Here is a 111,876-nt window from a genome sequence, read left to right on the forward strand (position 1 = left end):
GACCGCTGGCGCGGAGCATCTCCTCGATGGGCTCCATGCCGGCGAGCATCGCGCCGGCGAGCTCGTCGTCGAGGCCGTGCGGCTGGCCGGTCGCGCGGGCGAGGTCCCAGGTGTGCATGAAGACGTCTCCGGTGTAGAACCGCGAGATCGCGACCTCGACGGGCATCTCGCCGGTGTGCGGGTTGCTGAACGCCGTCGCCGACGCGACGGGGTCGTCGAGCACCGCCTGGACGCCGTCGGCCTGGGCCCGCCACGCGGCCACGGGGTCGGCGTCCACGCCCGGGCCAGCGGGCACCGCGACGCCCGACCCACCCTCGAGGAAGCCGGGGAACCAGGTCACCAGGTGCCGGACGACGTCGCGCGCCGTCCAGCCCTCGACGGGCGCGGGCGCGTCCCAGTCGCCCGGGGCGGTGCCCTCGACGATCGAGGTGAAGCCGCCGGCGACGGCGCGGTGCAGGTCGGCGGGGGAGTCGTCGGGTCTCATGCCACTGAGACTCGCACGCCGACCGGGAGTCATCGCGCCATCGCCACCGCCAGGCAGCCCAGCGCCCCGGTCGAGGTCAGGGTCCGCACGACGTTCCACCGCACCCACGGTCCCTCGAAGGCCTCGCGGACGCCTGCGAGGTCGGTGATCCCGTCGACCGGCCCGGCCGCCGCGAGCGCGTCGTTGAGCGGGACGTTGCCGGCCACCGTCACCACCACGGTGGCGACGGCGAGCACCAGGCCGGCGACGGCCCACGCCCGTGCGGACCCGTCGACGGCGAGCACGCCGAGCCCGGCGAGGAGGGGCGCCCCGACGAAGGTCGCCAGGAACACCGGGTTCACGATCGCGGCGTTGGTCTGCTGGAGCGCGTGCACGAACGTGCGGTCGTCGGTGCGCGCGAGGCCGGGCAGCACGCCGCTGGCCCAGGTGTAGTAGGTGCCGGCCTGGAGGCCGTTGGCGAGAACGGCCAGCAGCAGGAGCGGCGTGCGGAGGTTCTCGAGCGCTTCGACCATGGTGCCACTCCAGCACCGACCGGCGAGACGATCCATGGCGCAGGAGGCTGCGGACATGTCCGTGCGTCTACAGTCACTGTCATGGACGACCTGGCCGCGCTGCTCGACGGGCCGCGGGCCCGCGGGGCCTTCCTGCTCCGGTGCCTCCTCGACCCGCCGTGGTCGGTGGCCCTGCGCGACGACGCGCCGCTGTCGGTCACCGCCGTCGTCCGCGGGCACGCCTGGCTGGTGCCCGACGACGGCGTCCCGGTGCGGCTCGAGCCGGGCGACCTCGCGGTGCTGCGCGGCCGGCCCGGCACGGTCTACGCCGTCGTCGCCGACGATCCCGCCACGCCCGTGCAGGCCGTCATCCACCCGGGCCAGGTGTGCCGCACGCCCGACGGGCGCGAGCTGGCCGAGGAGATGCATCAGGGCGTGCGCAGCTGGGGCAACGCCGCCGTCGGCGAGACGGTCCTGCTCACCGGGGCGTACGCCGTCGACGGGGAGGTCGGCACCCGGCTGCTGCGCGTGCTCCCGGACGTCGTCGTGGTGCGCCGGCACGAGCTGGACGGGCCGCTGATCGACCTGCTCGCCGTCGAGATGGTCCGCGACGCACCCGGCCAGCAGGCCGTGCTCGACCGCCTGCTCGACCTGCTGCTGATCGCCGTGCTGCGGGCCTGGTTCGACCGACCGGAGGCCGTGCCCCCGTCGTGGTGGACGGCGCAGTCAGACCCGGTCGTGGGCCCGGCGCTGCGCCTCATGCAGCACCACCCCGACCACCCGTGGACGGTGGCGGCGCTGGCCGACGCCGCCCGCGTCTCGCGCGCGGCCTTCGCCCGACGCTTCCGCGAGCAGGTCGGGTGCCCGCCGATGGTGTGGCTGACCGAGCGGCGACTCGAGCTGGCCGCCGATCTGCTGCTCGAGCCCGGGACCACCGTCGCGGCCGTGGCGCGCCGGGTCGGCTACGGCTCGCCGTTCGCGCTCAGTGCGGCCTTCGCCCGGGAGCGCGGCGAGTCGCCGCGCGACTGGCGCTCGCGGCACACGGCTCAGGCGGGCGACACCGTGGCCGCGACGGCCTCGAAGACCTCGGAGTAGTCGAGGTAGTCGTCGCGCGCGGCCGAGCACGTGAGCGTGGTGCCGACGCCGTGGGTGAGCCACGACCATTGATCGCACAGTACGTCCGCCGAACCTACGCGGTGGGCGAAGCGGTGGTAGACGACGTCGCGACCGTCGAGGTCGTAGGCGTCGTCGTCCTCGACCGCGAGGTCGTCGAGCAGGCCGGCGAGCTCGACGAGGGCCTGCTCGCGCCAGCGGACGTGGTCGTCGTGCCCGACGGCCGTGCGGTGCAGGGTGAGCTCGGGCCGCACGCCGCTCGGCGGCAGCGACGGCGCTCGAGCCGCGACCACGACGCCGGGCGCGGGCTCGGTGCGACGGCGCCAGCGCGACGGTACGGACAGGGTCGGTTGACGGGTGGGCTGCCGGGTGGGCTGCTGGGTCGGGTTCACGACCCAGGCATGCTCCGGGGCGCCCTGGGGACAAACCGCGCGCACCGCCGCCTGTGGACGACCGGCGGCCCGACCGGGTTTGGCCGGTCAGGTCCGGTCACTCACAATGGCCGCATGAGCGACATCGGCGACCACGACGAGCAGGAGTCCGACCGGCCCGGGTTCGCGGTCCTGTGGGGTCTGCTCGCCCTCGTCGCGGTGGCCGTCCTGGTCGGTGGCATCGTCGCCGGTGGCGCGCTCTTCGCCAGCCGCGCCACCGGGCTCGCCGACGACGGCAGCGCCTCGGAGCAGTCGACGACGCGGGGCGAGACGCTCTTCCTGCCCGAGCCGAGCGAGACCGGCACGCCGGAGCAGTACGTCACGCTCACCGACACTGCGGTCCCCGAGCCGCAGAAGACGGTCACCGAGGAGCCCGAGCCGGAGGACGAGATCACGCTCTCGACCCAGCAGTCGGCCGTCGGCCCCATGGACACCATCGACCTCAGCGGCAGCTACCCCGGCGGCGACGGCGCCGTCCTGCTGGTGCAGCGTCTCGAGAACGACGTGTGGAGCGACTTCCCGGTCACCGTGCCGGTCAACGGCGAGGAGTTCTCGACCTTCGTCCAGACCGGCTCGCCCGGCGAGAACCAGTTCCGGGTGATCGACACCGACAGCGGCATCTTCTCCAACCCGGTCAGCGTGCGGGTCGGCTGAGCCCGCGCTCGGCGGCCAGCCGCCGGTCCTCGCGGCCGACCTGGCGCGCCGTCCACGCGGTGCCGGCGAGGCCGAGGGCGCCGATCGCCAGGCACGCGGTCGCGAGCGGGGCGACGGCGGCGACCGCGCTGACCAGGAACGGTCCGCCCGAGAGCCCGATGTCGCCGCACAGGCGCCAGCCGCCGAGGAACTGGGCGCGCCCCTCCTCGGGTGCTGAGTCGGCGCCGAGCACCATGACGATGCCCGAGCCGAGCCCGTTGCCGGCAGCCATGAGGGCCACGGCGGCCGCCACCGACCAGGTCGACGTGGCCAGCGGCAGGAGCAGGGTCGCGACCGCCACGGTGAGCACGACGGGGACGGCGACGATGGTGCGCCCGCGGCGGTCCATGAGCCAGCCGCCGGGGTAGGAGAAGAGGATGTCGACCAGGCCGGCGAGCGCGAACACGAGCGAGGTGGTGCTGGCCGACAGGCCGACGTGGTCGGCCCACAGCGGCAGGAGTCCGTTGCGCACCGAGCGCGACGCCGAGATCACCATGACGACCGAGCCCAGGGTCAGCAGCACGCGGCGGTGTTCGACCAGCACGCGCCACACGCTGAGGTGACCGCGCTCGCGCTGAGCGCCGCGGCGCTCGGTGCCGACGTCGGGCATGGTCCACGCCAGTGCCGCCGAGGCCAGGGCGGAGGCGGCGGCGAACCAGAACACGGTGGTCAACCCGCCCAGGGTGATGAGGCCCGCGCCGATGAGGGGCCCGACGAACACGCCCACCCGGTGTGAGCCGCCGAGCAGCGACAGCGACCGGGCGCGGTGGCTGAGCGGGACGACGTCGATCATGAAGCCCTGGCGGGCCATGAGGAACGTCGTCCAGGTCATGCCGCTGACGACGACCGCCGCCGACAGCACCGCCACCGACGTGGCGAGCGCGCCCACCGCCATCGCCACGGACTCGAGCACGCCGGCGTAGACGAGGGCCCGCCGCTCGCCGATGCGGGCCACGACCGCGCTGGCCGGCAGCGACGCGACGAGCATGCCGAGCCCCAGCAGGGCCACGACGACCGCCGCCGTGGCGACGTCGGCGCCCAGGTCGCGGGCCCGCAGCGCGAGGATCGGCGTCACCGCGCCGAACCCGGTAGAGCTGACGACGGTGGGCCCGTAGGCACTCAGGGCGACGTCGCGCAGCCGGAACCCCGGGTCGGGGTCGGCCGACGTCATCCGAGAGCACCCATGGGCACGACGCTACCGAGCGCCCGCCATCTCCGGTCGCGGTGTCGGCGCCGGCGGGGGCACGGGGGCGGACGGCGTCCGCCGCTGACCGGCGAGCACGCCGCCGAGCACGAGGGCCATGCCGAGGGCCTGGACCCAGCCGAACGCCTCGGCCGCGAACAGCACGCCGAGCGCGGTGCCCGTGACCGGGTTGAGCAGGCCGACCATGGAGACGGCGCCCGCGGGCATGCGGCTCAGGCCGTGGAACCAGCAGGTGTAGGCGAGGATCGTGCCGACGCCGCCGATCCACAGGAAGCCGAGCGCGGCCGGTGCGTCGATGGCCGGGGGAGCGCCCTCGACGAGCAGCGCGAGCGGCAGGAGCAGCAGGCCGCCGGCGACCAGCTGCCACGAGACCATGGTGAGCATGCCGACGCCCTCGGGCCGGCCCCACTTCTTGACCAGCACGAAGCCGAGCGCCGAGACGGCCACCGAGCCGAACGCGCCGGCGAGGCCGAGCGCCGTGACGCCGTCGGGCGAGCGCAGCACGAGCAGGCCGACGCCCGTGAGCCCGACGAGCGCGGCCGCGACGCGGACGGCGCCGGGACGCTCGCGTAGCAACGGGAACGCGATGGCCATGACCGCGAGCGGTGACGCCGCCTGCACGGTGGCGGCGAGACCGCCGGGCAGGTGGTAGGCGGCGAGGAAGACCAGGGGGAAGAACAGTCCGATGTTGCAGACACCGAGGACTGCGGCGCGCCACCACCACTCGCCCTGCGGCAGCCGCCGGACGACGAGCAGCAGCAGGAGCCCAGCCGGCAGTGCGCGCATCAAGGCGGCGAACAGCGGCCGGTCGGGCGGGAGGAGCTGCTCGGTGACGAGGTAGGTCGTGCCCCACGCGAGCGGAGCGACGGCGGCGATCGCGGCGGTGCGAGCCTGGTTGTCTTCCATGGAAGACAAATTATCTTCCGGGTAAGATAATGTCCAGTGCATGGGAACGGACGACGACCTCGACCACGTCGGACGGATCCTCGAGCAGTGGCGCCACGAACGCCCCGACCTCGACCCGTCGCCGATGGGCATCATCGGCCGGCTGCACCGGCTGGCCGCCCGCCTCGACGAGGAGCTGCGACCGGTCTTCGCCGAGGCCGGGCTCGGTGACGGAGACTTCGACGTGCTCGCCTCGCTGCGACGCTCCGGCGCGCCCTACGAGCTCACCCCCGGCCAGCTCGGCGCGACGACGATGGTCAGCTCGGGCGCGGTCACCAAGCGGGTCGACCGACTGGTCGCGGCCGGGTGGGTCGAGCGCAACGTGTGCGCCGACGACGCCCGCTCGCGGCGGGTCCGACTCACCGACGCCGGGCTTGCCCTCGTCGACGACCTCGTCGGCCGGCACGTCGCCAACGAGCGCCGGCTCGTGGCGTCGTTCACGCCGTCCGAGCGCGCCGAGCTCTCGCGGCTGCTCGAGGCGTGGGGGCGGGCGCTGGGTTGAGGCTGCATGAACACCCGGTGCACCGGGTGCTCATGCGGCCCGGGGGCGAGGAGTACCCGGTGCACCCGGGTACTCCTGACGTTCCCACGGGTTGCACAGCCGAGAAGCGCAAGCAGTCCCTGCGGAGCTCGGACGGCGGGCGCGAGCCTTTCGGGCCCGCCCCGCCGTCCTGGGGTCCGCCGTCCCGGGGTCCGACGTCCTGGGTCCGGACTCAGGCCGGGACGTAGTCGAACGTGTCCGGGTTCGGGCCGGTGCGGCCGTCCTCGCCGCGGTCGAGCCCGGAGATCTTCGCGACCTCGTCGTCGGTCAGCTCGAAGTCGAAGATCGCGAAGTTCTCGGCCATGCGCTCGGGCGACATCGTCTTCGGGAACACGATGTCCCCGCGCTGCACGTGCCAGCGCAGCGTCACCTGCGACGGCGTCTTGTCGTGGGCGGCGGCGATCTCGGCGATCGTCTCGTCGTCGAGCACCGCGCCCTGCGCGATCGGCGACCACGCCTCGACGAGCGCGCCGTGGCGGTGGGTCGCGGCGCGGGCCTCGTCGTTGAGGAAGAAGGGGTGCGCCTCGATCTGGTTGACCGCCGGCACGACGCCGGTCTCGGCGACGATCCGGTCGAGGTGGGCGGGCTGGAAGTTCGACACGCCGACCGCACGGGCCCGGCCGTCGGCGACGAACTCCAGCAGGGTGCGCCAGGTGCCGGCGTAGTCGCCGTCGTACAGCGTCGGCAGCGGCCAGTGGATGAGGAACAGGTCGATGTGGTCGAGCCCGAGCTTGGCCAGCGTCTCGTCGAACGTGCGCCGCGCGTCGTCGGGGCCGTGGAAGCCGTTGTTGAGCTTGCTGGTCACGAACAGCTCGTCGCGCGGGATGCCGGACGCCGAGAGCGCGACGCCGGTCTCCTGCTCGTTGCCGTACATCTGGGCGGTGTCGATGTGGCGGTAGCCGACCTCGAGCGCCTTCGTCACGGTGTCGGCGGTCTGCGCGGGCGGCACCTGGAAGACGCCGAACCCGAGCTGCGGGATCGTGGTGCCGTTGTTCAGGGACAGGGAAGGAACGGTCGTAGCCATGTCTATGACCACACCACGCGGCGGCGCTTTGTTCCCACGCCCCTGGGGATGTGATCTGACCTACGTCAGCGCCGCGACGACGCCCTCGGCGACCTCGGGGGTGAGGTCGCCGCCGGAGATCTGCAGCGCGCCGTCGTCGATGGTCGAGGCGAAGACTGGCGCCGAGACGACCCGGCCCGCGACGAAGATCGCGACCTGCTGGTCGCCGCCCGCGTACTGCGTCGACAGCACCTCGAGGTCCTCGGCGGCGGGGTCGGGCAGGGTCACCAGGACGACGACGTCGCCCGTGCCCGGCTCGGTGCTCGCCTCGGCCGACGCGGCCGGGGTCTCGAACGCGGCGGCGTCGAGCAGGTAGGCCCGGCCGGAGGGGTCGCAGCCCGACGCCGGCGCGTCGGCCGCTGTCGGCGCAGGGGCGTCGCAGTCGACCGCGTCGAGCCGGGGAGAAGGCTGCGCGGCGCTCGCCGTCACGAGGCGGAACTGGATCGTCGCCGGCTCGCCGAGGTCGCCGAGGAAGTCGGCGTCGTCCGCGGCCGCGCCGGGCCCGTCGTCGCCGTCACCGTCGTCGCCGTCGGAGCAACCGGCGAGCACGGCGATCGACAGGACGGACGCCGCCAGGGTGGAAGTCCTCATGCCTCCACCCTGGCAGCGGCCTACCAGGTGCCGGACGGCGCGTCGGCGAGGTCGACGAAGCAGTACCCGTCGCGCTGCAGGCGATGGACCTCGCGCGGCAGCGCCGCGAGCGTGGCGGGGGAGTTGGCGACGCCGTCGTGGTGCAGGACGACGCTGCCGCGGCGTCCGCGGTCACGCACCTGGGCGACCGTCGTCCGCCGGATGTCGCGCTTCGACAGCCCGTCCCAGTCGCGCGAGTCGACCGTCCAGAACGCCGGCGTGAGCCCCATGCCGCGGATGAGGTCACGCACGCGGGTGTCCGCAGCGCCGTACGGCGGCCGCACGAAGCGCGACGGCGTCACGCCCGCGGATTCGAGTGCACGACGTGTCCGACGGATCTCGCGCTTGACCGCGTGGTCGCCGAGGGAGGTGAGGTCGGCGTGGTCCCAGGTGTGGTTGCCGATCGTGAAGCCGGCGTCGGCGACCTGCCGGGCCACGTCGGGGTAGGCCGCGACCCGGTTGCCGACCATGAAGAACGTCGCCGGCACGTCGAGCCGGGCCAGCAGGGCCACGAGCCGCGGCGTCACCGTCGGCGACGGGCCGTCGTCGAACGTCAGCGCGACGCGTCCGGCGCGGCACGACCGCGGTGCCGCCCGGTGGGTCGGCGGGTGGGTCAGTCGGTGGGTCGGTTGACGGACGGCGTGGAGGGCCGCGACGGCACGCGACGACGACCCGGACGACGCCGTGGGCACGGTGAGCGCGACGAGGCCGATCGTGACGACGGCCAGCAGGGCAAGGGTCTTGGTGGTGCGCATGCCTGTGTGACGCGCCTGGTCGTCGACGAGTTGTCAGCCGAGTCGTCAGCCGCTGCAGGTACGGTCGGCGCGTGCGGCAGCGACTCCTCGAGACGGTCGGTCGGCGCGTGTCGTCGACCCACCTCCCCGGGGCAACCCCGGGGGCCACCGGTACGTCCGGGCACCGCACCGCGCGCGTCAGGCTGCGCTCCGCGGCAGGTCCACGCGCGCACGACGGGACAGGTCGAGCGTCGCTGCCGCACCCCGACCGCACGAGACCATGAGCGAGGTGCTGGCCCGTGCTCTCGCTGCCGCCTTCCTCAGTGGCGACTGGACCCGCCCCGGCCTGGTGGCGAGCGGCGCCACGGTCGTCGGACGACGCCCACGGTGGCTCGGGCGCCTCGCGACGCAGGCGCTCGAGCTCTACCCACGACCACCGCACGACCGCCCGCGCGAGCTCGCCCGGGTGCTGCAGCAGCTGCCGGCGGCCGAGAAGGCCCACGGCGTCGTCCCCCTGGCGCAACCGGTCGCCCCGGCGCGGATGCTCGGCAACCGGTGGCACCTCCCGCCGCTGGACGACGCCGGCGACCTCGGCCGGTTCCTCGGCCTGACGTGGTCCGAGCTCGGGTGGTTCGCCGACCCACGTCGGCTCGCCCGCGCCACGAGCGAGATCAGGCTGCAGCACTACCGGGTGAGCCACCGGGTCGCGGCGAGCGGTGCGATCCGGGTGCTGGAGGCGCCGAAGCTCGAGCTGCGCACGATGCAGCGCCGGCTGCTCGACGAGGTCGTCGGCGCGATCCCGCCGCACGACGCCGCGCGCGGGTTCCGGCCCGGCGGGTCGGTGCGCTCCTACGCCGCCCCGCACGCCGGCCGGCCGGTCGTCGTCCGGCTCGACCTCGAGTCGTTCTTCGCCAGCGTGAGCGTCGGGCGGGTCTACGGGGTGTTCCGCACGGCCGGCTACCCCGAGCCGGTCGCGCACCTGCTGGCCGGGCTCACCACCACCGTGCTGCCACGCTCGGCGTGGGCCGCCGTGCCGCGTCCGGCCGACGACGCGCTGCTCGAGGCGCACTGGAGACTCGGACGACGCCTCGCCGCCCCGCACCTGCCGCAGGGCGCCCCGACGTCGCCCGCGCTGGCCAACCTGGCCGCGTTCCGGCTCGACGTCCGGCTCACCGCCCTGGCCCGCTCGTGGGGCGGGCGCTACACCCGCTACGCCGACGACCTCACGTTCTCGGGCGACCGCGGCTGGGGCACCGGCACCTCGCGCCTGCTCGACGCGATCGACGACGTCGTCCGCGACGAGGGGTTCCGGCTCAACCCGCGCAAGACCGGGGTGATGCCGCGCGCCGGCCGACAGGTGCTCGGCGGTCTCGTCGTCAACGAGCGACCGCGCGTGGCCCGCGCCGAGGTCGACGTGCTCCGCGCGGTGCTGCACAACTGCCGTCGCCACGGCGCCGCGAGCCAGAACCGCGACGGCCACCCGGCCTTCGGCGAGCACCTGCGCGGACGGATCGCCTGGGTCGCCCAGCACGACCACCACCGTGGTGCGCGCCTGCTCGAGGCGTGGCGCGCGATCGACTTCTCAGAAGCCGGCGCAGGACCGTAGCGACGCGATCTCGGCGTCGAACCCGGCCCGCGGGACCGCCGTGGGCAGCCCGTCGGGCCCGGTGCGCGCCGGCTCCCACGCCGCCCGCGTGACCCGCGCCCGGCCGGACGGCGTCGCGGGCGGGCGCACCGTCAGGGTCAGCACGGCGGTGTCGGACCCGGTGTACCAGGCGTAGTTGCCCAGCCCGTAGGCCACGTAGCCCGGCCCCAGCCGCCCGTCGCCCTGCAAGCCGTGGGTGTGGCTGCCGACCACGACGTCGGCGCCCGCCTCGACCAGGCGTCGGGCCAACGAGCGCTGCCGGTCGTCGGGGCAGCGCTCGCCCTGCACGCCCCAGTGCAGGTAGGCGACGACGACGTCGGCTCCGCGGTCGGCGTCGCGGACGGCGGCCAGCAGCCGGGCCGGGTCGAGCGCGTCGGCCGTGCCGGGCCGGTCGTCGGTGGCGGCCCACTGGCCGGTGGGGTCGGCCGTCGGGTCGGCGCCGGCGGTCGTGGCGCCGAGCACCGCGACGCTGGTGCCGTCGACGTCGAGCACCGCGGGGGCGAACGCCTCGTCGGCGTCGCGCCCGATGCCGACGACGTCGACCGGCCCGGCCGAGATCGCCGCGAAGGTCGACCGCAGCCGACCACGGCCGAAGTCGAGGACGTGGTTGTTGGCCATCGTGACGACGTCGACCCCCGCCGCGCCGAGCGCCGCGAACGCCGACGCCGGGGCCTCGAACAGGAAGCGCTTGCCCGGCTCGGGCGCGCCACCGGTGCCCACCGACGTCTCGAGGTTGACCATGGCGACGTCGGCCGCGGCCAGGGCACGGGTCGCGGGGGCGAGGGCGGTGGCCGGGTCGTCGAGCCGCGCGCGCAGCGGCCCCTCGAAGTGGACGTCGCCCGCCACCGCGAGCGTGAACGGTCGGGGCCGCGGTGCGGAGGGCGGCGGTGCGGACGTGGTGGGAGCCGGGGTCGCCGGGGTCGCGGACGGCGTGCTCGTCGACGTCGAGGGGTCGTCGGGAGCGGGCGCCTCGGCTGCGCACGCGGTGACGGCGGCGAGCGCCAGCAGCGTCAGCGCCCGCCGCCTCATCGCAGCCAGGCCAGCACGATCCGACCGACCCGGGCGAGCTGGTCGCGCTCGATGACGGAGGCGACGTCGTCGGCGGAGTGGTAGCCCGCGTAGGGCGTGCTGCCGAGCCGGGCCGCGGGCAGGCCCTCGTCGGCGAACGACTCGTGGTCGCTCGAGGTCTCGCCGGGTTGCTCCTCGACCGGGACGCCGACCCGTCGCGCAGCGGCGACGAGCTCACCGCTCACCCGGTTGGGCTCGCCGACGGTCTGCACCGGCACCACGGAGCCGACGCCGACCCGGTCGAGCGAGACCATGCCGCGCAGCCCGCGACGCTGGGCCGGGGTGAGGTCGGCGACGAACGCCTTGGACCCGTAGTGGTGGGCCTCGCCCGGGCCGCGTGGCTCCTCGGAGCCGAAGAGCACGAGCACGACCGGCAGCCGGGCCCGGCGGTCCTGGAGGGCCTCGGCGAGGGCGAGCACGACGCCGACGCCCGACGCGTTGTCCTCGGCGCCGGGCGCCTGCGGCACGGTGTCGAGGTGGGCGCCGACCAGCAGCCACTCGTCGTCGGGCTCGAGGCGGCCCTGCGTGGCGACGAGGTTGACCGACGGGCCACCGGGCACCGCGACACCCCACGAGTCGCCCGGCGGCGACGGGAACCGCTGGCGCGAGACGGTCCAGCCGTACGACGTCAGCTCGCCCTGGGCCCACCGGGCGGCCCGGAAGAAGGCGTCGCTCTCGCCCGGACGCGGCCCGATCGTGCCGGCCAGGTGCTCGACGGCGGCGACCGCCGTCGCGCGGCGGAGGTCGGACGGCGCCACCCGCGCCGGCGGCGTCGGTGCGGGTGCCGCGGGCCCGCCGGTCGGCGTGCCCGGAGGTGGGGTGGTCTGCGGTGCCGTGGTCGTGGCCGTGGAGGTGCGCTCGGGCTCGGTCGTGGTGTCGTCGTCGGTGCAGCCGGCGAGCAGGGCGGCCACCACCGGAACCGTCACGAGCCAGCGCATGCGCCCAGCATCCGTCACCCGGTCAAGACCGGCCGCCACGGATGCCGGGTCAGGAGGCGGCGACGGTCTCGCGCTCGAGGGCCAGGTCGGCGAGCAGCTCGGCGTGGGCGACCGCCGAGTCGACGACCGGCAGCGGCGCCTGGTCGGCGGTGACGAGCAGGCCGATCTCGGTGCAGGCGAGCACGACGGCGTCGGCCCCCCGCGCGGCGAGGTCACGCATCACGTCGACGTAGCCGGCGCGCGACTCGTCGCGGAAGACACCCTGGGTGATCTCGTCGAAGACGACCCGGTCGACCAGGTCGCGACCCGCGGCGTCGGGCACGACCACGGAGATGCCGTGGGCGGCGAGGCGCTCGGCGTAGAACGTCTCCTCCATGACCCAGCGGGCGCCGAGCAGGCCGAGCGTCGTCCACCCGTTGGCGCGGGCCACCGCGGCGACGGCGTCGGCGATGTGGACGGCGGGCACGCCCTGCTCGGCGGCGGCGGCCTCGAGCGCGGCGAAGTTCTTGTGCATCAGGTTGGTGCAGAGCGCGACGACGTCGGCGCCGCCGGCGACGCAGCGGTGGGTCGCGTCGGCGAGGAGGGCGGCCGAGCCGGCCCAGTCGCCGCGCACCTGGCAGTCGCGCACCTCGGCGAAGTCGAGCGACTGCAGCGACACCTTCGCCGAGGCGTGGCCGCCCAGGTGCTGGGCGACGCGCTCGTTGACGATGCGGTAGTAGGTCGCGGTCGAGTGCCAGGACATGCCGCCGACGAGGCCGATGGTCTTCATGCCGTTCATGGTGCCGGTCGGCGAGGGTCAAAGGAATCCGTCATCTCCTAGGACGAGGCATAACCTGGACCTATGGCTCTCGACGCCCGACGGCTCCTCATCCTGCGCGACGTCGCGCGGGCCGGCTCGATCAGCGCCGCGGCCCGCGAGCTCGGCTGGACCCAGCCGGCGGTGAGCCAGCAGCTCGCCCGCCTCGAGCGTGAGGCCGGTGGGCCGCTGCTGCTGCGAGGCCCCGCCGGCGTCACCCCCACCGAGGCGGGGGAGGCCCTGCTGCGTCGCGCCGACGTGGTCGCGGCCGAGCTGCACGCGGCGTCGGAGGAGGCGGCGGCGCTCACCGAGCTGCGGGCCGGGCGCGTGCGGCTCGTGGCGTTCCCGTCGGCGGCCGCGACCGTCGTCCCGGAGGCCCTGGCCGCGCTGGCCGGCGACCACCCCGACGTCGAGGTCCTGCTCGAGGAGGCCGAGCCGCCGGAGGCGTTGGCCGCGGTCTCGTCCGGCGACGCCGACCTCGCCGTCGCGTTCGGCTACGACGGTCCGCCCGCGGGTCTCGGCCCGTTGACCTGGCGCCGGCTGCGGGTCGAGCCGGTGCACCTCGTGCTCCCGCCCGGCCGCCGCGGTCCGGGACGACGCGGCCTCGCCGCGCTCGCCGACGAGAGCTGGATCGGCGGCTGCGTCCGCTGCCGCACGCACCTGGTCGACTGCTGCGCCGCGGCCGGCTTCACGCCCACCATCCGCCACACGACCGACGACTACGTGGTGGTGCAGAACCTGGTCGCCCGGGGCCTCGGCGTCACGGTGCTGCCCGCCTCGGCCCTCGCCGCCTACCGCCACCCGGAGGTGCGCGTCGTCCCGCTCGCCTCGCTCGGACGACGCCACGTCGGCCTGGCCTTCCGCCTCGGCGCCGACGCGGTGCCGGCCACGGCGGCCCTGGTAGGCGAGGTCGTCCGCGCGGCACGGGGCACGAGCGTCTAGACCTGCCCGGCGGACGACCCGGCCGGTGGCACTCTCCGCGCAATCGCGCTCGTAGTGCCAGCAGATCGGTCGGTTGGTGGCACTCTCCGCGCGATCGCGCTCGTGATACCAGCAGATCGGTCGGTGGATGGCACTCTCCGCGCGATGGCGCTCGTCGTGCCGGTGGAGGGCCGGCCGCGACCGAGGGGTCAGGCCCCGGGCGAGTCGAGCGACTGCACCTCGGCGCGCAGCCGGCCCATCTGCTCGTCGAGGTCGCTCGCGGTGGTCGCGACGGCGCGCAGGGTCTCGCTCAGGTGGTCGGGCACGGTGCCCTCGTACTTGTAGTAGATCTGGTGCTCGACCGAGGCCCAGAAGTCCATGGCGATCGTGCGGATCTGCAGCTCGACCGGCACGTCGACCGTGCGGTCGGACAGGAAGACCGGCACCGAGACGATCAGGTGCAGGCTCTGGTAGCCGTTGGGCTTGGGCGTGCGGATGTAGTCCTTCGTGGCGAGCACGGTCAGGTCCGGTTGCCGGGTGAGCATCTCGGCGAAGCGGTAGGTGTCGTCGACGAACGCGCAGGTGACCCGGATGCCGGCGATGTCGCGGATGGTGTCGCGGACGGCGGCGAGGTCGGCCGGCACGCCGTAGCGGCCCATCTTGTCGACGAGGCTGTCGACGGTCTTGAGGCGTGTCTTGACGTGCTCGATCGGGCCGTAGGTGTGCGTGCCCTCGAACTCCTCGCGCAGGATCGTGATCTTGGTGAGCACCTCGTCGATGCCGAACTTGTACTCCTGGAAGAAGCCCTCGAGGCGCCGGCCGATGTCGCGCAGCAGCTGCTCCGGCGTGCGGCCGCCCGGGTCGCCGACGAGGCCGCGGAAGAAGTCGAGGTAGGTGCTCCCGGTGCTGGTCGGGAGGGCCGGGGTCGTCACGGCGCGAGCGTAGCCAGGTGGGTAGCGTCGGGCCCGTGGCGCGAGTGGGCTGGGTGTCGGCGGAGACGTCGTCGGGCGCCTGGCGCCGGCTGTCGGTCTTCGACGACGGGTGGGTCGAGCTGCCCGGCTTCGCCCGGGCGATGTCCGACGTGCGCCGCAACAGCCGCAACGTGCTGCGCACCACCGGGGTCGCGGTGCTCGCCGGCGTCCTGACGCTGCTCTCGAGCGCGCTCGGCGGGCCGACGTGGCTGACCGCGATCGGGGCGCTGGTGGTCGTCGCCGCGCTCGTGCGCAACGCGTGGCAGGGCACCGCCGCGTCGATGCGCAACGCGACGCAGCTGCAGCAGGACGCCGAGGAGCGGCGTCGCGAGGCGGCGGCCGGCCACGTCGTCCGGATGCGACCGGGTGCGCCGCGGTGGCGGCGGGCGTCGTCGGCGGCCGAGCTGCACGGCTGGCTCGAGGGCGGCGAGCTCGTGGCGGCGTCCGACATCGTCGAGGTCGTGGTCGAGCCCGGCGACGACACGACCCGGGTGCGGGTGCTGCTGACCGACGGCTCGCGGCGCACCTACACCTCGCCCGACGACGCTCTCGGGCGGCTCCTCGGCACCTTCGTCGATCACTCCGCCTGAGCGGGAACAACCCCCGGCGGTCCGCGGTTGTGCCCTGTGTCAGACTTGAGCCATTCGGACTCAACTTGTCTGACACCCCGAACATCACAGCAACGGAGGAACACCACCATGGCACGAGCTGTCGGCATCGACCTCGGCACGACCAACAGCGTCGTCGCCGTCCTGGAGGGCGGCGAGCCCACCGTCATCGCCAACGCCGAGGGCGCCCGCACCACCCCGTCGGTGGTCGCGTTCGCCAAGTCCGGCGAGGTGCTGGTCGGCGAGGTCGCCAAGCGCCAGGCCGTCACCAACGTCGACCGCACCATCCGCTCGGTCAAGCGCCACATGGGCGAGAGCTGGAAGGTCGACATCGACGACAAGTCCTTCACGCCCCAGCAGATCAGCGCGTTCGTCCTGCAGAAGCTCAAGCGCGACGCCGAGGCCTACCTCGGCGAGACGGTGACCGACGCGGTCATCACCGTGCCCGCCTACTTCTCCGACGCCCAGCGCCAGGCGACCAAGGAGGCCGGCGAGATCGCGGGCCTCAACGTCAGCCGCATCGTCAACGAGCCCACCGCGGCCGCGCTCGCCTACGGCCTCGACAAGGGCGAGGGCACCGACCAGACCATCCTCGTCTTCGACCTCGGTGGCGGCACCTTCGACGTGTCCCTCCTCGAGGTCGGCAAGGACGACGAGGGATTCTCCACCATCGAGGTCAAGGCCACCTCGGGTGACAACCACCTCGGTGGCGACGACTGGGACAACCGCATCGTCGAGTGGATGGTCAAGAAGTTCAAGGACGCCAACGGCGTCGACCTCGCGGCCGACAAGATCGCCAAGCAGCGCCTGCAGGAGTCGGCCGAGAAGGCCAAGATCGAGCTGTCGTCGTCCAGCGAGACCACGATCCACCTGCCCTACATCACCCACGGCGAGTCCGGCCCGCTCCACTTCGAGGAGAAGCTGACCCGCAGCGAGTTCCAGAAGATGACCTCCGACCTGCTCGACCGCACCAAGAAGCCCTTTGAGGACGTCCTCAAGGACGGCGGCGTCAGCGTCTCGGCCATCGACCACGTCGTGCTCGTCGGCGGCTCCACCCGCATGCCGGCCGTGACCGACGCCGTCAAGGGCCTCCTCGGCGGCAAGGAGCCCAACAAGGGTGTCAACCCCGACGAGGTCGTCGCCCTCGGTGCCGCGCTGCAGGCCGGCGTGCTCAAGGGCGAGGTCAAGGACGTCCTGCTCCTCGACGTCACCCCGCTCTCCCTGGGCATCGAGACCAAGGGCGGCGTGATGACCAACCTCATCGAGCGCAACACCACCATCCCGACCAAGCGGTCCGAGACGTTCACGACCGCCGACGACAACCAGCCCTCGGTCGAGATCAAGGTCGCCCAGGGCGAGCGCCAGATGTGGTCGCAGAACCAGCCGCTCGGTAACTTCGAGCTCACCGGCCTGCCGCCGGCCCCGCGCGGCGTTCCGAAGATCGAGGTCACCTTCGACATCGACGCCAACGGCATCGTGCACGTCACCGCGAAGGACCAGGGCTCCGGCAAGGAGCAGTCGATGACGATCTCCGGCGGCTCCGCGCTGTCGAAGGACGAGATCGACCGCATGGTCAAGGACGCCGAGAAGTACGCCGAGGAGGACGCCAAGCGTCGCGAGGCCGTCGAGGCCCGCAACCAGGCCGACCAGCTCGTCTACACGACCGAGAAGTTCCTCGCCGACAACGCCGAGAAGATCCCGGAGGACGTCCGCACCGAGGTGCAGACCGACGTCGACGCCCTCAAGGCCACCCTCGACGACGCCGAGGCGTCGTCCGAGACCATCACCGCGGGCGTGACGAAGCTCAACGAGTCGAGCCAGAAGATGGGCGCGGCGATGTACGCCGCCGCCGAGGCCGACCAGGCTGCGGCCGGTGGCTCCACCGGCGCCACCGGTGAGGCCGACGACGACATCGTCGACGCCGACGTGGTCGACGCCGAGGTCGTCGACGACGAGAAGTCGGGCGACGACAAGTGAGCCAGCACCCCGACCAGCAGCCCACCGGGGACGTGCAGCCGGGGTCGCTCGAGGACGAGGCTGCGGCCGCCGCGGAGGCGGCGGCCGCGGCCCCCGGGCCGGCCGACGGCGAGATGGCCAACGAGACCGAGGTCGAGGCGCCCCTCGACCCCCCGGCGGCCGCCGACGAGGTGCCCGAGTCGCCGGGTGACCGGCTCGTCGTCGCCGAGCGTGAGCGCGACGAGCTGCGCAACGACCTGCAGCGCCTGCAGGCCGAGTTCGTCAACTACAAGCGCCGAGTCGAGCGCGACCGCGAGCTCGTCGTCCAGAACGCCGGGTTCAAGGTGCTCGCGCCGATCGTCGACGTGCTCGACAACATCGACCGGGCCCGCGAGCACGGCGAGGTCGAGGGCGGCTTCAAGTCCGTCGCCGAGCAGCTCGAGCGGGTCGTCGCGGCGGCCGGTCTCGCCAAGTTCGGCGAGGTCGGCGACGCCTTCGACCCGACGGTGCACGAGGCCCTGAGCCACATCGGCCAGGACCCCGACGTCACCGTCACCACCTGCAAGGTCATCGCCAAGGCCGGCTACAAGATCGGCGACCGGGTCGTGCGCGCGGCGCAGGTGCTCGTGGTAGACCCGGCCGACGGCTGATCAGCATCACGACCAGGGAGAGGAGGAGGGATGGCTGACGACGGCTTCCGCCCCGAGTGGGCGCAGAAGGATTTCTACGCCGTGCTCGGGGTGGGCAAGGACGCGAGCGTCGCCGACATCAAGAAGGCGTACCGCAAGCTGGCGCGGGAGAACCATCCCGACTCCAACCCCGGCGACACCGCCAAGCACGACCGGTTCAAGGCGGTGGCGGAGGCCTACGACGTCGTGGGCGACGCCGAGAAGCGCGCCAAGTACGACGAGATGCGCCAGCTCTACGGCTCCGGCGGCGGCTTCCGTGGCGGCTTCGGCGGCGGGGGTGGCGGCGGGTTCAGCGTCGACGACCTCCTCGGCGACCGTGCTCGCTCCGGCGGGTTCGGCGACATGTTCGGTGACCTGTTCGGCGGCGGTGGCGGGGGTGGCGCCGGGCGTCGCACCCAGCAGGCACGGCGCGCGACCAAGGGCCACGACGTCGAGACGTCGGCGACCATCTCGTTCCTCGACGCGCTCGAGGGCGTCACGATCTCGCTGCGGCTCGCCTCCGACGCCGCGTGCCCGACCTGCTCGGGCACCGGTGGCAAGCCGGGCACGAAGCCGCACATCTGCCGCGAGTGCGACGGCGCCGGCTACGTCGTCTCCAGCGTGGGCGGCGCGTTCTCCATGAACGAGACCTGCCCTGCCTGCGGCGGCCGACAGCTCGTGTACGACGAGTTGTGCCCCACCTGCCACGGCAGCGGCCGCGGCACGTCGTCGCGCACGATCCAGGCCCGCATCCCGGCCGGGGTGCGCGACGGCCAGCGCATCCGGCTGCGCGGCAAGGGTGCGGCGGGGGAGAACGGCGGGCCCGCCGGCGACCTCTACGTCGCGGTCACCGTCGCCCCGCACCGCGTCTTCGCCCGCAGCGGCGACAACCTCACGCTCGACGTCCCGGTGTCGTTCGACGAGGCCGCCCTGGGCGCCGAGATCAAGGTGCCCACGCTCGGCGGGACGCCGGTCACGCTGCGCATCCCCGCGGGCACGCCCAACGGCCGCACGTTCCGGGTTCGGGGTCGCGGAGCCACGAAGTCCGACGGCACCAAGGGCGACCTGTTGGCCACCGTGCAGGTGCAGGTGCCCGCCGTCCTCGACCAGGCCGCGCGCGAGGCGGTCGAGGCCTACCGGGCCGCCACCGCCGGCAAGCCGCTGCGGGCCGGGCTGTTCGAGGACGCGCAGGGCTGAGGGAGGTCATGAGATGTCGACTCCGGCGCCCGACGCTCCGATCTACGTCATCAGCGTCGCCGCCCAGCTGACGGGGCTGCACCCGCAGACGCTGCGCACCTACGAGCGCATGGGGCTGATCACGCCCGGGCGCACCGGCGGTGGCGGACGCCGCTACTCCGCCCGCGACATCGAGCAGCTGCGCGACATCGCCGAGCTCACCTCGGCCGGCATCGGCATCGAGGGCGTGCGCCGCATCCTCGAGCTCGAGCACCGGGTGTCCGCACTCGCCGCGCGCAACCAGGAGCTGCAGGCCGAGCTCGACGCCACTCGCGAGGCCCTGCGCCTCGCCGCGACCGCCCGCGTCGTCGACGCGCCGCCGTCGCGTCTGCCGGCCCTGCGTCGTCCCGACCCCGAGCAGTCCGTGGTCGTCTGGCGGCGCGGGCGCTGAGCCCTCGTCGGCCGGATCGGCGGTCCTGGTCGAGCGATCGCGCGGGGACGACCACGCGACCCGCGCGACCGAGGTCACCGCGCCGGCGAATCGGGGGCCGCGCCGCGCCGTCGTTACAGTGACGGGTCCCCAGCAGGCGTACGGAGGAACGGCAGATGACCATCGAGGACTACCGCGTGGCGGTGATCGTCCCGTGCCACAACGAGGAGCTCACCGTCGCCACCGTGGTGCGCGACCTCAAGGACGCCGTCCCGCACGCCGAGGTCTACGTCTACGACAACAACTCGACCGACAAGACCAGCCAGGTCGCGGCCGAGGCCGGCGCGATCGTGCGCACCGAGCGGCGCAAGGGCAAGGGCAACGTCGTCCGGCGCGCGTTCGCCGACATCGAGGCCGACGTCTACCTCATGATCGACGGCGACGACACCTACGACGCCTCGGCCGCGCCGCGGCTCATCGAGGCGCTCGTCAGCGGCCCGCTCGACCACGTGCTCGGCGTCCGGGAGGACACCAACGCCGACGGCAGCTACCGGCCCGGGCACGCCACCGGCAACAAGGTCTTCAACAAGCTCACCACCGCGCTGTTCGGCGAGCAGGTGAGTGACATGCTCTCCGGCTATCGCGCGTTCTCGCGCCGGTTCATCAAGTCGTTCCCGGCCAACTCCTACGAGTTCGAGATCGAGACCGAGCTCACCATCCACGCCGCCAACCTGCGGGTGCCGCAGGCCGAGGTGCCGGTCGGGTTCAAGGACCGGCCGGAGGGCTCGGAGTCGAAGCTGCGCACGTTCCGCGACGGGTTCAAGATCCTCGGCCTGCTCGCCCACCTGATGCTGCACGAGCGGCCGTTCCTGGTGCTCGGCGGGCTCGGCCTGCTCAGCAGCCTGCTCGGTCTCGCCCTCGGCCTGCCGGTCGTCGTCGACTACGCCGACACCGGTCTGGTGCCCCGTTTCCCGACGGCGATCCTGGCCTCGTCGCTCGTGCTGCTCGGCGTGCTTCTGGTCGGCGTCGGCATGATCATGAGCAGCGTGCTGCGCAGCACGCGCGAGCAGCGCCGCCTGTTCTACCTGCAGTTCCCGGCCTTCCCGTCGCAGCGGTAGGCGTGGTCACCCTCGACCGCAGCGCCGTCCGCTACGTCGTGGTCGGCCTGGCCAACACCGGTCTCGACCTCGCGCTCTTCACCGCGCTCGCCGTCGGCCTCGACGCGCGGCCGGTGGTGGCGAACGTCGTCTCCACCGTGGTCGTCATGACGATCAGCTTCTTCGTCAACCGCTCGTGGGTCTTCGGGGCCGACGACGCCGGCGCCCGGGCCTACGCCGGCTTCGTGGCCGTCACGCTGTTCTCGGGCCTGGTGCTGCAGTCGCTCGTCATCCTCGGCGTCCTGCAGCTGGCCGGCGCCGTCGCGCCCGAGGTGCCGCACGACCTCGCGGCGCCCGCGGCGAAGGTGGTCGCGATGGGCGTCGGGATGGTGTCGAACTTCCTCGGCTACCGCTACGTCTTCGCCCGCTTCGGGTCCGGGACGGCGAGCAGCAGCAGCACGACCGCCAACCCGTAGGTGAAGGCGAGCACGTAGCGGCCACCCGCGCTCAGCGGCGACACCCCGGCGATCGCCAGCTGGAGCGCGAACGGCAGCGCCCACAACCACGCGAACCGCCGCCGGACGGCGACCGCCGCGGCCAGCAGCAGCACCACGACCACGGTCTTGACGCCGTGGGAGACGACGGGGCGACACCACGAGCTGCCGTAGCACTGGTTCGCGGCCGCCCGGGTCTCGCCCCGGAACCGCTCGTTCACGGGCATCGGGGCCACCGGGTGGCCCTCCACCGAGCGCTCGTAGGCCGGCGACCACGGCGGGTACCAGTCGGTGCCGACGTCGAACGGGTCGAGGTAGCGGTAGGACTTGAGGAACAACGCGTCGAGCGCGGTGCCCGGGTGCTGCGCCACGACGTCGGCGACGATGCCGTCGAACGGCTCCCAGTCGTCGGGCTGCACCGTCTCGTAGCGGAAGCTGGCGCTCTTGCGGTCGAGCGGTCCGGTCGACTTCAGCGGGTCGGACGACGACGGGTCGAAGCTGGCGACGAACGCGTCGAGGTCGAAGAGCCGGTCGAGCTGGTCGAGCTGCTCGTCGCTCAGCTCGTCGGTCAGCAGGTCCGGGTGCTCGTTGAGCATCAGGCCCAGCACCTGCAGCTGCACGCCCTTGGTCTCGACCGGGTCGGAGGGGATGAGCACCCCACCGGCCTGCAGTGCCGCGATGCTGCCGTGCACGATCACCGCCGGCACCGCGAGCGCGACCAGCGCCGGAACCCGTTCGCGCCGGAGCCACAGCAGCGCCAGCGCCTGGGCGACGAGCAGGATCCAGCCGAACTGCACGGTCGTGGCCATGAGCAGCGAGACGGCGAACGTCTCGACGTACCACCGCCGGCCGGGGCGGGCGTCGTCCGGGCGGTGCAGGAGCCGGGCCAGCAGGGCGAGCCACCACACGAACGCGGCGCAGAACAGCTGGTTCTTGTGCTGCGCCATGCTCCACAACGGGATCAGCGGGGTGAGGGCGAGCACGAGCAGTGCCAGCGCGCGGTGCCGCCAGGCCGGCACCAGTGCGCCGAGGACGGCGAGGGCCCGCCCGAACGCGACCAGGGTGAGCCCGGCCGACGCCGCCGACAGCAGCACCAGGCCCGGGACCAGGCTGTCGAAGACGGCGATGCTCGCCGCGCCGACCCCGCCGTAGCCGAGCATCAGGAAGAACGGGTGGTGGTTCGACCACAGGCTGTCGCCGTCGGTCATCAGGTAGCTCGACGTCGGGTAGTCGATGGCCGGCGAGGTCCAGTCGGCGTCGGCGAGCGGGGGTGCCCCGGCGAAGTCGGCGCGCGTCGAGACGAACTCGGTGATCATGTTGGTCGGGTCGGGGCTCGGCTGGCCGGGGAACGAGCTGACGTACCACGGCAGCCACACGAGGGCGAGCACCAGCGAGATGCGCCACCAGTGGGCGTAGGCCCACGCCGTCAGACGCTCGACCCGCACCCACGCGCCGGTCGCGGCCCCGGACGGCGACCCGTCGTGCCAGGCCGCGACCAGCCGCCGGGCCCCGGTGAACAGGATCGCGTAGGCCGCCAGCGACAGGACCAGGAAGAGCGCCGCGCGCACCGGGTGGTCGCCGACGTCACGGGTCAGCAGCAGGTAGGGCGCGTCGTGGGGCGTGAGGTAACGGTGCACGAGCCCGGCCGTCGTGGCCAAGGACACCACGACGACGACCGCCCACCCGACGGTCGGCGCGACGAGGCGAGCCGCACGGTCGAGCATGTGCGGACCTTATCGGCCGGGGCCGCCACGGCCGCGATCAGCGGCGACCGTCAGGTGGCCAGGAGGGTGATGGAGAACACCGAGCCGCCGTCGGGGCCGGGCGTGTGGACGACGTCGCCGTTCTGGGCCCGGGCCAGCGTGCGCACGACGTAGAGCCCGAGGCCGGTGCCGGTCGCGACCGCGCCGTGGGCGCGCGCGAACTCGCGGAACAGGTGCTCGCGGAACTCCGACGGCACGCCGGGGCCGTGGTCGACCACGTCGATCGCGACGTGGGCGCCCTCGGGGCGCACGTGCACCCGGAACGGCGCCGCGCCGTACTTGTGGGCGTTGCTGAGCAGGTTGGTCAGCATCTGCTCGAGCCGCAGCGGGTCGGCCCGCACGGGGCGGGGGTCGTCGATGACGACCTCGACGTCGCCGCGGCCCTCGACCACGCCGAGGATGACCGGGCGCAGGTCGACGACCTGGTGGTCGATGCGGAGGGTGCCCCGTTGGATCTGCGCGGCCGTGAGCAGGTCGGCGGTGATCCGGTCGAGGATGCGGGCCTGGCGGGCGACGGAGTCCATCAGCCGCCGGGTCTGGTCGTAGGCCATGGTGTCGCCGTCCCAGGCCAGGGTCTCGGCGATGCCGCACAGCACCGCGACCGGGCCGCGGACCTCGTGGGCGGTGGTCGCGATCGCGCGGCGCAGGCGGCCGACGTCCTCACCGGTGGAGTCGAGGTAGACCAGCACCGACCAGCCCGTGCGGCGCAGCGTCGCCTTGACGCGCCCGCCCTCGAGCTCGGTCTCGAACGAGGCGTCGGTGTCGAGGCGGTGGAAGGAGACGAGGGCGGCCAGGTCGGGGGCCGCGACCGCCAGCGGCGTGCCGGTGCGGTCGATGCCGAGCAGGCGGACGGCGACCGGGTTGGCGTGCACGATGCGGAAGAGCGGCTCGTCGGCCAGCTCGAGCACGCCGTACGGCGCCAGGTCGAGCGCCTCTCGGGTCGAGGCGCGGGCGGCGTCGCGCTCGGCGGTCTCGGCCCCGGCGGTCTGCGCGGCAGGCGCCTGAGCGGGCGGCTCGGCGGCCGGCTCGACCGGCCGGGCGGGCGTGGCCGGTGGATCGGCGACCGGGTCGGCGACCGGCACCACGGCGAGGCTCCGCAATGGCTTGCGCTCGCCCGGCGTCGACGTGACGCCGCGGACGTAGTCGAGGATCGTGGTGAGCGGGGCGCCCTTCTGCACGTAGCCGTCGGCCCCCGCCGCGACCGCCCGGGCCGACATCTGCTGCGCGCCGAACCCGGAGAGCACGACGATCTTGGCCGCCGGGCACAGGCGGCGGATCGAGGGCAGCGCCTCGATGCCGTCCATGACCGGCATGGCGAGGTCGAGCAGCACGACGTCGGGGCGGTGGTGGCGGACCACCTCGATGCCGCTGCTGCCGTCGCCGGCCTCGCCCACGACGTCGAAGCCGCCGCGGGTGAGCGCGATGCGGAGCAGGTCGCGCAGGTCGGCGGTGTCGTCGATGATCACGACGCGCTGGGGTCGGGGGGTCGCCAGGGCGCTCACTGCTGGTTCTCCTCGGGGTCGGCGTGGGGTCCGGCCTGCCCGGTGACCTTCTCGGCCCGGTCGGTGTCGACCGGGTCGATGGACGCCGGAGCACTGCGGAGCAGCTTGATGCTGAAGTGCTCGCTGCCCAGCAGGTTCGTGATGATACGGCTCGCCGACTCGATCGAGGCGTCGAGCGCGGCACGAGCCTTGTCGACGTCGCCGAGGTCGAGCGCCATCTTCGACACGACGAGGCCCTGGAGCACCGAGTCGTTGAGCTCGAGGGCCTGCTGCTCGCGCTTGCGGAGGTCCTCGAACAGCTGCGCGCCGTCCATCAGCGAGCTGTAGCTGCGGCGCAGGCTCCAGTAGTGGACGGCGACGCCGGCACCCACGATGTCCCACGTGGTGAGTGGCCAGCCCCAGGCGGCGCGCATCGCCAGCCCGCGCTCGTCGCCGTCGACGAACGAGGGCAGGAGCATGTGCACCGCGTGCGTGCCGTGGTGCACCGCACAGGTGAAGAAGATGGCCGCGGTGGCCGCGCCGAGGGGGTTCGTGCGCAGCTGGCCGCTCCGCGCCAGGGGGATGACGATCGCCCCCGAGATGAGCAGGTAGGCCACCGCGATCACGGCGTTGGCGGCCATGCCGATCTGCCACGTCATGCGGGGTCCCCTCGACGTTGTCCGGCGGGAGAGCGAAGCGGAGGAGTCGGAGAACGTCGTGGGGTGCTCATGCGGGGTCCCCTCGACGTTGTCCGGCGGGGGAGCGGAGCGGAGGAGTCGGGGAACGTCGTGGGGTGCTCATGAGTGGGCTCCCGTGATCGTGAGGAGGACCAGGGACGACGCCGCCGCGCCCACCGCGGCGCGCGCCAGCGGATGCCACGAGAACCAGCCCGGGCACCGCTCCGGGACGCCCACGGCGCAGGCCTGGGCACAGCCGGCCACCGCGACGAGCTGCCAGGCGACGCACGCGAGGTCCCACCCGCCGACGGGGTGCGGCTCGGGCAGCAGCCCGAACGGCAGCCCGACGGTCCGGGTGACGGCCCACAGGGCCACGAGCGCGAGCTGGAGCGCGATGCCGGCGTGCAGGAGGACCCGGGTCGGGTGGCCCGCGGCGGCGAGTGCCCAGGCGAGCTGGCCCGCGGCGACGGCGAGGAAGAACGCGCCGGTCACGGGGCTCTCGGCGAGGTGCGCCGGCGCGACCGCGGCGTGGATGCCGGCGGCGGCCGCGGTCGCGACCAGGGCGAGCGGGACGCCGGGCGTCGTCCTGACCGAGGGGTCGGTGGGGCACGGCGGGATCGCCGGGGCGACGACCGGGATGCCCGGCGAGCCGGAGGCGACGGCGTCCCGGAGCGCGGAGACCCGGCGCGCGTGCTCGTCGTCCGGGAGCCGGGAGGTGCGGACGACCCGGTCGAGGGTGTGCGGCAGCAGCAGCGCGGCGAGGCCCCACAGGCCCGCCAGCACCATGGCGTAGTGCAGTCCGTGCGCGACCAGGTTCGCACCGACCGCGGTCGACATCGCGGCCACCGCGTTCTTCCCTCCTGACGCCCCCGGGGGTGGGCGTCGTCCCACGACGGTACGACGACCCGCCGCGTGCGCTCAGCGGATTGTGTGAACCCGGAGGTCTGTCTAGACCAATCTCACATCGTCGGCGCGCATACCCCTGAGCAAGAGTGGTTAAGGAGCCCGACAGTGCCTCTGACCTGCGCAGATGTCGATTTGTCCACTGGTGCGCGCGACGCTCGATATGCCCTAATGTTCCTCCTGCTCACGCAGGCCCAGAGGGGGGACTGCGGAAAATCCATGGGGGATTCGCGCGTCAACGCTGGTCTCGTCTGACCCGTCTCGTCGTCTCGGGCGCACTCGTCGCCGCCGGCTCCGTCGCCGCCGTGGTGGCCACGTCGTCACCGGCAGCCGCCGCGCCGAACCTGTCGTGTGTCGGCACGATCTACCTCACCAGCTCGACGTCGCCGGGCACCGTGCTGTCGCTCAACACCTCCACCGGAGCAGCCGGCACGACGTCGCTCTACCAGCCGACCACCGGGGCCACCGGCAACCCCAACCAGGTTGGCGTCGCCTTCGAGGGCGCGCGGGTCGTCAACACCGACCGCTCGACGAACAGCATCGTCAACTACAGCCCCGGACCCGAGACCCGGCAGACGCTGAGCTTCCCCGGCATCGCCACCTACGGCATCGCCGGAGCCGTCAACCCCGCCAACGGCCTGTTCTACTTCGGTGGCTTCAGCGGCAACCAGCTCCACCTGTTCGCCTACAATCCGCAGACCAACACGGCGAGCGCCACCGAGGCCGCCATCATCACCGCGCCCAACGCCCCCGGTGGCAACGGCGACATCGCCTTCGACCCCTCCGGCAACCTGTACTTCGTGTCGTCCTCGACGACCGCCTATGCCCTGTACTCCCTCGGCGGCCCCAGCCCGACGACGGCGGCGGCCTCGGTCATCACCACGGGCACGCCGGGTGGTGGTGCGGCCGTCAACGGCATCGCGTTCGGGAGCGACAACTTCCTCTACATCAGCCTCGGTGCCGTGACCACCGGTACCGCGCAGCCCTCCATCGTGCGTCAGGTCAACCCGATCAGCGGTCAGCTCACCGGCACGAGCTACACGATGCCGGCGAACGTCAACGCGACCGACCTCGCCTCCTGTGCTGCCGCGCCGAGCAGCCTCACGGTCAAGGAGAACCTGCCCAACGGCCGGGTCAACGCCACCGACCAGTTCACCGTCTCGGCGGTGCGGCCAGCCAGCGACAACGCCTCCGTCCCGTTCCCGAGCGGCACCACCACCGGCGCCGACACCGGTCTCCAGGACGAGCCGTCCGAGGTCACCGGCCCGGCGATCATCACCGGCAACAGCCAGTACTCCGTCACGCAGGCGCCGGCCGCCGGCAGCGGGACCGACCTGAACAACTACGCCACCACCTGGGCGTGCTCCACCCAGACCGGCGCCGTGGTCGCCTCCGGCACCGGATCGACCGGCACCTTCACCGCGCCGTCGGCCGGCGGCACCGCGGTGACGTGCGTCTTCACCAACACCGCCCTGCGCCCGAGCCTCTCGCTGGTCAAGTCCGTCTCCCCGACGACCTTCACCGCGGTCGGACAGACGCTCACCTACACCTTCGCCGTCGCCAACACCGGCAACGTCGCGCTCTCCAACGTGCAGGTCAACGACTCGCGCGCCGGTCTGGGTCCGATCACCTGCACGCCGATCGCCGCCGGGGGCACCCTGCCGGTCGGGGCGACGACGACCTGCACGGCGACCTACACCGTGACCCAGGCCGACGTGAACGCCGGCGTCGGCATCACCAACACCGCCACCGCCACGGGCACACCGCCGGCCGGTTCCGGCCTGCCGCCGGCGACCTCGACGCCGTCCACGGCCACCTCGACCTACGCCGTCGTCCCGCCGACCGCGACCAACGACAGCGACACCACGCCGTTCGACACCGCGGTCACGCTGCCGGCCACGGCCAACGACACCGCCGGCTCCAGCCCGGTCGTGCCCGGTGCCACCGTCTTCACCGCGGCGGGGGCGACCAACGGCGGCAAGAACCTGACGACGCCGCAGGGCACCTGGGCCATCCAGGCCGACGGCACCGCGCTGTTCACCCCGGCGCCGGGCTACGTCGGCACCACGCCCCCAGTCCAGTACCGCATCACGGACCAGAACGGCCTGACCGCCACGGCCACCCTCACGGTCACGGTGCGGCAGGGGCCCACGGCCCTGCCCGACACCGCCACCACGCCGCAGGACACCGACGTCACGCTGAACCCGCTGATCAACGACACCCCGGGCCTCACCGCCGGTGGCGGCGGGGGCACCTTCGACACCGCCTCGGTCACCTTCCCGGCCACCGGCCAGCCGGCCGGTGCGGTCGTCGCCCCCGGCGGCAAGCAGGTCACCGTGCCGGGCCAGGGCACCTACACCATCGCGAGCTCGGGCCAGGTCACCTTCGACCCGCTCCCGACCTTCACCGGGGTGGCCAGCCCGATCGCCTACGCCGTCAACGACCAGGCAGGCAACGCGACCGGCTCGACGATCACCATCACGGTCACGCCGAGCAACCCGGTCGCCAACGACGACGCCGCCTCCGCCCAGTTCAACTCCAGCGCCACCCTGCCCGCCGGCACCGACGACACCGCCGGGCCGGGAGGCCCGATCAACCAGTCGCTGACGGTGTTCACCTCGCCGTCCGCGACCAACGGGGGGAAGACCCTCGTCACCGCCGAGGGCACCTGGCAGGTCCAGACCGACGGCACCGTGATCTTCACGCCGAACCCGGGCTACACCGGCACCACCGCCCCGGTCGAGTACCGCATCACCGACACCAACGGCCAGACCGACACGGCCGACCTCGTCGTCACCATCCGGCCCGGCCCCACGGCCGCGCCGGACAGCGAGACGACGGCGCAGAACGTCGACGTCGACCTGCCGATCCTCGTCAACGACACGCCCGGCCGGCTCGCCGACAACGGGGTCGGGGCCTTCGACCCCGCCGCGGTCCTCTTCCCCACGGCAGGCCAGCCCGCCGGCGCCACGGTCACCAACAACGGGCGCACCATCACCGTGCCCGGCCAGGGCAGCTACACGGTCGACCCGGCCACCGGCGTCGTCACCTTCGACCCCGCCCCACAGTTCAACGGCACCACGACGCCGGTCAGCTACACGGTCGTCGACCAGGCCGGCAACCCGACGGGTTCCACCATCACGGTGGCCATCACCGCGGTCACCCCGGTCGCCGTCGGCGACGGCGCCAACACGCCGATCAACACGCCGGTCACGATCCCGGTCACCGACAACGACCTCGGCAACCCCGGTCACCTACCAGGTCGAGGACACCAACGGCACGCCCACCACGGGCCTGGTCAACATCACGGTCGGTGACGGGCCGCTCGCCGCGCCCGACAACGAGACCACCCCGCAGAACACCCCGGCCCAGATCGTGGTCCTGACCAACGACATCCCAGGCGAGGACGGCGCCGGCGACCCCGGCGACGGCTTCGACCCGACCTCGGTCGTGTTCTCGATCACCGGCCAGCCGACCGGCTCGACGGTCAGCCCCGACGGCACGACGCTGACCGTCCCGGGCGAGGGCACCTACACCGCCGGTGACGACGGTGTCGTCACCTTCACGCCGGTCCCGACGTTCACCGGCCCCACCACCCCGGTCAGCTACACGGTCACCGACGACTACGGCAACCCGGCCACCAGCACCATCACGGTCGTCGTCACGCCGATCGACCCGACCGCCACCGACGACACCGCCAGCACGCCGTACAACAACCCGGTCACGCTCGACGGCTTCCTCGACGACACCGCGGGCGACCCGCAGGGCGGCACTCCGGCCCCGCTCCAGGTGGGCCTGACGGTCTTCCCGACCACCGGCCAGCCGGCCGGCACCACGATCAGCCCCAACGGCAAGACGGCCACGGTCGCCGACCAGGGCTCCTTCGTCATCCAGCCCGACGGCACGGTGCTCTTCACCCCGGTCAACGGTTTCGTCGGCACCACGTCCGCAGTCGTCTACCAGGTCGAGGACGCCAACGGCACCACCGACACCGCGACGCTCGTCGTCACGGTGCAGCCCGGTCCGCTGGCGCTCGACGACAGCACCACGACGCCGCAGAACGTCGACGTCACCGTTCCGGTGCTCGTCAACGACACCCCGAGCGACACCGCCGCCGGCACCGACGGCGCCTTCGTGCCCGGCTCGGTCCGCTTCCCGACCACCGGCCAGCCCACGGGCTCGTCGGTCACCGACAACGGCGGCACCCTGACCGTGCCGGGCGAGGGCGTCTACACGGCCAACCCCGACAACACCGTCACCTTCGACCCCGAGCCCGGCTTCACCGGCACCACCACGCCGATCAGCTACGTCGCGGTCGACACCGCCGGCAACGCCTCGGGCGCCGAGGTCACCGTCACGGTCACGCCGATCAACCCGGACGCCGTCGACGACGCCGCCAACACGCCGTTCAACACGCCGGTCACGTTCTCGTTCGCGGGCAACGACGTGGCGGGTGCGACGTCCGCGCCGATCGACGTCGCCTCCGGCACGTTCGAGGCCGCCGACAACCCACCGGCCTGGACCATCTCCGACGGCGGCAAGACCATCACCGTCCCGACCGAGGGCAGCTACACGCTCAACGACGACGGCACGGTCACCTTCACCCCGGTCGCCGGGTTCACCGGGCCCACCACCGCGGTGACCTACACGATCCGCGACGCCAACGGCACGCCGGCCATCGCCAACATCTCGGTGACGGTCCGCACCGGCCCGGGCGCCGTGCCTGACACCGCGACGACGCCTCAGAACGTCACCGTGACGGTGAGCCCGCTCGTCAACGACACCCCGGGCAACAACGCCGACGGCAGCGCGGGCGACTTCGTCGAGAGCACGCTGGTCTTCAACGTCTCCGGTCAGCCGGCCGGGTCGACGGTCAGCCCCGACGGCAAGACGCTCTCCGTGCCCGACGAGGGGGTCTACACGATCGACCCCGACGGCACCGTGGTCTTCGACCCGGCCCCGTCGTTCACCGGCCCGGCGTCGCCGGTGCTCCACACGGTCTTCGACACGCTGGGCAACCCGGCGTCCTCGACGATCACGGTCACGGTCACGCCGATCGACCCGACGGCCACCGACGACAGCGCGTCGACGGCGTTCGACACCCCGGTCACGCTGCCCGGTGCGCTCGACGACACCCAGGGCGCCCCGAGCGCCCCGCTCGTGCCGGCCGACACGGTCTTTCCGACCAGCGGGCAGCCGACCGGCGCCAGCGTCACCGACAACGGCAAGACGCTGACGTTCCCGGGCGAGGGCACCTACACGCTCAACCCCGACGGCTCGGTCCTGTTCACCCCCGAGCCGGGCTACGTCGGCACCACGACGCCGGTGACCTACCGGATCGTCGACACGAACGGCACCACCGACACCGCGCAGCTGCAGGTCACGGTGCGCCGCGGACCCGACGCCGACCCCGACGAGGTCACGACGCCGCAGAACGTCACCGTGACCATCAACCCGCTGACCAACGACACCCCGGGCAACAACCCCGACGGCACCACCGGCGCCTGGGTGCCGGACTCGGTCGTGTTCCCGTCGACCGGCCAGCCGACCGGCTCGACGACCAGCCCCGACGGCAAGACGCTGACGGTGCCCGGTGAGGGCGTCTACACCGTCGACCCCGGCGGCACGATCACCCTCGACCCGGCTCCCGGGTTCACCGGTGAGGCGACGCCGGTGAGCTACCAGGTCACCGACACGCTGGGCAACCCGGCCACCGCGACCATCACCATCGAGGTCACGCCGATCAACCCGACGGCCACCGACGACACCGCGTCGACGACGTTCGGCACCCCGGTCACGCTGGCCGGCGCCACCAACGACACCGCCGGCGCGCTCACCGCCCCGCTGGTGCCGGGCGACACGGTGTTCCCCACGGTGGGCCAGCCGGCCGGCGCGACCGTGACCCCCGACGGCACGACGATCACGGTGCCCGGCCAGGGCAGCTACGTCGTCCAGCCCGACGGCTCGGTCGTCTTCGCCCCGGCGCCTGGCTTCGAGGGCACCACGACCCCCGTCGTCTACCAGGTCGTCGACGCCAACGGCACCACCGACACCGCCACCCTCACGGTGACGGTCCAGGAGGGTCCCGACGCCTCGCCCGACACGACGACGACGCAGCAGAACACGCCGGTCACCCTCACGCCGCTGACCAACGACTCGGCCGGCACCAACGCCGATGGCACGCCGGCGACGTTCGACACCTCGACCCTCGTCTTCCCGCCCACCGGTCAGCCCACCGGCGCGACCGTGAGCGCCGACGGCCTGACGCTGACGGTGCCGGGTGAGGGCGTCTACACGATCGACCCGGCCACCGGCGCGGTGACCTTCGACCCCGAGCCCGGCTTCACCGGCCCGGCGTCCCCGGTCGCCTACGAGGTCGAGACCTCGATCGGCGTGACGGTCGGCAGCACGATCACCGTCACCGTGACGCCGGTCGTCCCGGTCGCGGTCGACGACGCGGTGGTCACGCCGCACGACACGACCGTGACCATCCGGGTGCTGGCCAACGACACCGGCAACCCCGGTGCCGCGCTCGACCCGCTGACGCTGTTCCTCGTCGACCCGGTCACGGGCGACGAGGTCACCACCGTCACGGTGCCGGGCGAGGGGGTCTGGACCGTCGTCGACGGCGCGGTCGTCTTCGACCCCGAGCCGGGCTTCTCCGGCCCGGTCACGCCGATCGACTACGTCGTCTCCGACACCAACGGCACGCAGACCGAGGCGACCATCGACGTCACGGTGCTCGCGCCCGGCACCTCCGCGCCGAGCTACGGCCAGACGCCGGTCGACACGCCGATCACCGTCCCGGTGCTCGACAACGTGACGCCGGCGCCGGGTGAGACGCTCGTGCCGGGCTCGGTCTGCCTCCTGCCGGGCACCGCCACCGGTGGCGGCCAGACGGGCACCGGGCCCACGGCCCCGGGTGGTCAGTGCATCACCGAGTACAGGCTGCCCGGCATCGGCACCTGGACGGTCGACCTCGACGGCACGATCACCTTCGCGCCCGCCCCGGGCTACGTGGGGGACGCGACGATCGACTTCTCCGCCGAGGACACCGGCGGCAACGTCTACCAGGACACCCTCGACATCGACGTCATCCCGGTCGACGGCGACGGCGAGACCGCGCCGCCCACCCCGCAGCCCACGCCCCCGCCGGGGGGCACCGACGGCGGCAACCCGCCGGTCGACGACGGCGGCACCCCGCCGCCGACCAGCGGTGGTGGCCTGCCGCTGCCGAACACCGGCGGCGTGGCGCTCGCCTGGTTGGTCGCGGCCCTCGGGCTCGTCGGCGGCGGCTTCCTGCTCATGACCCGCCGGCGGCGCCGGACCGATCAGCCGTGAGGCGCCTGCGGACGACGGCCGTCGCGCTGCTCACGACGCCCGCCCTGACCGGGCTGGCGGCGTGCAGCAGCGACGACGGGCCCGACGACGGCTCGTCCGGTGGCTCCGCCGGCTCGTCGTCCGGCGAGGCCGGCGCGCCCACCGCGGCGGCCAGTGACACGCCGCCGGCCCTGGGCCGGCCCCGGCCGGCCCAGCGGGCGATCTCGGTCGAGGCCTGCCCTCCCGGCGAGGGCGAGCTGACGGCCCGCGGCACGGTGCGCAACCGGGAGAAGAAGGCGCGCGACTTCGTCCTCACCATCGAGTGGCTCGACGAGCAGTCGAAGGTCGCGGCGAGCAAGGTCGCCGTGCTGGAGGCGGTGCCGCCGGGCGAGCCGACGCCGTGGGAGGTCTCGGCCACCCTCGACGTCGTCACCACGGCCTGCACGGCCCGGGCCAGCTCGGGCTCCCTCCTCGACTGAGCCGCAGGGCCACGACCCGCCGCCGCGGACCGGATGCCGGTCCGCGGCGGCTGATCTTTCCCGGCGAAGGTAAGTTGAGCGGAACACACTCAACTTTGGGTGCGTTGAGAGTGATGTGGCCATATCGGCCACGCACACCGCACGACCCCAGGAGACTGCCCCCATGCCCCAGTTCGGAGCCGAGAAATTCACGACCCGCAGCCGCGAGGCGATCGAGGCTGCGCAGCTGAGCGCGACGACGTCCGGTCACAGCACCGTCGAGCCGCTGCACCTGCTGGTCGCCCTGCTGCGCGACCCCGAGGGAGCCGCGCGCACGCTGGTCACCAAGTCGGGTGTCGACGCCACCACGGTGTTCGAGCACGCCGAGACCGCGTTGCGCGCGCTGCCCAGCGCCAGCGGCTCGACCGTCAAGACGCCCGCCTCGTCGCCGGCCCTGACCCGCGTGCTCGCCGGCGCCCTCGACCTCGCCGCGAGCCTCAAGGACGACTACGTCGCCACCGAGCACCTGCTCATCGCCCTGGCCGGCACCGACTCGTCGGCCCAGCGGGTGCTGACCGACGCCGGACTGTCCGAGAAGGGCCTGCGCGAAGGTCTGACCGCCTTCCGCGGCAACCGCCGCGTCACCAGCCAGGACGCCGAGTCGACCTACGAGGCCCTCGAGAAGTACTCCGTCGACCTCACCGCCGCGGCCGAGGACGGCAAGCTCGACCCGGTCATCGGGCGCGACAGCGAGATCCGGCGCGTCGTCCAGGTGCTCTCGCGACGCACCAAGAACAACCCCGTGCTCATCGGCGAGCCCGGCGTCGGCAAGACCGCCGTCGTCGAGGGCCTCGCGCAGCGCGTCGTCGACGGCGACGTGCCCGACTCCCTCAAGGGACGCCGTGTGCTCAGCCTCGACCTCGCGGCCATGGTCGCCGGGGCGAAGTACCGCGGCGAGTTCGAGGAGCGGCTCAAGGCCGTGCTCGAGGAGATCAAGGACGCCGGCGGCCAGGTGATCACCTTCATCGACGAGCTGCACACCGTGGTCGGCGCGGGCGCCGGCGGCGACTCGGCCATGGACGCCGGCAACATGCTCAAGCCGATGCTGGCCCGCGGCGAGCTGCACATGATCGGCGCGACGACGCTCGACGAGTACCGCGAGCGCGTCGAGAAGGACCCCGCCCTCGAGCGACGCTTCCAGCAGGTCTTCGTCGGCGAGCCGTCGGTCGAGGACACCATCCAGATCCTGCGCGGCATCCGGGAGAAGTACGAGGCCCACCACAAGGTGCGCATCACCGACGCGGCCCTGGTCGCCGCGGCCACCCTGTCCGACCGCTACATCACCGGCCGGCAGCTGCCCGACAAGGCCATCGATCTCGTCGACGAGGCCTCGTCGCGGCTGAAGATGGAGATCGAGTCGAGCCCGGAGGAGATCGACCAGCTCCGGCGCCAGGTCGACCGGCTCAAGATGGAGGAGTTCGCGCTCGACAAGGAGACCGACGACGCCAGCGTCGCCCGGCTCGACGTCCTGCGCGCCGACCTCGCCGACAAGAGCGAGTCGCTGCGTGCGCTCGAGGCCCGGTGGGAGCGCGAGAAGGCCTCCCGCGAGGGCGAGGGCGAGCTGCGCGTGCAGCTCGACCAGCTGCGCATCGAGGCCGACCGGCTGCTGCGCGAGGGCGACCTCGCGGGCGCCAGCAAGATCAACTACGAGGCGATCCCGGCCCTCGAGCGCCAGATCGCCGCCGCCGAGGAGGTCGAGGCCTCCGACGCCGAGCCGCTCGTCGGCGACTCCGTCGGCGCCGAGCAGATCGCCGACGTCGTCGAGGCGTGGACCGGCATCCCCACGGGCCGGATGCTCGAGGGAGAGACGGCCAAGCTGCTGCGCATGGAGGACGTCATCGGCGAGCGTCTTGTCGGCCAGCGGGCCGCCGTGGTCGCGGTCAGCGACGCCGTCCGACGCTCGCGGGCCGGCGTCGCCGACCCCGACCGGCCGACGGGCTCGTTCCTGTTCCTCGGCCCCACGGGCACCGGCAAGACCGAGCTGGCCAAGTCGTTGGCCGACTTCCTCTTCGACGACGAGCGCGCGATCGTGCGTATCGACATGAGCGAGTACTCCGAGAAGCACTCGGTCTCGCGCCTGGTCGGGGCGCCCCCCGGCTACGTCGGCTACGACGAGGGCGGCCAGCTCACCGAGGCCGTGCGCCGGCGTCCCTACTCGGTGGTGCTGCTCGACGAGGTCGAGAAGGCGCACCCCGAGGTGTTCGACATCCTCCTGCAGGTGCTCGACGACGGCCGTCTCACCGACGGCCAGGGCCGCACGGTCGACTTCCGCAACACGATCCTCATCCTGACCTCCAACCTCGGCGCGACCTACCTGGTCGACCCGACCCTCGACGAGGACAAGAAGAAGGAGTCGGTGCTGGGCGTCGTCCGGTCGTCGTTCAAGCCGGAGTTCCTCAACCGGCTCGACGAGATCGTGCTCTTCGACGCGCTCTCGCTCGACGCCCTGACCCACATCGTCGACCTGCAGCTCTCGCTGCTCGAGCGCCGCCTCGCCGTCCGGCGGATCACCGTCGAGGTCACCGACGCCGCCAAGACCTGGCTCGCCGAGACCGGCTACGACCCGGCCTACGGGGCCCGCCCCCTGCGCCGGCTCATCCAGTCCGCGATCGGCGACCCGCTGGCCAAGATGCTCATCGGCGGGCACGTCGCCGACGGCGGCGCCGTGCGCGTCGACGTCGCCGCCGAGGGCGGCGGCCTCACCCTCTCGGCCTGACGACCGGCCCGACGTCGACGTCGGGGCACGACACCGGGACCGGGCGCGCGAGCGCCCGGTCCCGGCGCGTTTCGCCCGCTTTGGGAGACTGTCCGGGTGACCGCCAAGACGCCCCCGCGCCCGCCCCAGGTCACCATGCTCGGCTCGTTCGTGCTCGGCGCCTCGGCGATGCTGGTGCTGCTCGCCTTCGACCGGGTCGCCGCCCTCACCACCATCGAGGCGCAGCAGGACATCGCCGACTTCCTCGGCACGTCGAGCGGGGAGGTGCTCGGCCTCGACGCCGACGGCATGCAGACGCTGATCAAGGCGATCTGGACGTTCCTCGGCGGCGCGGCCGTGATCACCTCGTTCCTCGGCTGGCGCGTGCTCCAGCGCGACCGCGGCGCGCGCCTCGCGCTGAGCATCCTGGTGCCGCTCATGCTGCTGTCGGGCTCCGTCGTCTGGCAGGTCAACGCCACGTTCTCCTTCGACGAGATGCTGACCATCCTGGTCGCGGTCTCGACGCTGCTGCTCTGGACCCAGCCCGCCCGCGACTGGTTCGCCGGTCGCACGCCGGCGCCGCTCGCCCCGCGCCCGACGTCCACGGCCGCAACGGCTGCACCGGCCGCGCCGACCTCGACGCCGACCGCACTGCCCGGCTACGCACCGCCCCCGACGGCGGGACAGTCCGCCGGGGCGTCGACCCCGCCGCCGGCCCCCGACCCGTGGGGCCGGACGCCGACCGCCGCCCCGGAGCCGGGCAAGCAGCCGTTGCCGCGCCCGGTCGTCACCGCGGTGGTCGCCACCATCGTCGCGTCGTCGGTGGTGCTGGCCGCCTGCCTCATCGGCCTCGTCGGCGTGACCACCGACCGCTCGGGCATGGAGAACGCCATGGCCGACGAGATCTCGGGCCGCAGCGCCTACGACGACCTCGACCTCGACCCCGCCCTGCTGGTCAACCTGACGATCGGTCTGCTCGTCGTGCTGCTCGTCTGGGCGATCATCGCGATCGGCTTGGCGGCCATGGTCGCCAACCGGGTCAACGCCGCCCGCATCGCGCTCGCGGTCTCGGCCATCGGCGCGGCGCTGGCGAGCCTGCTCGGCGCGATGCTCGTCGTGCCGTTGCTCATCACCGCCGCCTGCATCACCGTCGCGGTCGTGCTGCTCCGATCGAGCACCTCGCAGTGGTTCGCCGAGCAGAAGCGCCCCGGTCAGCACCGGTAGCCGACGTCACGCGCTGAGGTCGGCCCCGCTCAACCGCGCGATCGCCTCGTCGAGCACGTCGCGCTTCTTGCAGAACGCCCACCGCACGAGGTGGCGGCCGGGGCCGGTCGGGTCGTCGTAGAAGACCTGCCCGGGGATCGCGACGACGCCGGCCCGCTCGGGCAGCGCCTGGCAGAAGGCGAGGCCGTCGTCCCAGCCGAGGCCGCTGACGTCGGACGTCGCGAAGTACGTGCCCTGCGGCGTGCTGGTCGGCAGGCCCGCGGCCGTCAGGGCGGCGACGAGCAGGTCGCGGCGCTGCTCGAGGTCGCGGCGCAGGGCGAGCGGCCAGTCGGCGTGCTCGGTGAGCGCGACGGCGACCGCCGGCTGCAGCGGCGCGCCGGAGGTGAACGTCAGCCACTGCTTCGCGGCCACGACCGCCTCGACGAGGTGGGCGGGGCCGGTGGCCCAGCCCACCTTCCAGCCGGTGAGCGAGTAGGACTTGCCGACGCTCGAGAGCATCAGCGTGCGCTCGGCCATGCCCGGGAACGTGGCGATGGGACGGTGCAGCGAGCCGGAGAACACCAGGTGCTCGTAGACCTCGTCGGTGATCACGGTGAGGTCGTGCTCGACGGCGAGGCTGGCGATCGCGTGCAGCTCGTCGGTCGTGAGCACCGTGCCCGTGGGGTTGTGCGGGCTGTTGAGCAGCACGAACCGCGTGCGCGGCGTGACGGCCGCCCGCAGCTCGTCGAGGTCGATGCGGAAGTCGGGCGAGCGCAGCGTGACCGGACGGCGCACCCCGCCGGCCATCTGCAGCATCGCCAGGTAGGAGTCGTAGTAGGGCTCGAGCACCACGACCTCGTCGCCCGGCTCGACGAGGCCCAGCAGAGCGGCGGCGATGCCCTCGGTGCACCCGGTCGTGATCGCGACCTGCGAGTCCGGGTCGAGGTCGAGGCGGTAGTGCCGGCGCTGGTGGTCGGCGACCGCCGCCCGCAGCGCCGGGACGCCGATGCCCGGCGCGTACTGGTTGGCGCCGTCGTCGAGCGCCTTCTGCGCAGCGGCCAGGACGCCGGCGGGTCCGTCCTCGTCGGGGAAGCCCTGGCCCAGGTTGACCGAGCCGGTGCGGACGGCGAGCGCCGACATCTCGGCGAAGATCGTCGGGGGAATGCCGTGCAGGCGGGACGCGACCACGCCTGGGACACTACTGCCGTGAGCACCCCACCACCTTCTTCGTCTCCCCCGCTTCGCTCCTCCGCCGAACAAGGCGTCGGGGACCCCGCATGACGACGACCGACACCTCTCTCGCTGCCGACATCAACGCCACCTGCCGCCTCAGCGGCGAGTTCACGCTGCGCTCGGGGCAGGTCTCCGACACCTACTTCGACAAGTACCTCTTCGAGGCCGACCCGCTGCTGCTCGGCCGCGTCGCGCGCGAGATGGTGCAGCTGCTGCCGCACGACACCGACCTGCTCGGCGGCCTCGAGATGGGCGGCATCCCGATCGCCACCGTCGTCAGTGCGATCACCGGCACCTCGACGCTCTTCGTGCGCAAGGAGGCCAAGACCTACGGCACCTGCAAGCTCGCCGAGGGCCCGTCGTTCGAGGGCAAGCGGGTCACGCTGATCGAGGACGTCATCACGACCGGTGGCGCCGTCCGCGACGCCACGCGGGCGCTGCGCGCGGCCGGCGCGATCGTCGACGTCGTCGTGTGCGCTATCGACCGCTCGCCGGCCGGTGACAACCCGCTCGCCGACGTCGGGCTCGAGGTGCGCTCGGTGCTCACTCGCGCCGACCTCGACGCCGTCGCAGGCTGACGCGCCGCGGTGCGGGGAGTACCCGGTGCACCGGGTACTCCTGACGTTCCCAGGGGTTGCACCTGAGAAGCGCGCGAAGTCCCTGGGGAGCTCGCCGGACGGCGCCTCAGGCCCCAGCGGTCTTGGGGTAGTCCTCGGACGCCGTCTCGGTGGTCTGGGTGGCCTCGGTCGTGTCGTCGTCGTGGTGGCGGTGCTTGAACCACTCGTAGACCAGCGGGACGACGGTGAAGGCCAGGATGGCGATGGTGACGTAGTCGATGTTCTCGCCCAGCCACGGGAAGGCCGCGCCCAGGAAGTAGCCGAGCAGGGTGATCGAGATGATCCACGCCACGCCGCCGATGGCGCTCCAGACGAAGAACCGCCGCCGCTCCATCAGCGTCACGCCGGCCACGACCGTGATGTAGGTGCGCACGAACGGCACGAAGCGGCCGATGACCAGCGCCTTGTTGCCGTGCTTGTCGAAGAAGGCGCTGGTGTTGTCGAAGTACTTCTTCTTGAGGATCCGTCCGTCGCGCTCGTAGAGCGGCGGCCCGAGCTTGCGGCCTATCTCGTAGCCGACGACGTTGCCGGCGAAGGCGGCGACGACGAGCAGCAGCATCGCGATGACGAGCTCGGTGGGTTCGTGGCTGATGCCCACGACGGTGTAGCCGGTGGCGTTGCTGCCGGCGATGAACAGGCCGAGGGCGAAGAGCAGGGTGTCGCCGGGCAGGAACGGGAAGAACAGTCCGCACTCGACGAACACGATGCCGATGGCGATCCAGATGAACGCGGTGCCGTACTCGTGCTGGAGCCACTCGGGGTCGAGCCACTTGATGCCGAACAACAGCGGGGTGAGAGCGTCGACGACGCCGGGGAGAACCACTTGACAACCGTACCTGTCATATCGTCGCGCGCGTGCCTCGCAGCGACCCTGAGATCCCCCCTGGATCGGTGACCGCGGAGCGCGCGCCGTACGACCCGGTGCCGCACGGTCCGGCCCAGGTCGGGGTCGGGCCGTGGCCGGGGGAGTGGCCGACGGGACCCGGCAGCGAGGTCTACGACGAGCAGCTCCTCGCCGAGGGCGACCGGCGCAACGTCGTCGACCGCTACCGCTACTGGAGCGTCGAGGCGATCCGGGCCGACCTTGACACCCGCCGCCACGGCTTCCACGTCGCGATCGAGAACTGGCAGCACGACTTCAACATCGGCACGATCGTGCGCTCGGCCAACGCGTTCCTCGCCGCCGAGGTGCACATCGTCGGCCAACGGCGCTGGAACCGGCGTGGGGCGATGGTCACCGACCGCTACCAGCACGTGCGCCACCACCCGAGCGTCGCCGACCTGGTCGCCCACCTCGGCGACCGGCCGGACCCGGTGCCGGTCTGGGGCATCGACAACCTTCCGGGCTCGGCGCACCTGGAGACGATGGCGGTGCCGGAGCGGATCTGCTTCCTGTTCGGCCAGGAGGGGCCGGGCCTGTCAGACGGCGCCCGGACGGCGTGCGCGGGCACGTTCTCCATCGCCCAGTTCGGCTCGACGCGGTCGATCAACGCCGCGGCCGCCGCGGCGATCGCCATGCACGCCTGGGTGAGGGTGCACGCCGATCTCGACGACGGCCGCGCGTGGCGCGGTTGACGATCAGCTCGTGGTGCTCAGCGCGGCACGCAGCGCGGCCACGCCCCGGGAGGTGTGGCTCTTCACGGTGCCGGGGTTGATGCCGAGGTCGTCGGCGGTCTCCTCGACCGACAGCCCGAGCCAGTGCCGCAGCAGCACGGTCTTGCGCTGCATCTCGGGCAGCGCGCGCAGCGCCTCGAGCAGCGCGTCGCGCTCCTCGAGCGCGAGACCCTCGCGGGTCGGGGCGTCGTGCCCGTCGAGGCCGGCGTGCTCGCGCCGCCAGGGACGACGGTGCTCGTCGACGTTGGTGCGCACGATGATCCGGCGCACGTAGGCCTCCTCGCGACCGTCGCGGTGCAGGCGCGGCCAGGCGACGTACAGCTTGGCCAGCGAGGTCTGCAGGACGTCGTCGGCGCGGTGCCAGTCGCCGCACACGGCGTAGGCGACCCGGCGCAGGTGGGTCTGGCGGGCGGCGACGAACGCGGTGAACTCCTCGTCGCGCCGGGCCTGTCTCATCGCACGCCCTCGCCGCTGCCGTACTGCTCGGCGGCGTAGTCGAGGAAGGCCGCGAGGTCGGGGCCGCCCACCTCGCCGGCCACCGTGAGGTAGTCGGCGGGTGCGCCACCGGTCCGCCGGGCCAGCACGAACCAGCGGACGCCGTCGGGGTCGCGCACCATCGCGGCCGCGGTGTCGTCGCCGGGGCCGGCGAAGTCCGGCAGGTCGACGTCGGAGGTCTGGGCCAGCATCGTGACGCCGGGCCGCGGCCGCAGGCGCTCCCCGCCGCCGGCGAAGGCGACGTAGGTCGAGGTCGGCGTGTCCTCGCGGATCGCGACCTGGTCGGCGATCCACTGCTCGAGCGTCGCGAAGGCCTTGCGGGCCGGGTCGGACGACGTGCCCCCGGACGACGAGCCACCCGCGCCCCGCACGTGGTCGAGCAGCGCCCACGTCTCGGCCCCGTCGCGCGTGTAGGCCACCGCGACGGACCGGTCGGGTGCCTCCAGGCCCAGCGGATTGTCGATCCGCTGCAGCACCTCGACGCCCTCGGCGACCAGCAGCTCGCCGTCGGCGGTCAGCTCCAGGTCGGCGCCGTCGGCCGGTCGGGCCGACTCGGGGGCCTCGCTCGGGGTGGGGCTCGGGCTCGTGCTGGGCGTGGGGGTCGGGGTCGTGCCGTCGGTGGCGACCGGCGCGGTGCTGGGGCCGCCGTCGTCGCCGGTGACGGCGAGCAAGGTGCCGCCCGCGGCGACGAGGACGGCGAGCGCACCCGCGGCGGTGATCAGGCGCAGGCGGAGCAGCGCGCGGCGTCCGGCCGTGACCCGGTGCTCGGGCGGCGCGATGGCCGGCCCGGTGCCGATGGCCCGGTTCAGGGCCGCGAAGAGGTCGGTGTCGTTCACACCTGGTCTACGGAGGCCGAGGTCCAGGGGTTGTCACGGCGTCGGAGAACGGTGAGCACGTGCAGGAGCACCAGCTCGGTGAGGGCCTCGCGCGCGGGCAGGTCGGTGAGCAGGTAGGCGCGACCGAGCAGGCCACGGGGGGCGAACGAGACCTCCAGGCCGACCTCGGTGCCCTCGTCGGTCGACGGCGTCGCGGTGGCCATTAGCCGCACCGTCCCGGGCGCGCGCACCTCGGCCTCGAGCTCCAGCCGGCGGGCGCGGTGGTCGGCCTCGACCACGCGCCAGAAGCCGACCCGGTCGCCGGTCGCCAGGCGCGGCCGCCCCGGCGGCTCGCGGCGGAGCGCGGGCCCGAGGGCGAGCCGGTCGACGAAGCGCCGGAACACGAACGGGGCCGCGTCGACGTACCACTGCGGCCCGGCCTCGCCCGACGCGACGACGTCCCACGCGGCGTCGGGGGCGAGCGCGACGGTGGACGAGCGCCGGGTGGCGTGGAGGGTCCGGCTTCGGCGCATGGGGTGAGGCTACGCGCGGGTAGTGGTTAGGTTGGCGCCATGCCTATCGCCACCCCGGAGAAGTACGCCGAGATGCTCGACGCCGCGAAGAGCGGTGCCTACGCCTTCCCGGCCATCAACGTGTCGTCGTCGCAGACCCTGAACGCGGCCCTCAAGGGTTTCGCCGACGCAGGCTCCGACGGGATCATCCAGGTCTCCACCGGCGGCGCGGAGTACCTGTCCGGCCCGAGCGTGAAGAACATGGTCTCGGGATCGGTGGCCTTCGCCGCCTACGCCGCCGAGGTCGCCAAGAACTACCCGGTCAACATCGCGCTGCACACCGACCACTGCCCGAAGGACAAGCTCGACGGCTTCGTCCGACCCCTGCTCGACCTCTCGATCGAGCGCGTGAAGGCCGGTCAGGCGCCGCTGTTCCAGTCGCACATGTGGGACGGCTCGGCCGTGCCGCTCGACGAGAACCTCTCGATCGCCGCCGAGCTGCTCGAGAAGTGCATCGCCGCGAAGATCATCCTCGAGATCGAGGTCGGCGTCGTCGGCGGCGAGGAGGACGGCGTCGAGAACGCCATCAACGACAAGCTCTACTCGACCACCGACGACGCCATCGCCACCGCGAAGGCCCTCGGCCACGGCGACCGCGGCTACTACATGACCGCGCTGACCTTCGGCAACGTGCACGGCGTCTACAAGCCGGGCAACGTCAAGCTGCGCCCCGAGGTGCTCAAGGAGGCCCAGGAGGCCGTCGTCGGCGAGTTCGGCCTCGAGCCGGGCAGCAAGCCGTTCCACCTCGTCTTCCACGGCGGCTCGGGCTCGTCGGCCGAGGACATCGGCGCGGCCGTCGACTACGGCGTCGTGAAGATGAACGTCGACACCGACACCCAGTACGCCTTCACCCGCCCGGTCGCGGGTCACATGCTTGCCAACTACGACGGCGTCCTCAAGGTCGACGGCGAGGTCGGCAACAAGAAGACCTACGACCCGCGCGCCTGGGGCAAGGCCGCCGAGGCCGGCATGGCCGCGCGCATCGTCGAGGCGTGCACCGACCTGCGCGCCGCCGGCAAGTCGCTGGGCTGATGGGCTCGGCCACGAGCCCGGCGGCGCCACGGCGCCGGCCGGGCCACCGTCGTCTGCCCACCCGCACGATCGTCGCGGCGACGATCGCCGCGCTGGTCGGTGGGCTCCTCACCTCCGCGCCGTCGAGTGCCGACGATGCCGCGAGCGCCCGCGCGGCGGCGTCGTCGTCCGACCGACGGACCGCCGACGAGCGCCAGGTCGACCGCGTCGCGACGCCGCGACTGTCGTGGCGGCGCTGCGGCGCGGGGCTGCGCGCCGGGGCCCCCCGCGGTCGGCTCCAGTGCGCCGTCGTGCGGGTGCCGCTCGACTACGACCGCCCCGACGGCGCCACCACACCGCTGCGCATCGCCCGGTTGAAGGCCTCCGGGCCCCGCCGCGTCGGCAGCCTGTTCGTCAATCCCGGCGGGCCGGGCGGTCCCTCCGCCTCGTTCGTCACCACCGCCGCCAGCCTGCTCGGTCCCCGCGTCGGCGCCGGCTTCGACGTCGTCGGGGTCGACCCGCGTGGCACCGGCCGCAGCGGTCGGGTGACGTGCCGGACGACGGCGCGCCCCTCCCCGCTCGGCTTCCCGCTCGGCGCGGCCCAGGTGAAGGCGTGGATCAAGACCGACGACGCGCTGCGCCGCTCGTGCGCGTCGCGGGGCTCGCGGCTGCTCGGGCACGCCTCCACCGCCGACGTCGCCCGCGACATGGACCTCGTGCGGCGCGCGCTCGGTGAGTCGCAGCTGACCTACTACGGCATCTCCTACGGCAGCTACCTCGGGGCCACCTACGCCGCCCTGTTCCCCTCGCGCGTGCGGGCGCTGGTCGTCGACGGCGTCCTCGACCCCGTCGCCTGGTCGACCGGCAACCGGTCGCGCGCGGCGTCGACGCCGCAAACCACCCGCCTGCGCAGCGGCTACGGCGCCTACGAGGCCCTCACCTCCGCACTCACCGAGTGCGACCGGGTGGGCCCGCGACGGTGCGCGATCGCCCCGAACGCGCTCGGCGCCTGGAAGCGCGTCGTCGCGGCGGCGCGTGCGGGCCGGCTCGCGATCGAGGACGTCGAGCTCACCTACCAGGACATCGTGGGCCTCGCGCTCGGCACCCTCTACGACCGCCGGATGATCCCGTTCCTGTTCGAGCTGATCGGCCTCATCGACGAGGTCATCGTCTCGACGGCGGCCCGCGGCCGCACCGGCGGTGCCGGCGGTACCGAGCGCGCACGCAAGGTCCGGGTGCCGGCCACCGAGGCCTACCGCCGCGTCGTGGCGTCCCGCGACGCGCTGCGCGAGCGCGGTCTCTACACCGCCCCGCAGGCGCCCCGCCCCGCGCGGCGCCTCGACGTCCAGTTCCCCGCGGTGCTGTGCAGCGACGGCCGCAACCCGCGCTCGCCCGCGCGGTGGGAGCAGGCCTCCAAGATCGCCGACCGCCAGAGCCCGTGGTTCGGACGGGTCTGGACCTGGGCGAGCTCGCCGTGCGCGCGGCAGGGCATCGGCTCGGGCGACGACAGCTTCCGCGGTCCGTGGGCCGGCACGCGCACGTCGTACCCCTTGCTGGTCGTCGGCAACACCCACGACCCGGCCACCCCGATCAGCGGCGCGCGGCGGCTCAACACCCGCTTCGACGACTCGGTGCTCGTCACCTACGACGGGTGGGGCCACGGCGCGCTCGGCGGCGGGCGGTGCATCACCTCCGTCATGGCCGACTACCTCGTCGACCGCACGCTGCCGCCCGACGGCACGGTGTGCCGGCAGCCCCGCGAGCTGTTCCGCTGAGCCGAGGGCCGACCCCCGGCGTCGTCCCCCTCCGTGCGGGAGGCGTGGCCCCGTGAAGGGGTCACGGCCCACGCCGGTGAGAATGGGGTCATGTCCTCGTTCGGAGACCTCATGGCCGGCCCGCCGCCGACCCACCTGCCCGCCGACCCGGCCACCGACGCGCTGTCGAGCGGCACGTCGCCGGTCGACGCCGTCCGCGCCTTCCCGGCCTCGCCGGTCGCCTGGGCCGCCCTGGCCTCGGAGTCCGTCGCGGCCGACGCCGACCCCGTGACCGTCTACGCCTACGCCCGCGTCGGCTACCACCGCTCGCTCGACCTGCTGCGCCGCAACGGCTGGAAGGGCCACGGCCCGGTGCCGTGGGAGCACGAGCCCAACCGCGGCTTCCTGGTGTGCCTGTCGCTGCTGGCCAAGGCCGCGCGCGCCATCGGCGAGGACGACGAGTGGGAGCGCTGCTCGGAGTTCCTGCGCGACTCCAGCCCGACGGCCTACGCCGAGCTGCTGGGCTGACGCCGACACCGACACCGACACCGACACCGACGCCGTCCAAAGGTCGTCACCCGTTCACCAACTGCTTGACTTGGTCAACTAACATCCCGACGTGAAGATTTCGGGAATGGCTCTCACCGTGGCCCTGCTGAGCGTGGTGGCCGCCGGGTGCGGCCAGGAGAACGACGACGACACCGCGGCGGAGACGCCGCCCGCCTCGAGCTCCGGCTCGTCGTCGGCGCCGGGCGCTGACGGGTCGCCGACCGAGGAGCCGCCGCCGCTGACCGGCACCGAGGTGCACTGGGGCTACGAGGGCGACATCGGCCCCGACCGGTGGGGCGAGCTCAGCGCCGACTACGCTGAGTGCGCCCAGGGCGTCGAGCAGTCGCCGATCGACCTGCACGCGGGTCGGCCCACGGCGTCCGAGCCGGGCCAGGAGATCGAGCTCGACTACGGCGAGATCGACGACCACCTGGTCAACAACGGCCATGCGATCCAGCTGGTCAACGACGAGGTCGACTCGCCCGACGACGACGACCTCGACGACCACCTCGAGCTCGACGGGGTCGACTACGAGCTGCTGCAGTTCCACTTCCACGCGCCGTCCGAGCACACCGTCGATGGCGTGGCGTCGCCGGTCGAGTTCCACTTCGTGCACGCCGACGCCGACGGCAACCTGGCTGTGCTCGGCGTCCTGGTGCGCGAGGGCGGGTCCGACAACCCCGCCTGGGCGCCGTTCGTCACGGCCGCCTCGACCCCGTCGTCGATGGACGTGCCCTCGACCCTCGACCTCGCCGGTCTGCTGCCCACGAGCGCCGGTGCCCTGGAGCACTGGGCCTACGACGGCAGCCTCACCACGCCGCCGTGCAGCGAGCAGGTGACGTGGCTGGTCCTCGACCATCCCGTCGAGCTCAGCCAGGCGCAGGTCGAGGCGCTGGAGTCGGTCTACGTCGACAACAACCGACCCGTGCAGCCGCTGGGCGACCGCACGGTCGCGCTCGTCAGCAACTGAGCCGCCGCGCCGGGGCCGCCTGCTCTGTCGGAGCAGGCGGCGTCAGCGCGTCTCGCGCCGCAGGTGCGGGAAGAGGATGGTCTCGCGGATGCCGACGCCGGTGAACAGCATGATCATCCGGTCGAGCCCGAGGCCGAGGCCGCCCATCGGCGGCGCGCCGTACTCGAGCGCGCGCAGGAAGTCCTCGTCGACCTGCATGGCCTCGGGGTCGCCCCCGGCGGCCAGCAGCGACTGCGCCTCGAGCACCTCGCGCTGGACGACGGGGTCGACCAGCTCGGAGAACGCGGTGCCGCGCTCGACGCCACCGATGATGAGGTCCCACGCCTCGATCAGCCCGGGCTTCGAGCGGTGCGGGCGGGCCAGCGGCTGGGCCGACGGCGGGTAGTCGCACAGGAACGTCGGCTGCAGCAGCGTCGGCTCGACGAGCTCGGAGAGCAGCTCGAGCACGAGCTTCTCGGCGCCCCAGGCGGGGTCGAGCTCGAGGTCGTGGCGCTCGAACAGCTCGCGCAGCCGCTCGGCGGGGGTCTCGAGCGTCACCTCCTCGCCGACGGCGGCCGAGACGCCCTCGTAGACCGGCAGCCAGGTCCACTCGCCGTCGAGGTCGACGACGCCCGCGGGCGTCTCGACCTGGCGCGAGCCGACGGCGTCGGCGGCGGCCAGGAACATGTCCTGCATCAGCCTGGCCATCGTGAACTGGTCGCCCCACGCCTGGTAGACCTCGAGCATCGTGAACTCGGGCGAGTGCGTGGAGTCGACGCCCTCGTTGCGGAAGATCCGCCCGAGCTCGTAGACCTTGTCGACGCCGCCGACCACGGCCTTCTTGAGGTTGAGCTCGAGCGCGATGCGCAGCGTCATCTGCTGGTCGAAGGCGTTGTGGTGGGTGTGGAACGGCCGGGCGTTGGCGCCGCCGTGGATGAGCTGGAGGACCGGTGTCTCGACCTCGAGGTAGTCCTGCTGCTCGAGCGTCGTGCGGACGGCGCGCGTGATCGCGGCCCGGGTGCGCACCATGTCGCGCGCCTCCTGGCGCACGATCAGGTCGGCGTAGCGCTGCCGGACGCGCGTCTCCTCGGAGAGGTCCTTGTGCAGCACGGGCAGCGGGCGCAGCGCCTTGGAGGCCATCTGCCAGCCCGAGGCCATGACCGACAGCTCGCCGCGGCGTGACCTGATGACGCGGCCCTCGACGAACACGTGGTCGCCGAGGTCGACCAGTCGCTTCCACGACTCGAGGGACTCCTCGCCGACCTCGGCCAGCGAGAGCATCACCTGAAGGCGGGTGCCGATGCCCTCCTGCAGCGTGGCGAAGCAGAGCTTGCCGGTGTTGCGGACGAACACGACGCGGCCGGCGATGCCGACGACGTCCTGGGTCTCCTCGCCGGTCTCGAGCCGCTCCTCCCAGCCGTCGCGGACCTCGGCCAGCGAGTGCGTGCGGGCCACGCCCACGGGGTAGGGCTCGTGCCCCTCGGTGAGGAGGCGCTCCCGCTTCTCGCGACGGACCGCCTCTTGCGAGAGGTCGTCGGCGGTCTCGGGCTCGGTGCTCATGGCGCCACGCTATCGAGCGGCTACCGGGTCTCGGGCAGCACCATCGCGTAGGCCGACGGCTGCAGCGTCCAGGTGCGACGGCGCTCGGGCCCGTCGATCTCGCCGTCGGCGGAGATCCAGAACTCCTCGCCGCTCACCGAGACCTGCGAGCCGCGCAGGTAGTCGACCTCCTCGAGGTCGCGGTGGGAGGCCAGGCCGAGCCGGGCGGCGTAGACCAGCCGCGCGATCGGGCCGGTGGCCCGCGAGATCATCACGTCGGCCCGGCCGTCGCCGGGGTCGGCGTCGGGCGTGAGCTCGGTGCCGCCGCCGACGGAGGTGCCGTTGCCGACCGCGACCATCAGCACCTGCTCGTCGACGTCGACGACCACCTCGCCGTCGACCTCGACGCGCAGCCGGATGACCGGCGGGTGGTAGGCCGTCATGAGGGCGCCGATGGGGTAGCCGAGCTTGCCGAGGTTGACCTTGCCGACGCCGACCTTGCCGAGGCGGCCCTTCCACCGGTCGGCGCGCCGACTGGCGGCGGCCCCGGCGCCGACGTGCACGTTGTTGACGACGACCTGGCCGGTCTCGTCGACGAGCAGGTCGAGGCGTCGCGGGCGGCCGTCGAGCAGCACGCGGGCGGCGTCGGCGACGTCGAGCGGGATGCCGAGCGCCCGGGCGAAGTCGTTGCCGGTGCCGAGCGGCAGCAGGCCGAGCGTGGCGTCGCCGAGCTCGTTGCGCTTGTGCAGCTGCGACACGACGGCGTGCAGCGACCCGTCGCCGCCGGCGACCACGATCGTGCGCGACCCGGCCCGGTGCAGGACGCCGTCGAGCTCGCCCGGCTCGGAGGTCGCCTCGACTTCGACCGAGGCGTGTGGTCGCAGGACGGCGAGCGCCCGCTCGAGGTTCTCCTCGTCGGCGGTGCCCGCCCCGGAGTTGGTGATCACGAGGAGCGGGTCGGCCATGGCGTCCATCATGCCGGTTGTGGTCGCGGGCCGTCGGGGCGGCGGTCGGGCCCTGCTAGCGTGAGGCCGCAAGAGCCCCGGCCGCTGTTGCCGGGGCTTCGGCTATGTCGAGGAGAGAACATGCCCGCCATCGCGATCATCGGTGCCCAGTGGGGCGACGAGGGCAAGGGCAAGGCGACCGACCTGCTCGGCAGCCGGGTCGACGTCGTCGTGAAGTTCAACGGCGGCAACAACGCCGGCCACACCGTCGTCATCGAGGACGAGAAGTACGCCCTGCACCTGCTGCCCAGCGGCATCCTCAGCCCCAACGTGACCCCGGTGATCGGCAACGGCGTCGTCATCGACGTCGAGGTGCTGTTCAAGGAGCTCGACGACCTCACCGCCCGCGGCGTCGACGTCAGCCGGCTCAAGGTGAGCGCCAGCGCGCACGTCATCCCGAGCTACAACAAGGCCGTCGACAAGGTGACCGAGCGGTTCCTCGGCTCCCGCAAGCTGGGCACGACCGGTCGCGGCATCGGCCCCACCTACGCCGACAAGATGAACCGCATCGGCATCCGCGTGCAGGACCTGTTCGACGAGTCGATCCTGCGGCAGAAGGTGGAGGGGGCGCTCGACCTCAAGGGTCAGGTGCTCACCAAGATCTACAACCGCCGCGCGCCCGGCGTCGACGAGATCGTCGAGGAGCTGCTCTCCTACGCCGAGCGGCTCGCGCCGATGGTCGCCGACACCGGCCTCTACCTCAACCAGGCCCTCGACGCCGGCGACATCGTCCTCCTCGAGGCCGGTCAGGCCACCCTGCTCGACGTCGACCACGGCACGTACCCGTTCGTGACGTCGTCGTCGTGCACGGCCGCCGGCGCCTGCACCGGGTCGGGCATCCCGCCGATGCGGCTCGACCAGGTGATCGCGATCGTCAAGGCCTACACCACCCGCGTCGGTGAGGGACCGTTCCCCACCGAGCTCTTCGACGACAGCGGCGAGCACCTGCGCAAGACCGGCGCCGAGTACGGCACCACCACCGGGCGCCCGCGCCGGTGCGGCTGGTACGACGCCGTCATCGCCCGCTACGCCGCGCGCGTCAACGGTGTCACCGACTTCGTGCTCACCAAGCTCGACGTGCTCACCGGCCTCGAGCAGGTGCCGGTGTGCGTGGCCTACGACGTCGGCGGCGTGCGTCACGACGAGATGCCGGTCAACCAGTCCGACTTCCACCACGCCGTGCCGATCTACGAGTACCTCCCCGGCTGGTGGGAGGACATCTCCGAGTGCCGCACCTGGGACGACCTGCCGGCCAACGCCAAGGCCTACGTCGAGGCCGTCGAGAAGATGTCCGGTGCGCGCATCAGCGTCGTCGGCGTCGGGCCGTCGCGTGCGGCCACGATCGTGCGGCACGAGCTGATCTAGGCATCGATGATCGAGCCGGTCGACCCGCTAACGCGACTCGTGGCGGCTCGACCAGCGATGTCCGGTCAGTAGATGCCCAGGCTGACGCGGTCGACGAACACGGTGACGTCGGGCTTCAGCTTGGCCCGCCAGCCGGGGGCGAGCTCGAACGACGTGCCGGACGACCGGTAGGCGCGGAGGCCGTCGTCGGCGGAGAGCGTGATCATGTCGGCCAGGCCGTCGCCGTTGACGTCGCCGAGGGTCACGTACGAGCCCTTGCCGTAGTCGGGCCGGTCGTAGTCGTTCTCCTGGTCGGTCCAGAACCGGCCGGAGTCGAAGCGGCCGTCGGTGTACTCCCACACGACGGCGTCGGGTTGGTAGGGCGCGAGCCCGACGACCTCGAGGCGGCCGTCGCCGTCGACGTCGCCGAGGTCGAGTCGTTCGAGGCTGAAGTAGATGCCGTCGATCTCCTCGGGCACGTCCAGCGGCTTCCCGGCGAGCGTGAACGTGCCGTCGGAGGTGCCCGAGGAGAGCAGGACCCGGCCCTGGCGCACCGTGTAGCCCTGGTCGAGCGTGGCGTGGTGCATCAGGTCGTCGGCGCCGTCGCCGTCGAGGTCGCCGACCGCCCACCCGGCCTGGCGCGGGTCGAGCCTGCCCCGGAACCAGCGCCGCGGTTCGTCGAAGGTGCCGTCGCCCCGGCTGATGAGCACCGTCAGCTCGGTGGTGCGCAGGTTCGGGGCGGTGGCGATGACGATGTCGTCGACGTCGTCGCCGTCGACGTCGGCGAGCACGTAGTCGGTGTCGATGTCCTCGATCGAGCGCGGGGTGGACACCGGCGTCGGCGGCAGGGCGGTCGTGCCCGCGTCGTGCACCGTGACGACGACGGTGGGCGGCTCGCTCGAGAACTCGACGATGTCGGCGCGTCCGTCGCCCGTGACGTCGCCGGCCACGATGTTGCGACCGGCGATCGGACGGCGCTCGACCGCGGCCCAGCCGGACGCCGTCGACCGGGCGATGTAGGTGCGGTCGTAGCTCGACCAGATCGCGTCGAAGCGGCCGTCGCCGTCGAGGTCGTTGGCCACCGCGTCGACCGCGGCCGGCGGGGCCGAGGTGACCGGGGTGGACGGCGACCCGGAGGAGGTCGTCGACGTCGACGGCCCGGTCGTGCCCGGGCCGGGGTCGTCGCCCGCGCCGGCCACGACGGCGATCGTGGTGGCCACCCCGACGACGGCCACGACGGCGAGCACCGCGCCGACGACCACGCCGCGGCGTCGGCGTCGCGGCGGCGACGGCGACGGCGCGGGCAGCGTCTGCGGCAGCGACGGGTGGGAGGGGTGAGAAGGTGACGAGGGGTGCGAGGGGGGCGACGGCGGTCGCGGACCGACGAGCGGCGGCCCGCCCGGCAGCGGCGTGGCGCCCGACAGGGTGCCGGCCAGCTCGCGCAGGTCGTCGCGCAGCGCGGCCGCCGACGGGTAGCGCGCGGCGGCGTCCTTGGCCATCGAGCGGGCGAGCACGCGGTTGACCCCGCGGGTGGTGCCGTCGTCGCCGGGCAGCTGCGGCACCGGCGAGCCGACGTGCTGCATCGCGACCTCGACGTCGCTGCCCGTGTAGGGCGTGCGTCCGGTGAGCAGCTCGTGGAAGAGGCAGCCCACGGCGTAGACGTCGCTGGCCGGGCTGCCGACCTCGCCGCGCGCCCGTTCGGGGGCCAGGTAGTTCCAGGTGCCGGCGATCGCGCCTGGCGAGGTGAGCCCGGTCGACTCGGTCAGCGCGACGCCGAAGTCGCTCAGGTAGACGTGCAGGCGGTCGGTGCGCTCGTCGCGCAGCAGCACGTTGGCCGGCTTCACGTCTCTGTGGACGACGCCGACGGCGTGGGCGGCCACGAGCGCGTCGGCCACCTGGGAGGCCACCCTCGCGGCGAGGGCCGGGGGCATGGCGCCGCGGCGCTTGAGGAAGGCGCCGAGGTCGCCGCCGGCGGCGTACTGCATGGCGATGTAGGGCTGTCCCTCGTGCTCGCCGTGGTCGAAGATCGCGACGACGTGCGGCGAGTCGAGGCGGGCCAGCACCGCGGCCTCGCGCTGGAACCGCGTGGTGAACTCCGCCGACGTCGTGTGGTGCCCGAGCACGATCTTGAGCGCGACGCGGCGCCCGAGCCGGGTGTCGGTCGCGGCGTGGACGACGCCCATGCCGCCGAGGCCGATGACCTCGTCGAGGCGGTAGTGGCCGACGAGGTCGCCGGGTCGCGGGGCGCTCACGACGACGCCCGGTCGGAGACGCTGAAGTAGGGGCTCTCGGCGCCGAAGTCGCGCTTCCACGTGGCGAACGGGCGCGCGACCAGCTTCTCGCCGTCGGAGACCGCGACGATGATCCGGACCTGGCGACGTCCGGTCTGCACCGGCGAGACGAGGTCGTCGCGTCCGTCGCCGTCGACGTCGCTGACGCCGATGTCGCTGCCGTAGTCGCCGGTGTCGCCGATCGCCCCGGCCACGCGGGGCTTGGTGATCGCGCCGTCGCGCACGTCGAGGACCTCGACGATGGTCGTGCCGTCGCGCGGGGTCGCGGCGAGCACCTCGACGTCGTCGTCGCCGTCGACGTCGGCGGCGAGGATGTCGGTGAGGATCTCGCCCGGGAACGACCGTTGCGGCCCGCGCCTGACCCCGGTGCCGGTGCCGCGCCAGATGGTGAGGTCCTGGCGCCGCGCGAGCCCCTCGTCGCCGACCACGTGGACGACGGCGATGTCGGCGCGCTGGTCGCCGTCGACGTCGCCGACCTCGAAGTACGCCTCGCCGTAGGTGTAGGGCACGTCGACGAGGTCGATCGGCTTCTGCGCGACGCCGTCGAGCAGGGGCACGCCGACGAACGAGATGGGCGGCTTGTCGGTGTCGACCCAGCCGATGACGAGGTCGTCGGCGCCGTCGGCGTCGAGGTCGGCGGACGACACGAACGGCGTCGCCTTGCGGTAGGGGATCGAGCCGCTCACGGTGCCGCCGCCGCTGAGGTCGCCGGCGAGGGTGAGCGCGCCGTTCTTGCGGTCGACGACGAGCTGGACGACGTCGAGCAGGTCGTCACCGTCGAAGTCGCCCGGGACCTCGGAGGTGTAGCCGTCGTCGCTGACAGGGTTGCGCGTGGGCTCGTCCTGCTGCACGAGCGCGGTGCCGGTGGAGAGCCAGGTGGTGGTCTGGCCGTCGAAGCCGATGGTCACGTCGCCGAGGCCGTCGCGGTCGAGGTCGCCGGTGATCGGGCCGCGCGCGTCGACGCGGGTGGGCAGCGGCGGCTCGGACGGCGTGGGGGAGGGCGTGGGTGTGGGGGTGGGCGACGGGGTCGGCGTGGTCGAGCCGCCGGGCGAGGCCTCGGGGGTGTCGTCGCTCAGCCGCGGGATCGCGAACACGGCGCCGGCCACGGCGAGCACGGCCACGCAGCCGACGGTGAACGCGACCGCCGTCCGGCGCCGGCGTCCGGCGCCGGGGGCCGGCGTCGGGGTGGGCGGGGAGAGGCGGGGAGGCAGCGAGCCGAGCGAGACCTGGGCCATCGTCACCGCCTGGTCAGGCCGCTGCGCCGCGCCGAAGGACGCCGGGCCGCCGCGCAGCCCGGCGGCGGCGAGCAGGTCGGTGCGGGCGTGGTCGGCGGTGGGGTAGCGCTCGGCGGGGTCCTTGGCGAGGCAGCGTCGCAGCACGTGGTCGATGCGGCCGGTGAGCTCGTCGGTGCTGCCGGCGAGGGCCAGCTGAGGCAGGGGCGCCGTCTGGTGGGCCATGGCGATCTCGACGTCGGTGCCGCGGTAGGGCGGGGCCCCGGTGAGGGTGGCCCAGAGCAGGCAGCCGAGGGCGTAGACGTCGGAGGCCGGCGTGGCCGGGGCGCCGCGGCCGGTCTCGGGGGCCAGGTAGCTCCACGTGCCGGCGACGGCGCCGGCCCGGGTGATGCCGTCGGTCTCGGTGCGGGCGATGCCGAAGTCGCAGAGGTAGGCGTGGGGCGTGGGGTCGTCGGCGTCGCGGAGCAGCACGTTGGTGGGCTTGACGTCGCGGTGGACGACGCCGACGCGGTGGGCGTCGTGCAGGGCGTCGGCGACCTGGGCGCACACGGTGAGCGCGAGGGCCGGCGGCATCGGGCCGCGCTCGCGCAGCAGGTCGCCGAGGTCGCCGCCGCCGACGTACTGCGTGGCGATGAACGGGCAGCCGTCGTGGGTGCCGTAGTCGTAGATCGCGATGACGTGAGGCGAGTCGAGCTTGGCCAGCACCGAGGCCTCGCGGTGGAAGCGGCGGTGGAACTCGGCGGTCTGGGCCGCATCGCCCAGCCCGGCCGAGACGACCTTGAGCGCGACCGTGCGGCCGATCGAGGTGTCGGTGGCGCCGTAGACGACGCCCATGCCGCCGCGACCGATCTGCCGGTCGATGCGGTAGCGACCGAAGTGGTCGCCGGTGCGGGGGAGCGCAGGCACGGTGCTGTCCTTCCCTCCCCGGTGGCTGCCGAACCCGCACCCTACGCCGACTCCCGGCGGCGACCACTACCCTGAGGCTCCGTGAAGGTCCTCGTCATCGGCAACGGCGGCCGCGAGCACGCCCTCGCCCGCGCCCTGTCCCTCGATCCCGACGTGACCGAGGTGCACGCCGCCCCGGGCAACCCGGGCACGGCCACGGTCGCCACGCTGCACGACGTCGATCCGCTCGACGGCGAGGAGGTCGCCGCGCTCGCGGGCTCCCTCGGCGTCGACCTGGTGGTCGTCGGCCCCGAGGCGCCGCTCGTCGCGGGCGTCGCCGACGTCGTCATCGCCCGGGGCATCCCGGTCTTCGGCCCGACCGGCGCGGCCGCCCGGCTCGAGGGGTCCAAGGCCTTCGCCAAGGAGGTGATGGCCGCCGCCGGCGTGCCCACCGCCGCCGCCCACGTGTGCACCACCCCGGCCGAGGTCGCCGCCGCCCTCGACGAGCTCGGCGCCCCCTACGTGGTCAAGGACGACGGGCTCGCGGCCGGCAAGGGCGTCGTCGTCACCGACTCGCGCGACGAGGCCCTCGCCCACGCCGCCGGCTGCGAGCGCGTCGTCGTCGAGGAGTTCCTCGACGGGCCCGAGGTCTCGCTCTTCGCGCTGTGCAGCCACCGCGAGGCCGACGGCACCACCGTCTACCCCCTGCAGCCCGCCCAGGACTTCAAGCGCATCGGCGACGGCGACGCCGGCCCCAACACCGGCGGGATGGGCGCCTACACGCCGCTGCCGTGGGCACCCGACACGCTCGTGGTCGACGTGCTGCGTGACGTCCTGCAGCCCACCGTCGACGAGATGGCGCGCCGCGGCACGCCGTTCACCGGGCTGCTCTACGCCGGGCTCGCGCTGACCTCGCGCGGGGTGCGCGTCATCGAGTTCAACGCCCGCTTCGGCGACCCCGAGACCCAGCCGCTCCTCGCGCTGCTCGACTCCCCGCTCTCGCCGCTGCTGCTCGGCGCCGCGACCGGCACGCTGGCCGACGTCCCGCCGCCGGTGTTCAAGCCCGGCGCCGCGGTCGGCGTCGTCCTCGCCTCGGCCGGCTACCCGGCCTCCTCGTCGTCGGGCGACGTGATCACCGGCGTCGACGACGCCGAGGCCCTCGACGACGTCCACGTGGTCCAGGCCGGTACCGCCCTCGCGCCGTCCGGCGAGCTCGTGACCGCCGGGGGCCGCGTGCTCGCCGTCGTCGCGACGGGCGGCTCGGTCGCCGAGGCGCGCGCGACGGCCTACGACGGCGTGGCCCGGGTCGCGTTCCCGGGCGCCCAGCACCGCACCGACATCGCCGCCGGGGTCTGAGGCCGGTTTCGCCGCTGTCCGGCACGGAGACACTGGGCGCGTGAGCCCGCCGCCCTACCAGCCGTACGAGCCGGGCAAGCCGGGCGGCGACCTGCCTGCCGAGGTACGGGTGCCGATCAGCACCCCACGCTTCTTCCCGGTGCGCCTGGTGCGCAACGTCCTGGCCTTCGGCACCGGCCGGATGTCGGAGGTGACCGCGCGGCGCTTCCGCGACGACGCCCACCCGGAGGCGCCCCCGGTGACGGCCATGACCTTCTCGCCATTGTCGGTGCGCGAGACCGGGGCCGCCTACGTCTTCGACGCCCGCGGCCTGCGCCTCGAGGGCTACCGCCGGCTGCGGCTGGCGGTGGAGTGGACCGAGCTCGACCGCGTCGTGCTCGAGGTGCAGTCGTTCGCGGCCCTCGGTCTCGAGGGCCTGCGCGTCGCGATCTGGCCGCACGACCCGCACGGCTTCGCGCGGGCCCACCGCGGCGTCGAGGCCACCTGGGACGAGACCGCCGGCACGTGGTCACTGGTGCTCGCCAAGGCCCCGGTCGTGCCGCCCGAGAAGGTCGAGGCCGCCGTCGTCGGCCTGCGCCACGCCGGCCACCGGTTCACCGGCGAGGTCGTGCGCTCGTTCGGCTGACACCCCTTCGGGCGCCCTAGCCGCCCGCGACGCGGGTACGGCACGCCCGTGACCGTCTTCGAACCCGGGCGAGCCATCGTCAAGCGCGAGGTCTGGAAGGACCGGGCCTGGCTGCGCCTCCCCGTGACCGTGCTCGCCGACCACCCCGAGGCCGACGGCGGGGTGCTCGCCGTCCAGGTCGACGACGGCGCCACCTTCACCTTCGACGACGACCAGCCGCCCCACCCGTGGGCCGAGCGGGCGGCCTGGAGCGGCGCGACCGTGCTCCAGCTGCGTCGTCCGGGCGACTGGTACTCGGTGTGGAAGTTCTTCACCGACGGCGTCCTCGACTGCTGGTACGTCAACTTCGAGCGGCCCTACGCCCGCGTCGACGACGGCATCGACACCGACGACCTCGAGCTCGACCTGGTCGTCGAGCCCGACGGCAAGCGGGCCTGGAAGGACGTCGAGCGCCTGCACGACCGGCTCAGCGAGGGCCGGCTCAGCCTCGACGACCTCGGCCACGTGCTCGCCGCGGCCGCCGAGGTCGCCGACCGGCTCGACCGCGACGACCGGTGGTGGTCGGCCTGGGACGACTGGGTGCCCGCCTGACGCCCGGCCTCCACGGCGCGGGTCGGGACGGCGCGCGGCCACCTGCGAGAATCCGCCTCGTGACCGTGCCCAACGTCCTGGCCACCCGCTACGCCGGAGCCGACCTCGCCGAGATCTGGTCGCCCGAGCACAAGATCGTGCTCGAGCGGCAGCTGTGGATCGCCGTCCTCAAGGCCCAGCGCGACCTCGGCATCGCCGTCCCCGATGGCGCCGTGGAGGCCTACGAGGAGGTCGCCGCCCGCGGTGAGGACGCCGTCGACCTGGCCAGCATCGCGGCCCGCGAGCGGGTCACCCGGCACGACGTGAAGGCGCGCATCGAGGAGCTCAACGCCCTCGCCGGGCACGAGCAGATCCACAAGGGCATGACCTCGCGCGACCTCACCGAGAACGTCGAGCAGCTGCAGCTCAAGCAGTCGCTCGAGCTGCTGCGCGACCGCGCCGTCGCCACGCTCGCCCGCCTGGCCCGGCTCGCCGCCGAGCACGAGACCACGGTGATGGCCGGGCGCTCGCACAACGTCGCCGCGCAGGCCACCACGCTCGGCAAGCGGTTCGCCACCGTGGCCGACGAGCTGCTGATCGGCGTCGAGCGCATCGAGCAGCTGCTCGCCCGCTACCCGCTGCGCGGCATCAAGGGCCCGATGGGTACTGCGCAGGACATGCTCGACCTCCTCGACGGCGACGCCGCCAAGCTCGACCAGCTCGAGCAGCGGGTCGCCGCCCACCTCGGCTTCGAGCGCGTGCTGACCAGCGTCGGCCAGGTCTACCCGCGCAGCCTCGACTTCGACGTGCTCTCGGCCGTCGTCCAGCTGGTCGCGGCGCCGTCGAACCTGGCCACGACGATCCGGCTCATGGCCGGCAACGAGATCGTCACCGAGGGGTTCAAGGAGGGCCAGGTCGGCTCGTCGGCCATGCCGCACAAGATGAACACCCGCTCGTGCGAGCGGGTCAACGGCCTCGCCGTCGTCACCCGCGGCTACCTGTCGATGGTCGGCGAGCTGGCCGGCGACCAGTGGAACGAGGGTGACGTGTCGTGCTCGGTCGTGCGCCGGGTCGCGCTGCCCGACGCCTTCTTCGCCGCCGACGGGCTGTTCCAGACCTTCCTGACCGTGCTCGACGAGTTCGGCGCGTTCCCGGCCGTCATCCAGCGCGAGCTCGACCGCTACCTGCCGTTCCTGGCCACCACCAAGGTGCTCATGGCCGCCGTCCGCAACGGCGTCGGCCGCGAGGCCGCGCACGAGGCGATCAAGGAGGCCGCCGTCGGCACGGCGCTGGCGATGCGCCAGGGCCAGGCCGACAACGACGTGTTCGCCAAGCTGGCCGCCGACCCCCGCCTCGGCCTGACCGAGTCGCAGCTCGCCGGCCTCGTCGCCGACCCGATCACGTTCACCGGCGCCGCGGTCGCGCAGACCCAGGCCGTCGTCCGGCAGGTCGAGGCACTGGCCGAGCGGCACCCGCAGGCGGCGGCCTACGCGCCCGGCGCGATCCTGTAGCGCGCCTGCGCGACCATGGGGGCATGACCGCCCCCGTCACCGTCGCGATCACGCGCCACCTCGCCACCGGTCACGAGCCGGAGATGATGAGCTGGCTCAACGCCGGCATCACGCTGGCCGAGAAGTTCCCCGGCTTCCTCGGCGCCGGGTGGGTGCGCACCGAGGCCGACTCGGAGGAGTGGCACATGCTCTACCGCTTCGCCGACCAGGGCTCGCTCGATGCGTGGGAGCACAGCCCGCAACGCGCGTGGTGGCGCTCGGCGGCGTCCGGCCTCGGCGTCGTCGAGGCCCGGGTGGAGAAGCGCACCGGCATCGAGGGCTGGTTCGACGTCCCGGCCTCGACGGTGCTCGAGTCGGGTGCCGCGCCGCCGACGGCGCCGCCGCGGTGGAAGCAGGCGACGACGATCTTCCTGGTCTTCTTCCCGCTGAGCGTGCTGGTCAACTACGCCGCGCGCGAGTGGCTCGCCGACGTCTGGCTGCCGGCGCGGGTGCTGATCACCGTGCTGGTGATGACGCCGCTGATGACCTACGTGTTCCTGCCGTGGATCACGCGTCGGCTGCAGTGGTGGCTGAGTGGTCGGCCGGCGCCGTGGCGGACGTCGTCGCCGTCCTGATCGCGACGAGCAGCGCCAGCGAGAGCACCGCGATCGCGGTGAGCAGCGAGGCCCGCAGCCCGGCGAGCTGGAAGACCGTGACCAGCAGCGCGGCGCCGAGGGCCGAGCCGATGCGCTGCCCGGTCTGGACGGCGCCACCGGCCGCGCCGCCCATGCGCGGCGGCACCTCGGCCAGGGTGAGGGTCAGGTTCGGCGAGACGACCGCGCCGCCGCCGAGCCCGGCCAGGAACAGCGCCGGCAGCAGCGCCCACCACAGGTCGCCGTCGGCGGCCCCGGGCACCAGCAGCGCCAGCAGCAGGACGCCGGTGCCCATCGTCACGAGAGCGCCGACGGTGAGGCGTCGTCCGACCGTGGTGACGACGCGACCGGCGAGCGGGGACGAGATGGCCGAGCCCAGCGCGAAGGGCGTGATGAGCAGCCCGGCGTGCAGCGGCGAGAAGCCTCGGTCGTCCTGCAGCCACACCGAGAAGACCAGCAGGATGCCGGTGAACCCGGTGAAGTAGAGCGCGCCGACCGACAGCCCGCCGGCGAAGCCGGCCGTGCGGCGCAGCAGGCCGACGTCGAGCAGGGGCGCGTGCCCGCGGCGGGTGAGCCGGTGCTCCCACCGCACGAAGGCGACGGCGAAGGCCGGCACTCCGAGCAGCAGCACCAGCGGCCACCGCTGCCCGGCCTCGAGCGAGACGATCGGGTAGAGCAGGCACAGCACGGCAGCCCCGAGCAGCGTGGCGCCGACGACGTCGATGCGCCGGTCGCCGGGGTCGGCGTCGTCGACACGACCGGGCACCAGCCGCAGCACGCCGACCAGGGCCACCACCCCGATCGGCACGTTGACCAGGAACAGCCAGCGCCAGCCGTCGTCCTCGCCGGCGACGGCGATGATCGCCCCGCCGAGGACCGGACCGGTCGCCGAGGCGATCGAGACGGTCAGCCCGAACAGTCCGAAGGCGCGCCCGCGCTCGGCGCCGCGGAACAGCACCTGGATCAGCCCGGAGTTCTGCGGGGTGAGCAGCCCGGCCGAGGCGCCCTGGGCGAGGCGGGCCACGATCACCAGCTCGGCCGACGGCGCCAGGCCCACCGCGGCGCTCGAGGCGGTGAACAGCACCAGCCCGATCACCATCAGCCGCTTGCGTCCGTAGGCGTCGCCCAGCCGGCCGCCCGCGACCAGCGTGAGCCCGAAGGCGAGCGCGTAGCCCGAGACGACCCACTGGATCGTCGAGGCGCTCGTGTCGAGACCCTCCTGCATCGACGGGATCGCCACGTTGACGATCGTGACGTCGAGCAGGGACATGAACCCGACGACCAGCGAGACCGACAGGATGCGCCAGCGGCGGGGGTCGGGGGCGTCGTCGGTCACCGCACCACCCTGACCGACGTGGACACCGCGCAGCACCGCTCGACAGGGTGGTGACCATGAGCCGAGCAGTCGAGGTCGTGGTGAGCGGGGTCGTGCAGGGCGTCTCGTTCCGCTGGTACGCCGAGCAGGAGGGTCGCCGGCTGGGGCTGGCCGGCTGGGTGCGCAACGAGCCCGACGGGACCGTGCGCGGTCACGCCGAGGGCGATCCCGACGCCGTCGACGCCTGGGTCGCGTGGTGCCGCAAGGGCTCGCCGGCGGCGTCGGTCGAGCGGGTCGAGGTGCAGGAGGCGGCGGTCGAGGGCTCGACCGGGTTCGTGACGCGCTGACTCAGGCGCGTGCGTCGCCACCCCAGTTGGCGAGCTTGGTGGCGATCGTGTGCAGGTCGGCGCGCCACACGTCGACGGGGCCGGGCGGGATGATGTCGTCCCACTCGACGGCCTGCGAGCCGTGGACGCCGGTCAGGCGGGCGGTGCGGGCGTAGAACCGCTGGCGCAGGTGCGAGCCGCCGTCGCCGGAGCGGCTGACGTGCACGCGTCCGATGTGGGGCAGGTTCTCGATGATCCGGACCAGCCGGTTGCTGATGCGGCCCAGCTGCGAGGCGAGCTCGTCGTCGAGGTTGCCCATGTCGACGTGCTCGCGCGGGTGCAGCACGAGAGCCACCGGCGACCCGGTCGGGCGGCCGGGGTGGGTGAGCACCCAGGTGTCGTCCTCCCACGCGATGACGGCGGGGTCGAACCCGGCGCACGCCTCGCACGGCTTCTCGGGGATCTCGCCGAAGCGGCCCGGGTCGTCGGCCGGCGGCGGCAGCTGCTTGGGCACGATCGCGCCGTCGGCGACCTCCCACGGGAAGTTGGCCCAGCCGGCCGACGGTGGGAGGGGCAGCCGGCCGTCGGGGCCGACCGCGCCGGAGATGCGTGCGTGGACCTCTTCTGCGGACTGCGGCATGCCGCAAAGCGTGCCACCCGCGCTGCTCGCGCCCGACGCGAGGGTCTTCCCCGATGCCGTCGCCGCCCACCCGTGTGAGCGTGGAGGCATGCGCACCCACACCCGCATCGCCACGTTCCTCGGAGCCCTGCTGCTGGGCCTCGGCACGCTCGTCGCCACCGCCGGGACGGCGTCCGCCGTCACCCAGGCCGAGGCCGAGTCGGCCTTCCGCGCGGCCGGCATCACGTGGTCGTCGTCCGGGGGCTGCACGACCCAGAGCAACCCGACCTGCACCTCGTTCTCGGGCCTGCGCCAGACCTCCGTCGACGGCGCCCGCACGCTCCGGAGCGCGAGCGGGTGCGCCCTCAACATCACCGGCGGCACCGAGGTCGGGCACGCCGGCGGCACCTACAGCCACACCAACGGCTACAAGCTCGACTTCACCCGGTCGAGCTGCCTGACCGGCTGGGTCACCGGCACCTACACCTACATCGGCGTGCGCAGCGACGGCGCCCGGCTCTACCGGTCGGCGTCCGGCAACGAGTACGCCGACGAGGGCAACCACTGGGACGTCACCTTCTACAGCTGCGGTGGTTGTTGAGCGGCATGAATTGTCGACTCGACAACTCGACTAACATGGGCGCATGCCCACGCTCGACGAGCTCGCCCTCCCGACGCCCCACGACGCCGAGGTCGTCGTGCCCGCACCGGGACCGGGCCCCGGCAACTGGTCCGGCGCCGCGAGCGCGGTGCTGGTCGACCGCACGTTCTGGCTGACCTGGCGCACGCGTCGTCCGCTCACCGAGGGCCGCGGGGTCACCGTCGTGGTGGCCTCCTCGCCCGACGGCGTGCGCTTCACCCCGGTCGCCGAGGTGCACCGCGACGCGTTCGGCTGCGAGTCGTTCGAGCGACCCGTGCTGGTGCCGGTGCCCGGCGTCGGCTGGCGCCTGTACCTGTCGTGCGCCACCTACGACTCCAAGCACTGGTGGGTCGACAGCCTGACCGCGGCCACCCCGGCCGACCTGCCTGCGGGCGAGCGCCGGGTCGTGCTGCCGGGCGACGCCGGCGCCGACGGCGTCGCGGTCAAGGACCCCGTGATCACCCACGACCCGGCGCGCCTCGACGGCTGGGACATGTGGCTGTGCTGCCACCCGCTCGCCGACCCCGGTCACGAGGACCGGATGACGACGCGGCACCTCACCTCGTCCGACGGCCTCGTCTGGACCGACCGCGGCGAGGTGCTCGCCGGCCGCCCCGGCGCCTGGGACGAGCGAGGTGCGAGGGTCACCGCCGTCCTGCCGGCGGTCGACGGCCAGCCGCTCCGGGCGCTGTACGACGGCCGCCCCGACGCGGCGTCCAACTGGCACGAGACCACGGGCCTCGCGGTCTGGGACGGCGACCGCTTCGTCGCCGACGCCGCCGTCGGCCCGATCTCCTCACCCGACTCCGACGGCGCCTGGCGCTACGCCGCCGCCGTCCCGCTGCCCGACGGGCGCGTGCGCTACTACGTCGAGGCCGCCCGCCCCGACGGTGCGCACGACCTGGTCACCGTCGTCCGCTGACGTCGGTCCGGCCGGTGGCCGTGGTCCTCATCGAGCGATCGCGCGGAAACGACCACGGCTCGGGCCGGCGACGACGTCAGGACTTCTTCGCCCGCTCGTCGAACGAGCCGCGCGAGACCGGTGACAGCCAGTCGTGGAAGCTCTCCCCGGTGAGCCGGGAGAGCAGGCCGATGTCGTCGGCGTACTCCCGGATCAGCTCGGCGCGCTGCTCCTCGGCCAGGCGCGGGCGGTGGGTGTCGCGGCCGCTGAGCCGGGCGACGAGCGGCGCCGAGGCGCGGCGCCACAGGTGCGGCGGCACGAACTGGGCGGCGGCGGCGCCGGCGCGCACGACCGGGCCCAGGGTGCGGGTGCGCCAGCCGGGCTCGACGTAGGAGCGCGCGTTGTCGCGGGGGATCGCGTCGACCAGGCCCTCGCGGATGCCGAGGAAGCGGCAGGCGGTGTCGACGGCGACCGCGGGCTCGTCGACGAGGGCGCGGTAGCGCATCACCAGCACCCGCTCGCGCGGCACGTGCTCGAAGAGGTGCTGCAGCTGCTCGCCGTAGCGGCCGAGCTCCCGGTAGCGCCAGAACGGCGCGTAGCCACGCTCCACCCGCTGGTCCTCGAGGTCGAACGCGCGGCGGAAGTCGGCCTCGGGCTCGAGGCCGTCGGACCACAGGTGCATCCAGTTGCTGTAGGCGCGGTCGACCGGGTCGCGGACGACGGCGATGAGTCGGACGTCGGGCAGGGCGGCGCCGATGCGGCGGTGGGCGCCACGGCTCCACAGGTAGAAGGGCGTGCTCTCGCCGCGCACCTGGTCGTCGCGGGCGCCGTCGAACAGGCGGGCGTAGTCGCGCGAGCGCCAGAGCCACTCCTGCTGCGAGTGCCGGTCGCCCGGTCCGTTCCAGTGCGGGGGAGGGGCGTCGTCGCACAGCCAGTACTTCGGCTCCTTGGGGCGGGTCAGGAACGCGTCGGGGTGCTGGGTGAGCGCGGTGTGCAGCGCGGTGGTGCCGGCCTTGGGCGCGCCGACGATGAGGAAGTCCGGTCCCGGGACGCGCGCCATGTAACAAGATTAGATCAGGTGACAAAGGCAGGAAAGCCGGTCCAGGCCTCACCACTACGATGCGTGCGTGCTCAACATCCCCGAGGCGCCCGCGATCGAGGGGGCCACCCACCTCCACTCCGGCAAGGTGCGCGACCTCTACGAGCTGACCACCGGACCGCACCGGGGACACCTGCTCATGGTGGCCAGCGACCGGATCTCGATCTTCGACTTCGTGCTCGACTCCACCATCCCGGACAAGGGCGAGATCCTCACGCGGATGTCGCTGTGGTGGTTCGACCAGCTCGCCGACCTCGTGCCGGGACACGTCGTCTCCACCGACGTGCCGGCCTCGGTGGCCGGTCGCGCCGTCGTCTGCGAGCGGCTCGACATGTACCCGGTCGAGTGCGTCGCCCGCGGCTACCTCACCGGCTCGGGTCTCCTCGACTACCAGGCGTCCGGCGAGGTGTGCGGCATCGCGTTGCCGGGCGGGCTGGTCGACGGCAGCCGGCTGCCCGAGCCGATCTTCACGCCGGCCACGAAGGCCGACCTCGGCGACCACGACGAGAACGTCTCCTACGCCGCCGTCGAGGCCACGATCGGCCCCGACGCCGCGGCCACGCTGCGCGACCTCACCCTGCAGGTCTACCGTCGCGCCGAGTCGATCGCGCGTGAGCGCGGCATCATCCTGGCCGACACCAAGCTCGAGCTCGGCGTCCGTGGCGAGGGTTCCGACGCGCCGGGCGCCGTCGTCCTCGGCGACGAGGTGCTCACCCCCGACTCGTCGCGCTTCTGGCCGGCCGACGACTGGACGCCGGGCCGCCCGCAGGCCTCCTACGACAAGCAGATCGTGCGCAACTGGGCCCTCTCGCCCGAGTCCGGCTGGGACAAGACGTCCGGTGAGGCGCCGCCGCCGCTGCCGACCGAGGTCATCGAGCGCACCCGCGCCCGTTACGTCGAGGCCTATGAGCTGCTGACGGGTGAGCGCTGGTAGCGCTGCCGGTCCCATACTGAGAGCCATGGTCCGGCCCGTGCGCTTCGAGGTGTCGTGCGACGACGCCTACGACTACCTGATCGACCCGGCCAACCGGCCCGCCTGGCAGTCGAGCCTGAGGTCGGTCGCCGACGTCGAGGGGCCTGACGGCGTCGTCGGCCAGACCTGGACCGACGTCACCGTCGTCGGCATGCGCCCACGCATGGAGCTCACCGACGCCGACCGCCCGCACCGGTGGTCCGAGCGCGGCACCTGGCGCGGCTTCCGGGCCCAGCTCACCTTGACCTTCACGCCGGTCGGTGCGGGCTGCGACGTCGGCATCGCGCTCCACCTCGCCGGCTCGGGCCTCGCGCGTCCCTTCGGGCTCGTCGGCAACCGGGTCGCGCCCGCCGCGGTGCGCTCCGACCTGAAGCGGGCGGCCGCGATCCTCGCGCGGGGCTGAGCCTGCCGGTGGTCCTGTCAGCGCGATCGCTCGATGCGGACCAGCACGCGGACGGTCTCGGAACAGGCGTGGCGGCCGTCACCTACCGGCGCGTAGGTTGACCCGCGTGACCGACTACAACCTCGCGAGCCTGCTCGAGGACACCGCTGCCGCCCACCCCGACCGTACCGCGATCGTCTTCGGCGACCGCCGCCTCAGCTACGCCGAGGTGGACGCCGTCTCGAACATGGTCGCCGGGCTGCTGGTCTCGCGCGGCATCGAGCGCGGCGACAAGGTCGCGCTCAGCTGCCCCAACCTGCCCTACTTCACGATGGTCTACTTCGGCATCCTCAAGGCCGGCGCGACCGTCGTCCCGCTCAACGTGCTGCTCAAGGGTCGCGAGGTGGCCTACCACCTCGGCGACTCCGACGCAAAGGCCTACTTCTGCTTCCAGGGCACGCCCGAGCTGCCGATCGGCGCCGAAGGCCACGCCGGCTTCGAGGCCGCCGAGGGCTGCGAGCACTTCTTCGTGATCACCGCCGACCCCGCGGCGGCGAGCCCGATCGAGGGCACCGAGGCGCTGTTCCAGGCGCTCGCCGGGCAGGAGCCGACGTTCGACACCGTCACCACCGACGAGGACGACACCGCGGTCATCCTCTACACCTCGGGCACCACCGGTCAGCCCAAGGGTGCCGAGCTGCGGCACCGCAACATGCGCGACAACGCCCTCCTCGGTGAGGAGCTCTTCGGGGCGAGCATCGACAACCCCGACACGCTGCTGTGCGTGCTGCCGCTGTTCCACTCCTTCGGACAGACCGTCGTCCAGAACGGTGGGTTCGCCTACGGCGGCACGGTCGTCATGCTGCCGCGCTTCGAGGCCGCCCCGGCGCTGCAGGCCATGGACCGGGAGGGCGTCACGTTCTTCGCCGGCGTCCCGACGATGTACTGGGGCCTGCTCAACGCCCTCGACGACTCCGGCGTCGACGTCGCCCGGATCACCGAGAAGGTGCGGGTCGCCGTCGCCGGCGGGTCGGCCCTGCCGGTGGAGGTGCACAAGGACTTCGAGAAGCGCTTCGGTGTCGCCATCCTCGAGGGCTACGGGCTGTCCGAGACGAGCCCGGTCGCGTCGTTCTCGCGCCTCGGCGAGTCGATCCGCGTCGGCTCCATCGGCACCCCCGTGCCCGGCGTCGAGATGAAGCTGCTGCAGCCCGAGAGCTGGGACGAGGTGTCCGAGGGCGACGCCGTGGGCGAGATCGCCATCAAGGGCCACAACGTCATGAAGGGCTACTACGGCCGCCCCGACGCCACCGCCGACGCCATCCAGGACGGCTGGTTCCGCTCCGGCGACCTCGGCCGTCGCGACGACGACGGCTGGTACTACATCGTCGACCGGTCGAAGGACATGATCATCCGCGGCGGCTTCAACGTGTACCCGCGCGAGATCGAGGAGGTCCTGCTCACCCACGAGGGCGTCTCGCTGGCCGCCGTCATCGGCGTCCCGCACGAGAGCCACGGCGAGGAGATCAAGGCCGTCGTCATCCGCGAGAAGGGCGCCACCGTGACCGAGGAGGAGCTCGTCGCCTGGGGCAAGGAGCAGATGGCGGCCTACAAGTACCCGCGCATCGTCGAGTTCGTCGACGAGCTGCCCATGACCGCGACCGGCAAGATCCTCAAGCGCGAGCTGAGCTGACCGCGTGGGCGTGCTCAAGACGTTGCTGCTGGTGCTCGCCGTCCTGCTCGTCGCCGTCGGCGTCATCTGGACGGCGCAGGGCCTCGGCTACCTCGAGGGCAGCTCGATGACCGGGTCGACCACCTGGTCGATCGTCGGCCCGGTGGTGGCCGGCATCGGGCTGGCGCTCGGGATCTCCGTCGTCCAGCGTGGTGGCCGCTCGTAGCCTGGCGCCATGACCGAGCCCGTGCCTCAGCGCCCGGACTACGCCGTCCCGGCCGCGCTGCCGCCGTCGCGCGACGAGCCGCCGGCCGGCCCGTCCGACGACGGGCTCTGGGGCGGGCGCGGCCGCACGTCGCTCAAGGTCGGGGCGTGGGTGGCCGCGGCGCTGCTCGCACTGCCGGTCGTGGTGCCGCTGCTGGCGCCGTCGCCGACGGGGGCCGCGTCGCCCGAGGCCGCCGTCGAGCAGCTGCTGAACGGCGTCGCCGACCTCGACCCGGTCGCGATCGTCGGCGCGATCGACCCCGACGAGACCGACGACCCGGCGCGCGCCGAGGCGGCCTACGACCGGCTGAGCGGCGGGCTGCTGCGTCTCGGCGAGGTGCCGTCGCTCGACGTCACGGCCGTGCTGCTCGCCGCCGAGGCCCAGCTGGGCGGCGACGTCGACACCTCCGCGGTGGCCACGCTCGCCGCGCTCGACCTTGACCTCGACGGCCTGAGGACGACGCCCGGCGAGGAGACCCCGCTCGGCACCCGGGTGCACGTCGAGGCCGGTGACCTCGCGGTGCGGGTCGACCCCGAGCGGCTGCCGGGCGACGTCGCCGGGATCGGCCGCGCGTCGTACACGATGCCGCTGGCCGAGGGGTGGCTGGCCGGCGGCGTCCCGCTCGAGCGTCCCTCGCTGGTGGCCGTCGAGCACGACGGCCGCTGGTACGTCAGCCTCGAGGCCTCGGCCGACGATCTGCTGGGGAGCGCCGGGTGAGACGACGACGCTCACGCGAGCTGACCGCGGTGGCGCTGTGGGCCCTGGCCGCCGTGGCCTGGGTCGTGGCCGTGTCGGTGCCGTGGTTCCGCGCCGGCGTGCCCGCGTCGACGAGCCCGCTGGCGGTCGGCGAGCTGGTGCGCACCGGGGTGCTCGGCGTCCCGCCGGTGGCCGGCTACCTCGTGCTCGTGCTGCCGGCGTCGGCGCTCGTGCTGCTCGGCATCGCGCCGCTGCGCGGCCCGGGTGCGCTGGCGCTGCGGGTCGTGCTCTGGCTCGTCGGTGCCGGCGTCGGCCTGACGCTGGTCTTCGTGCTCGGCCGGGTCTCGGCCTTCGCGGTCGGCTGGGGCGCGGCCCTCGTCGTGGTCGCCACGGTGCTGGGCGCCGTCGCGCTCGCGTTCTCGACCGTGCGCCCCGCCGCGGTGCGATAGTCGTGGACCTTCTGCACGCCGTGCTGAAGGTCCACGACTATCGCAGTGGGCCGGTGGGCTCAGTCGAACGGGTTGGGCAGCGCTCCGGGCAGCCGGGTGAGCAGCTCGCGGGCCTGGCCGGCGACCTTGTGCTCGACCAGCACCTCGTAGCGGGTGGCGACGACCTGGGTGACCGACTGGAAGTCGCGCTGGCCCCGCGTCATCGCGTAGCCGAGCAGCGCCCAGACGACGAAGAACGCGACGCCGAACAGGGCCGACGAGACGATGGTGACCAGCGCGTTCTCGTCGGTGAACAGCGAGAAGATCACGCCGATGAACAAGCCGAACCAGGCGCCGGACGCCGCCGCGCCGGCGGCCACCCGGCCTGTGGTGAGCCGGCCGGTGATGCGCTCGATGCGCTTGAGGTCGGTGCCGACGATCATGCAGTTCTCGACCGGGAACTCCTCGTCGGAGAGGAAGTCGACGGTCTTCTGCGCCTGGGCGTAGTCGTCGTAGACGGCCAGCGACTGCGGGAACTCGAGGCGCATCGGGTTGAGGCCGGGGCGCTGGGTCCGCCCCGCCGAGGACGACAGGTTGCTCATGACCCCATTGTGCCGCTCGGGTCCACACCCGCCCAGGTGCACTTGGGTGCGCCGGGCATCCTCGAACGCGTGACGAGACGGCGGGTGTTCATGACGGCGGGCCTGTCGGCCTCGGCGGCGGTGCTGGCCATGGCCGTGCAGGCCGGGGCGAGCGGCGACGAGGTGGCCGGATCGCCCTTCGGCGACAGCGCGGTGGTCGACGTCACCGCACCTGACGCCGTCTCCGACATCGACGACGAATAGACTCCCCCCGTGCCCAAGGTCGTCGTCGACGTGATGCCCAAGCCCGAGATCCTCGACCCCCAGGGGAAGGCGGTGCTCGGCGCGCTGCCCCGTCTGGGGTTCAGCGGCGTCACCGACGTCCGCCAGGGCAAGCGCTTCGAGCTCGAGGTCGCCGGCGAGGTGACCGAGGAGGTGCTCGCGCAGGTGCGCGACATGGCCGAGAAGCTGCTGTCGAACCCGGTCATCGAGGACTTCTCGGTGCACGTCGAGCCCACCGGGGTCTCGGGCTCGTGAAGGTCGGCGTCGTCACCTTCCCCGGCTCGCTCGACGACGTCGACGCGCAGCGCGCCGTCCGCATCGGCGGCCACGAGGCCGTCGCGCTCTGGCACGGCGACCACGACCTGCAGGGCGTCGACGCGGTCGTGCTGCCCGGCGGGTTCTCCTACGGCGACTACCTGCGCTGCGGCGCCATCTCGCGCTTCGCGCCGGTCATGACCGAGGTGATCGAGGCCGCCGGCAAGGGCATGCCTGTGCTCGGCATCTGCAACGGCTTCCAGATCCTGTGCGAGTCGCACCTGCTGCCCGGCGCCCTCATCCGCAACGACCACCGCACGTTCGTCTGCCGCGACCAGCGCCTGCGCATCGAGAACGCCACGACCCCCTGGACGTCGTCCTACACCGAGGGGCAGGAGGTGACGATCGTGCTCAAGAACGGCGAGGGCGGCTTCGTCGCCGACGCCGACACCCTCGACCGCCTCGAGGGTGAGGGCCAGGTCGTCGCGCGCTACCTCGGCGACAACCCCAACGGCTCGCTGCGCGACATCGCCGGCGTCACCAACGAGCGCGGCAACGTCGTCGGCCTCATGCCGCACCCCGAGCACGCCGTCGAGGACCTCACCGGCGCCGGCACCGACGGCCTCGGCTTCTTCACCTCGCTCGCCGTGGGCGCCTTCGCGTGACCCCCCAGGCGCTGTTCCGCCGGGTCGCGGTCGCCGAGGCGATCACCTGGGCGCTCCTGCTGGTCGGGATGTTCCTCAAGTACGTCACCGAGACCACCGACGTCATGGTGAGCATCGGCGGCATGGTGCACGGCGTCGTGTTCATCGCCTTCTGCGTGACCACCGTCGTCGTCGCCGTCGACCAGCGCTGGACGCCGGGCCGCACGCTGCTCGGCCTGCTCTCGGCGATCCCGCCGTTCGTCACCGTCGTCTTCGACCTGCAGATGGAGAAGCGCGGCGCGTTCGGCGCCTGGCGCCTCACCGTCGACCAGCCCGCCTCGGCCGTCGACCGCCCCGTCGGCTGGCTGCTGCGCAACCCCGTGCGTGGGCTCGTCACGGCCGTCGCCGCCGTCGCCGTGCTCACCGTCGTCGCGCTCGTCGTGGGCCCGCCCGTCGGCTCCTGAGCCCGGCCCGTCCCGCCCTCGCGACGACGGGCGTCAGCGCCGTCCGGCCTGGAGAGCGGCCCAGGTCCAGCCGTCGACGACGCCGGTCTGCGGTCGCCCGATGCGGGCCTGGTACCGCTTGACCGCCGTGGTCACGGAGCCGTCGAAGGTGCCGTCGACGGCGACCTTGACGCCGAGGTCGGCGGCGTTCAGCGCCCGCTGCACGCGCCGCACCCAGGTGCCGTAGACGCCCGACGAGCCGACCTTGACGATCGGGCGCGAGCCGAACGACAGCAGCGAGATCCAGTTCTTGCGGTACCACCAGTCGCCGACCGACTGCTGGCGGGCGGTCTTCCAGGCGCGCACGGCCTTCACCACGGCAGGGCCGTAGTTGTGGTCGACCGGGCCGGTGTAGAGACCCTGCTGCTTGAGCAAGCACTTCAGGGCCCGCACGCGGTCGGCCGGCGGCGTGTAGGTCGCGGTCTTGGGACGCAGCGGCCCGTAGGTGGCGAAGTCGAGCTTGGTGGTGCCGCAGATGCGCTCGGCGGGCGCGATGGCGCCGCGGCCCTGCTCGAGCCAGTTGGAGTCGATGTTGATGCTGACGCCGCCGTGCGTCTCGACGTGGCCGCCGCGGTACTGCTTGATGCGTCGGTTCGGGTTCCAGCCGGCGTCGCCGATGTACGACGTGCGCGTGTTGGCGACGCCGTCCCAGCGGGCGAGCCAGATGTTCTCGGGCAGCGTGTAGGCCGTGGGCCGGGTGCGGCGGACGTCGTCCATCGCCTTGATGCCGGACCCGGCGCTGGAGTAGACGCCGGTGGCGAACCCGGCCTGCTCGACCGTGAGGTTCCACGTGGTCAGGAACGCGAGGGCCGACTCTCGACAGTCGCGGTTGGTGTGGTCGAACCCTTCGAGGTCGTACCACAGCGTGCTGCCCTCGGGAATGCCGAGACGGCGGGCGTCGACGACCGACTGGGCGCCCGACGCACGACCCTGCTCACGCGCCTGGGGGTACAGCGCCTTGGCACCGCGGGTGGGGATGATCTTCGGGTCGTCGCTGTAGCGGGGGAAGCGGGGCTGGCAGGAGGCCTGCGGGCCGAGCGTGATCGGGAGCAGCTTCCAGCCCTTGGTGAGCTGGTTGAGGACCCACGCCGGCGTGAGGTTCGGCTGGCTGCGGCAGGCCCGCGAGTTGCCCGAGATGTAGATGCCGACGGCCAGGAACGGCGAGTGGTTGAGCCAGGTGTCCATGGCCTTCTGCGTCGGCGCCAGGCACTGGTCGAAGCCGTAGCCGACGAAGTCGCCCGGCGTCGGCGGCAGGGCGGAGGCCTTGCGGGCGGCGGTCTGCTGGGCCGTGAGCGCCGTGGCGGGTGCCGACGTCGTGGGTGCGGCGGACGTGGTGGCCGTGACCGGTGACGTGCCGGCCGACGTCGTCGTCGCGACGAGCGCGAGCGCGGCTGCGCCGACGAGGGCGGTCCGCGTCACCGCGCGGGTCAGGGGGAGGAAGCGCCGTCGAGCGCGCGGGGGCAGGCCGGGATGGGGAAGGCCGGAGGGCATGGCGGAGCTCCAGGGGGAAGAGGTGTCGGTCCGTCGTCGGCGCTGACTCTAACCTCAGTAGTCACACGGGTAACACCCGTCACGACTAACTACAGACCTGTAATTAGCTCGGCCCCGCCTGGCGCGAGCCAGACGGGGCCGAACGGGTCGGGTGACGCAGGTCAGGAGGGCGGACCCCAGCCGCCGGGCGGCGGCATCGGCGGTCCGGACGGCGGGGGCTGCTGCGGCGGGTAGCCGCCCTGCTGCGGGGGTTGCTGGGGGTAGCCGCCCTGGTGGGGAGGCTGCTGCGGGTAGCCCTGCTGGGGGTAGCCCTGTTGCGGGTAGCCCTGTTGCGGGTACCCCTGCTGCGGGTAGCCGTTCTGCTGCCCGCTCTGGACGAGGGGCCCGAGGGCGGTGCGCACCTCCGGCGGCACGGTGAGCGCGTAGGCCGCGAGTCCGGGCAGCGCGAGCCAGGCCGCGACGGCGTAGCCGTTGTTGAGGAGCACGTAGAACCCGGTGTCGTCGGAGTTGTTGACCGCGAGCGCGACGATGCCGATGACCGCGATGCCGGCGAGGACGCCGAGCAGGATCATCCGATTCTTGCGGACGTCGGAGAGCAGCGTGAGGCCGAAGCCCGCACCGCCGGCGGCCGCCAGGAGCAGGACGATCACGATGATCGGTCCCGCGCCGACCTCGTCGTCGATCATCATCAGCAGGATCGCGAGCGCGACCAGACCCGAGCCGGCGGCGGAGAGCTGCAGTGCGGCCGCCACGGTCTGGGTCCACGACCCGACCTGGTCGGGGCCGGCCGTCGCCCGCTGCTGCGAGCGGCTGATGGCGAAGCCTGCCGCGGCGCCGACGAGCAGCGAGCTGCCGCCGGGCAGGCCGCCGACACCGAGGGCGAGGGCACCGTTCCACTTGTCGAAGTCGGGCCAGAAGAACAGCCCGGCACGGTCGGAGGCCAGCGCGAAGAGGGCGATGACGACCACGCTGAAGCCGACGGTCGCGAGCGCCCGGCGCCAGGCGTCGATCTTCGAGCCGATGAGCAGCATGTAGACCGGGTAGCCGACCAGTGCGGCGGGGACGAGCAGGAACGCCACGACCGCGGTCAGGAACTGCAGCACGGGGTCGAAGAACGAGTCGACGTCGATCACGCCGTGCAACAACCAGGTGACGAACAGCAGCGCGGTCAGCCCGACCGCCGAGGCGTAGACCACCGTGGCGACCTTGTTCCACAGACGGTCGTCGGCGTGACCCGGATCCTCCTCGGCCTGCCGCGGCTGGACGGCGAGCGCGACGCCGGCGAGCGCCATGCCGATGCCGCTGCCGAGCCCGCCCTCGAAGTCGTCGCCGAGGTGCACGAGCTCCATGAGGACGCCGACCAGCACGCTGATCACAAGGGGGGCGTTGAGACCGAGCTTGACCAGCCGGTAGTGCTGGGGGCCCCACGACGACACGACGCGTGCCTTCGCCAGGTAGGGCACGGCGAGCGAGACGACGGCCAGGAGGATCGCGATGATGACCCACCACGTGTTGCCGGCCTTGTTGTCGCCCTGGTCGTCGAGGCGCCACGGCATGCCGAAGGTGCAGAACAGCGCGACGGCGGCCGCGGCGTCGCGGACGTAGTCGTAGATCGGCCAGCCGACGAACGGGTTGACCTTCGGCTGCGCGGGATAGCCCTGCGGCGGGTAGCCCTGCTGGGGATGGCCCTGGGGCGGGTAGCCCTGCTGCGGCTGGCCCTGGGGCGGGTAGCCCTGGGGCTGGCCCTGGCCCGGGTAGCCCTGCTGCGGCGCGTACGGCTGCTGCGCCTGCGCAGGTGCGTAGCCCGGCGGCGCCGGCTGCGGCGGACCCTGCGGCGGGGGCAGCGGCGCACCCTGGGGCGGGGGCAGCGGGTCGCCCTGCGGCGGCGCCGGCTGGGCGGGCTGGGCCTGGATCGGGGAGGACGCGATGCGCGTGGGCTCGGAGGCGGGATAGGCGGGAGGTTCGGGCTGCGCGGGGGTGTCGGCGGCTGCGAGCGCCTGGCCGCACGAGGAGCAGAAAGCGTTGCCCTCGTTGGCTGCACCGCAGTTGCCGCAGTAGTTGGCCATGCGCGGCAACCTATACCGTGCGCGGGCCCGGTGGTCGAGGCGACGGAGAGGTGGGCCTCGCCGACCTGGCCCCGTTCGACGTCGTCCGGGTCGGCGCCGAGATCGACCTCGTCGGCCACGGCGACGCCGTCCCTGCTGTCGCCGACCTGCCGGGCCCGCTGCTCCACCGGCTGTCATCCCGGGAGTAGTCAGGTCGGGCCATGCCGACGTGCCCGGGAGGGCGGACCTCCGGCGTCCTGGTCGGTTCGGCGGACAGGCTGACCGGCCGAGGGGCACGGTGGTGTCTCGAACGACGAAGGAGGTCGACGATGACCACCGAGGACACCTGGACCGAACCGGCCGCTCTCGCCTGGGCGCCCGCCTTCCACGCCGACCCGTGCCCCGGCGGCCCACCGCTGGTGAGCGCCGACGGGCACTGGTGGTGGGACGGCGAGCACTGGGCGCTGCGCCCCGAGTCCGCCTGAACCACCTGGAGACGCTCCCTCCGCAGGCCCCCCACACCATGTGCCCGAGACCAGCCGTTGCCGGTCTCGGGCACATGTGTGTTCAGGACCCGACGTCGTGCCGCGCGGCGCCGAGGGCGAGCAGGACGACGTCGCCGAGCTCGAGGCCCCGCCCCTCGTCGCGCCGCGCGTCGAAGGCGGCGCCGCCGAGCCGGTCGGCCACGGTGGCGGCGGCCTGGTCGCGGGCGCCGTCGTCGGGCAGGTAGTAGCTGCCGAAGCCCGGTCCGCCACCGAGGTTGCGGCACGCCTCCGCGGCGCCGAGCAGGGTCGCCCAGCGGTCCAGGCGGTGCGGGTCGGGGGCGTCGCGCCGCACCTCGAGCACCACGAGCGCGTCGATGAAGTAGGACAGGTTCGACAGGTAGCCGACCTCGAAGGAGAGGCGGATGCCGTCGGTGAGGTGGCGGTGGGCGGCGTCGGGGTCGGTGACGCCCTCGATCCGGGCGAGGTTCCACAGCGCCACGAAGGCCGCCAGCCGGTCGCCGCTCTCGTCGCCGAGGCGTCGGCCGAGGTGCAGGTGCACCAGCGCCTCCTCCTGGCGGCCGCTGGCCAGCAGTGCCGTGCCCAGCCAGACGTGGTTGAGCGTGAGGATCCACCGCCCGTACGTCTCGGAGCCGAGACGCTCGCCCAGGGCGATCGCCCGGCGGTGGTGGTGCATCGCGGTGGTGAGGTCGCCCGTGGCGAGCGCGACGATGCCGAGCCCGGCGTGGCTGTTGCCTTGTGCCTGCAGGTCGCCCACCTGCTCGCCGAGCTCGAGCCCGACCCGCCACGCGTCGCCGGCGGCTGCGTGGTCGCCCTGGGCATAGGCCATCGCGGCGAAGCCGACGAGGGCCCGGCACCGCGGGCCCGGGCTGGTGCCGGGGAGCGCGACCGCCAGGGCCGAGACGCGGCGTCCGACGGCCGACTGGCCGCGGAAGAACCAGTAGGCCCACAGCGCCCACGACAGCCGGGCGGCGGTGTCGTGGTCGCCGTCGGTGACGCAGCGGTCGAAGGCGGCGAGCATGTTGGCGTGCTCGGCGTCCATGAGCCGGAGCCAGTGCACCTGCTCGGCGGCGAGGTAGCCGGGGATCGCGCGCTCGGCGAGGTCGACGCAGGCCGCCGCGTGCGCGCGCCCGCTGGCCGCGAGCTCGTCCGGGTCGGCGAGCCGCACCGCGTGCTGCTGGGTGGGCTCGAGCATCGAGTAGCGCGGACGTCCGTCGCTCGACCAGGCCACGCTCACCAGCGAGTGCTCGACCAGGACCTCCAGTGCGGCCACCGCCTCCGGCCCGGCGACGGACTGGAGCATCTCGAACGTCCACCCGCCTGAGAAGACCGCGAGCGAGCGGAAGAGCTGCTGTGCCGGCTCGTCGAGGAGCCGGTAGCTCCACTCGAGCGTGGCCTGCATGGTGCGTTGGCGGGGCGGGAGGTCGCGCGGGCCGGCGTTGAGCGACTCGTCGAGGCGGGCCAGCAGGGTGTCGGGCCCGTAGAGACGCACCCGCGTGGCGGCGAGCTCGAGGGCCAGCGGGATGCCGCCGAGGCGACGGCAGATCTCGGCGACGGCGCCGGCGTTGTGCTCGTTGAGGCCGAACCCGCGCGCCACGCCCTGGGCGCGGGCCACGAAGAGCGAGACCGCGGGCGAACGGCCCACCCGCGCGACCTGGCCCGGCGTGAGCCGCGCCGATCGCGACGGCTCGGGCACGGGCAGCGGCTCGACGAGGTGCTCGACCTCGCCGGTCACGCGCAGCGGTGCCCGGCTCGTGGTCAGCACGACCAGCCCCGGGCACGCGCCGACGAGCCAGCCCACCTCGACGGCGGCGTCGAGCAGGTGCTCGAGGTTGTCGAGCACGAGCAGGACCCGGCGTCCGTGCAGACGCCCGACGAGGTCGCGGTGCGGCCCGTCGTCCCCGTCGTCCCCGTCGCCCTCCGGCAGCATCGCGGCGACGGCGTGGCTGATGGTGGGCATCACGAGGTGGGGGTCGTGGACGGTGGCCAGGGGCACGAGGGCGACCCCGTCGGGGAAGTCGGCGCGCACGTGCTCGGCCACGGCCAGGGCGAGCCGGGTCTTCCCGACGCCGCCGGGGCCGGTCATGGTGAGCAGCCGCGTCCCGTCGAGCAGCAGGTCGGCCACCTCGGCGACGTGCTCGTCGCGGCCCACGAGCGAGGTCAGCGGTGCGGTGAGCCGGGCCGGCCCGTCTGTCGAAGAGGACGGCGTCACGACGTCCGGCTCGGGCGCCGGGCCCGACGCCGCCTCGGTCCGAGCCTCCTCCCGAGGCGCGTCGAGCGACGGGTCCTGTCGCAGCACCCGCTCGTGCAGGCGTCGCAGCGCCGGGGACGGGTCGACGCCGAGCTCCTCGGCGAGGTGGTGGCGGCCCTCCTGGTAGACCTCGAGCGCCGCGGCCTGCCGACCGCACCGGTAGAGCGCGGTCATCAAGGTCGCGCGCATGCCCTCGCGCAGCGGCTCGGCGTCGACGAGGGGCGTCAGCTGGTCGACGACGTCGCGGGGCCGCCCGAGGCGCAGGTCGAGCTCGGCCGCGAGCTCGTGCGCCTCGAGCAGCTGCTCGCCCAGTCGCGCGGCCTCGAGGCGGGCGAACTGCTGGTGCACCCCGGCGTAGGCCTCGCCACGCCACAGGCCGATGGCCTCGGCCACCAGGGGCCTCGCCAGGGTGGGGTCGTGGTGCTGGCGCCCGGCCCGCAGCAGCCGGGTGAAGCGCAGGGCGTCGATGGCGTCGGCCGGGACGTCGAGCCGGTAGCCCGGTGCCTGCGTGGCCAGGGCGGCCGGGCCCAGCCGTCGGCGCAGGCGTGAGACGTAGCTGTAGAGGGTGGTGGGCGTGCCCTCGCTCGCGTCGTCGTCCCACAGGCGGCTGCGCAGCACGTCGCCGGGCACGGCGCGGGGAGCGTCGACGGTCAGCGCCGCCAGCAGCACCCGCAGCATCGGCATCAGGGGAGTGGTGTCGTCGCCCGTCGTGACCTCGACCGGGCCGAGCACCGAGACGGAGACAGGGGCAGGCACGCCGAGATCGTAGGTGCCCCCGCCGCTCGGCGAAGACGGATTTTCCGGCGGCGCGGGGGCGAGCCCGTGCAAGCGGACCTGCAAGCCGGTGCCAGCAGATCGCCACGTCCCGCGGACAACCTGGTTCCCGGCCTCGAGAGACGGGGCACGACCGAGAACAGGAATCCTCCGATGCACCACCGCACCCGATCGGCCGGGCTCGTCGCCGCCGGCCTGCTCCTCGCCCTCAGCGCCTGCGGGGACGACCAGTCCGACCAGTCCGACCGCGCCGGACGTGACGACGTCCCGGCGTCCGACGCGGCGTCCGACGCGGCCGCGCAGGCCGTCGACGACCTCGACGACGTCCGCAGTGACGACGTGCCGACCGAGTGCGCCGAGGCGTTCCCGTTGGCCCTCGTGCCGGCCGACCTCGCCGACGTGACGCTGCGTCCGGCCGACTTCCCGGCCCCGCCCGTCGAGAGCACCTTGTGCCAGACCAGCTCGACCATGGACGACTCCGTCGCCATCGCCGACTACGCCACTCCGGCCTCGCCCGAGGAGGTGCTCGACGCCTACGAGCAGCAGCTCGGCGCGACCTACGAGGTCACCCGGGCCGACGACGGCGCCGGCGAGACCGTCGCGGCCGACCTCGGCGGCGTCGTCGTCGAGGTCAGCACCGGCGAGGGGCGGTACAGCGTCGCGTTCGGCGCCGCCTGAGCCGTGCCCCTCCCGATCTCCCCTTCCGTCCCACCTCCAGGAAAGAGCCTCACCATGCGCATCCACCGAGTCCGGGCAGCGTTGCTCGGCGCCACCGTCCTCCCCCTCCTGCTGGGCACCGCCGCCACGGCCACGGCCCAGGCCGCGCCCGAGCCGGCGTCGCCGTCGGCCGTGCTCGCCGAGCCGGCCGCAGCCGGGGAGTGGCAGGACGGCAAGCACGACGAGGACCAGGTCCTCGACCCCTACACCGAGAGCTGGAGCACCGGCGTCAGCGCCAACGCCGGCTGGCGCGGCAACGGCGACCGGGTCCCGGTCGTCGGCGAGACGTTCTACGTGCGCGGCTACGCCGGCCTCGTCTCCCTGCCCTACAGCGGCAAGGTCGCCGTGCTGCCCGAGTTCATCATCCCGAGCGGCACCGAGTTCGCCGACGACGCCGCCCACCCGGTGCGGTGGTCGCTCACCGAGCCGGACCGCCAGCCGGTGCTGCGCACCGACGAGCTGACCTACGACCGCGGCCGCAACGGCGGCGTGCTCGTCGGTGACCCCGACGGCCAGCCGTGGACCCTGCGCCAGGGCTGGGTCCTCGAGATCCAGGTCCCCGTCAAGGCGGTCCGACCGCTCAAGGGGCCGGCCACGCAGCAGCCCGAGTGCGAGGACCGGCGCGAGGGCCGGGCCCCGTGCCCGGTCGCCCAGTCCGGTGACCACCTCCAGGTCGCGTTCACGGTCGGCGGTCACGGCGGCACCAAGTCGTACGTGACGCCGTACGTCGCCCTGTTCGCCCAGGCCGGCGGCAGCGGCGGGAACGGCGGGAACAGCGGGAACGGCGGCAACCCCGGCAACCCCGGCACGCCGGCCACCAAGGTCGCCTCGACCACCACCGCCGCGTTCAAGGTCAGCCGCAAGGCCAAGGGCCGTGCCGTCGTCACCGTGCGCAGCGCCCGCCCGGCCGCCGGACGGGTCGTGGTCACCGACCGCGGTCGTGCGATCGGCACCGGCACCGTGCGCGCCGGCAGGAGCACCGTCGTCCTGCCCAGGCTCGGCAGGGGCAAGCACGTGCTCGTCGTCCGCTACGCCGGGTCTGCGACGGTCAAGCCGTCGGCCACCCGGCCCCGCACGGTGACGATCCGCTGACGATCCGCTGGCACCACCGCCCTCCTCGACGCTCGCGTCGAGGAGGGCGGTCGTGCGTGGTGGAGCTCAGGCCGTCGCGGGCACGGCGTCCTCGACCGCGCTGCGGCGTCGGGCGCCGGCGTGCATCGTGGTCGCGACGACGAGCGCGAGCGTGGCGAACGTGGCCGAGGTGAGGAACGCCGCCCGGGCGCCGGGCAGGAACTCCCCGGGCACCGCGCCGACGGCGTAGACCGACACGATGACGGCCAGGCCGATGGCGCCGCCGAGCTGCTGGAAGGTCTGCAGCAGCCCGGACGCCGATCCGGCGTGCTCGGGCTCGACGCCTGAGAGCACGGTGGAGGTGACGGGCATGAAGACCAGGCCGGCCGACAGGCCGTTGAGCACCAGCGGGCCGAGCAGACCGGTGACGAACCCGTCGCCGGCCGACAACGTGCTGAGCCAGACGAAGCTGGCAGCGAGGCCGACGGTGCCGGTCATCAGCATCGGGGTCGCCCCGACGCGCGCCAGGATCGACGGCGTCACGCGCGACATCCCGAAGATGGCGAGCGAGAACGGCAGGAACGCCATGCCGGAGGCCATCGGGCCGTAGCCGAGCTCGCGCTCGATGAACTGCACGACCAGGAAGAACATCGACAGCTGGCCGCCGACGACGAGCGCCATGATCGCGAGGCCGCCGACGCGGGGGCGGTGACGCAGCAGCTCGGGTCGCAGCATCGGGTGCGCGACCCGGGTCTCGGTGCGGGCCAGCAGGGCGATGAGCAGCACGCCTGCGACGAAACCGCCGACGGTGCGGGCCGACGTCCAGCCGTGCTCGGGGGCCTGGATGAGCGCCCACACGATCGCCACGGCGCCGCCGGTGGCCGAGACGGCTCCGACGAGGTCGAAACGGCCCGGCCGGCGCTCGGTCTCGTCGAGGTAACGGCGGGTCAGGGCGAGGGCGACGAGGCCGATCGGCACGTTGATGAACATGGTCCAGCGCCACGAGCCGACGTCGGTGAGGAAGCCGCCGAGGAGCAGGCCGATCGACATGCCGCCCGAGGTGACGGCGCCGAACAGGGCGAGCGCCCGGTTGCGGGCCGCCTGGTCGGGGGCGCTGGTCATGAGCAGCGCGAGGACGCCGGGCGCGGCGAGCGCGGCGCCGACGCCCTGCAGGGCGCGGGCACCGACGAGCAGGTCGGGTGACTGGGCGAGCCCGGCGACGAGCGAGGCGACGGTGAAGACGGCGAGGCCGGCCTCGAACATGCGGCGGCGTCCGTAGACGTCGCCGAGCCGGCCGCCGAGCAGCAGGAGCCCGCCGAAGGCGAGCGTGTAGGCGTTGAGGACCCACGAGAGGCCGGCCGGTCCGAACGAGAGGTCGGCGTCGATGTGGGGGAGCGCGACGTTCACGACCGTCGCGTCGAGGATGAGCATGAGCTGGGCGACGAGGACGAGGGCGATGCCGGCCGCGGCCTTGGTCGCGTTGGGCGGCAGCTCGTCCGGGAGCCCCTGGGTGCGGGCAGGGTTGATCGTCTGTTGTGACATGAGGGGTGGAGAGTCCTTGTCTGGCTAAGAAGCCACGTGCGACCTATAGTGGAGACGTTCTCCGGTTCGCTCACCACGATACGGAGACACTCTCCGCTTAGCAAGCCCTGGAAGGAAATGCCCGTGCGCGCCGACGCCCAGCGCAACCGCGACCGCATCGTCGAGGTCGCCCGCGAGGTCTTCCGTGAGCAGGGTTACGACGCCTCGCTCGACCTCGTCGCCAAGCGCGCCGGCGTCGGGGCCGGCACCCTCTACCGCCACTTCCCCACGCGCGACGCGCTCGTCGACGCGATCATGCAGAGCTGGGTCGACCGCGTCACCGAGGCCACCGACAAGGTGCTCGCCAACGAGTGCTCCGACCGCGACCTGCTGGTGCGCTGGTTCGAGACCTACGTCGAGCTGATCACCCTCCACAAGGGCGGCGCGGCCAAGATCACCTGCGCGATGGGCGACGACGACTCGCCCATCCGCACCAAGTGCCAGGTGCTGTCCGGCGCGGCCGGCCGCGTGATCGGCGAGCTCGCCGACCGCGGCGCCGTCCGCACCGACGTCGACGCCGTGCAGGTCTGCCGCCTCGTCGGCGGCGTCGCCACCGTCGCCGACACCTCCGAGCTGCGCGCCGACGCCGTCCGCCCGCTCCTCGAGGTCGTCGCTGACGGGTTGTTGGTGCGGGCCTGAAGGCGTCGGCCCCGTGTGCAGTTTCACCGGTTCACCGGTGAAACTTCGGGTTCTTGCCCGAAGGTTCGTGGCAGGACCCTGAGTTTCACCAGTTAACCGGTGAAACTCGACACCGGGCCGGGCCAGGCCCCGCCGGACCCCGGCGGTAGATTTCGCCCGTGACCGAGACCCGCACCTCGTCCCTCGACACCGTCGCCGTCGCCGCGCAGGACCCGGGCCGGGAGCAGCCCTGGGCCGACCTCGGGCTGAAGGCCGACGAGTACCAGTCGATCCGCGAGATCCTGGGACGTCGTCCGACGTCGTCGGAGCTGGCGATGTACTCGGTGATGTGGAGCGAGCACTGCTCGTACAAGTCGACGAAGGTGCACCTCAAGCAATTCTCCGAGATCCCTCAGGAGACCCCGGCCGGCAAGATGCTCGCCGGCATCGGCGAGAACGCCGGCGTGCTCGACATCGGCCAGGGCTACGCGGTCACGTTCAAGGTCGAGTCGCACAACCACCCCTCGTTCGTCGAGCCCTACCAGGGTGCGGCCACCGGCGTCGGCGGCATCGTGCGTGACATCCTCGCCATGGGGGCCCGGCCGGTCGCCGTGATGGACCCCCTCCGCTTCGGACCGCTCGACGCCCCCGACACCCAGCGCGTGCTGCCGGGCATCGTGGCCGGCGTCGGCGGCTACGGCAACTGCCTCGGCCTGCCCAACATCGGCGGCGAGGCCGTCTTCGACGACACCTACCTCGGCAACCCGCTCGTCAACGCCCTGTGCGTCGGCGTGCTGCGCCACGAGGACCTCCACCTCGCCAACGCGACCGGCACCGGCAACCAGGTCATCCTGTACGGCGCCCGCACCGGCGGCGACGGCATCGGCGGCGTCTCGGTGCTGGCCTCCGAGACCTTCGACGAGGGCGGCCCGGCCAAGCGTCCGAGCGTGCAGGTCGGCGACCCGTTCATGGAGAAGCTGCTCATCGAGTGCACGCTCGAGCTGTTCGCGGCCGGCGTCGTCGCCGGCATCCAGGATCTCGGTGGCGCCGGGCTCTCGTGCGCGACGTCCGAGCTGGCCTCGGCCGGCGACGGCGGCATGCACGTCGAGCTCGACCGGGTGCCGCTGCGCGACTCGACGCTCGCTCCCGAGGAGATCCTCATGAGCGAGAGTCAGGAGCGGATGATGGCCGTGGTCACGCCCGACGACGTCGCGGCGTTCCTGGCCATCTGTGCCAAGTGGGACGTCGAGGCCGTCGTCGTCGGCGAGGTCACCGACACCGGCCGGCTGCAGATCGACTGGCACGGCGAGCGCGTCGTCGACGTCCCGCCGCGCTCGGTGGCCCACGACGGCCCCACCTACCAGCGCCCGTTCGCCCGTCCTGATTCGCAGGACACCCTGCAGTCTGATGTCGCAGAGGCGCTCGCGCGACCGTCGTCCGGCGACGAGCTGCGGGCCACGGTGCTGCAGCTCGCCGGCAGCCCCAACCTGTGCGACAAGTCGTGGATCACCGACCAGTACGACCGCTACGTGCGCGGCAACACGGTGCTCGCGCAGCCGAGCGACAGCGGCATGGTGCGCGTCGACGAGTCGACCAACCTCGGCGTCGCGATCTCCACCGACTGCAACGGCCGCTTCGCCCGCCTCGACCCCTACGCGGGGGCACAGCTCGCGCTGGCCGAGTCCTACCGCAACGTCGCCACCGGCGGCGCCGTGCCGCTCGCGATCAGCGACTGCCTCAACTTCGGCTCGCCCGAGGACCCCGCCGTCATGTGGCAGTTCGCCGAGGCCTGCCGCGGCCTCAAGGACGCCTGCCTCGAGCTCGGCATCCCGGTCACCGGCGGCAACGTGTCGCTCTACAACCAGACCGGCGAGACGGCCATCCTGCCGACGCCCGTCGTCGCCGTGCTCGGCGTCATCGACGACGTCACCCGCCGGACGCCGTCGGCCTGGCCGTCGGTCGAGGGCGACGAGCCGGGCCACCGGGTGCTGCTGCTCGGCGAGACCCGCGAGGAGCTGAGCGGCTCCGAGTGGGCGCACGTCGTCCACGGTCACCTCGGCGGGCTGCCGCCCGTCGTCGACCTGGCCGGCGAGAAGCGCCTCGCCGAGCTGCTCAAGGACGGCGTCGGTCTGCTGACCTCGGCCCACGACCTCTCCGACGGCGGCCTCGCCCAGGCCCTCGTCGAGTGCTCCATCCGCCACATGTGCGGCGTCTCGGTCTCCGTCGCCGACGTCGCCGACGACCCGTTCGTCGCGCTGTTCTCCGAGTCGACCGGCCGCGTGCTGGTCACCGTCGCCGAGGGCGACGTCGCCCGCGTCGCCGAGCTCGCCGGGCGCCACGGCGTCCCGATCACCGACCTCGGCACCACCGGCGGCGACGTGCTGGCCGTCGCCGGGCAGTTCGACATCAACCTGCTCGAGCTGCGCTCGACCTGGATGGCGCCGATCCCCATGGCGATGGCGTGACGCACCGCCCACCGGGCCGACCGGCGAGGCTGGAGTCATGACCTCGAACCCCGACGAGCCCTTCCCCTGCCCGCGCTGCGGGTCGTTCGGCTTCGAGCCCGGCTTCGTCGACGACGACCGCCAGGGCCGGATCCGGTGGATCGCGGGCAAGCTCGAGCGCGGCCCGATGGGCAACGCGCGCAAGCTCGGCCTGCGCAAGACGTCCGTGATCGCCTACCGGTGCACGACGTGCTCGCGGTTGGAGCTCTACGCGCTCCAGTAGGCGACCACGGATCGACGTGCACGGCTGCCTCGTCGGGCGGCCCGCGGTGGTCACCGATCGCCTGGCGGCCGACTGCCAGCCGGTTGCAAGCGGGTCGCCCGACATGTCCGGCACCGTGAGGGCATGAGCACCACCGACCTGCCCCCCGAGCCCTGGCTCGCCCCGTGGTTCCAGCACCCCGGCCGCACCGAGCTGCCGAGCGGTCACCACCTCCGTCCGCTGCGAGCCGCCGACTCCGGACTGCCCGGCCTGCCCGCGACGTTCGACCTCTCGTGGGCGGTCGCCGCCGTGGCGTCGCGCAGCGCCTTCGTCTACGGGGTCTTCGACGACGAGGAGGGGGCCGTGCTCGGGCTCGTGCACCTCGCTCCCGGCCCGCCGGACCACGACGTCGACGTGCGGTGGACGGTCGCGGGATGCCCCAGACTGGCCGTGGGCATCGCCGGCTACCTGCCGGGCTGGCTGGAGCGGTGCTGGCCCTTCGTGCGGCCGGCGATCAGCGCGGACTGAGCGCCAAGGCGACCGCGCCGTCGACGCCGAGCACCCGGCCGGCACGTACCGCGTCGTCGTAGGCCGTGGCCCCGAGGTCGCGGCGCAGGGTCTCGATCGCGGCGTCGCGGGCGTCGTCGTCGGGCAGGTAGTAGCCGCTGTACGACGACGAGTTGCCGAGGTCGCGGCAGGCCTCGGCCGCACCGAGGAGCGTGGCGAGACGCCGGTGCTCGGCGCGGCCGAGGTCGTCGCGCCGCAGTTCGACGACGACGAGCGCGTCGAGGTAGAACGACAGGTTGGCGAGGTCGCCGACCTCGTGCGAGAGACGGATGCCCTCGCTCAGGTGACGGTGCGCCTCGGCGTCGTCGGTGCCGGCCTGGGTGCGCGCCAGGTTCCACAGCGCGAGGAACGCCCCGAGCCGGTCGCCGCGCTCGTCGGCGAGGCGTCGTCCCCGGCGGAAGAGGTCGAGCGCCTCCTCGCGCTCACCGCTCTCGAGCAGGGCGGTGCCGAGCCAGACGTGGTTGGTGGTCAGGATCCACGGCCCGTCGGTGTCGCGCCCGAGGGTCTCGGCCAGCGCGATGGCCCGTCGGTGGTGCCGCTGCGCGGTCTCGAGGTCGCCCCGGCTGATCGCGACGATGCCGAGACCGGCCTCGGAGTGCGCCTCGGCCTCGACGTCGCCGAGCCGGGCGCCACCGTCGCGGGCGCCGGCCCACGCCGCCCCGGCCGCCTCGTGGTCGCCCTGCGCGAAGGCCATCGCGGCCAGGGCGATGGTGGCGCGGTTGCGGGTGCGGTCGGTGGCGAGGGGCAGCGTGGCTGCCGTCGCGGCGAGCCGGCGTCCGAGCACCGAGTGCCCACGCATCCACCAGTAGAGCCACAGGGCGAAGGTGATGCGGCCGACGGTGTCGTGGTCGCCCGACGCCGTGCTGCGCTCGATCGCGGCCAGCAGGTTGGCGTGCTCGGCGTCGACGACCTGGAGCCAGCGGACCTGGTCGGCCTCCATGTAGCCCCGCGCGGCCCGCTCGGCCAGGGCCAGGCACGCCGCCGCGTGGGCGGCGACCGCGGCGTCGTGCTCGTCGGGCACGATCAGGCGCCGCGCGTGCTGCTGGATGGGCTCGAGCATCGAGTAGCGCGGCTGGGCGTCGAGCGACCAGGAGACGGTGACGAGCGAGTGCTCGACGAGGTCCTCCAGCGCCACGACGACGTCGGGGCCGAGCACGTCGTGGAGCAGCTCGAGCGTCCAGCCGCCCGAGAACACCGCCAGGTCGCGGAACAGGCGCTGCGCCGGCTCGTCGAGCAGTCGGTAGCTCCAGTCGAGCGTGGCGCGCATCGTGCGCTGACGCTCGGGCAGGTCGCGGGCGCCGGAGGCCAGGGCCTCGTCGAGCCGGTCGAGGAGGACGTCGGGGGCGAGCACCCGGACGCGCGCGGCGGCCAGCTCGATGGCGAGGGGGATGCCGCCGAGACGACGACAGATCTCGGTGACGGGTCCGACGGTCGCGTCGTCGAGCTGGAACGAGCGCGCGACGGCCTTCGCCCGGGTGACGAACAGGGTCACCGCAGGTGAGGCCTCCGCGTCGCCGACGGACGTCGGCACCGCGAGCGGGTCGACCAGCAGCTCGGCCTCGCCGGCGACCCGCAGCGGGGCCCGGCTGGTGACCAGCACGGTCAGGCCCGGGCAGCTGGCGGCGAGCCAGGCCACGTCGGTCGCGGCCTCGAGAAGGTGCTCGAGGTTGTCGAGCAGCAGCAGGACCTGTCGTCCGTCGAGGGCGGCCACCAGTCCGTGGCGCAGGTCTCCGGCGGCGTCGGCCGGCCCGGGCAGCGCCCGGCCCAGGGCGTGCGCGATCGTCGGGAGCACCAGCGCGGCGTCGAGCACCGTGGCGAGCGGGACGGTGACGACGCCGTCGGCGAACGCCTGGCGGACCCGGGCCGTGACGGCGAGGGCGAGCCGCGTCTTGCCGACGCCGCCGGCGCCGGTGAGCGTCGTGAGCCGGGAGGCGCCGGTGAGCAGCGCGGCGACCTCGTCGACGAGCTCCTCGCGACCGACGAGCGCGTTGGGCGGCTCGAGCAGGGGAGTGGCGCCGGCGACCGGGCGAGCCACCGCGGGCGGGGCCGTGGCTCCCGTCGCAGCCGGTGGACCGACGGGGGCGTCGGTGCCGGGTGGGTCGAGGGCGGGGTCCTGGCGCAGCACCTGCTCGTGCAGCCGGCGCAGCTCGGGGCCGGGGTCGACGCCCAGCTCGTCGGCCAGCAGCCGACGGCCCTCGTCGTAGGCCTCGAGGGCCGCCGCCTGGCGGCCGCTGCGGTAGAGGGCCACGATGAGCGCGCCGCGCAGACCCTCCCGCAGCGGCTCGCGGCCCACCAGGGGCGTGAGCGCGTCGACCACGGCGCGGTGGCGGCCCAGCCGCAGGTCGAGGTCGGCGGCGAGCTCGTGCGCCTCGAGCAGCTGCTCGCCCAGGCGCGTGGCCTCGGCCCGGGCGAAGCGCTGCGGCACGTCGGCGAACGCCTCGCCGCGCCAGAGCCCCACCGCCTCGGCGACGAGGCCGCGGGCGGTCGCCGGGTCCGGCTCCTGCCGGGCGGCGCGCAGCAGGCCGGCGAACCTGACGGCGTCGACGGCGTCCGGTGCCAGGTCGAGCCGGTAGCCGGGGGCCTGGGTGACGAGCACGCCGGGCCCCAGCCGGCCGCGCAGCCGCGAGACGTAGCTGTGCAGGGTGGCCGTCGAGCCGTCGTCGTCGTCCCACAGGCGGGCGAGGAGCGTGTCGGCCGAGACCACCCGGGGCGCGTCGACGACCAGCGCGGCCAGCAGCGAGCGGAGCGCGGGCATCAGCTCGGAGTCGACGCCGTCCCTGCCCAGCTGCAGGGGCCCGAGGACCCGGACGGCGACGTCGCTCACGGGCACGGAGTCTAGGGACGCCTCCTCAGCCGCGGGGCCGATTTCCGGCAGCCAAGCCGACCCGGGCGGCGCACCGAACACCGTCCGTGACGAGGCGGGCGGGACAGGCGCGGATGGCGGGGCCGGTGCGGGGGAGGAGAGGATGGGGCGTGCTCGACCGACGGACCGTGCTCCGGCTGCCCGCGCTGGGCGCCGTCGGCGTCGGACTGAGCGCCCTGACCGGACTGACCGCCTGCGACCAGGAGGACGACGTGCCTGCCGAGACCCCCGGCGCCCGCCGCGAGACCTACGGCACCGACCCGAGCCAGTTCGGCGAGCTGCACCTACCGGCCGGCGAGCCGCGCGGCACGGTGGTGGTCATCCACGGCGGCTTCTGGCAGGCCGCCTACGACTACACGCTGGGCACCCCGCTCGCCGAGTCGCTCGCCGACGAGGGGTGGGCCGCCTGGAACCTGGAGTACCGCCGGGTCGGCAACGGCGGTGGCACCCCGGCCACGTTCGACGACGTCGCGCGGGGCATCGACCGCCTCCGCGACCTCGACGTCCCGCTCGACACCGTGGTCACGCTCGGCCACAGCGCCGGTGGGCACCTCGCCGCGTGGGCGGCTGCACGCGATCGCTACGACTTCGCCGCCGACGTCGCCGTCACCCACGTCGTCAGCCAGGCCGGCGTGCTCGACCTGGTCGCCGGCGACGTCCTGGGCGGCGGTGCCGTGCAGAGCCTGCTCGGGCACCCGCCCACGGCCGCCGACGAGCGCTACGACCCGCAGCAGCAGGTGCCGCTCGACGTCCCGGTGTGGTGCGTGCACGGCACCGACGACGTGATCGTGCCGCTGTCGCAGTCGCAGGACTACGTCGCCGCCGCCGTCGCTGCGGGCGCCGAGGCCGAGGTCGTCGAGGTCGACGGCGACCACTTCGTCGTCATCGACCCCGCGTCGGCCGCGTGGACCAGCACCCTCGAGATCCTCGACGCGATCGCCCCCGCACCGCGGTGATGCTTGCTGCAGCAAGCGGCGAGCAAGCACGTGACGCTCGATACATCGCCTTGCACACCGTTCGCGAGGCCGCACAGACTGCCTGACGTGGTGAACACTCGGTGAACGGCGCAGCCGACCTGGTGACCGTGGCCCACGGCACCCGCAACCTCGACGGCAACCAGGTCTCGCGGGCCCTGGCGGCCGCGGCGTCCGCGCGTCTCGGCGTGTCGGCGACGGCCGCATTCGTCGAGCTCTCCGAGCCCCTCTTCGCCGACGTCGTCGCCCGCCTCGAGCGGCCCGCGGTCGTCGTCCCGCTGCTGCTCTCGACCGGCTTCCACGTACGCGTCGACCTCCCGGACGCCGTCAGCCGCGCCTCGGCGCCGGTGACCCTCGGTGCCCCGCTCGGCCCCGACCCGCTGCTCGCCCGGGCCCAGGCCGCCCGCCTCGTCGAGGCCGGCGCCACCCCGGGCCAGCGCGTCGTGCTCGTCGCCGCGGGCTCCACCGACGAGGCCGCCACCAGCGACCAGCTCGGAGCCGTCGCCCTGCTCGCCCGCGCGTGGCGCGGACCCGTCGAGCTCGCCACGCTCTCCGGCCACGGCCCGCGGCCGGCCGAGGTCGTGCGCCCCGGCGACGCCGTGTCGCCCTACCTGCTCTCCCCGGGCTTCTTCCACGACCGGCTGCGCCGTGAGTCGCCCGAGGGTGCGATCGTCGCCGAGGTCATCGGCGCCCACCCGCTCGTCGTCGACCTCGTCGTCGAGCGGGCGCAGCAGCTCGCCCCGCAGCTCGTCTGCTGACCCTCCCGCCGCCGCCCGAACTGGCAGGGGCCAGGTCAACACGGCAGGTGCCGTCGGCGTTGACGTGACGATGACTATCGTCCAGGAGTCCGCGCGCGCACCGATCGGGAGGTCCCCCCGTGATCCCGACCGTGCCCCTGAGCACCGGGCCGAGGCGTCGAGCGTGAGGGGCGAGGTCGACTTCGAGCTGTTCGTCGAGACCGGAGACCCCGCGCCTGCTGCGCGTGGCCTACGGCCTCACCGGCAACCCGCACGATGCCTGGGACCTCGTCCAGGAGGCGCTGACCCGCGTCGGGGTGCGGTGGTGGAGGCTGCGCTCGCAGAACCCGGGCGGCTACGCCCAGACCGTGCTGGTGCGGCTCGACGTCGACCGCCACCGCCGGCTCCGGCGCGAGCGGCCGGTCGAGTCGGTCCTCGACGCCGTCGGCGGGACCGACGCCGCGGTGCACGTCGGCGAGGGCCTCGACCCCGAGCTCGTGCGGGCCCTCGGCACGCTGTCGTCGCGGCAGCGCGCGGCCGTCGTCCTGCGCACGGTCGAGGACCTCGACCACGCGGCCATCGCCGAGCACCTCGGTTGCTCGGCCGCCACGGCACGCACCCACCTGATGCGGGGGCTGGCGCGCCTGCGCGACGAGCTGAGCGACGCGCGGGGGGAGGGGTAGTGGACGACGACGACATCCTCGACCGGGTCCGTCGTGGCGTGGGCGGCATCCACGCCGGCCACGGGGCGGCCGGCCTCGTGCACCGTCAGGTGCGCCGCCGCCGTCGGCGACGCCGCGTCGTCGGCGGCGTGGCGGCCGCGGTGGTGGTGGCCACCGCCGTCCCGACCGCGCTGGTCGTCGGCGGCCCCGACCGGCGTGAGGCGCCACCGGCCGAGCCGACCCCCTCGGCGTCGCTCGACGGCTCCCGGCCACCGGCCTTCTTCCGCGAGACGATGGGCGGGCGGGTCAACCCCCAGCTGACGCGGTTCAACGCGGTACGGGGCCAGCGCTACTGGGCGCGCTTCATCTGGTTCCCGGCGGACGGCGGCCCCGACGCCGGCGCCCCGGCGCTGGCCGGCGCCGCCGTCGAGCAGTACGACGACGCGAGCCCCCGTGCCGCCTGCGAGCGCTACGCCGACGCGGCCGAGACGGTCGGAGGCACGGCGTCCTGCGTCGACGTCGACGGCGGGGTGGCGCGCCTCGCCGAGGTGCGCGCCGGCGACCACCGCCTCGACGTCGTCGCCGGACGGGGCCGGCTCGGCCGCGCCGACGCCGACGCGGCCGTCAGCACCGCCACGGTCTTCCGCGACGACGGGTGGGCGGTCACGCTCACCGCCTGCGCCTGCGCACCGTGGGGTCGCCCCGACGCGGCCGAGCCGCCCGCGACGCCCGACCGGCTCGCCGAGGCCGCGGCCGACCGCGCCTGGGTGCCCGACCCGTGAGCCGGGGGCGGCGACCCGCGCCCGCCGCCTAGGAGCGGTCGAGGTCGAGGTTCTCCGGCGTGTGCAGCCGCACCATGAACCGCCGGGCGTGCGCGGGCGCCGTCGTCCGGCGCGAGACCAGCACCATCACGGCGAAGGCGAGCGGCACCGACCACGCGGCGGGCTGACCGACGACGACGTCGAACCAGCCCTCGCTGCTCTCGTGGGCCAGGGTGTAGCCGACGGCGGCGACCGAGCCGGCCCCGCCGACGAGCAGCCCGGCGACGGCGCCCGCCGCGGTGAGCCCGCGCCACCAGATGCCCAGCACCAGGAGCGGACAGAAGGTCGAGGCGGCGACGGCGAAGGCGAGACCGACGGCGCGCGCGACGCCGACGTCGGGCAGGGCGAGCGCCGCGACGAGCGGGACGCCGACCGCGGCGGCCGCGGCGACGCGGAACGCCGTCACCTCGGGCAGCCGACGCGTCGTGACGTCCTGCGTGAGCACGCCGGCGACGGCGATCGCGAGACCCGACGACGTGGACAGGAAGGCCGCGAACGCCCCCGCGGTGACGAGCCCGGTGAGCACGTCGCCGAGCGGCCCCGGCGTGATCAACCGGGGCAGGTCGAGCACGAGGGTGTCGCTGCTGGCCGGATCGGCGCCGTAGGCCCGGCCGAGCGCGGCGTACAGCGGCGGCAGCACGTAGAACACGCCGAGCAGCGCGAGCACCACGAGCGTCGTCCGGCGGGCGGCGCGGCCGTCGGGGTTGGTGTAGAACCGCACGACCACGTGCGGCAGGCCCATCGTGCCGAGGAACGTCGCGATCACGAGCGAGTACGTCGTGTAGAGACCCTGCGCGCCGGCGCCGCCGAGCGGCACCGACCAGGCCGCCGCCGTCGCGCTTTCGCCGGACACGTTGTCCTGTGCGTAGATCACCAGCAGGACGGCGATCGGCACGAGCAGCGCGGTGAGCTTGAGCCAGTACTGGAAGGCCTGCACGAACGTGATGCTGCGCATGCCGCCCGAGCCGACGTTGACCAGCACCACCAGCCCGACGACGACCGGGCCCACCCACCGCGGCGCGTCGATCGCCGCCGCGAGCGTGATGCCGGCGCCCTCGAACTGCGGCAGCAGGTAGAGCCAGCCGATGGCGACGACCAGCACGCTGCAGGTGTTGCGCACCGAGCGCGAGCCCAGGCGGGCCTCGGCGAAGTCGGGCAGCGTGTAGGCGCCGCTGCGGCGCAGCGGCGCGGCGACGAGCACCAGCAGCACGAGGTAGCCCGCCGTCCAGCCGATCGGGTACCAGAGCATCTCGGCGCCGAACGTCAGCAGCAGCCCGGCGACACCGAGGAACGAGGCGGCCGAGAGGTACTCGCCGCCGATCGCGCTCGCGTTGAGACCGGGCCGCACGGTGCGCGAGGCCACGAAGAAGTCGGACGTCGTGCGCGAGAACCGCAGCCCCCACGTGCCGATCGCCAGCGTGGCCAGGGTGACCGCGACGACGGCGACGAAGCCGGGCGCGGTGCTCATCGGCGGCTCACCGGGTCACCGCTCGAGCTCCTCGACCAGCTCGGCGAAGTGCCGCTCGTTGCGCTCGGCCCGCACGACGTAGCGCCAGCCGAGCAGCACCAGCCACGGGTAGACCAGCCCGCCGAGCACCAGCCACACCAGCGGCACCCCGGCCAGCCGGACGGCGTCCAGGCCGGGCGCGAGGAAGAACACCAGCGGCAGGCTGCCGACCGTGAGCGCCAGGAGGCCCAGGATCCGTGCGGCCAGCACCAGCTGCTCGCGCAGCAGGCTGCCGAGGTAGACCCGGCCGAGCGGCGTCTCGTCGTCGATGTCGCCCGTGCGCGGTCGCGGTCGGGGCCGCGCCTGCCGGTCGGGTCCGGTCACCCGCACCCGGCGTGACGGCCCCGCCTCCGGACCCGACGCACTCATCGGTGCCCCCGCGGCGGTAGTCCCTGACGATCTCGTCGCTCTCGCGGCCGAAAAGCGACGATGTCGTCCGGGACTATCCCGGCGGCGGCGCTCACGAGGACTCACCCCGCCGCAGCAGCCGGTCGCGGAGGTCGCGGGTGTTGCGGCGGCTGACGACCAGCTCGACGCCGGCCTCGGGCGGGCCGACGACGACGCTGCAGCGCCCGGCGTCCATGCGCACCTGCGAGACGTGGTCGAGCGCGACCAGCACCGAGCGGTGGATGCGCACGAAGCCCGCGTCGGCCCACTCCTCCTCGAGGGTCGACAGCGGCACCCGCACGAGGTGGTGGTCGGACGCCGTGTGCAACCGCGCGTAGTCGCCCTGCGCCTCGACGTGCGTGACGGCCGAGCGGGCGACGAAGCGGGTGACCCCGCCGCGCTCGACCGGGATCTGCACGTCGGACGACGCCGCCGGCGCCCGGTCGCCGCCGTCGACGACCCGGCGCACGGCCTCGGCGAGCCGCTCGGCGCGCACCGGCTTGAGCACGTAGTCGACCGCCTGCAGGTCGAACGCCTCGACCGCGTGCGCCTCGTGGGCGGTGACGAACACGATCGGCGGCGGCTGCTTGAACCGGCTCAGCACCTCGGCGAGCTCGAGCCCGGTGAACCCGGGCATCTGGATGTCGAGGAAGACGCAGTCGACGTCGCCGTCGCGCAGCACCCGCAGGCCGTCGGTGGCGGAGTCGCAGGTGCGCACCGACGCGACCCGCTCGTCGCGTGAGAGGAGGTACTCCAGCTCGGACAGCGAGGGTCGCTCGTCGTCGACCACCAACACGCGCAAGCCTCTGGCAGGGGTGCTCATGCGGGGTCCCCGCCGCGTTGTTCGACGGAGGAGCGAAGCGGGGGAGTCGAAGAACGTGGTGGGGTGCTCATGCCGACACCCCTGCCGCGAACTTCGGCACCCGGACGACGACCTTCGTGCCCGCGCCGGGCGCCGTCTCGACCACGAGCCCGTAGTCGTCGCCGTAGGTGGCGCGCAGCCGAGCGTCGACGTTGCCGAGCCCGACCGACTCCGACGAGGTGTCGCCGGCCAGCACGCGACGGACCTTCTCCGGGTCCTCGCCGGCGCCGTCGTCCTCGACCTCGATGACGGCGTCCTGGCCGCGGTCGAACGCCGTGATGCGCACGTGGCCGGTGCGGGCGACCCCCTCGAGCCCGTGCTGCACGGCGTTCTCGACGAGCGGCTGCACGCACAGGAACGGGACGGCGACCGTGAGCACCTCCGGCGCGACGCTGAGCGTCACGCGGAGCCGGTCGCCGAAGCGGGCCTGCTCGAGCAGCAGGTAGCGCTCGATCGAGCGGAGCTCCTCGGCGAGGGTCGTGTAGTCGCCGTGGCGACGGAACGAGTAGCGGGTGAAGTCGGCGAACTCGAGCAGCAGCTCGCGGGCCCGGTCGGGGTCGGTGCGCACGAAGCTGGCGATGGCGCCGAGCGAGTTGTAGATGAAGTGCGGGCTGATCTGGGCCCGTAGCGCGCGCACCTCGGCCTCGGCGAGCCGGCTGCGCGAGAGCTCGAGCTCGGCGAGCGCGAGCTGGCTCGAGACCCAGGTGGCGACCTCGTCGGTGGCCCGGGCGAGCCCCGCGGTCTGGTAGGGCGCGAACGCCGCGAGCGTGCCGACGATGCGGTCGTCGACGACGAGCGGGCTCACCACCGCCGTCCGGACCTCGCAGCCGGAGCGGCCGCAGACCAGGTCGCCGCGGTCGAAGCTGCGCGTACGCCCGCGCTCGAGCGTGGCGCGCAGCAGCGTGGGCACCTGGGTGTCGTGGTGGCCGCCGACGCCGTCCCAGGCCAGGCAGCCGGTGGTGTCGGTGACCGAGAGCGCCGGGGTGCCGAGCAGGGCGCGCAGGTGGCCGGCGGCCCGCTCGGCGCTGGTCTGGGTGAGGCCCTCGCGCAGCGCCGGCGCGGCGAGCGAAGCGCGGTGCAGCGTGCGGAACGTGGCGCGGTCGGCCTCGGTGCCGAGGTGTGTGCGCCGCCACAGCCGTGCCATGACCCTCATCCGACCACACCCGGCGTCGGCCCGTGTCAACAGCGGCGGCCTCGTCGCCGTTGGGGGAGCATGACCCTCCTCCTCACGACCGCGGCGGCCCGGGCCGTCGTCCTCGGCCTGGCCGCCGGCGCGCTGTGCGTCGTCCCGTCCACCGCGGCGCAGGCCGGGCCGGTGCTGTGCCAGGGCCAGGTGGCCACCATCGTCGGCGTGGGCACCGAGACGGTCACGGGCACCGAGGGGGACGACGTCATCGTCGGCGCGGGGACCATCGAGGCCCTCGGGGGCGACGACACCATCTGTGCCGGTGGCCCTTGGGTCTACGCCGGTGAGGGCGACGACTCGGTGACCACGGACGGCTCGGTGCCCGAGCACGTCGTCTGGCTGGGGCCGGGCGACGACCGCTTCGTCGGCGGCCCGACGCGCGACGTCGTCGGGCTCGACCTCCCGCGCAAGTGGGTTCTCCAGGAGTGGATCGACTACAACGACCCGGACACCGCCGACCGTGCCCTCGACGACTACCAGGGCGACGACGTCATCTCCACCGGCGCGGGTGACGACGAGGTCTTCGTCGGGTCGTGGGAGTCGCCGCAGCAGGGCGACCGCGTCGACCTCGGCCCGGGCGACGACGTCGTCCGCGTGGCCGGAGCCGGCATGGATGCCGGAGCGGCGATCGATGGGGGACCGGGGCGCGACCAGGTCGAGTTCCGCCTGGCGACCCTCGGCCCACACGTGCTCGACCTTCCCCGGCGCACCCTCACGGTCGCCGGGCGGCTCGCCGCGCCGACCGGCAGCGCCGTCGAGGTGCACGGCGTGCGGGCTGGTCGCGTCGACGTCGTCGGGACGGCCGGACCGGACACCGTGCACCTGGACGCCGGTGGCGGAGACGTCTCGATGCGGGCGGGCGACGACGTCGTGCGCTACAGCCGCTCGCTGCCCCGCGGCCGTCTCGACGCCGGCGCCGGCCGGGACCGGCTCGAGGTCGTCAACACCGAGGTGCGGGTCGATCTGGCACGCGGGCGGGCGTCCTCGCTCCTCCGACCCGGGGTGCTGCTCCTGCGGCTGCAGTCGGTCGCCGACGTGACGACCAGCAAGCGGGCCATGATCGTCGGGGACGCCCGTGCCAATCGCATCACCCTCCACTGCGGGCGCGTGCGAGCCGGCGGAGGGGCCGACGTCGTCCGGCAGGCCGGAGCACGCGGCGCGTGGCTCGACCTGCTCGGCGAGCTGTCCTCGGCCCCGGCGTCCTGTCGCGGACTCGTGGTCCATGGCGGCCCCGGCCGCGACCGCATCGTCGGCTCGCTCGGCGACGACGACCTCAGCGGTGGCCCTGGCCGTGACCGGGTCGACGGGCGAGCCGGGCGTGACCGGTGCGTGGCCGAGCGCCGGGTGCGCTGCGAGCGGTGAGGGGACGACGCGGCCCGACCCGCGGCGATGGGCCGACCTCGGCCGTCGGCGCGTCCAGAGTGCCGGCGGCGACCGGCAGCACGACCGGCAGCATCGTGTCCGCGTACGGGCGAGTGCGGCTCGAGGGCGGTGGCAAGACGGTGGCGATGCTGGCGCGCAACCGGATGATCACCACCCGGTTGGCGATCCCGACCACCGTGCTGACCTTCGACTCCTCGCCGTCGTATGCCGCGGTCCGTGACGGTCTCCTCGAGCGCGGCGACCTCGCGCCCGGCATGCAGCTGCTCAACACCTACGAGTGGTACCGCGACACCGCCCGACCTGAGACCGGCGAGGATGTCGAGGCCGGCGAGCGTGGCGGGGGTGGTCGCCTGGTCGACCTCGCCCACCTCGAGCCCGTGGACACTCCGCATCCCGACGGCAGCGTGCACCGCACCGAGTACCTCGACGAGGCGGGCACCGTCGTGGCACGTGACTACCGCCGCCACGACGGCAGCGTCTACGTCCGCATCGCCCAGGACGCGCCACGGGCCCAGCTGGTCGACCCCGACGGCGTCGTGGTCCGCTCGTTCCCCGGCGTTCCCGCCTGGCGCCGGCACTGGCTGCGCACCCTCGTGCGTCAGCAGCACACCAGCGGGCACACCAGCGGGCAGACCGTCGTGGTCACCGACACCGACACCGTGCTGCGCGAGCTGTGGCAGGTCGAGGCCGACGTCCGGTTCGTGCACGTGCTCCACGAGGTCCACGTGCAGATGACCGGCGAGCCCCCGGCCAGCGCCCCGATCCGCCCGAGCCTGCAACCGGTCCTCGACCAGCTCGAGCGCCTCGACCGGCTCGTCGTGCTCAGCGAGGTGCAGCGCGACGACGTCGTCGTCCGGCTGCCCCCGGTGCTGCGCGACCGGGTCGTCGTCCTGCCCCTCGACACGGAGACCGCACCCCCGCTCGACGCGAAGGGCGTCCCTGCGACGGTCGCCCCACGAGCGCGGGCCGGCTTCGTGATGCTGGGCCGTCTCACCCCGGTCAAGGCGGTGCACGAGGCGGTCGAGGTCTTCGCCCTCGTCGTCGCCCACCGCCCCGAGGCCCGCCTCGACGTCTACGGCGAAGGCCCCCTGCGCCCCGAGCTCGAACAGCTCATCACCCAACGCGGCCTCGCGAACCACGTCAGGCTCCGCGGCTTCGACGAGACCGCCCGCGACCGCCTCCACGAGGCCACCGCCTACGTCCTGACCAGCAGCAAGGAGACCTTCGGCCTGGCTGCACTCGAGGCCCTCGGCCGTGGCTGCCCCGTCGTCGCCTACGACGTCCCCTACGCCCCAGCACGCATCCACGACGGCGTCGACGGCTTCCGCGTCCCACCCGGCGACCGACAGGCCATGGCCGAACGCATCATCACCATGATCGACGACCCCGACCTCGTCCAGCGCATGTCCGAGGCCAGCCACGCCGCCGCCCGACGCTACGAACCCGCCCGCGTGGCCGAGGAGTGGCGCACCCTGCTCGCCGGCCTCTGACAGCGCCGGGCTCACGACCGTCGCGTCCGCTGCCGGGACGGTCGGGCTCAGCGGTCAGGTCGGGGTCGGTCGCTCGCTCGCGTCGCGCAGGTCGCCCAGCACCCGGCCCATCGCCTGGCCGGCCGCGGCGAACAGCTCCAGCGGCGTGACGTGCGAGGGATGTCGCCCTCGGGGCGCGGCCGGCCCGATCAGCTCGTGCGGGTCGCCCGTCAGCGACCACCCGGCCGCAGCGATGGCGCGCACGGTCGCGGCGGCACGATCGCGGACGGCGGCGTGGTCGTCGGCCCGGAGCGCGATCGGCTCGCGCGGCATCGAGCGGAGGACGTCGTGACTGACGTAGCGCTGGAGCCAGCGGTACCGGGCGTGCACGTCGTCCCCGTCGCGATGCATCCCGGAGGCCAGGCCCGGGCCGACCTCCTGCAGGAGACGTGCGGCGACGACGCCGAGGGTCTCGTTCGACGAGCGGTCGGACGGCACCACCGCGGCGTCCGGGAGACGGGCGGCACGGCAGAACCGCCTCCAGAGCTCGAGGGGACCGCCGCCGGAGGGGGCCACGACGACGTGGATGCGGTCCGCCGGCACGTGCGCGGCCCAGGACCGCGCCGCGAGGACGGGATCGAGGCTGCTCCAGCCCCATCGGGCACGGGGTCGGTCCATCCGGGTCACGAAGTGGTCGAGGTCGTCCCCCCGGCCGGTCTTGAGCACCTCCTGCCACGCAGCGGGTACGAGGCGGGTGAAGTCGCGGGTGGTCACGACGACCTCGACCCGGACCGGGCCGCACCGGTCGCGCACGGCCTCGAGCAGGCGGGCGACGTGGTCGGGTCCGGCGAGCACCAGCCACTCCTCGCTCAGCACCGCCGTGCCCGGGTGCGCGGCGAGCTCGTCGAGCACGCGCGTCATCAACGACCCGGGTGCACCGTCGAGGCCGGTGACGATCTCCGAGCGCATGCGGACCCGGTCGACGCCCCCGGAGTTGGGCACCAGGACGCCGGCGTCGCGGAGCTCGCGGTGGCTGGTCCGTAGCAGCGACTGCAGGTAGGTCGTCCCGGTCTTCGGCGTCCCGATGTGCAGCACGAGACGGTCCACCATGACCGCAACCTATCGAACCGTCCGGGCCGGTCAGAGGTCGGCGAGCAGCGAGCGCCACTCCTCGACCACCCGGGCCGGAGCGTAGCGCTCGGCAGCCTCGTGGCTCGCCGTCGCCATGCTCTGCACGAGGTCGGGATCGTCGATCATGGTGACGATGCGGTCGGCCATGGCCTGCCGGTCGCCGGGCGGGACGCGGAAGCCGTCGACGCCGTCGCGGATGCGGGACGGCGCGTAGGGCACGTCGTAGGCCACCACCGGGCACCCGCGTCCCAGCGCCTCCAGGGCGGCCAGGCCGAAGGTCTCCTTGCTGCTGGTCAGCACGTAGGCCGTGGCCTCGGAGAGGCGGTCGCGGGCGGTGCCGTCGAAACCTCGGAGCACCACGTGCGTCTCGAGGCCGCGCTCGGCGATGAGGCGCTCGAGCTCGTCGCGCAGCGGCCCTTCGCCGTAGACGTCGAGGCGGGCCTCCGGACGGCGTGCGACGACCAGGGCGAAGACCTCGATCGCCTCGTGCACCGCCTTCATCGGAGCGAGGCGGCCCAGCATCACGAAGCTCGCCCGCGCCCGTCTGGTGACCGTCGGCGGGACGGTCTCCATGTCGAGCGGCAGGACGACGACCCGATCGCGCAGCGCTGCGGGCAGCCGGACGACGACGTCGTCGCGCTGCACCTCGCTGAGCACGACGAGCCGGTCGAGGCGCTCGAGCTGGTCGAGGACCGGTTGCAGGCTCGGGCGGATCGGGGCGCTAGCCGGGGGCTCGCCGGTCATCTGCACGTGCACCTCGTGCAGCACGTGCACGAACCGCACGTCGGCGTCGACCTGCCACAGCTCCCTCAGGACGGTGTCGGTGTCGGTGACCACGACCGTCTGGCCGATCGTGCCCTGCTGCTGCACGAGCGTGCGCAGCCAGTGCCGGCGCCACGCGGGCACGCCGGGGAACGACCGGACGATCTCGCCGTCGGGGTCGACCAGCTGCGCTCGCGGTGCCTCCTGCGCGATGCGCACGTAGACGCTCCCGTCGCTGCGCCGGTAGTCACGGGCCACCACGTCGCCGGATCCGTCGAGGTACTCGGTGCGGTGGACGCTGCCGTCGGGGTGCGGGCTGTCGACGGGGGTCAGATGACCGAGGTCGTCGAGCCGACCGCCCTCGACCGTCTCGGGCCGGGCGGCCTCGCGGTACCACTCGTAGGTGTTGAGCAGCTGCATGCCGGGCACGAGGTCGCCGCGCTCGAGGAGACCGGCGCGGACCGCTGCGTAGGACGGCGAGGCGTCGAAGGTCAGCACGGTGCTGGGGATGCCCAGCCGGGTGGTGATCATGCGGTTGCGCGCCAGCATGGCCACGGTCTTGCCACCGCCCTCGAGCCGCACTCGCCCGTACGCGGACACCATGCTGCCGGTCATGACGGACAGGCTAACGATGCCGCCGGAGCCGCGGCCGGCAGCACCGGCGGGCTCGTCGGCTCAGCGGCTCAGCGGCTCAGCGGAAGTCGATGAGCAGCGTGCCGGTGTCGTCGAGACCCGCGGCGACGCGCGGGATCGTGTCGGCGGAGTCGTGCATCGGGTCGTCGCCGGCGAGCGCGATCGGCACGGTCGGCTCGAACGGTGGCTCCACCGGCTCGGGCTCGACGGCCACCGGCTCGGGACGGTCGGCGACGACCGTGCGGTAGCAGCGGGTCAGGTAGGGCAGCTGCATGCCGTCCATGCCGCGGCCGTAGTCGTCGTAGAGCGCGAGGACGTCGGCCAGCAGCTGCTCGCGGGCGGCGTCGTCCAGCACGGCGACGTTCGAGCGCGACCGGGCGAGGTCCTGGATGGAGCGGCGATCGACGACCTGCCAGTGCTTGAACGAGGCCTCGTCGACCTCGGCGAACTCCTCGAGGCCCGACAGCGTGGTGGCCACGGTGGCGGTGGTGTCCTGGGTGCCGATGATGCGGCCGAGCCGGCGCACCCACGGGATGCGCTCGTCGCGCACGTTCCACGCGGCCGCGAGGTGGCCGCCCGGGCGCAGCACGCGGGCGATCTCGGCGAAGGCCGTCTCGGGGTCGAACCAGTGCAGGCACTGCGCGGCGACGACGACGTCGACCGAGCGGTCGGCCAGCGGGATCTCCTCCGCGCCGGTGCGCGAGGTGCGGACGCCGGGCAGCCGGTCGCGCAGGATCGCCAGCATGTGCTCGTCGGGCTCGGTGGCGTGCACGTCGTGGCCGAGGGCGACGAGGCGCTCGGTCAGCTTGCCGGTGCCGGCGCCGAGCTCGAGCACCGAGAGCGGGCGGTCGTCGGTGCCGCCGCGGAGGTCGGTGCCGAGGAGCCAGGACACGGCGTCGTCGGGGTAGGACGGCCGGCCACGGTCGTAGGCGTCGGCCACCCCGCCGAAGGAGCGCGCGCGGCGCTGCAGGTCGTCGTCCATGGCTGTCCATGGTACGGCCGGGACCGGCGTCGTCGGGCTCGACGCGCTGGCGCCCGAGCGGCGAGCAGCCGTGATCAGTAACGTGGCGGCGTGAGCGCGGACCCGTTGGCCTGGCTGGTGACCCTCGAGGGCGTCCCCTCGGCCTACGCGGCGGCGCGCGACTCCATCGACACGGTGCTCCGCGACCGCGGCCTGCGGCGGACGACGCCCGAGACCACCGCCGAGTCGTTGCTGCGCGGCGCCCACGCCAGCGCCGTGCTCGAGGGTTCGACGTCGTCGCTCGACGAGGTGCGCGCCGGCACCGCCGACGCGATCGCCGCCGACAGCGTGCGCGTCTCGACCGAGCTGCTCTCGCTCGTGCCGACGGTGGGGCGCTCGCCGCTGCAGGCCCTCGCGCGGGTGCACGCGCTCGCCGGCGCCGCATCGGTCGACCCCGAGCGACTCGGTCGCCCCCGCGACCCCGAGTCGGCCGCCCGGCTGCGCGACATCGCCTCGGTGCTCACCTCCACCACCGAGGCCCCGGCCCTGCTGGTGGCGGGTCTCGTGCACGCCGAGCTGGTCACCGCCGCGCCGTTCGCCTCCCACAACGGCATCGTCGCCCGCGCCGTCGAGCGGCTCGTGCTCGTCGCCCGCGGCGTCGACGCCAAGTCGCTCGTCGTCCCCGAGGCCGCCCACCTGGCCCTGCGGGCGGCGTACGAGTCGAACCTGCGCGGCTACGCCGAGGGCGGCGCGGCCGGGGTGCACGCCTGGACCCTCTACGCGGCCGAGGCGTTCTCGGCCGCGGCCGAGGCGAGTCCGGTGCGCCGCTGACCGGCCGCCTCGCCGCCGGCGCGAAAGTCAAGTCTTGTAACCGGCGTCACACCGGCGTACACATGGGACATAGCACAACTCAAGAGCAGCACGTGAGCCGGGTACCCACGCGGCGAACCACCCTTCCGACAGGGCGCCTGTCCTCGGGATGCTCCCGGGGCAGCAAGCAGAGTTGCACGCTTGGTAGCCATCGGTCTCACGTGTCAGCGGTGGCGCTCAGGTCCTCGAGACCTGGGCGCCACCTGCACGTGGTCCGTCGTCGGTCTCGTCAGGAGAGCAGCCGCCGTTGGATCTCGTGCCCGGTCGGCGGCTGCACGAGCCCGAGGTCGCCCGGGGCCACCGACGCGCCGTCGGGCGTGCGGCCGGTGAGGTAGAAGGTGACTCCGTCGGCACCCTTGCCGAGCAGCGGGCCGAGGGTGCGGCGCAGCACCCGCAGCACCTCGAGGAACGTGGCCGAGTCGGCCACCTCGACTTGCCCGGACACTGCGCCCGACGAATTTGGTTGATGGTTGTAGCGCAGCGTATGACCGGTGACGCCGGGCAGCACGCGGACGGCGTCCTTGATCGTCTCGTTGATCGCGGTCTCGCCCGGGCGACCGCCGAGCATCTTCGACAGCAGGCCCACGGCGTACCTCGTTGTCTGGCTAGGGCTGGGGCTGGCGGGTCACCGGGACGTCGATCGCGGTGGCCGACCCGGTCGGCGAGACCAGGAACGGCGCCAGCGTGGACTGGTAGTCCCGCAGGATACGACCCGCCTCGGTGTCGGAGGCCATGGCTTCGCGCACCGAGTTCGAGTACTGCGTGTGGTCGTGGTTGGTGACGACGCCGAACACGCCACCGGGGCTGTCGAGCGTGACCGCGGTGACCGGCGTGTTCGGGTTCGTGCCGTCGAGGGTCACGCCGCCGAGGTCGAGCCGGGGCACGAGGTCGAAGCGGTGCTGCACCTGCAGCGCCTCGACGCCCGGCGCGAGCGACATGTGGTCGATCGGGGCGCCGTAGGTGAGCACGTTGGTCACGCCGAACTCGCGCACGAAGGCCGGGTCGGAGGCCAGCTGGCCGGCGATGATGCCGCCCTGGCTGTGCCCGACGAGCATCACCGGGGCGCCGGGCGGGATGTCGGCTGCCGCCATCGCCGCCCGCACCGACTCGGCGGCCGCCGTCGGGTTGCCGGCCACGAGGCCGAGGTTGGCCGACAGGTCGCGCGGCTCGAGCCCGGCGGACGGCGACCACGACTCGGTGCCCGGGATCGAGACGACGTAGGCCGGGCCGGCGCCGTTGTCGACGCGGGTGATCCGGACGTCGCCCCCCTCGGCGTGGCTGCCGACCTGGTAGCTGTCGGTGACGCTCTGCATCATGCTCGCCAGGTCGGTCGGCCGCGTGACCGCCGGCCGCTCATCGGTGCCCAGGGCGGGGTCGGTGGGCACGTCGACCGGTGCTCCGGCCACGCCGGTGCCCTCGCCGAACCAGTTGCTGTCCTCGCCGTCGACCGTGTCGACCACGGTGCCGACCGCCGAGCCGAGCGTCGAGAGGGCGCTGGCCGCGATCTCCGAGACCGAGTGGTTCTCCCGACCGGTGAGCACGTCGCCGACCTTGCCGAGGAAGTCGCCCGCGTGGCCGAGGGTGCGGGTGACGCCGCTGATCGCGGCGTCGACGCGGGTGGTGATGAAGTCGCCGACCTTGCCCAGGAAGCCCAGGACGCCGCCCTGTCGGCCAGGCGTGGTCGTGGCGGCCGACGTCGTCCCGCCGCCTTGGCCGGACACGGTGTCTTGTGCCTGTGCCTCCTGCCGGATCAACAGCGCCATCTGGGCGAGCTGGGCCACCGTGCCGTCGAGGGCGGGCCGCTCCGAGCTCTGCCAGGTGTCGAAGGTCCGCTCGGCGTCGAGGCCGGTCCAGGCGAAGGAGTGCAAGGCCTGGTCGAGGCGGGTGGCGAGCTCGGCGATCTTCTGCGAGCCCTGGTCGAGCTCGACGGACGCAGCCTGCCCGGCCTCGGTGTCCATGCCCTTCATGGCGGCGCTCATGACGCGGTGCTCATGGTGGTGCTCATGACGCGCGTCGCTCGGCCTGGGAGACGAGCTCCTCGAGGGCGGCGGTGACGTCCCAGACCAGCAGGTCGGCCACGGCGCCGTCGGGGGCCGGGCTGATGGCGGTGGTGCCGTCGGACTGCGGGGTGACCGACCACAGCTCCTCGTCGGTGGCGAGCCAGGTACGCACGCTGACCTTCTCCTCGACGACGGTGGCCAGGGCGACGAAGGCGCGGCAGTCGTCGGCGAACCCGGGCCCGGGGTCGCGGTCGTCGGTGGCCGGGCGACCCTCGGGGTCGGCCTGCAGTTGGTGCATCGGCGGCAGCAGCTCGCGCACGACGGGCCAGAGCCGCTCGGTGGGGAACCTCGTCGCCTCGCCGTCCTCGACCTTGACCGACTCCTGGCCGGCGAGCGCGATGTCGACGCGGCGGGTGCGGTCGTCGTACGTCGTCACGAGGCGCAGCGCGACGGCAGGCGTCTCCGCCGAGGCGTGGGAGATCGCGCCGCCCGCCTTCTCCGCGGTGTAGCCGAGGTGGTCGTAGCTCATGGGTCGACGCTAGGAGCGCGGGCGCGCGGTGGGGAGGTGGAAGGTTCCACCTCGGAGGATCAGCCCGGGACCGAGGCCCCGAACGTGCGCTCACGGTGGTCGCGGTTGAGCACGATCAGCCGGTCGAGGGCCTCGCGGGTGCGGGTCAGCTCGTCGATGTGGGCGCTGAGCCGGTCGCGCTCGAGCACGAGGCGCTCGAAGGCGGCGTCGGAGTTGGCCTCGCTGGGGGCCGTGGCGCACGGCATCACCTCGAGGATGGTGCGGCTCGAGAGGCCCGCGGCGTACATGCGCTGCAGAAACATCACGTGGCCGACGTCGCTCTCGACGTAGTGGCGCTGCCCCGACGGGCTGCGGGTGGAGGCCAGGAGGCCCTGCTCCTCGTAGTAGCGCAGCGAGCGCACGCTCACGCCGGCCCGCTCGGCGAGCTCGCCGATGCGCATCGTGGTCGCCTGCACGTGATCTGCCTCCCAAGACTTGCCTCTGACGTCAGTGTCAGGGTTCATCGTAGGGGCATGAGCAACCTCTTCGACACCCACGACCTGTCCGGACTCCCCCTGCCCAACCGCGTGGTCATGGCCCCGATGACCCGCGTACGTGCGGCAGCCGGTGGCCTCGCGACGCCGTCCATGGCGACCTACTACGCGCAACGCGCCAGTGCCGGCCTCCTCGTCAGCGAGGGCGTGCAGCCGAGCCTGCAGGGCCAGTCGAACCCGGGCACCCCCGGGCTCCACACCGACGAGCAGGTGGCCGCGTGGCGTCCGGTCACGGACGCCGTCCACACCGCCGGCGGGCGGATCTTCGCCCAGCTCATGCACGGCGGCCGCGTCTCGCACGCCGACACCACCGGCCTGCAGCCGGTCGGGCCGTCCGCCGTCCCGGCGACCGGCCAGGTGTTCACGCCCACCGGCCTGGCCGACGCGCCCCTGCCCCGAGCCCTGGAGACCCACGAGGTGCCCGGCGAGGCGGCCTCCTACGCCGCGGCCGCGACGCGCGCCGTCGACGCCGGGTTCGACGGCGTCGAGCTGCACGGCGCCAACGGCTACCTCATCACCCAGTTCCTCTCCACCGACGCGAACCTGCGCACCGACCGCTACGGCGGCTCGGTCGCCAACCGCGTCCGCTTCGCCGTCGAGGCGGTGACCGGCGTCGTCGACGCGGTCGGGCCGGCCCGTACCGGCATCCGGCTCTCGCCCGGCTCGGGCATCTGGGGCGCCGGCGAGACCGACGTCCGCGAGACCTACCTCGCGCTCCTCGCCGAGCTCGCCCCCCTCGACCTCGCCTACGTGCACCTCGAGGCCACCACCGACGAGGACGTGCTCGTCGAGCTGCGGCGCGCCTGGCCCGGCACCATGATCGTCAACCCGGTGCACCCCGGCGGTCCGAAGCAGGCCGACCGCGAGGCCGCCGACCACTGGCTCGGCCTCGGCGCCGACCTCGTCTCCTTCGGGCGGGCCTTCATCTCCAACCCCGACCTCGTCGAGCGCCTGCGCGACCACCTGCCGCTCGCGCCCGACGACCAGGCCACCTGGTACACCGGCGGCGACCGCGGCTACATCGACTACCCGACCCACGCCGAGAGCGCGTGAGGCCCGGGCGGCTCAGGCGCCGCCGTGCTGGCGCCGGCGGCTCTGGGCCCACAGCACGCCGCCGACGGTGACGGCGCCGCCGACGGCGAGCGCGGCGAGGGTCGGCCCGGTCGGCGGCAGCGGCACGCGGGCGCGCAGGGCGACGGGCTTGTCGAACTCCAGCACCGGCCAGCCGCGCGCCGCAGCCTCCTTGCGGAGGTCCTTGTCGGGATTGACCGCGTGGGGGTGGCCGACGATCTCGAGCATCGGCACGTCGGTCACCGAGTCGCTGTAGCCGTGGCACAGCGCGAGGTCGTAGCAGCGCTCGTCGGCCAGCGACCGGATGGCGCGGGCCTTCTCCTTGCCGTAGGCGTAGTAGTCGATCTCGCCGGTGTACTTGCCGTCGACCACCTGCAGCCGCGAGGCCACCACGTGGTCGGCGCCGAGCAGCTCACCGATCGGCTCGACCACCTCGGTGCCGGACGCCGACACGATGACGACGTCGAGACCGGCCAGGCTGTGCTCGGCGATGAGGCTCACCGCCTCGTCGTAGACGATCGGGTCGACCACGTGGTGCAACGTCTCGGCGACGATCTCGCGGACCGTCGCGACGTCCCAGCCGGCCACCAGGCTCGACATGAACTGGCGCAGCTTCTCCATCTGGTCGTGGTCGGCGCCGCCGGCGAGGAAGACGAACTGCGCGTAGACCGAGCGGAGCACCGCCCGGCGCGAGATCAGGCCACCGGCCTGGAACGGCTTCGAGAACGCGAGCGTGCTCGACTTGGCGATGATCGTCTTGTCGAGGTCGAAGAAGGCCGCGGCGCGTGCCATGCCCTCATCGTAGGTGCGGGCGCCGCGGCGGAGCGGTGGCCACGCTGTGGAAACGTCCCGGAATCGTCCACAGACGGCGATTCCCGGAGGTTGTCCACAGGGCTCCGGCGGCTGGGGGTGGGCCCGCCTACGTTCAGGGCAGCCCCGCTCCATGACCACACGATCGGCAGCCCGCCGCCATGAACCCGACCCGTCCACCGCTCCGTCGCCTCCGCCTCGAGATCCGTCACGCGATCCGGCTCGTGACCCGTCACGGGCGCCGCTCGTCGTCACCGCCGACCCCGCCCTGCGCGACGAGCTCCTCCGGCTCGCCGCGGCGGCGGGCGTCACGCCCGAGGTGGTGGCCGAGCCCGCTGCCGCGCTCCGCTCCTGGACCCGTGCGCCCGTCGTCCTCGTCGGCGCCGACGTCGCCGGCGCCCTCGCCGGCCTCACGCCCGACCGGCGCGACGGCGTCCACGTGCTCAGCTGGGGCACCACGCCCGACGAGCTCTTCCGGTCCGCCGTCGGCCTCGGGGCCGAGAACGTCGCCGAGCTCCCGCGCTCCGAGGGCTGGGTCGTCGAGGTGCTCACCGATCTCGGCGAGGTGGGCCGTCCGCGCAGCCTGGTCGTGGGTGTCGTCGGCGGGTCGGGCGGAGCCGGTGCCACCACGCTCGCCTGCGCCCTCGGCCAGGTCGCCGCGCTCGACGGCGACACGGTCGTCGTCGACTGCGACCCCCTCGGGCCCGGGCTCGACCGGGTGCTCGGCCTCGACGGCGACGACGGCTTCCGGTGGGACGCGCTGTGCCAGACCACCGGCCGGCTCAGCGCCCGGGCCCTCCGCGAGGCGCTGCCGCGCCGAGGCACGCTGGGGGTGCTCACCTGGTACGCCGGGGCACCCGCGGTGCTGCAGCCGTTCGCCGTGCGCGAGGCCCTCTCGGCCGCCCGGCGCGGCCACGACGTCGTCGTCGTCGACGTCCCCCGCATCGCCGACCCGCTGGTCGACGAGGTCGTCGCCCGGTGCGACGTCCTGCTGGTGTGCACGGTCGCCACCGTCGCGGGCATCGCCTCCGCCGCCCGGGTCTGCGCCCGGCACGACGGTCGCGCGACGCTCGGCCTCGTGCAGCGGGGCGGTCACCTCGACGACCGCGACCTGACCGCCGCCACCGGGGTGGCCGTCGTCGGCTCGGTGCCGCACCAGCGCGGCATCGACGAGGCGATCGACCTCGGCCTCGGTCCCGTCCGCTTCCCGCGCGGGGGGCTGGCCCGCTCCTGTCGCGACCTCCTCGCCCGCCTCGGCTCGATCGACGGTGCCGCCGCATGATCGACGAGCTGCCGGCCGGCCTCGTCGACGCCGTCCGCGAGCGCCTGGCGAGCACGCCGGGAGACCTCACGCCCCACCGCGTCGCCGAGGCACTGCGCGACACCGGACGCCCGGTCGGCGACGCCACGGTGCTCGCCGTGCACGAGGCGCTGCGGCGCGACGTCGTCGGCGCAGGCCCGCTCGAGCCCCTCCTCGGGCTGCCCGGCGTCACCGACGTCGTCGTCAACGGCTCGGGCGAGGTCTACCTCGACCGCGGCGACGGGCTCGAGCGCAGCCCGGTCACCTTCCCCGACGAGGCCGCCGTGCGACGGCTCGCGCAACGCTTGGCCGCGATCGGCGGGCGCCGCCTCGACGACGCCGCGCCGTTCGTCGACCTCCGGCTCGCCGACGGCACCCGGTTCCACGCCGTGCTGGCACCGATCGCCCGGCCCGGCACCGTGATCTCGCTGCGGGTACCACGCCGCGGCGGGTTCACGCTCGACGAGCTCGTCGCCGCACGCACCCTCGGCGAGCCGTTGGCCCGGCTGCTCGAGCGGATCGTCGGCGCGCGCCTGGCCTTCCTGGTCAGCGGGGGCACCGGCACCGGCAAGACCACGTTGCTCGCGGCACTGCTCCAGCGGGTCCCGCCGGGCGAGCGCCTGGTCGTCGTCGAGGACTCCTCCGAGCTGCGGCCCGACCACCCGCACGTCGTCGGCCTCGAGGCCCGACCGCCCAACGCCGAGGGCGCCGGGGCCATCGGCCTGCGCACGCTCGTGCGGCAGGCGCTGCGCATGAGACCCGACCGGCTGGTCGTCGGCGAGGTCCGCGGCGGCGAGGTCGTCGAGCTGCTCGCCGCGCTGAACACCGGGCACGAGGGCGGCTGCGGCACGCTCCACGCCAACTCCGCGGTCGACGTCCCGGCCCGGGTCGAGGCGCTGGCGCTGGCGGCGGGTCTCGGGCGCGAGGCCGCGCACAGCCAGCTGGCGTCGGCGGTCGACGTCGTCGTCCACCTCGCGCGGCGGCGCGACGGCACCCGCCGGGTCGCCGAGCTGGCCGTGCCGGTGCGCGACGACGCCGGCCTGGTCTCGATGCAGGTCGCCGTGTCGGTCGGACCCACCCTCCGGCTCGACGAGGGGCCCGGGCTCGAGCGCCTCCTCGACCGGCTCGGCGAGGGCGAGCGATGACCGCGACGACCTGGACGCTCGTCGCCGCGGTCTGCGCCGCGGCCGCGGTGGTCGCGGCGGCCCCGCCGCGGGTGCGCGCCGTCCGGCGGGCGGGGGCGTCGCGGTGGGGCCTCGCGGTCGTGGCGCTGCCGGTCGTCGTCCTCGTCGGCGGGGCCTCGCCGCGGCTCGTGGCGCTGGCGTGCGTCGCAGCGGTGGTGACGCCGGTCGCGCGGCGCCTGTGGCAGGCCCGCGCCCGCCGGCTGGCAGCCGCCGTGACGGCGGGCCGGGTGCTCGAGACGTGCGAGGCCCTGGCCGCCGAGCTCTCCGCCGGACGACCACCCGCCGTCGCCCTCGACCGTGCCGCACTCGACTGGCCGGCCCTGGCCACCGTGGCCGAGGCGCACCGGGTCGGTGCTGACGTGCCGGTCGCCTGGCGCAACTTGGCGACCGTGCCCGGCGCGGCCGACCTGCGGGTCGTCGCCGCCGCCTGGCAGGTCTCGTCGCGCACCGGTGAGGGGCTCGCCGACACCCTCGAGCGGGTCGCCGTCGGGCTGCGCGACGCCCAGGCCACGGCGCGCGTCGTCCGGGGCGAGCTGTCCTCGGCGCGGGCCACGGCCCGCCTCGTCGCGGTGCTGCCGCTGCTGGCGCTGGCGATGGGCAACGGTGCCGGGGGAGACCCGTGGGGCTTCCTGCTCGGTCACCCCGTCGGCCTCGGCTGCCTCGTCCTCGGGCTGGCGCTGATGCTGGCCGGCCTGGCGTGGATCGAGGCCCTCGCCCGCGAGGTCGACCGGTGAGCGCCGGCGCCATCGCGAGCCTTGCGGCGGCGCTGGCCGTCGTCGTCGCCGTGCCGCCACGGCCACGCCCGGGGCGTCGTCCGGCAGCCGGGGCGGCGCCGTCGGACGACGGGTGGCTGCGCCGCCACCGCGCGCTGTGGAGCGGCCTCGCCGGGGCAGCGGGCGCTACGTTCGTGGGCGGCTCGGCCGGCCTCGTGGCCGGGGTCGTGGCGGCCGCTGCGGTGTGGGTGGTCGTGGGGCGCTCCGAGCCGCCCGACGCCCGGCGACGCCGCGCGGAGGTGCGCCGTGACCTCCCGGCTGTCGTCGCGCTGCTCGCGGCCGCGCTGCGGTCCGGGGCGGCGTCGGCCGAG

108 protein-coding genes (2 of these 108 running past the window's edge) are annotated in these 111,876 nt (G+C 73.7%); 62 read left to right on the forward strand and 46 right to left on the reverse strand.

What is annotated here, in order from left to right; translation table 11 throughout:
• Both ABFT23_RS03970 and ABFT23_RS03975 read right to left on the reverse strand, forming a co-directional pair.
• Positions 1–484 carry the 5' portion of a TIGR03086 family metal-binding protein gene (locus ABFT23_RS03970; protein WP_347892749.1) on the reverse strand. Its footprint begins 83 nt before the window's first position, so only the first 484 of its 567 coding nucleotides appear in the window; the start codon lies at positions 482–484; the stop codon falls past the left edge of the window.
• 29 nt (positions 485–513) lie between these two features.
• Positions 514–996, reverse strand: a complete 483-nt coding sequence (locus ABFT23_RS03975; protein ID WP_347892751.1) for an anthrone oxygenase family protein — start codon at positions 994–996, stop codon at positions 514–516.
• 81 nt (positions 997–1,077) lie between these two features.
• Between ABFT23_RS03975 and ABFT23_RS03980 the strand changes: the two genes are divergently transcribed.
• Positions 1,078–2,070, forward strand: a complete 993-nt coding sequence (locus ABFT23_RS03980) for an AraC family transcriptional regulator (protein ID WP_347892752.1) — start codon at positions 1,078–1,080, stop codon at positions 2,068–2,070.
• On the opposite strand, the gene ABFT23_RS03985 is transcribed toward ABFT23_RS03980, so the two are convergent.
• Positions 2,022–2,480: a hypothetical protein gene (locus tag ABFT23_RS03985; protein ID WP_347892754.1), complete on the reverse strand. Its 459-nt coding sequence runs from the start codon at positions 2,478–2,480 to the stop codon at positions 2,022–2,024. The two genes, ABFT23_RS03980 and ABFT23_RS03985, sit on opposite strands and share 49 nt — an antisense overlap.
• A 114-nt stretch (positions 2,481–2,594) precedes the next feature.
• Between ABFT23_RS03985 and ABFT23_RS03990 the strand changes: the two genes are divergently transcribed.
• Entirely contained in the window at positions 2,595–3,173 is a 579-nt protein-coding gene (locus ABFT23_RS03990; protein WP_347892756.1) for a hypothetical protein, read from the forward strand.
• Here the strand turns inward: ABFT23_RS03990 and ABFT23_RS03995 are convergent.
• Together ABFT23_RS03995 and ABFT23_RS04000 are read right to left on the reverse strand one after the other, a co-directional pair.
• The gene (locus ABFT23_RS03995) at positions 3,154–4,383 is read right to left on the reverse strand and encodes an MFS transporter (RefSeq protein WP_347892757.1); all 1,230 of its coding nucleotides are present in this window, start codon (positions 4,381–4,383) and stop codon (positions 3,154–3,156) included. The two genes, ABFT23_RS03990 and ABFT23_RS03995, sit on opposite strands and share 20 nt — an antisense overlap.
• A 24-nt stretch (positions 4,384–4,407) precedes the next feature.
• Positions 4,408–5,322: an EamA family transporter gene (locus tag ABFT23_RS04000; protein WP_347892759.1), complete on the reverse strand. Its 915-nt coding sequence runs from the start codon at positions 5,320–5,322 to the stop codon at positions 4,408–4,410.
• A 40-nt stretch (positions 5,323–5,362) separates the two neighbouring features.
• On the opposite strand from ABFT23_RS04000, the gene ABFT23_RS04005 reads away from it, so the two are divergent.
• Positions 5,363–5,863, forward strand: coding sequence for a MarR family winged helix-turn-helix transcriptional regulator (locus ABFT23_RS04005; RefSeq protein WP_347892760.1), 501 nt, complete (start codon positions 5,363–5,365; stop codon positions 5,861–5,863).
• A 211-nt stretch (positions 5,864–6,074) separates the two neighbouring features.
• Here ABFT23_RS04005 and ABFT23_RS04010 read toward each other — a convergent pair whose 3' ends face one another.
• Genes ABFT23_RS04010 through ABFT23_RS04020 form a run of 3 tightly spaced genes read right to left on the reverse strand, consistent with a single transcriptional unit; the run spans position 6,075 to position 8,350 of the window.
• Entirely contained in the window at positions 6,075–6,926 is an 852-nt protein-coding gene (locus tag ABFT23_RS04010) for an aldo/keto reductase (protein WP_347892761.1), read from the reverse strand.
• 60 nt (positions 6,927–6,986) lie between these two features.
• Positions 6,987–7,556: a SecDF P1 head subdomain-containing protein gene (locus tag ABFT23_RS04015; RefSeq protein WP_347892763.1), complete on the reverse strand. Its 570-nt coding sequence runs from the start codon at positions 7,554–7,556 to the stop codon at positions 6,987–6,989.
• A gap of 20 nt (positions 7,557–7,576) precedes the next feature.
• Positions 7,577–8,350 (reverse strand): polysaccharide deacetylase family protein, encoded by a 774-nt coding sequence (locus ABFT23_RS04020; protein ID WP_347892764.1) that lies wholly within the window; start codon positions 8,348–8,350, stop codon positions 7,577–7,579.
• A 259-nt stretch (positions 8,351–8,609) separates the two neighbouring features.
• Here ABFT23_RS04020 and ABFT23_RS04025 point away from each other — a divergent pair, with 259 nt between their 5' ends.
• Positions 8,610–9,935, forward strand: coding sequence for a reverse transcriptase family protein (locus ABFT23_RS04025; protein ID WP_347892765.1), 1,326 nt, complete (start codon positions 8,610–8,612; stop codon positions 9,933–9,935).
• Here the strand turns inward: ABFT23_RS04025 and ABFT23_RS04030 are convergent.
• Genes ABFT23_RS04030 through ABFT23_RS04040 form a run of 3 tightly spaced genes read right to left on the reverse strand, consistent with a single transcriptional unit; the run spans position 9,912 to position 12,749 of the window.
• Complete coding sequence (locus ABFT23_RS04030) at positions 9,912–11,003, reverse strand: CapA family protein (RefSeq protein WP_347892766.1); 1,092 nt, start codon at positions 11,001–11,003, stop codon at positions 9,912–9,914. The two genes, ABFT23_RS04025 and ABFT23_RS04030, sit on opposite strands and share 24 nt — an antisense overlap.
• Positions 11,000–11,980, reverse strand: coding sequence for a M28 family metallopeptidase (locus ABFT23_RS04035; RefSeq protein WP_347892767.1), 981 nt, complete (start codon positions 11,978–11,980; stop codon positions 11,000–11,002). The genes ABFT23_RS04030 and ABFT23_RS04035 overlap by 4 nt, the downstream gene beginning before the upstream one ends.
• A 49-nt stretch (positions 11,981–12,029) precedes the next feature.
• Positions 12,030–12,749: an aspartate/glutamate racemase family protein gene (locus ABFT23_RS04040; RefSeq protein ID WP_347892768.1), complete on the reverse strand. Its 720-nt coding sequence runs from the start codon at positions 12,747–12,749 to the stop codon at positions 12,030–12,032.
• A 72-nt stretch (positions 12,750–12,821) separates the two neighbouring features.
• On the opposite strand from ABFT23_RS04040, the gene ABFT23_RS04045 reads away from it, so the two are divergent.
• Positions 12,822–13,718, forward strand: a complete 897-nt coding sequence (locus tag ABFT23_RS04045; protein WP_347892770.1) for a LysR family transcriptional regulator — start codon at positions 12,822–12,824, stop codon at positions 13,716–13,718.
• A gap of 188 nt (positions 13,719–13,906) precedes the next feature.
• On the opposite strand, the gene ABFT23_RS04050 is transcribed toward ABFT23_RS04045, so the two are convergent.
• Complete coding sequence (locus tag ABFT23_RS04050; protein ID WP_347892771.1) at positions 13,907–14,629, reverse strand: GTP pyrophosphokinase; 723 nt, start codon at positions 14,627–14,629, stop codon at positions 13,907–13,909.
• Positions 14,630–14,664: 35 nt separating this feature from the next.
• Between ABFT23_RS04050 and ABFT23_RS04055 the strand changes: the two genes are divergently transcribed.
• The 7 genes from ABFT23_RS04055 to ABFT23_RS04085 all read left to right on the forward strand — a co-directional run bounded on the left by ABFT23_RS04055 (position 14,665) and on the right by ABFT23_RS04085 (position 21,079).
• Complete coding sequence (locus tag ABFT23_RS04055; protein WP_347892773.1) at positions 14,665–15,258, forward strand: hypothetical protein; 594 nt, start codon at positions 14,665–14,667, stop codon at positions 15,256–15,258.
• Positions 15,259–15,366: 108 nt separating this feature from the next.
• Entirely contained in the window at positions 15,367–17,253 is a 1,887-nt protein-coding gene (dnaK, locus tag ABFT23_RS04060; protein WP_347892775.1) for a molecular chaperone DnaK, read from the forward strand.
• A complete protein-coding gene (grpE, locus tag ABFT23_RS04065) occupies positions 17,250–17,882 on the forward strand; it encodes a nucleotide exchange factor GrpE (RefSeq protein ID WP_347892777.1) in 633 nt (210 codons plus the stop codon). The genes dnaK and grpE overlap by 4 nt, the downstream gene beginning before the upstream one ends.
• Before the next feature lie 30 nt (positions 17,883–17,912).
• Positions 17,913–19,097: a molecular chaperone DnaJ gene (gene dnaJ / locus ABFT23_RS04070; protein WP_347892778.1), complete on the forward strand. Its 1,185-nt coding sequence runs from the start codon at positions 17,913–17,915 to the stop codon at positions 19,095–19,097.
• A gap of 13 nt (positions 19,098–19,110) precedes the next feature.
• Positions 19,111–19,527, forward strand: a complete 417-nt coding sequence (locus ABFT23_RS04075; RefSeq protein WP_347892779.1) for a heat shock protein transcriptional repressor HspR — start codon at positions 19,111–19,113, stop codon at positions 19,525–19,527.
• Between the two features lie 155 nt (positions 19,528–19,682).
• Complete coding sequence (locus ABFT23_RS04080) at positions 19,683–20,624, forward strand: glycosyltransferase (RefSeq protein WP_347892781.1); 942 nt, start codon at positions 19,683–19,685, stop codon at positions 20,622–20,624.
• Between the two features lie 2 nt (positions 20,625–20,626).
• Positions 20,627–21,079, forward strand: coding sequence for a GtrA family protein (locus ABFT23_RS04085; protein WP_347892783.1), 453 nt, complete (start codon positions 20,627–20,629; stop codon positions 21,077–21,079).
• Here the strand turns inward: ABFT23_RS04085 and ABFT23_RS04090 are convergent.
• From ABFT23_RS04090 to ABFT23_RS04105, 4 genes are all read right to left on the reverse strand, one after another.
• The gene (locus ABFT23_RS04090; protein ID WP_347892785.1) at positions 21,016–22,821 is read right to left on the reverse strand and encodes a DUF6020 family protein; all 1,806 of its coding nucleotides are present in this window, start codon (positions 22,819–22,821) and stop codon (positions 21,016–21,018) included. The two genes, ABFT23_RS04085 and ABFT23_RS04090, sit on opposite strands and share 64 nt — an antisense overlap.
• A 50-nt stretch (positions 22,822–22,871) precedes the next feature.
• Positions 22,872–24,362 carry a hybrid sensor histidine kinase/response regulator gene (locus ABFT23_RS04095; protein ID WP_347892786.1) on the reverse strand — a complete coding sequence of 497 codons (1,491 nt, stop codon included), beginning with the start codon at positions 24,360–24,362 and terminating at the stop codon, positions 22,872–22,874.
• On the reverse strand, positions 24,359–25,000 hold the full coding sequence (locus ABFT23_RS04100) for a hypothetical protein (protein WP_347892788.1): 642 nt from the start codon (positions 24,998–25,000) through the stop codon (positions 24,359–24,361). The genes ABFT23_RS04095 and ABFT23_RS04100 overlap by 4 nt, the downstream gene beginning before the upstream one ends.
• A gap of 138 nt (positions 25,001–25,138) precedes the next feature.
• Positions 25,139–25,864: a hypothetical protein gene (locus ABFT23_RS04105; RefSeq protein ID WP_347892789.1), complete on the reverse strand. Its 726-nt coding sequence runs from the start codon at positions 25,862–25,864 to the stop codon at positions 25,139–25,141.
• Positions 25,865–26,226: 362 nt separating this feature from the next.
• On the opposite strand from ABFT23_RS04105, the gene ABFT23_RS04110 reads away from it, so the two are divergent.
• The 5 genes from ABFT23_RS04110 to ABFT23_RS04130 all read left to right on the forward strand — a co-directional run bounded on the left by ABFT23_RS04110 (position 26,227) and on the right by ABFT23_RS04130 (position 37,678).
• On the forward strand, positions 26,227–29,238 hold the full coding sequence (locus ABFT23_RS04110) for a beta strand repeat-containing protein (RefSeq protein ID WP_347892790.1): 3,012 nt from the start codon (positions 26,227–26,229) through the stop codon (positions 29,236–29,238).
• A 58-nt stretch (positions 29,239–29,296) separates the two neighbouring features.
• The gene (locus tag ABFT23_RS04115) at positions 29,297–33,262 is read left to right on the forward strand and encodes an Ig-like domain-containing protein (protein WP_347892792.1); all 3,966 of its coding nucleotides are present in this window, start codon (positions 29,297–29,299) and stop codon (positions 33,260–33,262) included.
• A complete protein-coding gene (locus ABFT23_RS04120; RefSeq protein WP_347892793.1) occupies positions 33,259–33,720 on the forward strand; it encodes a hypothetical protein in 462 nt (153 codons plus the stop codon). The genes ABFT23_RS04115 and ABFT23_RS04120 overlap by 4 nt, the downstream gene beginning before the upstream one ends.
• Before the next feature lie 163 nt (positions 33,721–33,883).
• The gene (gene clpB, locus ABFT23_RS04125; RefSeq protein ID WP_347892795.1) at positions 33,884–36,475 is read left to right on the forward strand and encodes an ATP-dependent chaperone ClpB; all 2,592 of its coding nucleotides are present in this window, start codon (positions 33,884–33,886) and stop codon (positions 36,473–36,475) included.
• 96 nt (positions 36,476–36,571) lie between these two features.
• Positions 36,572–37,678 (forward strand): hypothetical protein, encoded by a 1,107-nt coding sequence (locus ABFT23_RS04130; RefSeq protein WP_347892796.1) that lies wholly within the window; start codon positions 36,572–36,574, stop codon positions 37,676–37,678.
• A gap of 6 nt (positions 37,679–37,684) precedes the next feature.
• Here the strand turns inward: ABFT23_RS04130 and ABFT23_RS04135 are convergent, their stop codons facing one another.
• A complete protein-coding gene (locus ABFT23_RS04135; protein WP_347892797.1) occupies positions 37,685–38,845 on the reverse strand; it encodes a pyridoxal phosphate-dependent aminotransferase in 1,161 nt (386 codons plus the stop codon).
• 89 nt (positions 38,846–38,934) lie between these two features.
• Here ABFT23_RS04135 and pyrE point away from each other — a divergent pair, with 89 nt between their 5' ends.
• Positions 38,935–39,468, forward strand: a complete 534-nt coding sequence (pyrE, locus tag ABFT23_RS04140) for an orotate phosphoribosyltransferase (protein ID WP_347892798.1) — start codon at positions 38,935–38,937, stop codon at positions 39,466–39,468.
• A gap of 106 nt (positions 39,469–39,574) precedes the next feature.
• Here pyrE and ABFT23_RS04145 read toward each other — a convergent pair whose 3' ends face one another.
• Positions 39,575–40,330, reverse strand: coding sequence for a DedA family protein (locus ABFT23_RS04145; protein ID WP_347892799.1), 756 nt, complete (start codon positions 40,328–40,330; stop codon positions 39,575–39,577).
• A 68-nt stretch (positions 40,331–40,398) separates the two neighbouring features.
• Between ABFT23_RS04145 and ABFT23_RS04150 the strand changes: the two genes are divergently transcribed.
• Complete coding sequence (locus tag ABFT23_RS04150) at positions 40,399–41,082, forward strand: TrmH family RNA methyltransferase (RefSeq protein WP_347892800.1); 684 nt, start codon at positions 40,399–40,401, stop codon at positions 41,080–41,082.
• A gap of 3 nt (positions 41,083–41,085) precedes the next feature.
• On the opposite strand, the gene ABFT23_RS04155 is transcribed toward ABFT23_RS04150, so the two are convergent.
• From ABFT23_RS04155 to ABFT23_RS04165, 3 genes are read right to left on the reverse strand one after another with little or no spacing between them, the layout of a single operon-like run.
• Positions 41,086–41,577 (reverse strand): SigE family RNA polymerase sigma factor, encoded by a 492-nt coding sequence (locus ABFT23_RS04155; RefSeq protein ID WP_347892801.1) that lies wholly within the window; start codon positions 41,575–41,577, stop codon positions 41,086–41,088.
• The gene (locus tag ABFT23_RS04160) at positions 41,574–42,452 is read right to left on the reverse strand and encodes a hypothetical protein (RefSeq protein ID WP_347892802.1); all 879 of its coding nucleotides are present in this window, start codon (positions 42,450–42,452) and stop codon (positions 41,574–41,576) included. The genes ABFT23_RS04155 and ABFT23_RS04160 overlap by 4 nt, the downstream gene beginning before the upstream one ends.
• On the reverse strand, positions 42,449–42,964 hold the full coding sequence (locus ABFT23_RS04165) for a DUF2867 domain-containing protein (protein ID WP_347892804.1): 516 nt from the start codon (positions 42,962–42,964) through the stop codon (positions 42,449–42,451). Before ABFT23_RS04165 ends, ABFT23_RS04160 begins: the two co-directional genes overlap by 4 nt.
• A 39-nt stretch (positions 42,965–43,003) precedes the next feature.
• Between ABFT23_RS04165 and fbaA the strand changes: the two genes are divergently transcribed.
• The 4 genes from fbaA to ABFT23_RS04185 all read left to right on the forward strand — a co-directional run bounded on the left by fbaA (position 43,004) and on the right by ABFT23_RS04185 (position 47,287).
• Positions 43,004–44,035, forward strand: coding sequence for a class II fructose-bisphosphate aldolase (gene fbaA, locus ABFT23_RS04170; protein ID WP_347892806.1), 1,032 nt, complete (start codon positions 43,004–43,006; stop codon positions 44,033–44,035).
• The gene (locus ABFT23_RS04175) at positions 44,035–45,789 is read left to right on the forward strand and encodes an alpha/beta hydrolase (protein ID WP_347892808.1); all 1,755 of its coding nucleotides are present in this window, start codon (positions 44,035–44,037) and stop codon (positions 45,787–45,789) included. The genes fbaA and ABFT23_RS04175 overlap by 1 nt, the downstream gene beginning before the upstream one ends.
• A 90-nt stretch (positions 45,790–45,879) precedes the next feature.
• On the forward strand, positions 45,880–46,296 hold the full coding sequence (locus ABFT23_RS04180; RefSeq protein ID WP_347892809.1) for a DUF3151 domain-containing protein: 417 nt from the start codon (positions 45,880–45,882) through the stop codon (positions 46,294–46,296).
• A 91-nt stretch (positions 46,297–46,387) separates the two neighbouring features.
• Positions 46,388–47,287, forward strand: a complete 900-nt coding sequence (locus ABFT23_RS04185; RefSeq protein ID WP_347892811.1) for a carbonic anhydrase — start codon at positions 46,388–46,390, stop codon at positions 47,285–47,287.
• Positions 47,288–47,329: 42 nt separating this feature from the next.
• Here ABFT23_RS04185 and lysS read toward each other — a convergent pair whose 3' ends face one another.
• Both lysS and ABFT23_RS04195 read right to left on the reverse strand, forming a co-directional pair.
• Positions 47,330–48,826, reverse strand: a complete 1,497-nt coding sequence (gene lysS, locus ABFT23_RS04190) for a lysine--tRNA ligase (RefSeq protein WP_347892813.1) — start codon at positions 48,824–48,826, stop codon at positions 47,330–47,332.
• 20 nt (positions 48,827–48,846) lie between these two features.
• Entirely contained in the window at positions 48,847–49,770 is a 924-nt protein-coding gene (locus tag ABFT23_RS04195) for a diacylglycerol/lipid kinase family protein (protein ID WP_347892814.1), read from the reverse strand.
• Between the two features lie 120 nt (positions 49,771–49,890).
• Here ABFT23_RS04195 and ABFT23_RS04200 point away from each other — a divergent pair, with 120 nt between their 5' ends.
• Positions 49,891–51,174 (forward strand): adenylosuccinate synthase, encoded by a 1,284-nt coding sequence (locus ABFT23_RS04200; protein WP_347892816.1) that lies wholly within the window; start codon positions 49,891–49,893, stop codon positions 51,172–51,174.
• A gap of 65 nt (positions 51,175–51,239) precedes the next feature.
• On the opposite strand, the gene ABFT23_RS04205 is transcribed toward ABFT23_RS04200, so the two are convergent.
• The gene (locus tag ABFT23_RS04205; protein ID WP_347892817.1) at positions 51,240–53,405 is read right to left on the reverse strand and encodes a protein kinase domain-containing protein; all 2,166 of its coding nucleotides are present in this window, start codon (positions 53,403–53,405) and stop codon (positions 51,240–51,242) included.
• Positions 53,402–55,582 carry a serine/threonine-protein kinase gene (locus ABFT23_RS04210; RefSeq protein WP_347892818.1) on the reverse strand — a complete coding sequence of 727 codons (2,181 nt, stop codon included), beginning with the start codon at positions 55,580–55,582 and terminating at the stop codon, positions 53,402–53,404. The genes ABFT23_RS04205 and ABFT23_RS04210 overlap by 4 nt, the downstream gene beginning before the upstream one ends.
• 81 nt (positions 55,583–55,663) lie before the next feature.
• Between ABFT23_RS04210 and purD the strand changes: the two genes are divergently transcribed.
• The 5 genes from purD to ABFT23_RS04235 are packed head-to-tail and all read left to right on the forward strand — an operon-like array spanning position 55,664 to position 60,237.
• The gene (gene purD / locus ABFT23_RS04215; protein WP_347892820.1) at positions 55,664–56,917 is read left to right on the forward strand and encodes a phosphoribosylamine--glycine ligase; all 1,254 of its coding nucleotides are present in this window, start codon (positions 55,664–55,666) and stop codon (positions 56,915–56,917) included.
• 40 nt (positions 56,918–56,957) lie between these two features.
• Positions 56,958–57,542 (forward strand): hypothetical protein, encoded by a 585-nt coding sequence (locus ABFT23_RS04220; protein ID WP_347892821.1) that lies wholly within the window; start codon positions 56,958–56,960, stop codon positions 57,540–57,542.
• A gap of 48 nt (positions 57,543–57,590) precedes the next feature.
• The gene (locus ABFT23_RS04225) at positions 57,591–58,133 is read left to right on the forward strand and encodes a DUF402 domain-containing protein (RefSeq protein WP_347892822.1); all 543 of its coding nucleotides are present in this window, start codon (positions 57,591–57,593) and stop codon (positions 58,131–58,133) included.
• 59 nt (positions 58,134–58,192) lie between these two features.
• Entirely contained in the window at positions 58,193–59,623 is a 1,431-nt protein-coding gene (gene purB, locus ABFT23_RS04230; protein WP_347892823.1) for an adenylosuccinate lyase, read from the forward strand.
• Positions 59,624–59,646: 23 nt separating this feature from the next.
• A complete protein-coding gene (locus tag ABFT23_RS04235) occupies positions 59,647–60,237 on the forward strand; it encodes an antibiotic biosynthesis monooxygenase (protein ID WP_347892825.1) in 591 nt (196 codons plus the stop codon).
• Here the strand turns inward: ABFT23_RS04235 and ABFT23_RS04240 are convergent.
• A complete protein-coding gene (locus tag ABFT23_RS04240; RefSeq protein WP_347892827.1) occupies positions 60,170–61,591 on the reverse strand; it encodes an MFS transporter in 1,422 nt (473 codons plus the stop codon). The genes ABFT23_RS04235 and ABFT23_RS04240 overlap by 68 nt on opposite strands.
• A 56-nt stretch (positions 61,592–61,647) precedes the next feature.
• Between ABFT23_RS04240 and ABFT23_RS04245 the strand changes: the two genes are divergently transcribed.
• On the forward strand, positions 61,648–61,917 hold the full coding sequence (locus tag ABFT23_RS04245) for an acylphosphatase (protein ID WP_347892828.1): 270 nt from the start codon (positions 61,648–61,650) through the stop codon (positions 61,915–61,917).
• A 1-nt stretch (position 61,918) separates the two neighbouring features.
• Here ABFT23_RS04245 and ABFT23_RS04250 read toward each other — a convergent pair whose 3' ends face one another.
• Positions 61,919–62,536, reverse strand: coding sequence for a hypothetical protein (locus ABFT23_RS04250; protein ID WP_347892830.1), 618 nt, complete (start codon positions 62,534–62,536; stop codon positions 61,919–61,921).
• 88 nt (positions 62,537–62,624) lie between these two features.
• On the opposite strand from ABFT23_RS04250, the gene ABFT23_RS04255 reads away from it, so the two are divergent.
• Entirely contained in the window at positions 62,625–63,116 is a 492-nt protein-coding gene (locus tag ABFT23_RS04255) for a hypothetical protein (protein WP_347892831.1), read from the forward strand.
• 43 nt (positions 63,117–63,159) lie between these two features.
• Positions 63,160–64,077, forward strand: a complete 918-nt coding sequence (locus ABFT23_RS04260; protein ID WP_347892832.1) for a hypothetical protein — start codon at positions 63,160–63,162, stop codon at positions 64,075–64,077.
• Positions 64,078–64,153: 76 nt separating this feature from the next.
• Here the strand turns inward: ABFT23_RS04260 and ABFT23_RS04265 are convergent, their stop codons facing one another.
• The gene (locus ABFT23_RS04265) at positions 64,154–65,116 is read right to left on the reverse strand and encodes a sulfotransferase family protein (protein WP_347892834.1); all 963 of its coding nucleotides are present in this window, start codon (positions 65,114–65,116) and stop codon (positions 64,154–64,156) included.
• 76 nt (positions 65,117–65,192) lie between these two features.
• On the opposite strand from ABFT23_RS04265, the gene ABFT23_RS04270 reads away from it, so the two are divergent.
• The 6 genes from ABFT23_RS04270 (at position 65,193) to ABFT23_RS04295 (ending at position 69,589) form a co-directional block, all read left to right on the forward strand.
• Positions 65,193–66,089 carry a phosphoribosylaminoimidazolesuccinocarboxamide synthase gene (locus ABFT23_RS04270; RefSeq protein WP_457622988.1) on the forward strand — a complete coding sequence of 299 codons (897 nt, stop codon included), beginning with the start codon at positions 65,193–65,195 and terminating at the stop codon, positions 66,087–66,089.
• A gap of 25 nt (positions 66,090–66,114) precedes the next feature.
• A complete protein-coding gene (locus ABFT23_RS04275) occupies positions 66,115–66,531 on the forward strand; it encodes an SRPBCC family protein (protein ID WP_347892837.1) in 417 nt (138 codons plus the stop codon).
• A 106-nt stretch (positions 66,532–66,637) separates the two neighbouring features.
• On the forward strand, positions 66,638–68,200 hold the full coding sequence (locus tag ABFT23_RS04280; RefSeq protein ID WP_347892838.1) for a long-chain-fatty-acid--CoA ligase: 1,563 nt from the start codon (positions 66,638–66,640) through the stop codon (positions 68,198–68,200).
• Between the two features lie 4 nt (positions 68,201–68,204).
• Positions 68,205–68,405 (forward strand): hypothetical protein, encoded by a 201-nt coding sequence (locus ABFT23_RS04285; RefSeq protein ID WP_347892840.1) that lies wholly within the window; start codon positions 68,205–68,207, stop codon positions 68,403–68,405.
• Positions 68,406–68,414: 9 nt separating this feature from the next.
• Positions 68,415–69,161: a hypothetical protein gene (locus ABFT23_RS04290; RefSeq protein WP_347892841.1), complete on the forward strand. Its 747-nt coding sequence runs from the start codon at positions 68,415–68,417 to the stop codon at positions 69,159–69,161.
• Positions 69,158–69,589: a hypothetical protein gene (locus ABFT23_RS04295; protein ID WP_347892843.1), complete on the forward strand. Its 432-nt coding sequence runs from the start codon at positions 69,158–69,160 to the stop codon at positions 69,587–69,589. Before ABFT23_RS04290 ends, ABFT23_RS04295 begins: the two co-directional genes overlap by 4 nt.
• Positions 69,590–69,648: 59 nt before the next feature.
• Here the strand turns inward: ABFT23_RS04295 and ABFT23_RS04300 are convergent, their stop codons facing one another.
• The gene (locus ABFT23_RS04300; protein WP_347892845.1) at positions 69,649–70,170 is read right to left on the reverse strand and encodes a general stress protein; all 522 of its coding nucleotides are present in this window, start codon (positions 70,168–70,170) and stop codon (positions 69,649–69,651) included.
• A gap of 69 nt (positions 70,171–70,239) precedes the next feature.
• Here ABFT23_RS04300 and ABFT23_RS04305 point away from each other — a divergent pair, with 69 nt between their 5' ends.
• The 4 genes from ABFT23_RS04305 to ABFT23_RS04320 are packed head-to-tail and all read left to right on the forward strand — an operon-like array spanning position 70,240 to position 71,794.
• A complete protein-coding gene (locus ABFT23_RS04305; RefSeq protein ID WP_347892847.1) occupies positions 70,240–70,413 on the forward strand; it encodes a hypothetical protein in 174 nt (57 codons plus the stop codon).
• Positions 70,414–70,422: 9 nt separating this feature from the next.
• Positions 70,423–70,686, forward strand: a complete 264-nt coding sequence (gene purS, locus ABFT23_RS04310; RefSeq protein WP_347892848.1) for a phosphoribosylformylglycinamidine synthase subunit PurS — start codon at positions 70,423–70,425, stop codon at positions 70,684–70,686.
• Positions 70,683–71,351, forward strand: a complete 669-nt coding sequence (gene purQ / locus ABFT23_RS04315; protein ID WP_347892849.1) for a phosphoribosylformylglycinamidine synthase subunit PurQ — start codon at positions 70,683–70,685, stop codon at positions 71,349–71,351. The genes purS and purQ overlap by 4 nt, the downstream gene beginning before the upstream one ends.
• A complete protein-coding gene (locus ABFT23_RS04320; protein WP_347892850.1) occupies positions 71,348–71,794 on the forward strand; it encodes a DUF3817 domain-containing protein in 447 nt (148 codons plus the stop codon). The genes purQ and ABFT23_RS04320 overlap by 4 nt, the downstream gene beginning before the upstream one ends.
• Positions 71,795–71,827: 33 nt before the next feature.
• Here ABFT23_RS04320 and ABFT23_RS04325 read toward each other — a convergent pair whose 3' ends face one another.
• Complete coding sequence (locus tag ABFT23_RS04325; RefSeq protein ID WP_347892852.1) at positions 71,828–73,252, reverse strand: glycoside hydrolase domain-containing protein; 1,425 nt, start codon at positions 73,250–73,252, stop codon at positions 71,828–71,830.
• Between the two features lie 233 nt (positions 73,253–73,485).
• Positions 73,486–75,390 (reverse strand): DUF7937 domain-containing protein, encoded by a 1,905-nt coding sequence (locus ABFT23_RS04330; RefSeq protein ID WP_347892853.1) that lies wholly within the window; start codon positions 75,388–75,390, stop codon positions 73,486–73,488.
• Between the two features lie 50 nt (positions 75,391–75,440).
• Between ABFT23_RS04330 and ABFT23_RS04335 the strand changes: the two genes are divergently transcribed.
• A complete protein-coding gene (locus tag ABFT23_RS04335; protein ID WP_347892854.1) occupies positions 75,441–75,578 on the forward strand; it encodes a hypothetical protein in 138 nt (45 codons plus the stop codon).
• Between the two features lie 120 nt (positions 75,579–75,698).
• Positions 75,699–75,854, forward strand: a complete 156-nt coding sequence (locus ABFT23_RS04340; RefSeq protein WP_347892855.1) for a hypothetical protein — start codon at positions 75,699–75,701, stop codon at positions 75,852–75,854.
• Between the two features lie 82 nt (positions 75,855–75,936).
• On the opposite strand, the gene ABFT23_RS04345 is transcribed toward ABFT23_RS04340, so the two are convergent.
• Positions 75,937–78,879, reverse strand: coding sequence for an AfsR/SARP family transcriptional regulator (locus ABFT23_RS04345; RefSeq protein WP_347892857.1), 2,943 nt, complete (start codon positions 78,877–78,879; stop codon positions 75,937–75,939).
• 171 nt (positions 78,880–79,050) lie between these two features.
• On the opposite strand from ABFT23_RS04345, the gene ABFT23_RS04350 reads away from it, so the two are divergent.
• Both ABFT23_RS04350 and ABFT23_RS04355 read left to right on the forward strand, forming a co-directional pair.
• Positions 79,051–79,575, forward strand: a complete 525-nt coding sequence (locus ABFT23_RS04350) for a hypothetical protein (RefSeq protein ID WP_347892859.1) — start codon at positions 79,051–79,053, stop codon at positions 79,573–79,575.
• A gap of 54 nt (positions 79,576–79,629) precedes the next feature.
• Positions 79,630–80,706, forward strand: a complete 1,077-nt coding sequence (locus ABFT23_RS04355; RefSeq protein WP_347892860.1) for an Ig-like domain-containing protein — start codon at positions 79,630–79,632, stop codon at positions 80,704–80,706.
• Between the two features lie 66 nt (positions 80,707–80,772).
• Here ABFT23_RS04355 and ABFT23_RS04360 read toward each other — a convergent pair whose 3' ends face one another.
• The gene (locus ABFT23_RS04360) at positions 80,773–82,227 is read right to left on the reverse strand and encodes an MFS transporter (protein WP_347892861.1); all 1,455 of its coding nucleotides are present in this window, start codon (positions 82,225–82,227) and stop codon (positions 80,773–80,775) included.
• A gap of 123 nt (positions 82,228–82,350) precedes the next feature.
• Here ABFT23_RS04360 and ABFT23_RS04365 point away from each other — a divergent pair, with 123 nt between their 5' ends.
• The 4 genes from ABFT23_RS04365 (at position 82,351) to ABFT23_RS04380 (ending at position 86,118) form a co-directional block, all read left to right on the forward strand.
• Complete coding sequence (locus ABFT23_RS04365; RefSeq protein WP_347892863.1) at positions 82,351–82,905, forward strand: TetR/AcrR family transcriptional regulator; 555 nt, start codon at positions 82,351–82,353, stop codon at positions 82,903–82,905.
• Between the two features lie 158 nt (positions 82,906–83,063).
• Entirely contained in the window at positions 83,064–85,349 is a 2,286-nt protein-coding gene (purL, locus tag ABFT23_RS04370; protein ID WP_347892864.1) for a phosphoribosylformylglycinamidine synthase subunit PurL, read from the forward strand.
• Between the two features lie 37 nt (positions 85,350–85,386).
• Positions 85,387–85,611, forward strand: a complete 225-nt coding sequence (locus ABFT23_RS04375) for a hypothetical protein (RefSeq protein WP_347892865.1) — start codon at positions 85,387–85,389, stop codon at positions 85,609–85,611.
• Positions 85,612–85,734: 123 nt separating this feature from the next.
• The gene (locus tag ABFT23_RS04380) at positions 85,735–86,118 is read left to right on the forward strand and encodes a hypothetical protein (protein WP_347892867.1); all 384 of its coding nucleotides are present in this window, start codon (positions 85,735–85,737) and stop codon (positions 86,116–86,118) included.
• Here the strand turns inward: ABFT23_RS04380 and ABFT23_RS04385 are convergent.
• Positions 86,105–88,981: a BTAD domain-containing putative transcriptional regulator gene (locus ABFT23_RS04385; RefSeq protein WP_347892868.1), complete on the reverse strand. Its 2,877-nt coding sequence runs from the start codon at positions 88,979–88,981 to the stop codon at positions 86,105–86,107. The genes ABFT23_RS04380 and ABFT23_RS04385 overlap by 14 nt on opposite strands.
• A 149-nt stretch (positions 88,982–89,130) precedes the next feature.
• Here ABFT23_RS04385 and ABFT23_RS04390 point away from each other — a divergent pair, with 149 nt between their 5' ends.
• The 4 genes from ABFT23_RS04390 (at position 89,131) to ABFT23_RS04405 (ending at position 92,175) form a co-directional block, all read left to right on the forward strand.
• A complete protein-coding gene (locus ABFT23_RS04390; protein WP_347892869.1) occupies positions 89,131–89,976 on the forward strand; it encodes an alpha/beta hydrolase family protein in 846 nt (281 codons plus the stop codon).
• A gap of 101 nt (positions 89,977–90,077) precedes the next feature.
• On the forward strand, positions 90,078–90,752 hold the full coding sequence (locus ABFT23_RS04395; RefSeq protein ID WP_347892871.1) for a sirohydrochlorin chelatase: 675 nt from the start codon (positions 90,078–90,080) through the stop codon (positions 90,750–90,752).
• Positions 90,753–90,970: 218 nt separating this feature from the next.
• On the forward strand, positions 90,971–91,414 hold the full coding sequence (locus ABFT23_RS04400; protein WP_347893052.1) for an RNA polymerase sigma factor: 444 nt from the start codon (positions 90,971–90,973) through the stop codon (positions 91,412–91,414).
• Entirely contained in the window at positions 91,414–92,175 is a 762-nt protein-coding gene (locus tag ABFT23_RS04405) for a hypothetical protein (RefSeq protein WP_347892873.1), read from the forward strand. The genes ABFT23_RS04400 and ABFT23_RS04405 overlap by 1 nt, the downstream gene beginning before the upstream one ends.
• Positions 92,176–92,203: 28 nt before the next feature.
• Here ABFT23_RS04405 and ABFT23_RS04410 read toward each other — a convergent pair whose 3' ends face one another.
• The 4 genes from ABFT23_RS04410 to ABFT23_RS04425 all read right to left on the reverse strand — a co-directional run bounded on the left by ABFT23_RS04410 (position 92,204) and on the right by ABFT23_RS04425 (position 96,114).
• A complete protein-coding gene (locus ABFT23_RS04410) occupies positions 92,204–93,682 on the reverse strand; it encodes a sodium/solute symporter (protein ID WP_347892874.1) in 1,479 nt (492 codons plus the stop codon).
• 15 nt (positions 93,683–93,697) lie between these two features.
• On the reverse strand, positions 93,698–94,045 hold the full coding sequence (locus ABFT23_RS04415) for a DUF485 domain-containing protein (protein WP_347892876.1): 348 nt from the start codon (positions 94,043–94,045) through the stop codon (positions 93,698–93,700).
• A gap of 136 nt (positions 94,046–94,181) precedes the next feature.
• Positions 94,182–94,904, reverse strand: coding sequence for a LytR/AlgR family response regulator transcription factor (locus ABFT23_RS04420; RefSeq protein ID WP_347892877.1), 723 nt, complete (start codon positions 94,902–94,904; stop codon positions 94,182–94,184).
• Positions 94,905–94,998: 94 nt separating this feature from the next.
• Positions 94,999–96,114: a sensor histidine kinase gene (locus ABFT23_RS04425; protein WP_347892878.1), complete on the reverse strand. Its 1,116-nt coding sequence runs from the start codon at positions 96,112–96,114 to the stop codon at positions 94,999–95,001.
• A 69-nt stretch (positions 96,115–96,183) separates the two neighbouring features.
• Between ABFT23_RS04425 and ABFT23_RS04430 the strand changes: the two genes are divergently transcribed.
• A complete protein-coding gene (locus tag ABFT23_RS04430) occupies positions 96,184–97,518 on the forward strand; it encodes a hypothetical protein (protein WP_347892879.1) in 1,335 nt (444 codons plus the stop codon).
• A 95-nt stretch (positions 97,519–97,613) separates the two neighbouring features.
• Positions 97,614–99,029 (forward strand): glycosyltransferase, encoded by a 1,416-nt coding sequence (locus ABFT23_RS04435; RefSeq protein ID WP_347892880.1) that lies wholly within the window; start codon positions 97,614–97,616, stop codon positions 99,027–99,029.
• A 54-nt stretch (positions 99,030–99,083) separates the two neighbouring features.
• Here the strand turns inward: ABFT23_RS04435 and ABFT23_RS04440 are convergent, their stop codons facing one another.
• From ABFT23_RS04440 to ABFT23_RS04450, 3 genes are all read right to left on the reverse strand, one after another.
• Entirely contained in the window at positions 99,084–100,118 is a 1,035-nt protein-coding gene (locus ABFT23_RS04440; RefSeq protein ID WP_347892881.1) for a hypothetical protein, read from the reverse strand.
• A gap of 30 nt (positions 100,119–100,148) precedes the next feature.
• Positions 100,149–101,516 (reverse strand): glycosyltransferase, encoded by a 1,368-nt coding sequence (locus ABFT23_RS04445; protein WP_347892882.1) that lies wholly within the window; start codon positions 101,514–101,516, stop codon positions 100,149–100,151.
• 76 nt (positions 101,517–101,592) lie between these two features.
• Positions 101,593–102,516: a class I SAM-dependent methyltransferase gene (locus ABFT23_RS04450; RefSeq protein WP_347892883.1), complete on the reverse strand. Its 924-nt coding sequence runs from the start codon at positions 102,514–102,516 to the stop codon at positions 101,593–101,595.
• A gap of 90 nt (positions 102,517–102,606) precedes the next feature.
• Here ABFT23_RS04450 and ABFT23_RS04455 point away from each other — a divergent pair, with 90 nt between their 5' ends.
• Positions 102,607–103,326 (forward strand): Fic family protein, encoded by a 720-nt coding sequence (locus ABFT23_RS04455; RefSeq protein WP_347892884.1) that lies wholly within the window; start codon positions 102,607–102,609, stop codon positions 103,324–103,326.
• A 268-nt stretch (positions 103,327–103,594) separates the two neighbouring features.
• Here ABFT23_RS04455 and ABFT23_RS04460 read toward each other — a convergent pair whose 3' ends face one another.
• The 4 genes from ABFT23_RS04460 to ABFT23_RS04475 are packed head-to-tail and all read right to left on the reverse strand — an operon-like array spanning position 103,595 to position 106,349.
• Complete coding sequence (locus tag ABFT23_RS04460; RefSeq protein WP_347892886.1) at positions 103,595–103,951, reverse strand: hypothetical protein; 357 nt, start codon at positions 103,949–103,951, stop codon at positions 103,595–103,597.
• Between the two features lie 19 nt (positions 103,952–103,970).
• On the reverse strand, positions 103,971–105,344 hold the full coding sequence (locus tag ABFT23_RS04465; RefSeq protein ID WP_347892887.1) for a hypothetical protein: 1,374 nt from the start codon (positions 105,342–105,344) through the stop codon (positions 103,971–103,973).
• 22 nt (positions 105,345–105,366) lie between these two features.
• Complete coding sequence (locus ABFT23_RS04470; protein WP_347892888.1) at positions 105,367–105,894, reverse strand: hypothetical protein; 528 nt, start codon at positions 105,892–105,894, stop codon at positions 105,367–105,369.
• 59 nt (positions 105,895–105,953) lie between these two features.
• Entirely contained in the window at positions 105,954–106,349 is a 396-nt protein-coding gene (locus tag ABFT23_RS04475) for a MerR family DNA-binding transcriptional regulator (RefSeq protein ID WP_347892889.1), read from the reverse strand.
• A gap of 57 nt (positions 106,350–106,406) precedes the next feature.
• Between ABFT23_RS04475 and ABFT23_RS04480 the strand changes: the two genes are divergently transcribed.
• Positions 106,407–107,480: an alkene reductase gene (locus ABFT23_RS04480; protein WP_347892890.1), complete on the forward strand. Its 1,074-nt coding sequence runs from the start codon at positions 106,407–106,409 to the stop codon at positions 107,478–107,480.
• Between the two features lie 12 nt (positions 107,481–107,492).
• Here the strand turns inward: ABFT23_RS04480 and ABFT23_RS04485 are convergent, their stop codons facing one another.
• Entirely contained in the window at positions 107,493–108,290 is a 798-nt protein-coding gene (locus ABFT23_RS04485; RefSeq protein ID WP_347892891.1) for an HAD family hydrolase, read from the reverse strand.
• A gap of 151 nt (positions 108,291–108,441) precedes the next feature.
• Between ABFT23_RS04485 and ssd the strand changes: the two genes are divergently transcribed.
• The 4 genes in view from ssd to ABFT23_RS04505 are tightly spaced (each overlapping or abutting the next) and all read left to right on the forward strand, a layout consistent with a single transcriptional unit that may run on beyond the window.
• Positions 108,442–109,590, forward strand: a complete 1,149-nt coding sequence (ssd, locus tag ABFT23_RS04490) for a septum site-determining protein Ssd (protein ID WP_347892892.1) — start codon at positions 108,442–108,444, stop codon at positions 109,588–109,590.
• Positions 109,587–110,753 (forward strand): TadA family conjugal transfer-associated ATPase, encoded by a 1,167-nt coding sequence (locus tag ABFT23_RS04495; RefSeq protein WP_347892893.1) that lies wholly within the window; start codon positions 109,587–109,589, stop codon positions 110,751–110,753. Before ssd ends, ABFT23_RS04495 begins: the two co-directional genes overlap by 4 nt.
• On the forward strand, positions 110,750–111,526 hold the full coding sequence (locus ABFT23_RS04500) for a type II secretion system F family protein (protein WP_347892894.1): 777 nt from the start codon (positions 110,750–110,752) through the stop codon (positions 111,524–111,526). The genes ABFT23_RS04495 and ABFT23_RS04500 overlap by 4 nt, the downstream gene beginning before the upstream one ends.
• Positions 111,523–111,876 carry the beginning of a type II secretion system F family protein gene (locus tag ABFT23_RS04505; RefSeq protein WP_347892896.1) on the forward strand. Its footprint extends 363 nt past the window's final position, so only the first 354 of its 717 coding nucleotides appear in the window; its start codon is at positions 111,523–111,525; the stop codon falls past the right edge of the window. Before ABFT23_RS04500 ends, ABFT23_RS04505 begins: the two co-directional genes overlap by 4 nt.

It is taken from the genome of Nocardioides secundeburneus, from assembly GCF_039939255.1.
Lineage (GTDB): Bacteria > Actinomycetota > Actinomycetes > Propionibacteriales > Nocardioidaceae > Nocardioides.

What these genes read in the sequence shown, in the direction of transcription:
- ABFT23_RS04445 (WP_347892882.1), bottom strand. Translation starts at nt 101,516, where the DNA reads ATGACCGGCAGCATGGTGTCCGCGTACGGGCGAGTGCGGCTCGAGGGC.
- ABFT23_RS04340 (WP_347892855.1), top strand. Translation starts at nt 75,699, where the DNA reads ATGACCACCGAGGACACCTGGACCGAACCGGCCGCTCTCGCCTGGGCG.
- pyrE (WP_347892798.1), top strand. Translation starts at nt 38,935, where the DNA reads ATGACGACGACCGACACCTCTCTCGCTGCCGACATCAACGCCACCTGC.
- ABFT23_RS04025 (WP_347892765.1), top strand. Translation starts at nt 8,610, where the DNA reads ATGAGCGAGGTGCTGGCCCGTGCTCTCGCTGCCGCCTTCCTCAGTGGC.
- ABFT23_RS04470 (WP_347892888.1), bottom strand. Translation starts at nt 105,894, where the DNA reads ATGAGCTACGACCACCTCGGCTACACCGCGGAGAAGGCGGGCGGCGCG.
- ABFT23_RS03995 (WP_347892757.1), bottom strand. Translation starts at nt 4,383, where the DNA reads ATGACGTCGGCCGACCCCGACCCGGGGTTCCGGCTGCGCGACGTCGCC.
- ABFT23_RS04355 (WP_347892860.1), top strand. Translation starts at nt 79,630, where the DNA reads ATGCGCATCCACCGAGTCCGGGCAGCGTTGCTCGGCGCCACCGTCCTC.
- ABFT23_RS04075 (WP_347892779.1), top strand. Translation starts at nt 19,111, where the DNA reads ATGTCGACTCCGGCGCCCGACGCTCCGATCTACGTCATCAGCGTCGCC.
- ssd (WP_347892892.1), top strand. Translation starts at nt 108,442, where the DNA reads ATGACCACACGATCGGCAGCCCGCCGCCATGAACCCGACCCGTCCACC.
- ABFT23_RS04165 (WP_347892804.1), bottom strand. Translation starts at nt 42,964, where the DNA reads ATGCGCCGAAGCCGGACCCTCCACGCCACCCGGCGCTCGTCCACCGTC.
- ABFT23_RS03990 (WP_347892756.1), top strand. Translation starts at nt 2,595, where the DNA reads ATGAGCGACATCGGCGACCACGACGAGCAGGAGTCCGACCGGCCCGGG.
- ABFT23_RS04000 (WP_347892759.1), bottom strand. Translation starts at nt 5,322, where the DNA reads ATGGAAGACAACCAGGCTCGCACCGCCGCGATCGCCGCCGTCGCTCCG.
- ABFT23_RS04485 (WP_347892891.1), bottom strand. Translation starts at nt 108,290, where the DNA reads ATGGCACGCGCCGCGGCCTTCTTCGACCTCGACAAGACGATCATCGCC.
- ABFT23_RS04330 (WP_347892853.1), bottom strand. Translation starts at nt 75,390, where the DNA reads ATGGCCAACTACTGCGGCAACTGCGGTGCAGCCAACGAGGGCAACGCT.
- ABFT23_RS04015 (WP_347892763.1), bottom strand. Translation starts at nt 7,556, where the DNA reads ATGAGGACTTCCACCCTGGCGGCGTCCGTCCTGTCGATCGCCGTGCTC.
- ABFT23_RS04090 (WP_347892785.1), bottom strand. Translation starts at nt 22,821, where the DNA reads ATGCTCGACCGTGCGGCTCGCCTCGTCGCGCCGACCGTCGGGTGGGCG.
- ABFT23_RS04410 (WP_347892874.1), bottom strand. Translation starts at nt 93,682, where the DNA reads ATGAGCACCGCGCCCGGCTTCGTCGCCGTCGTCGCGGTCACCCTGGCC.
- lysS (WP_347892813.1), bottom strand. Translation starts at nt 48,826, where the DNA reads ATGAGCACCGAGCCCGAGACCGCCGACGACCTCTCGCAAGAGGCGGTC.
- dnaK (WP_347892775.1), top strand. Translation starts at nt 15,367, where the DNA reads ATGGCACGAGCTGTCGGCATCGACCTCGGCACGACCAACAGCGTCGTC.
- ABFT23_RS04300 (WP_347892845.1), bottom strand. Translation starts at nt 70,170, where the DNA reads ATGAGCAACCTGTCGTCCTCGGCGGGGCGGACCCAGCGCCCCGGCCTC.
- ABFT23_RS04250 (WP_347892830.1), bottom strand. Translation starts at nt 62,536, where the DNA reads ATGCCGCAGTCCGCAGAAGAGGTCCACGCACGCATCTCCGGCGCGGTC.
- ABFT23_RS04290 (WP_347892841.1), top strand. Translation starts at nt 68,415, where the DNA reads ATGACCGAGCCCGTGCCTCAGCGCCCGGACTACGCCGTCCCGGCCGCG.
- ABFT23_RS04430 (WP_347892879.1), top strand. Translation starts at nt 96,184, where the DNA reads ATGACCCTCCTCCTCACGACCGCGGCGGCCCGGGCCGTCGTCCTCGGC.
- ABFT23_RS04040 (WP_347892768.1), bottom strand. Translation starts at nt 12,749, where the DNA reads ATGAAGACCATCGGCCTCGTCGGCGGCATGTCCTGGCACTCGACCGCG.
- ABFT23_RS04180 (WP_347892809.1), top strand. Translation starts at nt 45,880, where the DNA reads ATGTCCTCGTTCGGAGACCTCATGGCCGGCCCGCCGCCGACCCACCTG.
- ABFT23_RS04080 (WP_347892781.1), top strand. Translation starts at nt 19,683, where the DNA reads ATGACCATCGAGGACTACCGCGTGGCGGTGATCGTCCCGTGCCACAAC.
- ABFT23_RS04265 (WP_347892834.1), bottom strand. Translation starts at nt 65,116, where the DNA reads ATGGCGCGCGTCCCGGGACCGGACTTCCTCATCGTCGGCGCGCCCAAG.
- ABFT23_RS04275 (WP_347892837.1), top strand. Translation starts at nt 66,115, where the DNA reads ATGGTCCGGCCCGTGCGCTTCGAGGTGTCGTGCGACGACGCCTACGAC.
- ABFT23_RS04380 (WP_347892867.1), top strand. Translation starts at nt 85,735, where the DNA reads ATGAGCACCACCGACCTGCCCCCCGAGCCCTGGCTCGCCCCGTGGTTC.
- ABFT23_RS04100 (WP_347892788.1), bottom strand. Translation starts at nt 25,000, where the DNA reads ATGACGTGGCAGATCGGCATGGCCGCCAACGCCGTGATCGCGGTGGCC.
- fbaA (WP_347892806.1), top strand. Translation starts at nt 43,004, where the DNA reads ATGCCTATCGCCACCCCGGAGAAGTACGCCGAGATGCTCGACGCCGCG.
- ABFT23_RS04375 (WP_347892865.1), top strand. Translation starts at nt 85,387, where the DNA reads ATGACCTCGAACCCCGACGAGCCCTTCCCCTGCCCGCGCTGCGGGTCG.
- ABFT23_RS04245 (WP_347892828.1), top strand. Translation starts at nt 61,648, where the DNA reads ATGAGCCGAGCAGTCGAGGTCGTGGTGAGCGGGGTCGTGCAGGGCGTC.
- ABFT23_RS04425 (WP_347892878.1), bottom strand. Translation starts at nt 96,114, where the DNA reads ATGGCACGGCTGTGGCGGCGCACACACCTCGGCACCGAGGCCGACCGC.
- ABFT23_RS04235 (WP_347892825.1), top strand. Translation starts at nt 59,647, where the DNA reads ATGACCGCCCCCGTCACCGTCGCGATCACGCGCCACCTCGCCACCGGT.
- ABFT23_RS04440 (WP_347892881.1), bottom strand. Translation starts at nt 100,118, where the DNA reads ATGGTGGACCGTCTCGTGCTGCACATCGGGACGCCGAAGACCGGGACG.
- ABFT23_RS04450 (WP_347892883.1), bottom strand. Translation starts at nt 102,516, where the DNA reads ATGGACGACGACCTGCAGCGCCGCGCGCGCTCCTTCGGCGGGGTGGCC.
- clpB (WP_347892795.1), top strand. Translation starts at nt 33,884, where the DNA reads ATGCCCCAGTTCGGAGCCGAGAAATTCACGACCCGCAGCCGCGAGGCG.
- ABFT23_RS04260 (WP_347892832.1), top strand. Translation starts at nt 63,160, where the DNA reads ATGCCCACGCTCGACGAGCTCGCCCTCCCGACGCCCCACGACGCCGAG.
- ABFT23_RS04255 (WP_347892831.1), top strand. Translation starts at nt 62,625, where the DNA reads ATGCGCACCCACACCCGCATCGCCACGTTCCTCGGAGCCCTGCTGCTG.
- ABFT23_RS04045 (WP_347892770.1), top strand. Translation starts at nt 12,822, where the DNA reads ATGGCTCTCGACGCCCGACGGCTCCTCATCCTGCGCGACGTCGCGCGG.
- ABFT23_RS04200 (WP_347892816.1), top strand. Translation starts at nt 49,891, where the DNA reads ATGCCCGCCATCGCGATCATCGGTGCCCAGTGGGGCGACGAGGGCAAG.
- dnaJ (WP_347892778.1), top strand. Translation starts at nt 17,913, where the DNA reads ATGGCTGACGACGGCTTCCGCCCCGAGTGGGCGCAGAAGGATTTCTAC.
- ABFT23_RS04350 (WP_347892859.1), top strand. Translation starts at nt 79,051, where the DNA reads ATGCACCACCGCACCCGATCGGCCGGGCTCGTCGCCGCCGGCCTGCTC.
- ABFT23_RS03980 (WP_347892752.1), top strand. Translation starts at nt 1,078, where the DNA reads ATGGACGACCTGGCCGCGCTGCTCGACGGGCCGCGGGCCCGCGGGGCC.
- ABFT23_RS04495 (WP_347892893.1), top strand. Translation starts at nt 109,587, where the DNA reads ATGATCGACGAGCTGCCGGCCGGCCTCGTCGACGCCGTCCGCGAGCGC.
- ABFT23_RS04195 (WP_347892814.1), bottom strand. Translation starts at nt 49,770, where the DNA reads ATGGCCGACCCGCTCCTCGTGATCACCAACTCCGGGGCGGGCACCGCC.
- ABFT23_RS04175 (WP_347892808.1), top strand. Translation starts at nt 44,035, where the DNA reads ATGGGCTCGGCCACGAGCCCGGCGGCGCCACGGCGCCGGCCGGGCCAC.
- ABFT23_RS03975 (WP_347892751.1), bottom strand. Translation starts at nt 996, where the DNA reads ATGGTCGAAGCGCTCGAGAACCTCCGCACGCCGCTCCTGCTGCTGGCC.
- ABFT23_RS04030 (WP_347892766.1), bottom strand. Translation starts at nt 11,003, where the DNA reads ATGAGGCGGCGGGCGCTGACGCTGCTGGCGCTCGCCGCCGTCACCGCG.
- ABFT23_RS04020 (WP_347892764.1), bottom strand. Translation starts at nt 8,350, where the DNA reads ATGCGCACCACCAAGACCCTTGCCCTGCTGGCCGTCGTCACGATCGGC.
- ABFT23_RS04010 (WP_347892761.1), bottom strand. Translation starts at nt 6,926, where the DNA reads ATGGCTACGACCGTTCCTTCCCTGTCCCTGAACAACGGCACCACGATC.
- ABFT23_RS04155 (WP_347892801.1), bottom strand. Translation starts at nt 41,577, where the DNA reads ATGAGACAGGCCCGGCGCGACGAGGAGTTCACCGCGTTCGTCGCCGCC.
- ABFT23_RS04005 (WP_347892760.1), top strand. Translation starts at nt 5,363, where the DNA reads ATGGGAACGGACGACGACCTCGACCACGTCGGACGGATCCTCGAGCAG.
- ABFT23_RS04360 (WP_347892861.1), bottom strand. Translation starts at nt 82,227, where the DNA reads ATGTCACAACAGACGATCAACCCTGCCCGCACCCAGGGGCTCCCGGAC.
- ABFT23_RS04465 (WP_347892887.1), bottom strand. Translation starts at nt 105,344, where the DNA reads ATGAGCGCCGCCATGAAGGGCATGGACACCGAGGCCGGGCAGGCTGCG.
- ABFT23_RS04500 (WP_347892894.1), top strand. Translation starts at nt 110,750, where the DNA reads ATGACCGCGACGACCTGGACGCTCGTCGCCGCGGTCTGCGCCGCGGCC.
- ABFT23_RS04035 (WP_347892767.1), bottom strand. Translation starts at nt 11,980, where the DNA reads ATGCGCTGGCTCGTGACGGTTCCGGTGGTGGCCGCCCTGCTCGCCGGC.
- ABFT23_RS04480 (WP_347892890.1), top strand. Translation starts at nt 106,407, where the DNA reads ATGAGCAACCTCTTCGACACCCACGACCTGTCCGGACTCCCCCTGCCC.